The 115,343-nt window shown below is 54.4% G+C and carries 99 protein-coding genes, 5 tRNA genes and 1 pseudogene (1 of these 105 running past the window's edge); 63 read left to right on the forward strand and 42 right to left on the reverse strand.

The features are described from left to right. Positions 1–25 precede the first annotated feature (25 nt). A tRNA-Asp gene (locus IEW52_RS06355) sits at positions 26–102 on the forward strand. Between the two features lie 159 nt (positions 103–261). On the opposite strand, the gene IEW52_RS06360 is transcribed toward IEW52_RS06355, so the two are convergent. Further along, positions 262–549, reverse strand: a complete 288-nt coding sequence (locus IEW52_RS06360) for a hypothetical protein (RefSeq protein WP_188629236.1) — start codon at positions 547–549, stop codon at positions 262–264. Between the two features lie 185 nt (positions 550–734). Between IEW52_RS06360 and IEW52_RS06365 the strand changes: the two genes are divergently transcribed. Beyond that, positions 735–1,433: a phosphatase PAP2 family protein gene (locus IEW52_RS06365; RefSeq protein ID WP_229667823.1), complete on the forward strand. Its 699-nt coding sequence runs from the start codon at positions 735–737 to the stop codon at positions 1,431–1,433. Between the two features lie 9 nt (positions 1,434–1,442). Here IEW52_RS06365 and IEW52_RS06370 read toward each other — a convergent pair whose 3' ends face one another. Both IEW52_RS06370 and rnk read right to left on the reverse strand, forming a co-directional pair. Beyond that, a complete protein-coding gene (locus IEW52_RS06370) occupies positions 1,443–2,399 on the reverse strand; it encodes an AEC family transporter (protein ID WP_229667824.1) in 957 nt (318 codons plus the stop codon). Positions 2,400–2,489: 90 nt separating this feature from the next. Then, positions 2,490–2,897 carry a nucleoside diphosphate kinase regulator gene (gene rnk / locus IEW52_RS06375; protein ID WP_188629239.1) on the reverse strand — a complete coding sequence of 136 codons (408 nt, stop codon included), beginning with the start codon at positions 2,895–2,897 and terminating at the stop codon, positions 2,490–2,492. Positions 2,898–3,139: 242 nt separating this feature from the next. On the opposite strand from rnk, the gene IEW52_RS06380 reads away from it, so the two are divergent. The 3 genes and pseudogenes from IEW52_RS06380 to metF all read left to right on the forward strand — a co-directional run bounded on the left by IEW52_RS06380 (position 3,140) and on the right by metF (position 5,646). Then, complete coding sequence (locus tag IEW52_RS06380) at positions 3,140–3,757, forward strand: OmpW family outer membrane protein (protein ID WP_188629240.1); 618 nt, start codon at positions 3,140–3,142, stop codon at positions 3,755–3,757. Positions 3,758–4,071: 314 nt separating this feature from the next. Beyond that, positions 4,072–4,707, forward strand: a pseudogene (locus IEW52_RS06385) (5-methyltetrahydropteroyltriglutamate--homocysteine S-methyltransferase); the annotation flags it as partial. 36 nt (positions 4,708–4,743) lie between these two features. Beyond that, the gene (gene metF, locus IEW52_RS06390) at positions 4,744–5,646 is read left to right on the forward strand and encodes a methylenetetrahydrofolate reductase (protein WP_188629242.1); all 903 of its coding nucleotides are present in this window, start codon (positions 4,744–4,746) and stop codon (positions 5,644–5,646) included. Between the two features lie 70 nt (positions 5,647–5,716). Here the strand turns inward: metF and IEW52_RS06395 are convergent, their stop codons facing one another. Beyond that, positions 5,717–7,420, reverse strand: coding sequence for an L-lactate permease (locus IEW52_RS06395; RefSeq protein ID WP_229667825.1), 1,704 nt, complete (start codon positions 7,418–7,420; stop codon positions 5,717–5,719). A 441-nt stretch (positions 7,421–7,861) separates the two neighbouring features. Next, positions 7,862–8,626, reverse strand: a complete 765-nt coding sequence (gene glcC, locus IEW52_RS06400) for a transcriptional regulator GlcC (protein WP_188629243.1) — start codon at positions 8,624–8,626, stop codon at positions 7,862–7,864. Positions 8,627–8,879: 253 nt separating this feature from the next. Here glcC and IEW52_RS06405 point away from each other — a divergent pair, with 253 nt between their 5' ends. The 8 genes from IEW52_RS06405 to IEW52_RS06440 all read left to right on the forward strand — a co-directional run bounded on the left by IEW52_RS06405 (position 8,880) and on the right by IEW52_RS06440 (position 18,470). Next, a complete protein-coding gene (locus tag IEW52_RS06405; protein WP_188629244.1) occupies positions 8,880–11,051 on the forward strand; it encodes a malate synthase G in 2,172 nt (723 codons plus the stop codon). A 116-nt stretch (positions 11,052–11,167) separates the two neighbouring features. Next, on the forward strand, positions 11,168–11,602 hold the full coding sequence (locus IEW52_RS06410) for a GlcG/HbpS family heme-binding protein (protein WP_188629245.1): 435 nt from the start codon (positions 11,168–11,170) through the stop codon (positions 11,600–11,602). 26 nt (positions 11,603–11,628) lie between these two features. Continuing rightward, positions 11,629–13,101 (forward strand): FAD-linked oxidase C-terminal domain-containing protein, encoded by a 1,473-nt coding sequence (locus tag IEW52_RS06415; RefSeq protein WP_188629246.1) that lies wholly within the window; start codon positions 11,629–11,631, stop codon positions 13,099–13,101. Next, positions 13,098–14,156 carry a glycolate oxidase subunit GlcE gene (glcE, locus tag IEW52_RS06420; protein ID WP_188629247.1) on the forward strand — a complete coding sequence of 353 codons (1,059 nt, stop codon included), beginning with the start codon at positions 13,098–13,100 and terminating at the stop codon, positions 14,154–14,156. The genes IEW52_RS06415 and glcE overlap by 4 nt, the downstream gene beginning before the upstream one ends. 12 nt (positions 14,157–14,168) lie before the next feature. Continuing rightward, on the forward strand, positions 14,169–15,380 hold the full coding sequence (gene glcF / locus IEW52_RS06425) for a glycolate oxidase subunit GlcF (RefSeq protein ID WP_188629248.1): 1,212 nt from the start codon (positions 14,169–14,171) through the stop codon (positions 15,378–15,380). A 218-nt stretch (positions 15,381–15,598) separates the two neighbouring features. Continuing rightward, positions 15,599–16,606, forward strand: a complete 1,008-nt coding sequence (locus IEW52_RS06430; protein ID WP_188629249.1) for a DctP family TRAP transporter solute-binding subunit — start codon at positions 15,599–15,601, stop codon at positions 16,604–16,606. Positions 16,607–16,681: 75 nt separating this feature from the next. Next, positions 16,682–17,176 carry a TRAP transporter small permease gene (locus IEW52_RS06435; protein ID WP_188629250.1) on the forward strand — a complete coding sequence of 165 codons (495 nt, stop codon included), beginning with the start codon at positions 16,682–16,684 and terminating at the stop codon, positions 17,174–17,176. Continuing rightward, positions 17,166–18,470, forward strand: a complete 1,305-nt coding sequence (locus tag IEW52_RS06440) for a TRAP transporter large permease (protein ID WP_188629251.1) — start codon at positions 17,166–17,168, stop codon at positions 18,468–18,470. The genes IEW52_RS06435 and IEW52_RS06440 overlap by 11 nt, the downstream gene beginning before the upstream one ends. 84 nt (positions 18,471–18,554) lie before the next feature. Here IEW52_RS06440 and IEW52_RS06445 read toward each other — a convergent pair whose 3' ends face one another. Together IEW52_RS06445 and IEW52_RS06450 are read right to left on the reverse strand one after the other, a co-directional pair. Continuing rightward, positions 18,555–20,762 (reverse strand): heavy metal translocating P-type ATPase, encoded by a 2,208-nt coding sequence (locus tag IEW52_RS06445; protein WP_229667826.1) that lies wholly within the window; start codon positions 20,760–20,762, stop codon positions 18,555–18,557. Positions 20,763–20,812: 50 nt separating this feature from the next. After that, positions 20,813–21,736: a LysR family transcriptional regulator ArgP gene (locus IEW52_RS06450; protein WP_188629252.1), complete on the reverse strand. Its 924-nt coding sequence runs from the start codon at positions 21,734–21,736 to the stop codon at positions 20,813–20,815. A gap of 112 nt (positions 21,737–21,848) precedes the next feature. Between IEW52_RS06450 and IEW52_RS06455 the strand changes: the two genes are divergently transcribed. Beyond that, positions 21,849–22,472: a LysE/ArgO family amino acid transporter gene (locus tag IEW52_RS06455; protein WP_188629253.1), complete on the forward strand. Its 624-nt coding sequence runs from the start codon at positions 21,849–21,851 to the stop codon at positions 22,470–22,472. Between the two features lie 32 nt (positions 22,473–22,504). On the opposite strand, the gene IEW52_RS06460 is transcribed toward IEW52_RS06455, so the two are convergent. The 3 genes from IEW52_RS06460 to IEW52_RS06470 all read right to left on the reverse strand — a co-directional run bounded on the left by IEW52_RS06460 (position 22,505) and on the right by IEW52_RS06470 (position 25,926). Next, complete coding sequence (locus IEW52_RS06460; protein ID WP_188629254.1) at positions 22,505–23,773, reverse strand: O-acetylhomoserine aminocarboxypropyltransferase/cysteine synthase family protein; 1,269 nt, start codon at positions 23,771–23,773, stop codon at positions 22,505–22,507. Between the two features lie 67 nt (positions 23,774–23,840). Continuing rightward, positions 23,841–25,208, reverse strand: coding sequence for an ATP-binding protein (locus tag IEW52_RS06465; protein ID WP_188629255.1), 1,368 nt, complete (start codon positions 25,206–25,208; stop codon positions 23,841–23,843). After that, positions 25,198–25,926 carry a response regulator gene (locus IEW52_RS06470; protein WP_188629256.1) on the reverse strand — a complete coding sequence of 243 codons (729 nt, stop codon included), beginning with the start codon at positions 25,924–25,926 and terminating at the stop codon, positions 25,198–25,200. The genes IEW52_RS06465 and IEW52_RS06470 overlap by 11 nt, the downstream gene beginning before the upstream one ends. A 177-nt stretch (positions 25,927–26,103) precedes the next feature. Here IEW52_RS06470 and IEW52_RS06475 point away from each other — a divergent pair, with 177 nt between their 5' ends. Beyond that, positions 26,104–26,595 (forward strand): hypothetical protein, encoded by a 492-nt coding sequence (locus tag IEW52_RS06475; RefSeq protein WP_188629257.1) that lies wholly within the window; start codon positions 26,104–26,106, stop codon positions 26,593–26,595. 115 nt (positions 26,596–26,710) lie between these two features. Here the strand turns inward: IEW52_RS06475 and asnC are convergent, their stop codons facing one another. Next, entirely contained in the window at positions 26,711–27,184 is a 474-nt protein-coding gene (gene asnC / locus IEW52_RS06480; RefSeq protein WP_188629258.1) for a transcriptional regulator AsnC, read from the reverse strand. A 138-nt stretch (positions 27,185–27,322) separates the two neighbouring features. Here asnC and asnA point away from each other — a divergent pair, with 138 nt between their 5' ends. After that, a complete protein-coding gene (asnA, locus tag IEW52_RS06485; RefSeq protein WP_188629259.1) occupies positions 27,323–28,315 on the forward strand; it encodes an aspartate--ammonia ligase in 993 nt (330 codons plus the stop codon). An 85-nt stretch (positions 28,316–28,400) separates the two neighbouring features. Here the strand turns inward: asnA and IEW52_RS06490 are convergent, their stop codons facing one another. From IEW52_RS06490 to IEW52_RS06515, 6 genes are all read right to left on the reverse strand, one after another. Continuing rightward, complete coding sequence (locus IEW52_RS06490) at positions 28,401–28,808, reverse strand: CBS domain-containing protein (protein ID WP_188629332.1); 408 nt, start codon at positions 28,806–28,808, stop codon at positions 28,401–28,403. 293 nt (positions 28,809–29,101) lie between these two features. After that, positions 29,102–30,286, reverse strand: coding sequence for a transporter (locus IEW52_RS06495; protein WP_188629260.1), 1,185 nt, complete (start codon positions 30,284–30,286; stop codon positions 29,102–29,104). Positions 30,287–30,315: 29 nt separating this feature from the next. Then, a complete protein-coding gene (locus IEW52_RS06500) occupies positions 30,316–31,038 on the reverse strand; it encodes a hypothetical protein (protein ID WP_188629261.1) in 723 nt (240 codons plus the stop codon). Between the two features lie 7 nt (positions 31,039–31,045). Then, a complete protein-coding gene (locus IEW52_RS06505) occupies positions 31,046–31,732 on the reverse strand; it encodes a C39 family peptidase (protein ID WP_188629262.1) in 687 nt (228 codons plus the stop codon). Positions 31,733–31,789: 57 nt separating this feature from the next. Beyond that, positions 31,790–32,935: a FapB/FapC family functional amyloid domain-containing protein gene (locus IEW52_RS06510; RefSeq protein ID WP_188629263.1), complete on the reverse strand. Its 1,146-nt coding sequence runs from the start codon at positions 32,933–32,935 to the stop codon at positions 31,790–31,792. An 87-nt stretch (positions 32,936–33,022) separates the two neighbouring features. Further along, positions 33,023–33,622 carry a FapB/FapC family functional amyloid domain-containing protein gene (locus tag IEW52_RS06515; protein WP_188629264.1) on the reverse strand — a complete coding sequence of 200 codons (600 nt, stop codon included), beginning with the start codon at positions 33,620–33,622 and terminating at the stop codon, positions 33,023–33,025. Between the two features lie 351 nt (positions 33,623–33,973). On the opposite strand from IEW52_RS06515, the gene IEW52_RS06520 reads away from it, so the two are divergent. The 10 genes from IEW52_RS06520 to birA all read left to right on the forward strand — a co-directional run bounded on the left by IEW52_RS06520 (position 33,974) and on the right by birA (position 45,126). Beyond that, positions 33,974–35,299, forward strand: coding sequence for a sigma-54 dependent transcriptional regulator (locus IEW52_RS06520; RefSeq protein WP_229667827.1), 1,326 nt, complete (start codon positions 33,974–33,976; stop codon positions 35,297–35,299). A gap of 128 nt (positions 35,300–35,427) precedes the next feature. Next, on the forward strand, positions 35,428–36,858 hold the full coding sequence (locus IEW52_RS06525) for a sensor histidine kinase (protein ID WP_188629266.1): 1,431 nt from the start codon (positions 35,428–35,430) through the stop codon (positions 36,856–36,858). A gap of 3 nt (positions 36,859–36,861) precedes the next feature. Then, on the forward strand, positions 36,862–37,347 hold the full coding sequence (locus IEW52_RS06530) for a PilN family protein (RefSeq protein ID WP_188629267.1): 486 nt from the start codon (positions 36,862–36,864) through the stop codon (positions 37,345–37,347). A 5-nt stretch (positions 37,348–37,352) separates the two neighbouring features. Continuing rightward, complete coding sequence (locus tag IEW52_RS06535; protein ID WP_188629268.1) at positions 37,353–38,696, forward strand: sigma 54-interacting transcriptional regulator; 1,344 nt, start codon at positions 37,353–37,355, stop codon at positions 38,694–38,696. Positions 38,697–38,761: 65 nt separating this feature from the next. After that, entirely contained in the window at positions 38,762–39,793 is a 1,032-nt protein-coding gene (gene msrP, locus IEW52_RS06540) for a protein-methionine-sulfoxide reductase catalytic subunit MsrP (RefSeq protein WP_188629269.1), read from the forward strand. Further along, the gene (gene msrQ / locus IEW52_RS06545) at positions 39,793–40,437 is read left to right on the forward strand and encodes a protein-methionine-sulfoxide reductase heme-binding subunit MsrQ (RefSeq protein ID WP_188629270.1); all 645 of its coding nucleotides are present in this window, start codon (positions 39,793–39,795) and stop codon (positions 40,435–40,437) included. Before msrP ends, msrQ begins: the two co-directional genes overlap by 1 nt. A gap of 135 nt (positions 40,438–40,572) precedes the next feature. Further along, positions 40,573–41,034: a hypothetical protein gene (locus IEW52_RS06550; RefSeq protein WP_188629271.1), complete on the forward strand. Its 462-nt coding sequence runs from the start codon at positions 40,573–40,575 to the stop codon at positions 41,032–41,034. Between the two features lie 58 nt (positions 41,035–41,092). Continuing rightward, positions 41,093–43,024 carry a DNA topoisomerase III gene (locus tag IEW52_RS06555; protein WP_188629272.1) on the forward strand — a complete coding sequence of 644 codons (1,932 nt, stop codon included), beginning with the start codon at positions 41,093–41,095 and terminating at the stop codon, positions 43,022–43,024. A gap of 102 nt (positions 43,025–43,126) precedes the next feature. After that, on the forward strand, positions 43,127–44,161 hold the full coding sequence (gene murB / locus IEW52_RS06560; RefSeq protein WP_188629273.1) for a UDP-N-acetylmuramate dehydrogenase: 1,035 nt from the start codon (positions 43,127–43,129) through the stop codon (positions 44,159–44,161). Then, positions 44,149–45,126 (forward strand): bifunctional biotin--[acetyl-CoA-carboxylase] ligase/biotin operon repressor BirA, encoded by a 978-nt coding sequence (gene birA, locus IEW52_RS06565; RefSeq protein ID WP_188629274.1) that lies wholly within the window; start codon positions 44,149–44,151, stop codon positions 45,124–45,126. Before murB ends, birA begins: the two co-directional genes overlap by 13 nt. A 53-nt stretch (positions 45,127–45,179) precedes the next feature. Here the strand turns inward: birA and coaA are convergent, their stop codons facing one another. Further along, on the reverse strand, positions 45,180–46,121 hold the full coding sequence (coaA, locus tag IEW52_RS06570; RefSeq protein ID WP_188629275.1) for a type I pantothenate kinase: 942 nt from the start codon (positions 46,119–46,121) through the stop codon (positions 45,180–45,182). 238 nt (positions 46,122–46,359) lie between these two features. Here coaA and IEW52_RS06575 point away from each other — a divergent pair. The 18 genes from IEW52_RS06575 to cysG all read left to right on the forward strand — a co-directional run bounded on the left by IEW52_RS06575 (position 46,360) and on the right by cysG (position 66,883). Beyond that, positions 46,360–46,435, forward strand: a tRNA-Thr gene (locus IEW52_RS06575). Between the two features lie 134 nt (positions 46,436–46,569). Next, positions 46,570–46,644, forward strand: a tRNA-Gly gene (locus IEW52_RS06580). 4 nt (positions 46,645–46,648) lie between these two features. Continuing rightward, positions 46,649–46,724, forward strand: a tRNA-Thr gene (locus tag IEW52_RS06585). A 193-nt stretch (positions 46,725–46,917) separates the two neighbouring features. Continuing rightward, positions 46,918–48,102 carry an elongation factor Tu gene (tuf, locus tag IEW52_RS06590; protein ID WP_188629276.1) on the forward strand — a complete coding sequence of 395 codons (1,185 nt, stop codon included), beginning with the start codon at positions 46,918–46,920 and terminating at the stop codon, positions 48,100–48,102. Positions 48,103–48,153: 51 nt separating this feature from the next. Further along, positions 48,154–48,230 (forward strand) — tRNA-Trp (locus tag IEW52_RS06595). 67 nt (positions 48,231–48,297) lie between these two features. After that, positions 48,298–48,669, forward strand: a complete 372-nt coding sequence (gene secE, locus IEW52_RS06600) for a preprotein translocase subunit SecE (protein WP_188629277.1) — start codon at positions 48,298–48,300, stop codon at positions 48,667–48,669. Between the two features lie 9 nt (positions 48,670–48,678). Beyond that, positions 48,679–49,227, forward strand: coding sequence for a transcription termination/antitermination protein NusG (nusG, locus tag IEW52_RS06605; RefSeq protein WP_188629278.1), 549 nt, complete (start codon positions 48,679–48,681; stop codon positions 49,225–49,227). A gap of 127 nt (positions 49,228–49,354) precedes the next feature. Then, positions 49,355–49,783, forward strand: a complete 429-nt coding sequence (gene rplK, locus IEW52_RS06610) for a 50S ribosomal protein L11 (RefSeq protein ID WP_188629279.1) — start codon at positions 49,355–49,357, stop codon at positions 49,781–49,783. Between the two features lie 4 nt (positions 49,784–49,787). Further along, positions 49,788–50,483, forward strand: a complete 696-nt coding sequence (rplA, locus tag IEW52_RS06615) for a 50S ribosomal protein L1 (RefSeq protein ID WP_188629280.1) — start codon at positions 49,788–49,790, stop codon at positions 50,481–50,483. Positions 50,484–50,724: 241 nt separating this feature from the next. Beyond that, complete coding sequence (gene rplJ / locus IEW52_RS06620) at positions 50,725–51,228, forward strand: 50S ribosomal protein L10 (protein WP_188629281.1); 504 nt, start codon at positions 50,725–50,727, stop codon at positions 51,226–51,228. 54 nt (positions 51,229–51,282) lie between these two features. Then, a complete protein-coding gene (rplL, locus tag IEW52_RS06625) occupies positions 51,283–51,645 on the forward strand; it encodes a 50S ribosomal protein L7/L12 (protein ID WP_188629282.1) in 363 nt (120 codons plus the stop codon). A gap of 224 nt (positions 51,646–51,869) precedes the next feature. Next, positions 51,870–55,898, forward strand: coding sequence for a DNA-directed RNA polymerase subunit beta (rpoB, locus tag IEW52_RS06630; protein ID WP_188629283.1), 4,029 nt, complete (start codon positions 51,870–51,872; stop codon positions 55,896–55,898). Positions 55,899–55,980: 82 nt separating this feature from the next. Further along, positions 55,981–60,189, forward strand: a complete 4,209-nt coding sequence (rpoC, locus tag IEW52_RS06635) for a DNA-directed RNA polymerase subunit beta' (RefSeq protein WP_188629284.1) — start codon at positions 55,981–55,983, stop codon at positions 60,187–60,189. 360 nt (positions 60,190–60,549) lie between these two features. Then, positions 60,550–62,352 carry an assimilatory sulfite reductase (NADPH) flavoprotein subunit gene (locus IEW52_RS06640; RefSeq protein WP_188629285.1) on the forward strand — a complete coding sequence of 601 codons (1,803 nt, stop codon included), beginning with the start codon at positions 60,550–60,552 and terminating at the stop codon, positions 62,350–62,352. Continuing rightward, entirely contained in the window at positions 62,352–64,043 is a 1,692-nt protein-coding gene (cysI, locus tag IEW52_RS06645; RefSeq protein WP_188629286.1) for an assimilatory sulfite reductase (NADPH) hemoprotein subunit, read from the forward strand. The genes IEW52_RS06640 and cysI overlap by 1 nt, the downstream gene beginning before the upstream one ends. Continuing rightward, positions 64,033–64,800, forward strand: a complete 768-nt coding sequence (locus IEW52_RS06650) for a phosphoadenylyl-sulfate reductase (RefSeq protein ID WP_188629287.1) — start codon at positions 64,033–64,035, stop codon at positions 64,798–64,800. The genes cysI and IEW52_RS06650 overlap by 11 nt, the downstream gene beginning before the upstream one ends. 28 nt (positions 64,801–64,828) lie before the next feature. Further along, positions 64,829–65,242 carry a CBS domain-containing protein gene (locus IEW52_RS06655; RefSeq protein WP_188629288.1) on the forward strand — a complete coding sequence of 138 codons (414 nt, stop codon included), beginning with the start codon at positions 64,829–64,831 and terminating at the stop codon, positions 65,240–65,242. Positions 65,243–65,482: 240 nt separating this feature from the next. Beyond that, positions 65,483–66,883, forward strand: coding sequence for a siroheme synthase CysG (cysG, locus tag IEW52_RS06660; protein WP_188629289.1), 1,401 nt, complete (start codon positions 65,483–65,485; stop codon positions 66,881–66,883). Between the two features lie 194 nt (positions 66,884–67,077). On the opposite strand, the gene IEW52_RS06665 is transcribed toward cysG, so the two are convergent. The 3 genes from IEW52_RS06665 to ppa all read right to left on the reverse strand — a co-directional run bounded on the left by IEW52_RS06665 (position 67,078) and on the right by ppa (position 69,417). Beyond that, positions 67,078–67,887, reverse strand: a complete 810-nt coding sequence (locus tag IEW52_RS06665; protein ID WP_188629290.1) for a TIGR03899 family protein — start codon at positions 67,885–67,887, stop codon at positions 67,078–67,080. Between the two features lie 228 nt (positions 67,888–68,115). Then, positions 68,116–68,661, reverse strand: coding sequence for a YtfJ family protein (locus tag IEW52_RS06670; protein ID WP_229667828.1), 546 nt, complete (start codon positions 68,659–68,661; stop codon positions 68,116–68,118). Between the two features lie 225 nt (positions 68,662–68,886). Next, positions 68,887–69,417: an inorganic diphosphatase gene (gene ppa, locus IEW52_RS06675; RefSeq protein ID WP_188629291.1), complete on the reverse strand. Its 531-nt coding sequence runs from the start codon at positions 69,415–69,417 to the stop codon at positions 68,887–68,889. A gap of 194 nt (positions 69,418–69,611) precedes the next feature. On the opposite strand from ppa, the gene mpl reads away from it, so the two are divergent. The 5 genes from mpl to IEW52_RS06700 all read left to right on the forward strand — a co-directional run bounded on the left by mpl (position 69,612) and on the right by IEW52_RS06700 (position 74,094). Then, entirely contained in the window at positions 69,612–70,985 is a 1,374-nt protein-coding gene (gene mpl / locus IEW52_RS06680; protein ID WP_188629292.1) for a UDP-N-acetylmuramate:L-alanyl-gamma-D-glutamyl-meso-diaminopimelate ligase, read from the forward strand. After that, positions 70,972–71,631 (forward strand): flavin prenyltransferase UbiX, encoded by a 660-nt coding sequence (locus tag IEW52_RS06685; protein WP_188629293.1) that lies wholly within the window; start codon positions 70,972–70,974, stop codon positions 71,629–71,631. Before mpl ends, IEW52_RS06685 begins: the two co-directional genes overlap by 14 nt. 145 nt (positions 71,632–71,776) lie before the next feature. Then, positions 71,777–72,307, forward strand: coding sequence for a hypoxanthine phosphoribosyltransferase (hpt, locus tag IEW52_RS06690; protein WP_188629294.1), 531 nt, complete (start codon positions 71,777–71,779; stop codon positions 72,305–72,307). 93 nt (positions 72,308–72,400) lie between these two features. Beyond that, positions 72,401–73,324, forward strand: coding sequence for an ABC transporter ATP-binding protein (locus IEW52_RS06695; RefSeq protein WP_188629295.1), 924 nt, complete (start codon positions 72,401–72,403; stop codon positions 73,322–73,324). Beyond that, the gene (locus tag IEW52_RS06700) at positions 73,321–74,094 is read left to right on the forward strand and encodes an ABC transporter permease (protein WP_188629296.1); all 774 of its coding nucleotides are present in this window, start codon (positions 73,321–73,323) and stop codon (positions 74,092–74,094) included. Before IEW52_RS06695 ends, IEW52_RS06700 begins: the two co-directional genes overlap by 4 nt. Positions 74,095–74,244: 150 nt before the next feature. On the opposite strand, the gene panD is transcribed toward IEW52_RS06700, so the two are convergent. From panD to dksA, 7 genes are all read right to left on the reverse strand, one after another. After that, positions 74,245–74,631, reverse strand: a complete 387-nt coding sequence (panD, locus tag IEW52_RS06705) for an aspartate 1-decarboxylase (RefSeq protein WP_444544014.1) — start codon at positions 74,629–74,631, stop codon at positions 74,245–74,247. Between the two features lie 68 nt (positions 74,632–74,699). Further along, entirely contained in the window at positions 74,700–75,545 is an 846-nt protein-coding gene (panC, locus tag IEW52_RS06710) for a pantoate--beta-alanine ligase (RefSeq protein ID WP_188629297.1), read from the reverse strand. A 9-nt stretch (positions 75,546–75,554) separates the two neighbouring features. Next, positions 75,555–76,349 carry a 3-methyl-2-oxobutanoate hydroxymethyltransferase gene (gene panB, locus IEW52_RS06715; protein WP_188629298.1) on the reverse strand — a complete coding sequence of 265 codons (795 nt, stop codon included), beginning with the start codon at positions 76,347–76,349 and terminating at the stop codon, positions 75,555–75,557. A gap of 3 nt (positions 76,350–76,352) precedes the next feature. Next, positions 76,353–76,850 carry a 2-amino-4-hydroxy-6-hydroxymethyldihydropteridine diphosphokinase gene (gene folK, locus IEW52_RS06720; protein ID WP_188629299.1) on the reverse strand — a complete coding sequence of 166 codons (498 nt, stop codon included), beginning with the start codon at positions 76,848–76,850 and terminating at the stop codon, positions 76,353–76,355. After that, positions 76,847–78,199: a polynucleotide adenylyltransferase PcnB gene (pcnB, locus tag IEW52_RS06725; RefSeq protein ID WP_229667834.1), complete on the reverse strand. Its 1,353-nt coding sequence runs from the start codon at positions 78,197–78,199 to the stop codon at positions 76,847–76,849. Before pcnB ends, folK begins: the two co-directional genes overlap by 4 nt. Before the next feature lie 73 nt (positions 78,200–78,272). Beyond that, positions 78,273–79,196, reverse strand: a complete 924-nt coding sequence (gene gluQRS / locus IEW52_RS06730; protein WP_188629300.1) for a tRNA glutamyl-Q(34) synthetase GluQRS — start codon at positions 79,194–79,196, stop codon at positions 78,273–78,275. Positions 79,197–79,204: 8 nt separating this feature from the next. Continuing rightward, entirely contained in the window at positions 79,205–79,657 is a 453-nt protein-coding gene (dksA, locus tag IEW52_RS06735; protein WP_188629301.1) for an RNA polymerase-binding protein DksA, read from the reverse strand. Between the two features lie 280 nt (positions 79,658–79,937). On the opposite strand from dksA, the gene sfsA reads away from it, so the two are divergent. Beyond that, on the forward strand, positions 79,938–80,696 hold the full coding sequence (sfsA, locus tag IEW52_RS06740; RefSeq protein WP_229667829.1) for a DNA/RNA nuclease SfsA: 759 nt from the start codon (positions 79,938–79,940) through the stop codon (positions 80,694–80,696). Here the strand turns inward: sfsA and thpR are convergent. Beyond that, positions 80,663–81,178: an RNA 2',3'-cyclic phosphodiesterase gene (gene thpR, locus IEW52_RS06745; RefSeq protein ID WP_188629302.1), complete on the reverse strand. Its 516-nt coding sequence runs from the start codon at positions 81,176–81,178 to the stop codon at positions 80,663–80,665. The two genes, sfsA and thpR, sit on opposite strands and share 34 nt — an antisense overlap. 43 nt (positions 81,179–81,221) lie before the next feature. Beyond that, complete coding sequence (locus IEW52_RS06750; RefSeq protein WP_188629303.1) at positions 81,222–83,447, reverse strand: bifunctional diguanylate cyclase/phosphodiesterase; 2,226 nt, start codon at positions 83,445–83,447, stop codon at positions 81,222–81,224. A 249-nt stretch (positions 83,448–83,696) separates the two neighbouring features. On the opposite strand from IEW52_RS06750, the gene hrpB reads away from it, so the two are divergent. The 3 genes from hrpB (at position 83,697) to IEW52_RS06765 (ending at position 89,147) form a co-directional block, all read left to right on the forward strand. Next, positions 83,697–86,129, forward strand: coding sequence for an ATP-dependent helicase HrpB (gene hrpB, locus IEW52_RS06755; protein WP_188629304.1), 2,433 nt, complete (start codon positions 83,697–83,699; stop codon positions 86,127–86,129). Positions 86,130–86,131: 2 nt separating this feature from the next. Beyond that, positions 86,132–88,465 carry a penicillin-binding protein 1B gene (mrcB, locus tag IEW52_RS06760; RefSeq protein WP_188629305.1) on the forward strand — a complete coding sequence of 778 codons (2,334 nt, stop codon included), beginning with the start codon at positions 86,132–86,134 and terminating at the stop codon, positions 88,463–88,465. 244 nt (positions 88,466–88,709) lie between these two features. Continuing rightward, the gene (locus tag IEW52_RS06765; RefSeq protein WP_188629306.1) at positions 88,710–89,147 is read left to right on the forward strand and encodes a VOC family protein; all 438 of its coding nucleotides are present in this window, start codon (positions 88,710–88,712) and stop codon (positions 89,145–89,147) included. Here IEW52_RS06765 and hemL read toward each other — a convergent pair. Then, complete coding sequence (hemL, locus tag IEW52_RS06770) at positions 89,144–90,430, reverse strand: glutamate-1-semialdehyde 2,1-aminomutase (RefSeq protein WP_188629307.1); 1,287 nt, start codon at positions 90,428–90,430, stop codon at positions 89,144–89,146. The genes IEW52_RS06765 and hemL overlap by 4 nt on opposite strands. Before the next feature lie 170 nt (positions 90,431–90,600). Between hemL and IEW52_RS06775 the strand changes: the two genes are divergently transcribed. The 4 genes from IEW52_RS06775 to IEW52_RS06790 are packed head-to-tail and all read left to right on the forward strand — an operon-like array spanning position 90,601 to position 92,407. Then, on the forward strand, positions 90,601–91,236 hold the full coding sequence (locus IEW52_RS06775) for a DUF6776 family protein (protein WP_188629308.1): 636 nt from the start codon (positions 90,601–90,603) through the stop codon (positions 91,234–91,236). 55 nt (positions 91,237–91,291) lie between these two features. Beyond that, complete coding sequence (gene erpA / locus IEW52_RS06780) at positions 91,292–91,636, forward strand: iron-sulfur cluster insertion protein ErpA (RefSeq protein ID WP_188629309.1); 345 nt, start codon at positions 91,292–91,294, stop codon at positions 91,634–91,636. Positions 91,637–91,655: 19 nt separating this feature from the next. Next, positions 91,656–91,979, forward strand: coding sequence for a glutaredoxin family protein (locus IEW52_RS06785; RefSeq protein WP_188629310.1), 324 nt, complete (start codon positions 91,656–91,658; stop codon positions 91,977–91,979). Beyond that, on the forward strand, positions 91,976–92,407 hold the full coding sequence (locus tag IEW52_RS06790; RefSeq protein WP_188629311.1) for an HIT domain-containing protein: 432 nt from the start codon (positions 91,976–91,978) through the stop codon (positions 92,405–92,407). The genes IEW52_RS06785 and IEW52_RS06790 overlap by 4 nt, the downstream gene beginning before the upstream one ends. A gap of 70 nt (positions 92,408–92,477) precedes the next feature. On the opposite strand, the gene IEW52_RS06795 is transcribed toward IEW52_RS06790, so the two are convergent. Next, the gene (locus IEW52_RS06795) at positions 92,478–93,680 is read right to left on the reverse strand and encodes a peptidoglycan DD-metalloendopeptidase family protein (RefSeq protein ID WP_229667830.1); all 1,203 of its coding nucleotides are present in this window, start codon (positions 93,678–93,680) and stop codon (positions 92,478–92,480) included. A 255-nt stretch (positions 93,681–93,935) separates the two neighbouring features. Here IEW52_RS06795 and tyrS point away from each other — a divergent pair, with 255 nt between their 5' ends. Then, on the forward strand, positions 93,936–95,132 hold the full coding sequence (gene tyrS, locus IEW52_RS06800; protein WP_188629313.1) for a tyrosine--tRNA ligase: 1,197 nt from the start codon (positions 93,936–93,938) through the stop codon (positions 95,130–95,132). A 235-nt stretch (positions 95,133–95,367) separates the two neighbouring features. On the opposite strand, the gene IEW52_RS06805 is transcribed toward tyrS, so the two are convergent. From IEW52_RS06805 to gltB, 6 genes are all read right to left on the reverse strand, one after another. Continuing rightward, entirely contained in the window at positions 95,368–95,997 is a 630-nt protein-coding gene (locus IEW52_RS06805) for a trimeric intracellular cation channel family protein (protein WP_188629314.1), read from the reverse strand. Between the two features lie 68 nt (positions 95,998–96,065). Continuing rightward, the gene (locus IEW52_RS06810; protein WP_229667831.1) at positions 96,066–96,926 is read right to left on the reverse strand and encodes a cobalamin-binding protein; all 861 of its coding nucleotides are present in this window, start codon (positions 96,924–96,926) and stop codon (positions 96,066–96,068) included. Next, positions 96,919–97,848, reverse strand: coding sequence for a cobalamin biosynthesis protein (locus IEW52_RS06815; RefSeq protein WP_229667832.1), 930 nt, complete (start codon positions 97,846–97,848; stop codon positions 96,919–96,921). The genes IEW52_RS06810 and IEW52_RS06815 overlap by 8 nt, the downstream gene beginning before the upstream one ends. A 4-nt stretch (positions 97,849–97,852) precedes the next feature. Continuing rightward, on the reverse strand, positions 97,853–98,551 hold the full coding sequence (gene mtnN / locus IEW52_RS06820) for a 5'-methylthioadenosine/S-adenosylhomocysteine nucleosidase (protein ID WP_188629315.1): 699 nt from the start codon (positions 98,549–98,551) through the stop codon (positions 97,853–97,855). Between the two features lie 196 nt (positions 98,552–98,747). After that, positions 98,748–100,163 carry a glutamate synthase small subunit GltD family protein gene (locus tag IEW52_RS06825; RefSeq protein WP_188629316.1) on the reverse strand — a complete coding sequence of 472 codons (1,416 nt, stop codon included), beginning with the start codon at positions 100,161–100,163 and terminating at the stop codon, positions 98,748–98,750. A gap of 12 nt (positions 100,164–100,175) precedes the next feature. Further along, positions 100,176–104,633 carry a glutamate synthase large subunit gene (gene gltB / locus IEW52_RS06830; protein ID WP_188629317.1) on the reverse strand — a complete coding sequence of 1,486 codons (4,458 nt, stop codon included), beginning with the start codon at positions 104,631–104,633 and terminating at the stop codon, positions 100,176–100,178. A gap of 601 nt (positions 104,634–105,234) precedes the next feature. Between gltB and arcB the strand changes: the two genes are divergently transcribed. The 3 genes from arcB to IEW52_RS06845 all read left to right on the forward strand — a co-directional run bounded on the left by arcB (position 105,235) and on the right by IEW52_RS06845 (position 110,253). After that, positions 105,235–107,607 (forward strand): aerobic respiration two-component sensor histidine kinase ArcB, encoded by a 2,373-nt coding sequence (gene arcB, locus IEW52_RS06835; RefSeq protein WP_188629318.1) that lies wholly within the window; start codon positions 105,235–105,237, stop codon positions 107,605–107,607. After that, complete coding sequence (gene dgt / locus IEW52_RS06840) at positions 107,604–108,959, forward strand: dGTPase (protein ID WP_188629319.1); 1,356 nt, start codon at positions 107,604–107,606, stop codon at positions 108,957–108,959. Before arcB ends, dgt begins: the two co-directional genes overlap by 4 nt. 61 nt (positions 108,960–109,020) lie before the next feature. Continuing rightward, positions 109,021–110,253 carry an inverse autotransporter beta domain-containing protein gene (locus tag IEW52_RS06845; protein ID WP_188629320.1) on the forward strand — a complete coding sequence of 411 codons (1,233 nt, stop codon included), beginning with the start codon at positions 109,021–109,023 and terminating at the stop codon, positions 110,251–110,253. Between the two features lie 53 nt (positions 110,254–110,306). Here IEW52_RS06845 and rfaH read toward each other — a convergent pair whose 3' ends face one another. The 4 genes from rfaH to metN form a co-directional block, all read right to left on the reverse strand. Beyond that, positions 110,307–110,816, reverse strand: coding sequence for a transcription/translation regulatory transformer protein RfaH (gene rfaH, locus IEW52_RS06850; protein WP_188629321.1), 510 nt, complete (start codon positions 110,814–110,816; stop codon positions 110,307–110,309). Between the two features lie 97 nt (positions 110,817–110,913). After that, on the reverse strand, positions 110,914–111,741 hold the full coding sequence (metQ, locus tag IEW52_RS06855) for a methionine ABC transporter substrate-binding lipoprotein MetQ (RefSeq protein ID WP_188629322.1): 828 nt from the start codon (positions 111,739–111,741) through the stop codon (positions 110,914–110,916). Positions 111,742–111,759: 18 nt separating this feature from the next. Then, positions 111,760–112,413, reverse strand: coding sequence for a methionine ABC transporter permease (locus IEW52_RS06860; RefSeq protein WP_188629323.1), 654 nt, complete (start codon positions 112,411–112,413; stop codon positions 111,760–111,762). Beyond that, complete coding sequence (gene metN / locus IEW52_RS06865; protein ID WP_188629324.1) at positions 112,394–113,437, reverse strand: methionine ABC transporter ATP-binding protein MetN; 1,044 nt, start codon at positions 113,435–113,437, stop codon at positions 112,394–112,396. Before metN ends, IEW52_RS06860 begins: the two co-directional genes overlap by 20 nt. 611 nt (positions 113,438–114,048) lie before the next feature. Between metN and IEW52_RS06870 the strand changes: the two genes are divergently transcribed. Beyond that, positions 114,049–115,068, forward strand: a complete 1,020-nt coding sequence (locus tag IEW52_RS06870) for an ABC transporter permease subunit (protein ID WP_188629325.1) — start codon at positions 114,049–114,051, stop codon at positions 115,066–115,068. Further along, positions 115,061–115,343, forward strand: the 5' portion of a protein-coding gene (locus tag IEW52_RS06875; RefSeq protein ID WP_188629326.1) for an ABC transporter permease. 794 nt of this gene lie beyond the right edge of the window; 283 of the gene's 1,077 nt are visible here — the first part of the coding sequence; it begins with the start codon at positions 115,061–115,063; its stop codon lies off the right edge, out of view. Before IEW52_RS06870 ends, IEW52_RS06875 begins: the two co-directional genes overlap by 8 nt.

Consider the following 115,343-nt stretch of genomic DNA (forward strand, 5'->3'; position numbering starts at 1 on the left):
TTAGTCCCGTACTATCAAGCTTTGCGGAGTGGTAGTTCAGTTGGTTAGAATACCGGCCTGTCACGCCGGGGGTCGCGGGTTCGAGTCCCGTCCACTCCGCCATTATTCAAAAGCCCTGCTCTAACGAGCAGGGCTTTTTTCATTCTGGCTCCGTGAACAGTCTGGAGGGAGTCGCTGCGCTCCAACCTTCAAATGCTACGCATTTGCCACTCCGCCATTAATCTTAAAAACCCCAGCAGAAATGCTGGGGTTTTTTGTGCTTTACGAAGTGAGCGCTTGAACGATTTGCTGCCATTCTTCCTTAGTGCTGCAGTTGGGGCGCTTTTTCTTGGCTCGGCCATACCAATAATCGGCATTCCAGAGTACGCCTTCAACATGATGCAAGTAAGCATGTACCCAGGCAGATGGCTGATCGCTATTGTCGCGGATGACTTCGTGAGCTGCTTCCCATTGTTCATTGGCATCCAACCACAAGGCGGTAAGCGCATCAGATAGGCCGGCTGGAGGCTTGGGTTGGTTAAGTGAAGCGTGAAATTCTTTAAAATTCATAATGATTTATCGTCCCTGCAACAATAGAAGAAAAAGTAAGCGCGCTATTTTAACATAGGCAGGTTCTTGGCGAGAGTGCTTAGCGTATGTTGACACTATGTCTGCGGAGTTTATGGGCTAGAGAAGTAAAATTTCGTACAATACCCCACTTATAACAAGATTTATAAAACAGGAACGCTATGTCGATGCAATTTAATAAATGGCTGTTTTGGAATGTACTGGCGATCTCTGTATTCGCTAGTTGGTATCTTTTACCCAATCATGGCCTTTGGATGGATATCGACAAGAGCATTTTTTATTATTTTAATAACAAAATTGGCAGCAGTGAAGCCTGGGTAAATGCGGTGGCCATTGCTAACAATCGAGCTTTCGACGGCGTGGCATTACTTGCTATGGGCGTGGTTTATTACAGCTTTTATCGAGGGGCAAGTGAAGAGCGTAAACGCCAATTGTTGATTGTTGGCTTTATTATGCTGCTAACCGCGGTAGGACTTAACCAGCTTGGCCGTGCACTCCCCGTTGAAAGGCCGAGTCCGACGCTGACGTTTGATAATGTTTATCGTCTTACCGAACTTGCGGGTTTTAAAACCAAAGACGCTTCTGGTGATAGTTTTCCGGGAGATCATGGCTTGATGCTGATGATTTTTACGGCTTTTGTGTGGCGTTTCCTGTCCTGGAAAGCTGGGCTCTGGGGATGTTTGTTTGTGGTGCTTTTTTCTGCCCCTAGAGTGATGGCGGGTGCTCATTGGTGGAGTGACATCTATGTGGGCGGGCTCGCGGTGGCTTGTTTTGGTATGGCGTGGTTGATGCACACCGGCTTTTATGATGTATTGATTGAAAAGTGTGATCGTTATTTACCGCGCTTTCATCGCCAGAAAAGCTGATAAGCTTTTTTAAAACCAGCCTAATCCTTTTAACAAGGTCGCCCCCAGGCTGGTACTTACCAAAGACCCCAAGGTGGTTACGGCAATAATATTGGCAGCCAATACCGCATTGCCACCCATGGCACGCACCATAACGTAACTGGCGGCGGCCGTGGGTGAGGCGTTAATCAAAAATAGAATGGTTAATTCCATATCACGAAAACCAGCCAGATAACCCCCGAGTGTTATCAAGGCGGGGATCACCAGTAACCGTAATACGCCAACTATGGGCAAGAGGCCCGTATCTTCTTTACCGCCTTTTAAACTGAGGCTGGCTCCTGTGCACAGCAATGCCAAAGGCAGTGTCATTTGGGCGAGATATTGCCCTGTTTGCATCAGCATGCCTGGAAAAGTCCAGCTACTGGCAGCAAAGGGTAAAGCCGCAACAATACCGATAATAAGCGGGTTTTTGACAATGCCTTTAACGAGCGGAACAATGCGTAAGCCATCTTCTTGATTAAGGCTGCGACTCAGTGTGATCACCGCCAGTATATTGAATAGAATAGTGAGAAAGGCAACATACATGGCCGCAGCGGCAACGCCTTGATGACCATAGGCATTGTTGACGTAGGCGAGCCCCACAATCGCCATATTGGCACGAAAAGCCCCTTGCACCATGACACCACGCAAGCGCTTGTTATCGGTGAGGTGACTGGCTAGCCATTCCAGCAGTATGAATGCTACCAAGGTGGCGGTAATGCCATATAGGATAAGCTTGAAACTCACCATTTGGCTAAAGTCGGTCTGCGCTATGCTGGTAAACAACAACATGGGCAGCGCAATATTGAATACCAGTTTACTGGCACCATCAATAAAGCCTTCGTTCATCATTTGGCTTTTACGTAAACCAAGACCTAGTAACAACAGCAGGCAAATGGGGCCGGTAATAGACAGTGAGAATAACAGGCTGTTAATGAATAAGCTCAAATCAGCTCCATGGGCAAGACGGTGTTTTCGGGGTAGCATTTTTCAGGCAATCATAAATAGAAAAAGGCGCAAATTTGCGCCTTTTTCTATTTATGATTGATAATCGCCAGCACGTTCGGGCTGGTAATCGACAGCAGAAATACTCACCTGCAGCGTCTTGCCATTGGGGGCGGGCCACTCGATGGTTTGCCCGACACTCAGGCCCAGCAGCGCCGCACCGATAGGCGCCAGTACTGAAATTTTATTATTGCTGTTATCCATGTCTCGTGGATAGCACAGCGTCTTGGTAAAGGTCTCTTTGCCGTCGGCCATAGTAAAGGTGATCGTAGAGTTCATCGTTACAATGTCCTCCGGCACTTCGGTTGGAGCAACCACATTGGCGCGATCAAGCTCGTTTTCCAGCCGGGTAACGGCATCGGACTCGGGCTGTTTTTCAAGCAAGGCCTCAAGTCGAGCCAGATCCAGGGTAGATACAGTAATAGGTGGCAACTGGGCCATATAAACCTCCATAAAAAAGCAGGCAACGCTAAAAGCGCTGCCTGAACCCGATAGTTAAGATATACCCTAAGCCGTGTGTTTTAGCCAGTAGTGGCGAGGGCTATTTTTTTGTTGAACCATAAAAATTGGAGAATGGGTAAGTGTTTGTCCCTGACTTGAGTTAAATCAAAAAAGCCATGGTTCATATGAGGCAGACTGAACGCAATTACCCAGATAGCTCCAATATATATTAAGGATAAAGCATGAAAAAAGTTTCTCTGCTGGTTGCCGCCGCATTATTGGCCCCTTCTGCCTTTGCTCATCAAGCCGGTGATTTCCTGGTACGCGGTGGAGCCATCACGGTAAGCCCTACAGGTAGCGGTGGTGATATATCAGGTGTTGGTCATTTAGATGTTCAGAATGATACTCAGCTTGGTTTGACCTTTTCTTACATGCTGACCGACAACTGGGGTGTTGAGTTACTAGCCGCCACACCTTTCTCTCATGGCGTAAATCTAGATGGTAACGAAGTGGCCAAGGTTAAGCACCTGCCACCCAGCCTGATGGCTCAGTATTACTTTGGCAACGCCCAGAGCAAGGTGCGCCCCTATGTGGGTGCCGGTATTAATTATACCTTCTTCTTCGATGAGGAAGGTCGTAACGGCCTTAAAGATACCAAAGTGAATGCCGATGACTCCTGGGGCTTGGCGGCGCAGGCCGGCATAGATATGGCGGTAACCGACAATTTATTCGTGAACGGCTCTGTCTGGTATATGGATATCGATACTGATGTAACAGTAGATACTGGTACAGATGTGCTAAAAGCTAAAACCAGCATCGACCCTATCGGCCTGATGGTGGGTCTGGGTTACCGCTTCTAACGAGTATGTAATGTGGGTTGAGAGGCGCTATGCCTCGGCAGTGTTTGGGCAGACCGGTGGGTCTGCCCTTTTTTATTGCTCAACATTCATACCTGGCCACTGTTTCTGCGGCATCAACATCGTGATCCACCTGAGCGTTCTCTGCTCAGCGGCTTCTGTAACCATTCTGCCTGTTACTTTACTTAATATTCCTTCCTGGGCTTGAAAACAGTATTTATCTATTTTTAAAGAACGCCTTGCCTCCGAAAGTTTATGTGTGCAAATATAGAGCCATGTAGACGTCTAGGTGCCCTTGCGGAGCACGAAGTTAATATCAGGGTCTATTGACAGGCTCTGTGACCATCTTGTCCTGGCTGTTCTCTCGGGAAGACGAAACAGACGTGAATTCGGCCTACCAGATTGCGCTGGCTTTGCGATACGGAGTTGCCGACCTGGAAGCCGCCGGTGTGGGTATTATCCAGATAGATGAGCCGGCCTTCCGTGAGCTGATGCCACTGCGCAAGGCGCCGCCGGCCGCTTGTTTAAACTGGGCAGAAAAAGCCTTCCGTTTAAGTGCTTCTGTGGTAACGGACAGTACTCAGATCCACACTCACATGTGTTATTCTGAGTTTAACGAGATTATCGAGTCAATTGCACGCCTGGATGCCGACGTGATAACCATAGAAACATCACGCTCCGACATGCAGTTGTTGAATGTGTTCTGTGACTTCGCCTACCCCAACGAGATTGGACCTGGCGTGTACGACATTCACTCACCGCGGACGCCAACCGTGGCTGAAATGGTCAAATTGATCGAAAAAGCCGTTGAGTGTGTGCCAAAAGAACGTATTTGGGTTAATCCCGACTGTGGTTTGAAGACTCGTAACTGGGAAGAAACCCGTGCAGCCTTGGTAAACATGGTGGCAGCAACGACCGAGTTGCGTAACGCCTATGCCCAAGCCGAGGCATAAAGGAATCGTTTTAATTTAAGTTGTCAGGAGATAAACATGGGTTTTTATAGCGCGCGTCATGTAGAAGCGCTTAATCAGACAATGGCTGAGCTGAGTGGCGATATTAATGTCTCATTCGAGTTTTTTCCGCCGAACAGTGAAAAGATGGAGCAAACCTTATGGAACTCCATCGACCGGCTTAGCACCCTGGCTCCCAAGTTTGTCTCCGTCACTTACGGCGCAAACTCAGGCACCCGAGATAGAACCCACAAGGTGATTAAAGACATTCAGGAGAAAACCGGCCTGATTGCTGCACCACACCTGACCTGTATCGATGCCAGCCGCGAAGAATTGCGCGGCATAGCAAAAGATTACTGGAACAGCGGGATCCGCCAGATTGTTGCACTGCGCGGTGACTTACCGGAAGGTCTGGAAAAGCCTGACATGTACGCAGAAGACTTGGTACGGCTGCTTAAAGAAGAAGCCGACTTTGATATTTCGGTGGCGGCTTACCCAGAAGTGCACCCGGAAGCAAAAAGTGCCCAGGCCGATTTGCTCAGCCTGAAGCGTAAAATCGATGCGGGGGCCAACCGGGCCATTACCCAGTTCTTCTTTGATGTGGAGTCTTACCTGCGGTTTCGGGATCGTTGCGTGACCATCGGCATTGATACCGAGATAGTGCCGGGCATATTGCCGGTCTCCAATTATCAAACCTTGCTCAAGTTTGCCGGTTTTTCCAACGTGCGTATTCCCAACTGGATGCACCAGCGTTTTCAGGGGCTGGAAAACGATCAGAATACCCGCAACCTGGTGGGCGCCAGTATCGCCATGGATCAGGTACGAGTGCTGAGCCAGGAAGGCGTTAAGGATTTCCACTTCTACACGCTTAACCGCTCCGAGCTGACGTACGCTATCTGCCACAGCCTGGGCGTACGGCCACCGGTTGCCGTGACCGTTTAAATTGATGACTGACATAAGAAGCCCCCCGCAGCCCAGGTTGCGGGGGGCTTTTATGAATTGATGGAGCGGCTTAACCGTTGCTGGTCATCATGGGATCAGTAACTCCAATTAGATAGATGGCGGCCATGCCCAGAACACCAATCACTAGTAGGTAATAAAGTGTAGGCAGTGCTGTCTTGCGCAGAGTGGCTCCTTCACGGCCTAACAGGCCGACTGTTGCGGATGCCGCTACCACGTTGTGGATGGCAATCATGTTACCGGCGGCGGCGCCGACTGCTTGCAGTGCGACAATTAAAGCAGTAGAAATACCCAGAGATTGCGCTGTTTCATACTGAAACTGGGCCAGCATCATATTAGATACAGTGTTAGAGCCGGCGATAAAGGCACCCAAGGCACCTACCACACCGCTGATGGCAGGGAACATACCACCCACCATCTCGGTAGCGAAGTTGGCCGTCATGACTGGCATGCTTACCATATCCGCAGTATTGACTCCTGAGTTAATGAAAATTCGTACCATGGGCACGGTAAACAGCAATACAAAACCTGCACCCAGCAAGGTCTTGCTGGACTCGCTTAGCGCCTTGCCGAGTGGTTTGAGCGATTTGGCCTGTAGCAGTACCGCTATAACCGACACCAGTATCAGCAAACCACCGGGCAGGTACAGCGGCTGTATGTTTGCGCTGATCCCTACCTCGCCGAGGATATTGGTGAAATTCAGGCTTAAGTTGGTAAGCCAGGCTTTGACCGTGTCGTTGGTACGACTCAGTATCAGTAGTATCGGTAGCAGAATATAGGGAAACCAAGCCATCAACAGACCCACGGGACGTTCGGATATGTCTGCACGGCTGAGTTTGATGGAACCTAGCCATTCTGCCGGCCAGTCTTTGTCTTCCGGAAAATCCCAATGGTTGGCGGGAATAAGGAACCCCTTGCGGGTGGCAGTCACTACAATGGCCAGACCAATCAGGCCACCCAGTAGTGACGGGAATTCCGGGCCCAGGAGCAGAGCCGTGATTGCATAGGGCAGAGTAAAGGCCAGGCCAGCAAACAAAGCAAAGGGCGCTATATTCAATCCTTCTTTCCAGCTTTTATTCTTGCCAAAGAAACGGGTCAGCATCACCGTCATTAACACCGGCATCAGTGTGCCGGTGATTGCATGCAGAATTGCGACGTTATTGGTCACCAGTTGCAGGTAGCTGGCCCAGTCCGAACCGGCACTGGCCAGGCTGGGGGCCATGGCTTGTGTATCCAGGCCGGTAGTGACTCCGACGATAATAGGAGTACCCACGGCGCCGAAAGATACAGGAGTACTCTGGATCATCATGCCCATCAGAACGGCAGCCAAGGCCGGGAAGCCCAGTGCGACCATCAGTGGGGCAGCTACAGCGGCCGGAGTGCCAAAACCTGAAGCGCCTTCGATGAAAGACCCAAAGCACCAGGCCACGATAATGGCTTGCACTCGCCTGTCTGGAGATATGGCGGTAAAGCCGTTGCGGATGGTCGTGATGGCACCGGTATGTTTCAGGGTATTCAGCAGGAGAATGGCCCCGAAAATGATCCATAACAGGGACAAGGACATTACAGCCCCTTGTAGGCTGGAGGCGAGAACTCGGGTGCCGGTCATATCCCAAACGAAGAGAGCAATGACAACCGTCAGAGCAAAGGCGAAGGGCATGGCTTTTTTCGCCGGCCACTGTAATGCCAGTAGCAGGACTGCGGCCAGTAGTATCGGCGAAAACGCGATAAGCGCTAGCAGTGTATTGGACATCATTCTTCAATTCCTTTTTCAGAAAAACATGTTGTTTACGACCGGTGCAGATAACTTTGCCATGGGCCGTCATCGATTTTTGTCATTTTTGGGGTTACTGAATAAGCGAGCCTCCAGCTATCTGGTGGAACAGTCATACCGGCTGACGTACGGCAGAGGTGGACCGAGCCGGGGGCTCGGAGCTGGACGTTATTATTATGTTGTGTTTTTGTGACTGGCTATTGTTTTGCTTGTTGGTCCAACCAGTATTTTTTGCTGGCAGCTGTACTGGTGTGGTGAAAGTTTATATTTAACAACGAGTTGGGATGATTCTGTGCTTTTATTTCTGGTTGTCACAAAAGTGGTTCAACCAGCTGGGTGGTTGAGCTCTAGTTGCTAGGGTAATCGAAGTGCGGAGTTGATGTTTGGTATTTACGGCGGCTTATGCCGCCGGCCGAGAGGTATTCAGTTGTCTGGTTTTTCACCATGGGTACCAGCCAGGGTGCGCTCCCAGCCACCAGAACGATCCAGGCGCTGCCCTTCATGTTCCAGTTCCAGCAGCCGTTCGCGAATGTTCTTGATATGAGCAGTGGCGGCCTTGCGCGCCCACTCCGGACGGCGGCCGATAACGGCGTTATAAATCTGCCGATGATGGCGATCTATCTGCTCTTTATAGGGCGCAAGATGATAGAGATTCTTGACCGAAGCCAGCACCGTATTGAGCATCAATTGCATCAGGCTTTGCAGTGTATGAACCAGCACCGGGTTGTGTGAAGCCTCGCAGATGGACTGATGAAAGGCATGATCCAGTCGGGCGGCCTCTTGAGCCTCTGTGTTACTGGCCTGAGCCTGCTCGATGTCATTGAAGGCGCGGGTAATGCGCCGGAAGTCATCTTCGGTACCGCGGTTGGCTGCCATATAGGCAGCCTGGCCTTCCAGCAGTTCTCGGACCTCCAGCAAGTCGTATAAGGTGCGCGGGTGATCTTGAAACAGGTAGACCAACGGGTTTTCCGGCTCCAGGCGCGGTACCAGACCCGTTACCATAGTGCCTTGACCGTGGCGGGTTTCTATCAAGCCCCTTCCCCGTAGCTCCTTGAGTGCCTCGCGTAATATGGAACGAGAGACGCCCAGGCGTTCGGACAGCTGACGTTCAGAGGGAATCTTTTTGCCCGGCTTCAAGGTGCCATCCAGAATCAACTGCTCCAGCCGCCTGGCAATGGAACTGGACATGGATTCTTTTCCTGGGCCGAGAGTGCTGGTGGTGATTGGTAGTACCACTTTTAAATTCCTCGCAGTGTGCAGATGTAATCTTCTTTTAATCTATTGATAATATTGTTTATTTATATAATTGACCAATCATTTTAAAATTAAAAACTGGTGTAACCACTACAGATATAGATGGACTCCTCACTCTTGGCAAGCCATGATTTTTTTACTTTTCGGGTGAATGCCCGCCTTGCTATTCACAACAGGAATGACGGTTATGAGCAACAGAGTGAGCAAAGGTGGCTTGCAAGTCGCAGCCAGTCTCTATCAATTGATTCAGGATGAGGTGCTGCCGGGCACTGGGGTGGACGAAGACCACTTCTGGTCCGGCTTCGATACTTTGGTTCATGAACTAAGCCCAATCAACAAGGCCTTGCTACAGCAGCGGGACGACATCCAGGCCCAACTCGATGACTGGTATCGTCAGCAGGGGCAGCAGTCTTGGGATATGGCGGCCTACCAGACATTTCTGCGAAAAATTGGATATCTGGTACCGGTCGGTGAGGAGTTCGACATCACTACCACTGGCGTCGATGCGGAGATAGCCCAGGTCGCGGGTCCTCAGCTGGTGGTTCCGGTCAACAATGCTCGTTTTGCCATCAACGCCGCCAATGCCCGCTGGGGCAGCCTGTACGATGCACTTTATGGTACCGATGCCATCGCAGACACGGGCGGATGTGAGCGCGGCTCTGCATTCAATCCGCAGCGTGCCACCCGGGTGATTGAATGGACGGTGCGTTTTCTCGATCAGGCATTACCGCTGGCTTTCGGCAGCCATGCCGAGGTCAAGGCCTATCAAATCCATGACGCGGAAGCCGGCAAACAGCTACAGATATTGCGGCTCGACGGTGAGGTGACCAGCCTCGCCTCTCCCGAGCAGTTTGTTGGGGTTGGCGATGATAACCAGGGCGAGGTCATACTGCTCGTCAACAATGGGCTGCATATCGAGCTACATATCGATCGGGACGATCCCATCGGCCAGCTCAGCCCTGCGGGGGTGAAGGATTTGGTGCTCGAGTCAGCCCTGTCCACCATTCAGGACTGTGAGGATTCGGTTGCCGCCGTTGACGCCGACGACAAGGCCGGGGTGTACCGCAACTGGCTGGGACTGATGAAAGGGGATCTGACCGAGACGTTCAGCAAGGGGGGGCAAACCGTCACCCGTACCCTTAATGGTCCTCGTCGCTACAGGGCAGCGGACGGCTCAGTCTTCGAGTTGTCGGGACGCAGCTTGCTGCTGGTGCGTAACGTGGGTCACCTGATGACCACGGATGCCATTCTCGATAGCCAGGGCAATGAAATCCCCGAAGGCATCATGGATGCGGTGCTTACCAGCCTGTGCGCCCTGCACGATTTACGTGGGCCTCGTCACAACAGCCGGACCGGCAGCGTGTATATCGTCAAGCCCAAGATGCACGGACCGGAAGAAGTCGCCTTTACCAACCGGTTGTTTGACCAGGTGGAAGATCTGCTTGGTCTGGACCGGCATACCCTCAAGGTAGGGGTAATGGATGAGGAGCGGCGTACTAGCGTCAACCTTAAGGAGTGTATCCGGGCGGTGAAGGAGCGACTGGTGTTCATCAATACCGGTTTTCTGGATCGTACCGGTGATGAAATTCATACCAGCATGGAGGCGGGTCCTGTATTTCCTAAAGACAGGATTAAGGATCAACCCTGGATTAATGCCTATGAAGACTGGAACCTGGATACAGGGCTGGCCTGTGGTCTGCAGGGCAAAGCGCAGATAGGCAAGGGCATGTGGGCCAAGCCCGATGAAATGGCGCAGATGCTGGCCAGCAAGCAGGCACACCCCGAGGCTGGTGCCAATTGTGCCTGGGTACCTTCGCCGACCGCGGCTACCCTCCATGCTACTCACTATCATCAGTTGCTGGTTGCGGATCGTCAGCGGCAGCTGAAGCAGCGAGCCTTTGCCAGCCTGGACGACCTGCTTACCCCGCCACTATCAATGGGTGAAACCCTGTCGCCCGAACAGATTCAGGCCGAGCTGGACAGCAACGTGCAAAGCCTGCTGGGTTATGTGGTGCGCTGGATTGATCAGGGTGTTGGCTGCTCCAAGGTACCGGATATCAATAATGTGGGACTGATGGAAGACCGGGCAACCCTGAGAATTTCAAGTCAGCTGCTGGCGAACTGGCTGCGTCACGGCGTGTGCAGCAAAGAGCAGCTGATGAGTACGTTGCAGCGTATGGCCGTCGTGGTCGACCAGCAGAACAGTCAGGATAGCCAATACCAGCCGATGGCGCCGGGCTTCAACGGCATCGCCTTTAACGCCGCCTGTGATCTGGTCTTCAAAGGGGCCGAGCAGCCGAATGGCTACACGGAACCCCTGTTGCATGCACGGCGCCGAGAGCGTAAAGCGGTAGGTTAAGCACCGTATGACCGCTAATGCAGCAAGGGGTTGTTGCCAGCGGTCATATTTATGCCATGTATAAATGGTTGCTTGCGGTCTATTCGAAGACCTTTGAATGGAATTAAGGATCAAGAATGCTCACTATTAATCGTTTAAGTCATACGGAAGCACAGACTCTGATTGAAGGGGCGCGTCTCAAGGCGTTGGAAATCGAAGTACCTATGTGTATCGCCATTGTAGATGAGTCCGGCAACCTGATCGCCTTTGAGCGGATGAATGGCGCCAAGATAACCAGTATTACCATCGCCCAGGACAAGGCATTTACCGCGGCCGCCGCCCGTAAGGCCACGCATGAATATAATGCAGCCTGTGTGCCGGGCAATCTGGTGTTCGGCATCCATACCGCCCTGGGGGGGCGTCTGTGTGTGGTAGGAGGAGGCTTGCCTGTTGTTGTTGACGGAGAGGTAGTAGGGGGGATCGGTTTGAGCTCGGGCTCTCCGCAGCAGGATATGGCGTGTGCCGAGGCGGGTCTCGCTTACCTGGAACGGCAGCTTGGCAACGTTCGTTAATCACTCATCGGCTAAGGAGCAACAGGATGGAGCAGAGCGAAAGACCGGATAAAGCCACGCTGGTACAGATGTTTCGGGCGTTTATCGAACCGGAATATGTGATCAGTGACGAAGAAACCCAGCGCCCCTACGAGTGCGATGGCTTATCCATGTATTGCGAAATGCCGTTGATTGTCGTGCTACCCAGCACTGTGGAGCAGGTGCAGGAAGTGATGCGCATTTGCCACCGCCATCAGATTCCGGTGGTCGCCCGCGGTGCCGGCACCGGCCTTTGTGCCGGGGCAATGCCTAGTTCTGATGGCGTGCTGCTTTCGTTGGCGCGTTTCAAACATATTATTGAGATCGATCCACTGGCGCGCAGCGCTCGCTTGCAGCCAGGAGTACGTAACCTGGCCATTAGTGAAGCGGCTGTAGCCTACGGTTTGTATTATGGGCCGGATCCCTCCTCGCAGATCGCTTGTACTATCGGCGGTAATGTGGCGGAAAACTCTGGTGGAGTGCATTGCCTTAAATATGGCCTGACAGTACATAACTTGTTGAAAGTAGAGATGGTGACTGTTGAGGGAGAGCTGATCAGCATAGGTAGTGAAGGGCTGGACAGTAACGGCATCGATTTACTGGCCCTGATCACCGGCTCCGAAGGGCTGCTGGGCGTGATTACCGAAGTGACGGTCCGGCTGCTACCCAGCCCGGAAAAGGCACAGGTGGTCATGGCGGCTTTTGATAACGTGCAAACGGCGGGTGATGCCGTGGGTGGCGTGATAGCCAAGGGGATTATTCCGGCCGGATTGGAAATGATGGACAGCCACGCCATTGTGGCGGCTGAGGCGTTTGCTCAGGCTGGTTACCCTGTAGATGCCAAGGCGCTGTTGTTATGCGAACTCGATGGCATGGCGGCCGAGGTGCAGGAGCAGATTACTGAGGTTGCAAAGCTGTTTACTGAACTGGGTGCAACCTCTACTCGTGTATCTCAAAGCGAGGCGGAACGCGCCTTGTTGTGGAAGGGCCGTAAGTCTGCTTTTCCGGCAGTAGGCCGGATCTCACCAGATTACTATTGCATGGACGGAACCATTCCTCGCAGCCAGCTTGCCCATGTACTCACTGAAATGCAGCGGCTCTCGGAACACTATGGCCTTCGGGTTGCGAACGTATTTCATGCGGGAGATGGCAATCTGCATCCGTTAATTTTATTTGATGCCAATGTACCTGGCGAGTTTGAAAAAACGGAAGAGTTTGGCGGTCGTATTCTAGAGCTGTGTGTCGAGGTGGGGGGCTGCATTACCGGTGAGCACGGAGTGGGCATCGAAAAAATCAGGCAAATGACAGTGCAATTTAATGATCAGGAGCTACGTCAGTTCTGGGCTATTAAACACGCCTTTGACCCCATAGGCACCCTTAATCCCGGTAAAGGGATCCCTGTGTTAAAGCATTGTCAGGAATACCGTGCGCTCGACACGCCGAGGGAGGAGTCAACGCACCAGCAGGGAGATCAAGTATGAAAGATATCAGTCACGAGCTGATCGACCGGGTCAAGCTGGCCCGCACCGACGGGACGAAATTGCGGATAGTTGGCGGTGGCAGCAAGGATTTTATGGGGCGGGAGCTGGAAGGGGAGCCGCTCAGTATGGCCGAGCACAGTGGTATTCTCAGCTATCAGCCGATTGAACTGGTGTTAACGGCTCGAGCCGGCACGCCACTGGTCGACATTGAGGCCACTCTCGCCGAGCAGGGCCAGATGCTGGCATTTGAGCCACCATTGTTCGATGGGCGGGCGACCATAGGCGGCACTTTAGCTTGTCACTTGTCCGGGCCTGGCCGGCCGTGGAGCGGCTCGGTACGGGATCATGTGCTTGGCGTTCGCCTGATCAACGGTCGGGGAGAATCGCTGCGCTTCGGCGGTCAGGTGATGAAGAATGTGGCGGGTTACGATGTATCAAGAATGCAGGCCGGGGCAATGGGCACCTTGGGTATCATCAGCGAAGTGAGCCTCAAGGTGATGCCACGGCCTGCGGCAACAGTGACGCTGAAACGGGAGATGGGTGCCACACAGGCCATTGAAGAAATGAATCGCCTGGCCGGTCAGCCCAGACCTTTGACCGGCGCCTGCTGGTTTGATAATCATCTTTACGTGCGTCTTGCGGGAGCACGCAGTGCGGTCGACAGTACCGTTAGTCAGTGGTCAGGTACGGTACTGGAGGGCGGAGATGCCCTGTGGCAAAAACTGGGTGAGCAGCAACTGGATTATTTTGCTGGCGAAGCACCCCTGTGGCGTTTCTCGCTTAATAGCAGTGCCCGACACCTGCTGCCGGAGGAAGCCTGGCTACTTGACTGGGGCGGAAGCCAGCGTTGGTTACGTGGTCATTTCGCTCGTGAAGAGCTGGAGGGTCTGGCCGAAAGCGCAGGGGGTCAGGTAAGCCTCTATCGTGGTGGCGACCGCCGACAGGAAGTTTTTCATCACCAGCCTGAAGCCTTGCGGCTACTTCACCAGCGGCTTAAAAGTGCTTTCGATCCGGACCGGATTTTCAATCCCGGCCGCCTCTATAGCTGGATGTAACAGGATGACATCATGCGTACACAAATTAATGTTAAATATCTAGACCATCCCGATATACAGGAAGCGGACTCCATTCTGCGCAGCTGCGTACATTGTGGCTTCTGTACCGCTACCTGCCCTACTTATCAGGAGTTGGGGGATGAGCGAGATGGTCCCCGCGGGCGTATCTATCTTATTAAGCAACTGCTGGAAACCGGTGATATCAGTGAAAAGTCACAAACTCACCTGGATCGTTGTTTGACTTGCCGCAGCTGCGAAACCACTTGTCCTTCTGGCGTAAAATATGGCCGTTTGGCCGAAATCGGCCGGGGCATTATGGAAGAACAGCTAGAGCGGCCCTTTAAGCAGAAGCTGGTACGTTGGCTATTGCGCAAGGTACTGCCCTATCCCCGTCGCTTTGGCCCCCTGTTGCGGCTGGGGCAGCTGGGGCGACCCATGCTACCTGCGGCGCTGAAGGCTAAAGTGCCGGTCAAACAGTTGTCACTTGCCTGGCCTCAGTCACGCCATGCGCGGCGCATGCTGGTGCTGGGGGGGTGTGCTCAGTCGTCGGCGACACCTAATACCAACGTGATCGCGGCTCGAGTACTTGATAAGTTGGGAATAAGCTTGCTTACCGCGCCTGAAGCCGGGTGCTGTGGAGCGGTGAGTTATCACCTTTCCGCTCATGAGGAAGGGTTGGCGTTTATGCGCCGTAACATCGATGCCTGGTGGCCCGAAATCGAGGCTGGAGCGGAAGCCATCGTCATTAGTGCATCTGGCTGTGGCGCCATGGTCAAGGAGTATGGCGAAAAGCTCAGTAAAGATCCTGAGTATGCCGCTAAGGCGAAGCGGGTGAGCAAACTGGCCAAGGACCTCGGTGAGATCCTGGTTAGGGAAGATCTTGCGCAGCTGCAACTACAAGGCCAGGGGCGCAAAACGGCGGTACATTGTCCCTGTTCGTTACAGCATGCGCAGCAACTTGGCGGATTGGTTGAACAAATTCTGCAGCAGGCCGGCATTGAGCTGACTCGCACCAAGGATGGACACCTATGCTGTGGTTCTGCGGGAACCTATTCGATACAGCAGCCAGAGCTGAGCCAGAAATTACTGTCCAATAAGCTGGAGGCGTTAACGATTGAAAATCCAGAACAGATAGTAACCGCTAACGTTGGTTGCCAACTTCATCTGGGCAGTAAATCAAAGGTGCCGGTAAAACACTGGATTGAATTGTTGGATCCGAAGTAATTTTGATCGTAAAAGTGTACCGCCAGGTAGCAAGCGAGAGCGGCGGTGCACTACACCAAGGGTATGAGGTATCTTAACAGCCATCAACCGGCTAATCATCCAGAAGACTCGGTGGTTCGCTTTCAGTTGACTTTGTCATTGGCTTTATTTCACTATTGCCTACTTGAGGTTTACCTGTAGGTGAGTGAGCCTGATCCCACATAATAAAAGGACTTCTTATGCGTATCACACCGCTGGCGTTTGCCCTGACCGCTGCTCTCGGTATGACCTTAACCGTTCCCGCTTTTGCCCAGGAAACCCGAGAGTTTTCGGTATCGACCGTGCTGTCTGACGCCTTTCCCTGGGGACAGGCGGCAGAAAAATGGGCCGAGTTGGTGAATGACCGCTCCGATGGGCGCCTCACTCTCAAGGTGTATCCCAATGCACAGCTGGTGTCTGGCGATCAAACCCGTGAATTCTCCGCCATGCGCAGTGGTCTTATCGATATGGCCGTTGCTTCTACTATCAACTGGTCGCCACAGGTGCCTGAGCTGAATCTGTTCTCGTTGCCTTTTTTGATGCCGGATGAAGCTGCCATTGATGCTATTACTCAGGGTAGCACCGGTGAGAAAATTTTTGCTGCTATCGATAAAAAAGGTGTAAAGCCCCTGGCCTGGGGTGAAAACGGTTTTCGTGAGTTGTCCAATTCCAAGCACCCGATCGATAGCCCGGAAGATGTGCAAGGCCTCAAGGTACGTGTAGTAGGTTCGCCACTGTTTCTGGATACCTTCAGCACACTAGGTGCCAATCCGACCCAAATGAGTTGGGCCGATGCCAAGCCGGCACTGACCACCGGCGCCATCGACGGCCAAGAAAACCCGTTGTCGGTATTTGATGTGGCTCGGGTAGAGCAGGTAGGGCAGAGCTATCTGACGCTGTGGCATTACATGGCCGATCCGCTGATTTTTGGTGTGAATAAAAAGGTATGGAAATCGCTGTCAGAGGCCGACCGTGACTTGCTGCAACAAGCAGCCATTGATGCAGGTGCCTGGGAAATTGCAAAGTCTCGTAATGAGCTAAGTCAGACCCTGGATGACATCAAGGAACGGGGCGTTGATGTGACCGAGCTAACGACCGAGCAGCATCAGGCGTTTGTGGATGCCACCGCTGAGGTGTACACCAAGTGGACGCCGCGCATTGGTGCCGAACTGGTTGCCGAAGCCCAGGCGGCCATCTCCACCCGTTAAGGTTCTGTGTATTCGGCCCGGCGGTTACGCTGGGCCACGTTATTTAAGTTAAACCTCCTGCCGAGATCTGTACCCATGTCTAAATCTGCCCCCGATGCCCGCCCCGAGCGCTGGCTGGCGGCCCTTGCCCTGCTGATCATTTGTATTATCAGCCTGGGGAATGTGGTGGTGCGTTACACTACCGATGCGTCCTTTGCTTTTACCGAAGAGTTTTCCGTGTTTCTGCTGGTGATACTCACCTTTGCCGGCGCCGCCGTGGCGGCTCGCCGTCATGTGCATATTCGTATTGAGCTGGTGGAAGAGCTGTTGCCAGTTCGTCTGCGTCCACTGTTGTATCTGCTGCAATGGGCGGCCAGTGTGCTGTTGTTGGCTCTGGTGGTCTGGTACGGCGCTTTGCTGGCCTGGGAAGAATACACTTGGGAGTCGTTATCGCCAGGCTTGGGCTATCCCACCTGGATTTATCTGATTTGGCTACCGGTACTGTGTCTGGCCATTATCTGGCGTTTGACCCAGAGTTTGATAGAGCGTTGCCAAGCTTGCCGTATAAGCGGAGGTGCTCATGAGTCCTGATCTCCTGATGTTACTGGTATTTGGCGGCGCCATGTTGCTGGGTGTGCCGGTTGCCTTCGCTCTGGGGCTGGGCGGGGCCGCGGGCATAGTGCTGGGGTTGTCACCGGATATGCTGGCCACACTGGGCACCAATACCTATAACAGCATCGCCAAATATCCGTTGATTGCCATACCGCTGTTTATTCTTACCGGGCTTATCTTTGAGCGCGCCGGAGTAGCCGCTAGCCTGGTGCGTTTTGCCCAGGCGCTGATTGGTCCACGTCACGGGGGGCTGGGGCTGGTGGTGGTATTGGTGTGTCTGATCATGGGCGGCATGAGCGGATCAGGACCGGCAGATGCCGCCGCCGTGGCCATGGTGATGCTGCCCAGCATGACCAAAGCCGGGTATCCCAAGCCCTTTTCGGCGGCCTTGATCGCTTCGGCCTCGTCTACCGCCATTTTGATCCCGCCGTCGATTGCCCTGATCCTCTATTCGATTGTGGTGCCAGGGGTGGATCTGCGAGCGTTGTTTGCCGCCGGTTTGTTCCCCGGCTTGCTGGCGGGGATGTCGCTGCTGCTACCGGTGTGGTGGTTGGCCAAACGTAATGGCTGGGAAGATCCGAGTCAGAGTGAGCGGCCCGATTTGAAAGAGAGCTTTATCAAGGCCTTGCCGGCGCTGTTTGCTCCGGTGCTGATTCTTGGCGGTCTGCGATCAGGCCTGTTTACGCCGACCGAAGCGGCAGTAGTGGCCGTAACCTATGGTTTGATAGTGGGCATTTTCGTTTATCGTCAGCTTAGCCTGAAGGACGTCTGGGGTTTGCTGGGCGAAGCGGGTATGGTTTCCGGCGTGGTGATGATCATTATCTCGCTGGCGGGGATTTTTGCCTGGGCCGGTACCACTCTGGGTACCTTCACGCATTTAGCCGAATCTCTGCTGTCGTTATCGGGTCAGGGCTGGGTGCTGATGATCCTGATTATGCTACTGGTATTGTTGGCGGGCATGCTGCTGGATGCCATCTCCATTTACCTGATTATCACGCCGATTCTTATACCCCTGATGCAGCATTTTGGCTGGAATCCAGTGTGGTTTGGCATTTTGTTGGCGATGAATATCGCCATTGGTCAGTTTACCCCACCGGTGGCCATCAACCTGATGGTGACGACCCAGATTGCCGGTATCCGGCTCGAAAAAACCTTTGGCTGGGCACTGTTCTTCATGTTGACCATGCTATCGGCACTGATACTGGTGATGGTGTTCCCCGGTATTGCATTGTGGCTACCAGAACGGCTGGGCTATGTAGTCGGCCCCTGGTAAATCATAAGCGATATCTGAGCCAAAAAAGCCCCCGCAACGTCGTTGCGGGGGCTTTTTATTATGCGCCGCGTAATAATAAACCGCTTATGTCTTACTGCCGTTAAATCTCAGTAGTCTCAGGGCATTGAGGGTTACCAGTGCCGTGGCGCCGGTGTCGGCGAGTATCGCCAGCCACAGACCGGTAATGCCGAGAATACTGGTGACCAGAAAAATCGCCTTTAGCCCCAGCGCCAGGCTGATATTCTGGCGAATATTGCGATTGGCCGCACGAGACAGACGCACCGCATCCGCCAGCCCGGTCAATCTGCTGTGAGTCAGGGCGGCGTCGGCACTGTCCAGTGCGACGTCCGTACCCTGACCCATGGCGATACCCACACTGGCCTGCTTGAGCGCCGGGGCATCGTTAATGCCATCTCCCACCATGGCCAATGGGCCCGCGCGTTCGAGTTGCAGCAGCTGGGTCAGTTTGTCCTGTGGTGATAGCTGGGCCTGATAATCAATGTCGAGTTCGGCTGCGATACGAGCAGCAGCGGCGGGGTGATCTCCGGTGAGCATCAGGCAACGAATGTTCAATGCCTGCAAGGCGGCAATACCGGCTTTGGCATCGGTGCGCAGCGGATCACTCAAGGCAAACAGCCCAGCCAGCTGCTGATTCATCACCAGCGCGGCCAAGGTGTAGCCATCTGCTTTTAGCTGATCGATCGTCGTGTGTTGCTCGGCAGTCAACTGCTCGGGTGCCAGATGCGCAGGCGTACAAATCACCAGGGGGTTGCCTTGCCATTCGCTCTCTATGCCGGCGCCGGGCAGGGTACGCCTGAAAGGCAGGGATTGCGGCGTGATGCCTTGTGCATCTGCTGCGGCCACCAGGGTCTTGGCAAGCGGGTGATGAGATCCAGCCTCCAGTGCCGCCGCCAGGCCCAGCACCTGACCCTGGTTAAACGGCGGATAGCAGATTAACTGGTGCAGCTCTGGCTTGCCCTGAGTCAGAGTACCGGTTTTATCAAACGCCATTGTGTTCACCTGGCCCAACTGCTCCAGTGCCGCACCGCCTTTAATGAGTATCCCCATGCGGCTGGCGCTGGCCAGGGCGGACGTTACGGCTGCGGGGGTGGAAATAACCAGGGCGCAGGGGCAGCCAATGAGCAGCAACACCAGGCCGCGATAAATCCAGGTCTCCCACTCGGCGGCCATCAACAGTGGTGGCAGCAAGGCCACCAGGGTCGCCGCCAAGATCATGGCGGGGGTATACCAGCGACTGAAACGTTCAATAAAGCGGGCGATCGGGGCTTTGTTGGCTTCAGCGGTTTCAATCAGGTGCAAAATTTTGTCGATGGTGTTGTGCCCTTGCTCGGAGGTCACGCGCACTCGTACCGCAACGTCGACCAATAAACTGCCGGCGGCCAGGGAGTCGCCTTGTTGCTTGTCGACGGGCACCGACTCGCCGGTGACCGCGCTTTCATCGAATGACGCAAGCTCGGTCAGCAGAATACCGTCGACCGGCAGACGACCACCGGGATGCACTTCTATTTCATCATCGGGTTGCAGCTGATGGGCATGTACCGTTTCCAGGCCGTTGGGGGTCACCTTTAATGCCTGATTGGGTACCAGTGCCATTAATGCGGAGACTCCAGAGCGGGCTTTATTGGCGGCCAGACTTTCTAATTGCTCACCGACCATAAACAACAGCAGCACCATGGCGGCTTCGGCGGTTTCACCCAGTAACAGGGCGCCGCAGGCGGCAACTGTCATCAAGGTTTCAATAGAGAAAGGCGAGCCATTTCGTCCCAGTTGCCAAGCCTTGCGGCCAATCGGCCACAAGCCCCACAAAGTGGCGAGTGCGAACCATAGTGGAGCAGCACCGGGCAGCAGCAGCTGACTGAGCCCGGCCATCAGCAGTAACAGCAGCAATATCAATAGGGATTGATATTCTCGCCACCAGGCCAGCCTGGTTCTGGCGTATTCTGGGCCAGACGATGGTTCATTTTGTATGGAAAAACCAATGGCACTCATCGCTTTTGCTACGTGTTCGGGGCGGGTGCCGGGCGCCAAACGTACCTGTAGCCGTTCGGTGGCAAAGCGTACCTCGGCACTGAGTACGCCAGGCATGCGGCGCAGCGCGGTTTCTATTTTTCCGGCACAGCTGGGGCAGTCCATGCCGGTAATGTGCCAGGAGTGAGCCAGACTATCGTGATCAAGAGTCGCCTTATCATCCATCACGCTTTGGCTTGCTGCGAGATGGCGATGACCACCGGATTCGGGCTGTTTGCTATTAGCCTGACTGCACTGTGCCATGTACTGCTCCTTATTTGTGAAAGCCGACCAATGTTGAATCTGACTCGAGTCTAAACCATGGTGGTATCTCCAAGGTCAAGGGCGGGTAGCGTTTGCCGGGCATAGTCGATTAGGCGATAGGACAAGTCTTTGTGAATGCCCCGTTCCAGTAACCACCGATGCCAGTACAGGGGCTCGGTGAGTCTGCCTGGTGGATAAAGCTCGATGAGTTGCCCCGTCTGTAAATCGTGTTCGATCATCAGCCTGGGGATCAGGCAATAGGCGGCACCCGAGCGGGCAATCGCCACGAAGGCTTCTGCCGAGCGTACCGCATGGCAAGGATAGTCTCCGGGCGGCAAGCCAAAATGTTGCTCTATGTAGCGAGCATGCATGTCATCCCGCTGGTCAAAGGCCACCGCTGGCGCCAACTGTAAAGCCGCCATGTTCAAGCCGCCGGCAAAATAACGTTGCTGAAATTCGGGGGTGGCCACCAATAAATAATCCATCTTGCCAAGCGCATCGCAGCGACAGCCGGGCAGCGGCTCGGCCTGTACACTGATGGCACCGAAGGCCTCACCGCGTTTTAGCCGTTCCAGGCTACGCGATTCATCCTCGATCAGTAAATTGAGTTCTATGGGGTGGCTATGCAGCAGCGGCGTGAGTGCCGGAATAAGCCAGGTGGCCAGGCTGTCGGCATTGGTGACTATGGTCACGGTGAGCGGCTTTTGCGGGGCGTCCGGTAACAGGTCTGCCATGACGGCGTTTTCCAGCTGGCTTACCTGGCGGTAATGGGCCAACAGACGGTGGCCGGCTTCGGTCGGGTACGGCGGCTGACCGCGGACCAGCAAGGGTTGGGCAAGTCGCAATTCCAGTTGTTTGATGCGCTGAGAGATGGCCGATTGCGTGAGGTGCAGCTGTTGCGCCGCCCGCTCGAAGCTTTGCTCGCTGACCACCTTGTCGAGGGCGGCCAGTAGCTTGTAGTCCAGTTCGCTCATTGTGTTGCCTTGTTATTAATTATTCTTATGATGCTGAAGTTTTATTAGTTTTACTTAACTGTAACCGCTCTTTAGGCTGGTCGCTATTCGAGTTGGCAAGGTAAGTATAAAAATGATCTACTGGTTACCCTGGGTGCAGGGATTTACGCTGGGTGCGGGGCTGATTATTCCCATTGGGGCGCAGAATGCCTTCGTGCTCAATCAGGGAATGCGTCGCCAATACCACCTGTTGGTGGCCGCTATCTGCAGCCTGTTTGATGTATTACTGATCAGCTTGGGCGTATTCGGCGGTGGCGCCGTGCTGCAGTCGCACGGTGTGCTGTATTGGGGCATCAGTCTGGCGGGCATGATCTTTTTACTGATATATGGCGCTCATTGCTGGCGCCGGGTGTTTCAGCAACAGCAGACGGTGGCGCTGGATGGCCGTCAGCGGGGGCTAAAAGCGGTGATCATCGGCGTGTTGGCGGTGACCTTGCTCAATCCGCAGGTGTATATCGAAACCGTGATGATACTGGGCTCGGTGGGCGGCGGCTTTGCCGAGCAGGACAAATGGGCGTTTGCCATCGGCTGCTTTAGCGCGTCTTTGTTGTGGTTTTTCACCCTGGCGCTGGCGGCGGCACGCATGAGTAGCTGGCTGAATCGACCTGTTATACAGAAGGTAATGGACGGAACCATAGGCTTATTGATGTGGTTGCTGGCGGCCAAGCTGGCGCTGGGGTTGTATGAGTATGTGTAAAGGGTGAGGCGTGCGACCGCCTCACCTGCATATTATGCGTTAAGGGCTTGTTCCAGATCGGCAATAATATCGTCGATATGCTCAATGCCAATCGACAGGCGAATCATCTCGGGCTTTACGCCCGCCTGTGCCTGCTCGGCTTCGCTCATCTGGCGATGGGTGGTAGACGCTGGGTGGCAAGCCAACGAACGGGTGTCACCAATGTTCACCAGTCGCTTGATAAGCTTGAGTGCATCGTAGAAACGCACTCCGGCTTCATAACCGTCTTTCAAGCCAAACGACATAATGGCCGAGGGCTTGCCTTTCATGTAACGCTGGGCACGTTCATGGTCGGGGTGATCTTGCAGGCCCGCATAGTTCACCCAGTCAACGGCGGCATGGTTCTGTAAATACTCGGCCACTTTAAAGGTGTTTTCGACATGACGCTCCATGCGCAGTGGCAGGGTTTCCAGCCCTTGCAGCAACAAGAAGGTGTTCATGGGCGACAAGGTGCTGCCGGTATTACGCAGCGGCACAGTACGGGCGCGGGCAATAAAGGCCGCCGGGCCGAAGGCTTCTGTGTATACCACGCCATGATAAGCCGGTTCGGGGTTATTAAACTGCGGAAAACGGGCTTTATGTTTGGCCCAGTCAAACTTGCCACCGTCAACAATCATGCCGCCCAGTGAGTTACCGTGGCCGCCTATGTACTTGGTCAGCGAGTGCACGACTATGTCGGCGCCAAATTCGATGGGCTTGCACAACACAGGCGTGGCGACTGTGTTGTCGACCACCAGTGGCACGCCCTGGGCATGAGCCGCATCGGCCAGCCCCTGCAAATCGGTGACGTTGCCGGCCGGGTTGCCGATACTCTCACAAAATACCGCCTTGGTATTGGCATCAATCAGTTTGGCGATGGCCGCCGGGCTGGCGTCTTCGGCGAAGCGTACTTCAATGCCCATGCTGGGCAGCATGTGGGCAAACAGCGTGTAGGTGCCGCCGTAGAGTTGCGGCGTGGTCACTATGTTATCGCCGTTTTGCGCCAGGGTAATCAAGGCATAGTGAATGGCGGCACTGCCTGCCGATACCGCCAGGCCGGCTATGCCACCTTCCAGTGCGGATACGCGCTGCTCGATCACATCGTTGGTGGGGTTCATGATGCGGGTATAGATGTTGCCCGGCACTTCCAGATTAAACAAATCGGCGCCGTGTTGGGCGCTGTCAAACTCATAGGCCACGGTTTGATAAATGGGTACGGCCACGGATTTGGTGGTGGGATCCGTGGTATAGCCGTGGTGAACAGCCAGCGTTTCGTCTTTCATGAGGCACTTTCCTTGTAGGGTGAGGTGGTTCAATGTAGAAACTTTCGCTCAAGCTGTAAAGTCGACCTTAGCGGGGCAAGCCTATTCGCACCAGCAGACCACCCTGTGGATGATTACCCAGTGTGAGTGTGCCGCCGTGCTGGTGGATCAGGGTGCGGGCAATGGCCAGGCCCAGCCCTATACTGCCGTCCTCCAGATTTCTGGCGGAGTCGAGGCGGGTAAAGGGCTTGAATACTTCTTCTTGCTGGGCTTCGGGAATGCCCGGGCCAAAGTCGCGGATCTGTATCTGCACCTGATCCGCTGTGGTGGCGAGTTGTACTTCTACCTTGCCGCCGTATTTTACACCATTGTCGAGCAGGTTTTGCAGGGCGCGGCGCAGGGCGCTGGGGCGACCTCGATAAATCACCGTTTGCGGTTCAACCAGGGTCACATCGTGGCCATTGTCTTGCAAATCATCGCACAGACTTTGCAGCAGGCTGGGTAAGTCCAGATTTCGTATCGGCTCGGATAACCCATCTTCGCGGGCAAATTGCAGGGTGGCATTGAGCATGTGTTCCATGTGCTTGAGGCCTTGCTGTATTTTTTGCTTGTCTTCCCCGTCGGGTAAAAATTCGCAGCGTAATTGCAAGGTGGTAATAGGGGTGCGCAAGTCGTGCGAAATGGCTGCCAACATACGGGTACGATCCGAGACAAAGCGATCCAGTCGGTCTTGCATGCGGTTAAAGGCGGTGAGGGTATCGCGAATTTCTCGCGGGCCGCTTTCGGTGAGCGGCTCGGCTTTGTCGCCACGCCCCAGCCGTTCTGCCTGCTGCGCCAGCTCTTTCAAGGGACGAGTGGTGCGCTGCAACAGCCAGATCATCAAACCGGCCAGCAGGGCGGCGAGCAGGATAAAAGACAGCACGGCTTTTACCGACCAACCGGGAATTTCCCGGTCACTCAGGGAGGTAAAATTCAGCCAGCGGCCATCCATCAGCTCAATGCCTCCCTGCAGACGAATATCGGGCCTGACGGGCGGGTGTCGGTGACGTGGATGCTCCCGAGGCGGCTTGCTGTCTTGATGGGGTTTATGCTCGGCACTGATGTGAATGGCAAGCTGCTCGGGATAATCCAGTTTGCTGCGCACCATGTGTTCAAAGCGCGCACTACGTTCGTCTGGTAGTGGCTCAGTGTTATTCAGGCTTAACTGCAGGGTTTCGCTGCGACTGGCACGCAGTATTTCGTGATGCAGGGCTGGGGGCGCCTGATTAAGCAGGCGGGTAACCGATATCAATCGTTGCAGGGTAAAGCGGCTGTTGACCAGGCCGAGCGTTTCTTCCCGCTCCATACGATAAATTTGTATGCCGACCAGCTGGATCAGTACCAGCGCAAACAGCGCCACCATGATCACTTGTCCGGTGAGGCTGCCCAGCCAATAACGCAGTCGCTTAATCCCCATGGCGCACGTCGGCCACCAGCATATAGCCGCCGCCCCAGATGGTTTTGATCAAGCTCGGTTGCCTGGAGTCCTGCTCCAGCTTGCGTCGCAGGCGGCTGACCAGGGTGTCTATGGCGCGATCGAAAGCTTGTGCCTCACGGCCGCGGGCCAGATCCAGCAGTTGGTCTCGGCTAAGCACGCGATGCGGGTGCTGGGTAAACACCCGCAACAGGTCGAATTCGGCGGTACTCAGGCTCACGGTCACGCCTTGCTCGTCACGCAGCTCTCGGCGTGCCAGATCCAGGCACCAGCGATCGAAGTACAGTTGCTGAACGTCTTCTGCTGCGGTTATCGCGGTACCGGCAGTCGATTGGCGTCTTAATACCGCCTTGATGCGCGCCAGCAGTTCTCGGGGATTAAAGGGCTTGGGCAGATAATCGTCGGCGCCCATTTCCAGGCCTATGATGCGATCGGTCTCTTCACCCACGGCGGTCAGCATGATGATGGGTACCTGATTACCCTGGCCGCGCAGCTCACGGCACAGGGTCAGGCCGTCGTCGCCGGGCAGCATCAGGTCCAGAATAATCAGGTCGGGCTGCTGCTGGGCTAGATGCTGGCGCATGGCCTGACCGTCTCTTACTGCCTGCACGCTATAACCGTGTTGTTCTAAAAAGCGCTTCAACAGATCACGAATTTCTCCATGATCATCGACTACCAGTAACTGCCTGCCCGTATTCATCTGTCGTCCTCTTGTTGCTACCGAGCCAGTATAAGCGTCTTGTCACCAGAAATGATGTCAAAGTATGGCAAGCATCAGAGGCGTCACACTTTGTGACAAAAAAGTCTGTGCCTGACACAGTTTGCTGACAAGGGGCTGCTTTACTAGATAGTGAATCCACTCCTTGTTGAGGTCATTATGATGAAAATGAAATATAGCGCTTTGTTACTCGCCACCAGCTTGCTGGCCGCTCCTGCTTTAGTGAATGCCGCCGATCATCATGCAGAGCAGATGACAGGGCATCACGAGCAAAACATGAACATGAAAGAGGGTTGCGAGGGAGAGCACAAAGGCATGCACAAGCAACGCCATCATGGTCAGCGCCATCACCAAATGATGGGCGCCAAGATGATGGACCCCGCCCGTTTTGAGCAGCACATCGCCAAGCGGATGGAAAAACTGGAAACCCCGGAGCTGAAGTCGCAGTTTATTGCCAGCTATCAGGCACGACTGGCCTCGGCTGAGCAAGGCCGATTACTGCGCAAGCTGATGGCCGAACACAAGGCCGAGCAAATTACCGATAACGCGCTGAAAGCGGCGACCCTGGAAAAAATTACCGCCGATCACAAGCTCAAGCAACTGCGCATCAAGCTGATGCAAGACAAGCTGACTGAGGCCAGCAAAGGGTAAAATAGCAAAGTGTGAAGCGTAAAGAGAACATTAAATACCGAAGCTCACCGCTTCGGTATTTTTTGGTTGCGCAGTAAAATATGAAGAGTGATCCCTTCACTCTTCACGGTTGAGCCTAAGGCGTCACGTCTTTGTCTATGGGTTGCTGTAACGAAATCAGGGTTTCGGTGGACTGAATTTCATCTATGGGTTGCAACCTGTGTACCAGTACTTGTTGCAGCTCATCGATAGAGCGGGTCATTACCTTGATGAAGATATTGTAGTGGCCTGTGGTGTAATAGGCTTCCACTACTTCTTCCAGCTGCTCCAGCTTGGCCAGTGCCGACGGATAATCCCGGGCGCTTTTCAGAATAATACCGATAAAGCAGCACACATCGTAACCCAGCTTTTTAGGGTTCACCTGTACCCTGGTGCCTTCGATGATGCCCGCCTGTTTCATTTTCTCGACCCGTACATGAATGGTTCCCGGGCTAACGGCGAAGCGCTTGGCCAGTTCCGCATAGGGGGCGCGGGCATTGTCCATCAGCGCGATAAGAATGGATTTGTCCAGATTGTCGATTCGGTAATCAAGGGCGCTCTTTTCTGTCATATTTTATTTATCCCGCAAAAAATTAGTCTTATTTTGATTAATTTAATCTAAAGATGGAGTTTTTACTATTTAATGTTGAATTCAAAGTGCTTTTGCCTGATTATTCGTTAAAACCAATTAGCAACCCAGGTGAATGAAATGAAGCAATCCTATATTGAACGCCAACGCCAGATCCGTTTTGTGAAGGAGTATTTCTCCGGTCAACTGGCGCAGCAGCTCAATTTGCTGGAAGTGCAGGCCCCTATTCTCAGCCGCCTGGGTGATGGTATGCAAGATAACCTGTCTGGCTCCGAAAAAGCAGTGCAGGTAAAAGTAAAAGCGATTCCCGGCTCCACCTTCGAAGTCGTGCACTCACTGGCAAAATGGAAGCGTCATACCTTGGCTCGCTTTGGCTTTGAAGCGGGTGAAGGTATTTATACGCACATGAAGGCGCTGCGCCCGGACGAAGATCGGTTAAGCCCCATTCACTCTGTGTATGTCGACCAGTGGGACTGGGAGCAGGTGATGTCGACCCAGGATCGTGACGCCGACTTCCTGGTGCGTACCGTGCAGCAGATTTATCACGGCATCAAACAAACCGAAATGGCCGCCGCCGCCGAATTTGGTCTGACGCCATTTTTACCCGAACACATCCAGATTCTGCACGCCGAAGAGCTGCTGACCCGCTATCCCGATTTGGATGCCAAAGGCCGTGAGCGCGCCATTGCCAAAGAATTTGGCGCAGTCTTTTTAATTGGCATTGGCTGCCAGTTGAGTCATGGTGACATTCATGATGTGCGAGCTCCTGATTATGACGACTGGTCCAGCACAGGTAAAGATGGTCTGGCGGGATTGAACGGCGATATTCTGGTATGGAATCCGGTACTGGAAGATGCCTTCGAGCTATCTTCCATGGGGATTCGGGTGGATCAGGAAGCCTTGCAGCGCCAGCTGGCAATGACTGGGCAAGAAGATCGCGCTACTCAGGAGTGGCATCAGGCATTGCTGGCCGGTGAATTGCCACAGACTATTGGTGGCGGCATTGGTCAATCTCGTCTTGCCATGTTGTTGCTGCAGCTCTCGCATATTGGTCAGGTGCAATGCGGGGTTTGGCCTGCGGAGTTGCACGATTCGGTAGACGCCTTGTTGTAAGTGATGCTGTAAGCCAGTTTAAGCATTGGCTCAAGCATTTAAAACGGGAACCTCAGGGTTCCCGTTTTTACTTCGATAACGCAGGTTAATAACTGATTGAGCAGTTTTGCAGTTGTTCATTCAGCACTTGCATGACCTGATGCCGAGTGACAATGCCGATCACTTTATCGTCTTCTACTACCGGGTACAGCTTGGGCTTGGCACCGCCCATCATGCGCGCCAGTTCAAATACATCGGTATCGGGTGAAACGGTTAACGGCTCTTTATACATCAGGTCGTTGACCGTGACGCGGTTGTCGCAGTGATAGCTGGCTTTAACCAAATTGGGGATACAGTCTTGCTCGGAAAGAAAGCCGATGATTTTGCGTTGCGTATCCACTACCGGCAGGCCGCTTAGTTCGGAAGACAGTAATTTGTCTAGCGCCTCTGTGATGGACATGTTTGCCGTCAGCAAGGGGATGCTCCGCCGCATAATTTCGCTTACCGTTGCCATTGCCATAATGATTCTCCTTCAACATGGGCCTGAACCGAGTGTGCCACTATATTGCCCAGTAAGCCAACCGGAGCCGAGTGAAGAGGTCGTTAACAGCCTCACTGCAGTTGCACCACCTTAACAGTATAGTGCACCGGCAAGCCGGTAAAGTGGCAAGTGCCGCATTATTGTAAGCGTAAGCGTAAGCGTAAGTGTTGTGCGAAGTGCTTTATCGGGTGGTTAATGAGCTCACCCCCGACAGTCGCTTACTGTCGGGGGTGAGTATGTATCGCGAGTGATACGGCTTAGGGTGATTAAAAGCGATAGGGGAAGCGTACACCCACCACATAGTCGGGGGCGTCTTGTGTTAAACCGGCTGCCCAGTTGACGACCATCGACAGATTATCGTCTATGGCCCAGGTAACGCCCATGCCCATGGTGGCCGAGTTACCGTTGGTGTCCGGGACTTTAACCAGGCTATCGCCATCCAGAGCCTGCTTTGCTTCTCGGTTAAAGCTCTGGTTAAAGTTCAGTGACAAGCTCAGGCGTTCGCTCAGGGCGAAGGCCATGCCCAGGCCATAACCAAAAGAATCACCCAGCTGTATTTCACCTGGCTGATCACCACCGGCTGCCGACACATCGTCGAAGCTGCCTTTCAGGTAATGGGTATAGTCGACGCTGGCAAATAAAATGGCCGGATCCACGGTTTTAACGGCAGAGAAGCCCGTCGACAGTCCCCACAAGCCACTACCCGTGGCCAACTCGGACGGTACATCCTGTAGGTTTGTATTAGCATTACTAGGGCTGTTGGGAATACCATAAGGGTCGCGGCCGGTGGGGGCTGTGACCCTGAAGTTCCACACCAGATCGGGTCGGCTGCTGGTTTCGGTGAGCAGTCGATAATAAACAGCGGCGCTGATATCGCCGATGTTGCTGTCACTGAGACTGTCTGTAATTGTGCCGTTATTACCGTCTTTGGCTGTGTATTCCATATAACGATAAACGTAGGGTATTTTCAGCTCGGCCTGCCAGCGGTCGTTAAAGGTGTAACGGCCGGTGATGTCCGCGGTCCACTGGTGGGAGCGAATACGATCGGTCTCGATACGGCCAAGGAAAATGGCATCGGCAAAGCTCAAGCCCCGTAACAGCAGCTGCTTGCGATCGTAATAGGCGTAGCTCATGCCAAAGTCGAGACTGAATTTGCGATCGAATACGTTATGTTGTTCTATCAACAGATCTTCGGTCGCTCGGCTGGGAGCGGGCTCGCGCCGCTCGCCGCTTACCCGGGTAGCTGCACCTTGCGCGCCGGACTGTTGTTGGCTGGTCGCCAGGCGATTTTGCAACTGATGTAGCTGCTGGTTTTGCTGAATAAGTTGCTGGCGTAAATTATCAAGTTGCTGCTGCAATAATGCCTCTTCGGAAGCCGAAGAGGCATTTTGGGCCATCGCCATGGTAGAAGAGCAACTTAATATCGCCAATACAATGGTTGTTTTTTTCATGCGCATTCCCTGCGAGTAAGTGATCGCGATTATCTAATCCCCATAGGCAACTGCTGCTGCAGGGTCTTGGCTAAATCGGTATAGGCACCTATTTTATCGCCCATGTAGAACTTAGCCTGATTAGACAATAGCTTATTATTATCGGCAATACTAAATTGTTGTACAAAACCCTGGTTGCCGTTGTTGTTACGCACCATTTGCGCCGCCGTTATTTTGTTGTCATCCGAGGTATATGCCATGCCGATACCTTTGCTGTTAAACTCGTAACGCACCATGCCTTGAGGCATCTTGAGTTGATAGTGTCCTCCCGAGTTGATTGTTGAGCCTTGAGTCGGCATATAGCCGGGTATAAAACTCAAATCATTAATGCCTGTGTTGTTATTACCGGCAATTTGCGCTAACTGAACCAGACCGCTGCCGTTAGGGGTATTGTTCGCCGTGGCATCCGTTGATAAAGGCGTATCGTTACCGTATACGTTAACTGTTACCTTGGGTTGATTACGATTGAAGTTCACGTTTAACTGCATACCGCTGCTTAATATGCTGCCGTTAGGGCCCGCGATCGAGGTTATAAATTCAATGCCAAAATAATGATTTTGGGGGCCAGATACATACTTACCACGCTGTGCGCCCAGTACGTCATCGCTTAGCAGTACGCCCACCTCAGAGTTATTGAACAAGGTGGGAAGTTCTGCGGCTTGTGCCATTCCGATGGTTGATGCCAACGCCAGCAATCCTGCTATCCGTTTCATAATAACCTCACAACAAGTCTTTATAGTTGAAGCCAAATTCCATCAGGGCTGCATCAGACACAGGAACAAAGCGTCCGTCTCGGCCTCGCGCGGTCAGGGGGAGGGCGGGATTGGCCAAAATAGAGTGCTTGTCGTAGCCTTCACCAATAATGGCTAACACTATATTGTTCCAGCCAGCCAGAAACTCATCCATTTCAACAATTTGATTGCCAAGAGCCGGGTCTGCCAAATAAACCCGACCTTCGCTATCAATTTTTTTAAGCACCACAAAGTGATGAAAACCTTTAATGTTCAGCAGCACAACAGAAGGAATGGTAAGTTGGTCAATATTTTCTGATTTTACTTTAAATCCTTTCGCCTGCATGCCCAGCATTTCTACATAATTTTTCATGTCCAGCATGGAAAATCCGTATTGAGATACTAACTCCGGATCTGCCATGGCCAGCATACCGTCCATTACCCATTTTTCTTTGGTTGGTATGTTATAGGAATACTTTAATATGGTCGCTACCGAAGCCGCACCACAACTGAAGTCGGTTTGTTGCTGTTCTACGCCGATAAAACGACGTTCGGCCAGGCTGGTTACTTTTTTACTGGCACCACCTACGCCGGATACTACGCCTGTCATATTAATATTGGCAGCCATAGTGGAATAAGAAAGGGAGAGTAATACGCTAATCAGAAGTAGCTTCATTGCCGTTCCCTCAGCAAAGAATAAAAGGCTCCGGATTGCTCCGGAGCCAGAGGAGCGTTAGAAGTTACCTACGCTAAGTGCCATGTTGTTGCTTTGCAGGTTGTTGGTACCCGCCGCCACGTTAACGCCTACGTTACCAGCAGCACCGTTCAATGAACCGCCACTCAGTACCGCGTTATTCACGTTGGTACGACCCTGGATGGTATTGTAAGTTTTCACGCCACCGACCATGACGATTCCCAACTTGATATCACCTTCTTCAGCAAATTCGAAGTGACCATCATTGTCGGAGCTGGGCGAATCGCCACCAGCGCCCGGTGCACCATCAAAGTCCATATGACCCCAGTACTGACCACCAGTATGGCCGTCAGAAGCGGAACCACCTTGCCAGATCTCAGGGTAAACGTCGTTACTCTGAACGCTGGTACCTTCATAGGAACCGTAAGCCTTACCAACCAATGCCACCCCAACGGTCTCGCCTTCACGTCTGGTTGTTAGGGTCTTGTTAGTAGTGTTGTTGTTGGTAGTGAACTGTTTGTTATCTACGGTAGATACCGCCAGGCTGGCATTCTGGCCGTAAGACAGGGCAAAGTTATTGGCCTGTACGTTACCGTTACCAGCGGCGACGTTTACGCCCAGGTTACCGGCAGAACGGTTCAGCGAGCCGCCGTCAATTCGGGCATTGTTATGGTTACCCTGGTTGTCGACATCGTTATACGCAGAAACCTGACTAGAACCAATTTCGGCATCAACAGAAGCTCCACCATTCTTATCCCAGTGGGTATTACCTGGGCGGCCTCGACGTTCATTATTATCACCGCCTTCACCTTCATCTGGAGCGGCATCATCACCCAATACGGTCATGGCTGTATTGTTGGCCTGTACGTTGTTATCACCAGCGGCGACGTTCACACCGCCATTACCGGCCATGTTGTTACCCGAGCCACCAGAAATATTGGCATTGTTGGTGTTACGGGTATTGCCAACCCAGTTGTTGGTGGTATTTTGATAACTATCAATTACCGCCATGCCCAGTTTGTTAACACCGATAGAGCCATGAATTTTAGCGTGGCCGCTATAATCAATATGGTTTGTAATATGAACATGCTTGTAAATATCAACACCGGTATCAGAAGCATTGGCATAACCACTTAAACCAAGCATAACAACGGCTGCTACTGGGGCTATAATAAGTTTTTTCATTGTCTCTCTCCTTGAAAGCAATTTTTACTCTTTAACACACTGCAATTACGACTTGTTTCTGGTGGCACCCACCAGAAAGGCTGCCGTTTATTGGATGGGCATGGACACCCGGTTTACTGCTATATTGCCATTTCCGGCAATCTGGTTAAGTTGAATGGTGCCGGTGGCTCCTTTCAACGAATTGTTATCTAAATAGACGGTTTTATTATTGATGTCGTCATTATCATTTGAGTTGTTCGTTGCCGGCGGACGAATACTGAGTGATATATCCGAGAGCATTTGAATGTTGTCGCCAAACGCCAGGGCAATATCGTTTAGCTGAGCATTGCCCGAACCGGCAACCTGGTTTACAGAAATCAGACCGCGAGCGTTAGTTAAGGTGTTGGCACCCATACTGACATTGGCGGAGCCGGTATCAGCGGAAGTCGTGGTTTGCATGAATGAACGATTCAGCGTTTGCGCATTTTTACCCAAGGCGATGCTGGTATTATTAGCCTGAATATTGTTGTCGCCGGCAGCGACGTTGATACCGACAAAACCACTGGCTTCGTTTAGCGTGTTGGGCTCAATGCGATTAACATTTTGCGGTAAGCCAGCAGCAGATACATGAAGGGATGCAAACAGCATGGTGGCTACTGTATAGTTCACGGTAACGCTGGCTACTTTTATAACGCTGTCCCTATACATATCATGCTCCCTGCATGTCGCGAATCTGGTATTTGGTGACTCTGTGCATAGATAAGCTGCAAAAGCGGGGCCAACTTTTAAGTTGTTGATATTTATACTTTTGTTTTTTTGGAGGGAGTTCGTTTGTCTCAACAAAGAGACTAGCTCGCTTTTTTAAAAAAATAACCTAATATTAATCAATGGTTTATCTTTGTTTCTCGTAAATATCGATTTTTATCAAAGATGAGACATTATTACCTTTTGTTAATATAAATTTTATTTTATGGCTGAAGCGCATATAAGATTTTTGTACCTGACCGTTATCGGCTAGCCTTAAGAACATACCGGCATCATCAAAGCAGGGAATAGCGAATGAATCACCGGCAGCAAGATCACCCGATATTGTTTTTGTGTCATGGCAATAGTGAAATTGTGAGTGAAATTAGCAGGATGGAGTGGGATGTGAGGCATGTGAATAACCTCGTCAGCCCTCCATCTGCTTCTGTTATGGAGGGAGTGCAGGTTGGTGTCATTGAAATAAGTGAAGCAACAAACATAGACTCTATTGAATCATTTATCAGAGTTCATGCCCGTGTTTTTTGGATAGCCATGATCAGTAAGTCTCATTTGAATAATGATGCGGTGCGCTATGTACTGAAAAACTATTTTTATGATTTTCATACCAGCCCACCCGACTTTACGCGGCTGCAATTCATGCTGGGGCATGCGCTGGGCATGGCTCGATTGTGTGACACAGGTCGGGCGGCCGTGACGTCTTTTGATTCAAACGAAATGATTTTGGGTCAAAGTCAGAGCATGCATTTTCTAAAACAGCAGATGCAAAAACTGTCACGCTGCCAGCTTCCGGTATTGATCACGGGTGAAAGCGGCACAGGCAAAGAGCTGGTTGCACGCAAGCTGCATGAGGCATCCGAGTGTGCCGAGGGACCTTTCATTCCCGTTAACTGTGGTGCCTTGCCGGCTCAACTGGTGCAATCGGAATTGTTTGGTCATGAAAAGGGGGCTTTTACCGGGGCGACTCAGCGAAAAATCGGTAAACTTGAAGCGGCTCATAATGGTTCCTTGTTTCTGGATGAAATTGGCGATTTGCCATTGGAGGAGCAGGTCAATCTATTGCGTTTTCTGCAAGAGAAAACCATAGAAAGAGTAGGATCACATGAGTCCATTCATCTTAATGTACGCATTATTGCCGCGACCCATGTGGACTTGGAAGCGGCGGTGAAAGAGGGGCGCTTTCGCGAAGATCTCTACTTTCGGCTTAATGTCATTCGCTTGAAAATACCGCCGCTGCGTCAACGTGGAGATGACATTCTGTTGTTGGCAAGAAAATTCTTGCAGCAGCAGGAAGGCAGTAACCGGTTGGATTTCTCTGAACAGGCCGATGTTGCCATGCTGCAGTATCGCTGGCCGGGCAATGTGCGCGAGCTGCTTAATCGCGTTCAGCGCGCCAGTGTCATGACCACTGGGCGTTACATCCAACCTATTGATCTGGAAATTGACTCGGGCCCGCCGCCTACCGAGGGAGAATGTCTTAAAGTGATTCGTGAAGTCGCGGAGCGAGAGGCGCTGGCTCGTGCACTTAATGAGTCTCATGGCAAGATCAGCTCGGTGGCCAAGCAATTAAACGTATCGCGAGCCACCCTGTATCGATTACTGGACAAATACAGCCTGTTGTAACCTTGTTTATGGAACCCTATGAAACGGTAAACGGTCACTCTTCAGTGACCGTTTTTTGTTTATGTGGTCTGCGTTTGCGCTCATTTTTGCTATCCTGCGCCATCGTCAAGTGATGGGGTGTGTGGATAATGTCTAATGCGGCTGGAGGGTTTGCCCCTCGTTCTCTGCTACGGCTGGTATTGATTGCCTTTACGTTGGTGCTGTTGCCGCTCATCTTGCTGGTTATTCAGAACGGCCGTAGCCTGGAGCGGGTTATTCTGCTGGCACAAGATGGTATTGAAAGCGCCGTGGTGGATACTCGCAGAGCGTCGGACATGAATGATCTGGCGCTTGAAATGGAACGAGCCATCCGCCGCTATGTGGTGCTGGAAAACCCGGAGCTGCGGCACTCTTATCTGCGCCTGCTCGAACGCTATCGGCTGGAACTGGATCAACTGTTACTGGGAATTGATGGCGGCACCCTGGGTGCTTCGCTACAACATCAACTGGTTTATCTGGTCGATCTGGCCCAGGCCAGCAGTCAGCAAATCCGAGAGCGGGCCGTTATTTTCAATGCGTTCAGCAGTGCGACTCTGGCCCTGGATCGGCTAACCCGGGCCCAGATTGATGAGCGCATTCAACAAGAACGGGATCATGTTATTGTGGTGCGCCGGCAATTGTGGATGTTGAGTGCGGCCCTGGGCGGCGCCAGTTTACTGTTGGCACTGCTGTTTACTTACCTGATCATTCGTCCGGTACGGCAGCTGGAAAAAAGAATTTTAACCTTGGGGGCCGGTGTTGCTCCGGAAGAAAAGCCGATCCGCGGCCCGTTGGAGTTAGTGGCTCTGGGGGATAAGCTGCAATGGTTGCATCTGCGGTTGCGGGAGCTGGAAGCACAAAAGTTGCAGTTCTTGCGCCACTTGTCTCATGAGCTGAAAACCCCTCTGGCCAGCCTGCGCGAAGGTGCCGATTTATTGATGGAGCGGGTGACGGGCCCCCTGACGGCGGAACAGGAAGAAATTTGTGGCTTGCTGGTGCACAACAGCCTGCGTTTACAGGAGCTGATTGAGCAACTGCTGGATTACAATCGCATTCAGCAAGTGCAGGTTTATGAAGAGCCGGTATCGGTATTGCCGCTACTGGAACAAAGCCTGGAAGCTCATCGGCTGACCATTGAAAATAAATTGCTGCAGGTCAGCGTATCACTGATTGATGAATGTCCACTCGCCGATGGGCACCGTTTGAAATTGGTGCTGGATAACCTTGTTTCCAATGCGGTGAATTACGCCGATGTGGGCGGCGTGTTGCAAATAGCCGCCCACCTGGCAGGCCCGGATTATGTACTGACCGTTGCCAATACGGGGCAGCCGATACCCGAGCATGATAGAGAGCGCATTTTCGAGCCCTTTGTACAGGGGAGTCAGGTACGAAAAGGGGTGCTCAAAGGCTCGGGTATTGGCCTGAGTATTGCGCGTGAGGCCGCCGAGAGTATGGGCGGACGCCTGGTATTGAATACAACAATGACAGAGCTGGTTTGTTTTGAACTGAGCCTGCCTAACAATAACGATATAAAGGAATAAAACATGAATAGAGCATGGTGTTGCGGTGTATTGGCGCTCATGTTGTCGGGGTGTACCTTGCCTTTTCCGTTATCTCATCAGCATGAGGTGGAGCCCGAGTTACCGGTAGTGACAGAAAGCCAGCAGCTAAATAACTGGTTGCAACTATCGGCCACCGTCATGCACAGCAGTGAAGCCGAACGTCAGCAAGCGTTGCGGCATTTACAGCAAACAAGTGGCAACGAGTTAAAGCAGGCTCTCTGGTTGAGCCATCCTCGAGCCACCAACAGCCAGCGCCAGCAGGCTCAGCAGCTGCTTCAACACCACCTGTCTCAGGCAAACACCCAAGAGCAACAATTTTTTGGGGTGTATCAGGCCTATAATCAGGAAATACTGCAACAGCAACGCCAGCTGGCCGAACGCCAACAGCAAGTCGCCAACCTAACGCGCAAGCTGAAAGAGCTGGCCAATATTGATCAGCAGATCAACGAACGTAAATTTCGAGAGTAAATGCCATGAAACGTAAAGCCAGAATACTGCTGGTGGACGATGATGTCAGCTTGCTGAAATTACTGGGCTTGCGCTTGAAAAGTGAAGGCTTTGAGGTGTACACCGCGGCCAGCGGGGCCGAGGCGCTGGAATGGCTGGAGCAGGAACGGCCCGATATGGTGCTGAGCGATCTGCGTATGGATGGCATGGATGGTCTGGCCTTGTTTGATCGCATCCAGCGCCAGCATGTGGGCTTACCGGTGGTGATTATGACAGCCCATGGCTCCATTACCGACGCAGTCAGCGCCACGCGCTCGGGTGTATTCGGGTTTTTAACCAAGCCGATCGACAAGGAAGAATTACGCAAAACCATTAATGGCGCCCTTGCGGTTTCATTACCGGCGGTGGCCGATGATTGGCAGCAGCGCATCATGACCCGCAGCCCGGTAATGGTGGCTTTGCTGGAGCAGGCTCGCCGCATGGCACCACTGGATATCAGCGTTATGCTCACCGGCCCTGCGGGGTCGGGCAAGGCGTTGATGGCTCAGGCTCTGCACGATGCCAGCCCGCGTCAGGAGCACCCCTTTATCGCTCTTAATTGCGGCACCATCACCGAGCAATTACTGGAGTCTGAATTGTTTGGGCATGTTAAAGGGGCATTTGCGGGGGCCATATCGGATCATCCCGGGGTGTTTCTGGCGGCCGAAGGCGGCACCTTGTTGCTGGAAGAGGTGGGAGATCTCCCACCGGCATTGCAAGGCAAGTTGCTGCAGGCTCTGGCCCAGCAGCAGGTGCGGCCCCTGGGCGCTACCCGCAGCATTAAAACCGATGTGCGAGTCCTGTCCTCCACCAACAAAGACCTGGTCACGGCCATGGAGCAGGGTGATTTTCGAGAAGATTTGTTTTATCGGCTCAATGTGGTGAACTTGAATTTACCCGCCCTGCAACAACGCCCGGAAGACATTCCCCTGCTTGCCCGCCATGCCCTGGAGCAACTTAAGTTACGCCAGCAAACCCAGGTAACGGGCTTTGCTCCGGAAGCCTTGTCCATGCTCGCCGCGGCGAACTGGCCGGGTAATGTTCGACAGTTACTGAATGTCGTCGAACAGGCGGTTGCCATGGCCTCGGCGCCGGTCATAGGCACCCAACTGCTGGAAGGCATTCTGGCGGACAGCGGAGAGCAGTTTCCGACCTTTAATGAGGCCCGTTCCGAGTTTGAACGCTTATACCTGCACAAGATATTACGCATGACCGAAGGCAATGTCAGTCAGGCTGCGGGTCTGGCCGGTCGTAACAGAACCGATTTTTACAAGTTACTCAATCGGCATGGCATTGAAGCCGGTACCTATAAGGAAAAGCGCAAACAGTGAAATTTTTTTGCCGTGATGACGCTCCTTGTATGCAATCAGTCATTAGATGAAGTCATGGAACTCATATGCGGATCCACCACAAGAAAAAATCACAACTAAGCGAAAATGCAGTGACCCCCGAGTCGGTTTATCGCCAGCGCCGGCAAATTGTGCAGGGGCTGGGATTGGGGCTGGGAGTGGCTGCTTTCAGTAACACCGCCAGCGCCGGATTGTTTGACTCCTTGATTGGCGGCAAGGCAGAGAAAAAGCCTGCCACAACGGCCATGGCCAACACTCAGGCTCTGTCCTTTACGCAGCCCAAAGCCTATCAGCTAGCCATTCCCCCCACCGCAGAACGGGTGGCCACCAGCTATAACAACTTTTACGAGTTTGGTGCCGACAAGTCCGACCCCGTTCGTTACGCCCAGCAATTCAAAACCCGGCCCTGGACGATCACCATCTCTGGCGAAGTCGAGAATCCGCACACCATAGACGTGTGGGCATGGCTGGAAAAACAGCAATTGGAAGAGCGTATTTATCGCCACCGCTGTGTAGAGGCCTGGTCCATGGTGATTCCCTGGCTCGGCGTGCCGTTGGCCAACATCATAAAAGCGGCCAATCCGACCTCAAAGGCCAAATATGTGGCCTTTGAAACCCTGTATGATCCCGAGCAAATGCGGGGTCAGGCCTCGCGGTTTATCGGCGGTGGCATTGATTACCCCTACGTGGAAGGGCTGCGGATGGATGAAGCCATGAACCCGTTGGCCATGTTGGCGGTGGGCATGTATGGCAAGACGCTACCGCCACAAAACGGTGCGCCGGTGCGTTTGGTCCTGCCCTGGAAGTACGGCTTCAAGGGGATCAAGTCGATTGTGCGCATTCATCTTACCGATAAACAGCCGCCGACCACCTGGAACAGGCTGGCCGCCCATGAATATGGATTTTATGCCAACGTAAATCCAGAGGTGGATCATCCGCGCTGGAGCCAGGCGAGTGAACGGGTGATTGCCGAAGGCGGACTATTTGGCAGCGAACGCCAGCCAACCCTGATGTTCAATGGTTACGAGGAAGAAGTGGCCAGCTTGTATCGGGGTATGGATTTGCGGAAGTTCTATTAATGAAGATAAGCCCCAAACAAGTCACGCTCTTGAAAGTGTTACTTCACTTGGCCGCTTGCCTGCCCCTGGTATGGCTGCCGTGGGCGTTTTCGGTCGGGCGCTTTAGCGCCGATCCCATTCCTGAATTGATTCAGTATCTGGGTGACTGGGCATTGCGGATTTTGCTGCTCAGTCTGTGTATTTCTCCGTTGGCCAAAATGCTGAAGGCGGGGGCGCTGATCAAGGTACGCCGCTTGATTGGCCTCTGGTGTTTTGCCTACGCCAGTTTGCACTTGCTGGCCTGGTTATGGCTGGACCTGCAGTTGGCCTGGGGGCTGATTGGCAGTGAAATCATCAAGCGGGGTTTTATCACCCTGGGCATGGCGTCCTGGCTGGTGCTGATGTTGCTGGCCATCACCTCTACCCAGGGCTGGCAGCGTCGGCTGGGCAGTCGCTGGCAGCGATTGCATAACTGGGTGTATCTGGCGGCCTTGTTGATCCCGATTCATTACTGGTGGGCGGTTAAATCCGGCTGGATCCAGCCGGTCATTTATCTGCTGTTGAGCCTGAGCTTGCTATGGTGGCGCCGCGACAAGCTCAAGCGTTGGTGGCGGAGTAAAATGAAAGCCCACAGCAAGAAAAAAGTGCTGCACAGCAAGGGGTAAAGCAAGCCAGACACTGAAAGCGGGGCTAGCATAGTGTTTTGCTGCCAGCTTTGTTTCTGCTCTCATATTGGACGGCATTCAGCTAAACTAGCCCCTTAACGAGCAACAAGTTTTCAAGTAGCGGCGGGGTAGTCAATGGATAATAAAGCGTGGGCATTGTGTTTTCTCGATGAAGGGGTTGCCTTGTCGGTGATCAGCCGAAAGGAAACCCGTTGCCAGTGGCTGCAGGATGAAGAACACGCTCATGAGCATTTGCTGAATGATTACCTCAGTTATGTTGCCGAGCTGGGCGAGCTGGACTCGGAACAAACCGCGATAGCCAAAGAGCGCTTTGCCTTCTTGATAGAGCAGTACCCCGACCCGGAAACCCTGGTGGAGTACCTCAACGATTTGACCGTTGGGCTGACCCGTATTCTGTGGTTTGGGCCACTGTCGGCGCTGGCCGAAGACTATGGGGATTTCCCGCTGGCGCTGCGTGCTCATTATTGGCAGGAGTACGGCGAAGGCGACGAAGATCCGGTGACGCCGGTAGTGGAAGATGACTGGATTTATCTGGTTGAGTCCATGGATGACTTCTTGCTGCAAGACGATTATTGAACTGAGCCTCTTCCAGCTGCTAACCTGTATCCATATACAGTTATGTTAAGCGCACATCATGATCCTCTATATTGCCGAAAAACCCAGCCTGGGCCGTGCCCTGGCTGATGTCTTGCCCAAACCTCAGCAAAAGGGCGACGGTTTTATTCGCCTGGGCAATGGTGATGTAGTGACCTGGTGCATTGGCCATCTGTTGGAGCAGGCGCAGCCCGACGCCTACGATCCTGCCTATAAACAGTGGCGACTCGAGCATCTGCCGATCATTCCCCATGAATGGAAGCTGGAAGCCAAACCGAAAACCCGCAGTCAGTTAACGGCGGTTAAAAAGCTGCTCAAACAAGCGACCGATATCATTCATGTTGGCGACCCGGATCGAGAAGGTCAGTTGCTGGTGGATGAAGTGATCAGCTTTTGCGCTGTGCCTGCCGCCAAGCGGGCCCGGGTGCAGCGTTGTTTAATCAGTGATCTTAACCCCGGCGCGGTAAAAAAGGCGCTGGCCAGCCTGAAGCCCAATACCGAGTTCGTCCCCTTGTCGGTATCGGCGCTGGCGCGCTCTCGAGCCGACTGGCTGTATGGCATTAACATGAGCCGGCTCTGTACCCTGCAAGGCCAGAAAATGGGCTATCAGGGGGTGTTATCTGTGGGGCGGGTGCAAACTCCGGTACTGGGGCTGGTGGTGCGACGGGATCAGGAGATTGCCGACTTTGTTGCCAAGCCGTATTACGAGGTGCTGGCCCTGCTGCAAACTGACTGTCAGGCGCAATTCAAAGCCAAATGGCAGCCCAGCGAGGCCTGTGCGCCCTGGCAGGATGAAGAAGGGCGCGTGTTGTCGCGGGCGCTGGCAGAGAATGTCATCAAGCGCATCACGGGCCAACCGGGGCGCGTGAGCAAGGCCGAGCGCAAGGTGCGCAATCAGGCGCCGCCGCTGCCTTACAACCTGTCTGCACTGCAAATTGATGCGGCGCGGCGCTTTGGCTTCAGCGCCAAACAGGTGCTGGATATCTGTCAGGTGCTGTACGAACGGCACAAGCTGCTGACCTACCCCCGTTCCGATAATCGTTATCTGCCCGCCGAGCACTTTCATCAGGCCGGTGCCGTGACGGCGGCGGTGGCAAAAACCAGTGTTGAGTTGGCGCCTGCGGTGGCCGAGGCGGATCTCTCCTTGCGCAGTAAAGCCTGGAACGATAAAAAAGTGGCAGCACACCACGCCATTATTCCTACCGCCAAAGCCATGGATGGCAGCAAGCTGTCGAGTGCCGAGCAGCACATTTATCGTTTGGTGGCTCGGCAATACCTGGCCCAGTTTTATCCGCCCTGGAGTTATGAAGACAAGCGCCTGGAGGTCGACATAGCGGGAGGCTGTTTTGTGGCCACCGCCAGGCAGACCATCAAGCCGGGCTGGAAAACACTGTTCGCCCTGCAGGATAAGCAAGCAGATGATGAAGAGGAAGAAGTGCCCACCTCACTGCCCGATCTCAAAGTGGGGGATAGCCTGCTGTGTTTGCAGGGGGAACTGCTGGATAAGCTGACGCAGCCGCCGCGTTACTTTACCGATGCCACCTTGCTGGCCGCCATGACCAATATCGCCCGCTATGTGACCGACGGTGAGCTGAAGAAGATACTGCGCGATACCGATGGTCTGGGTACAGAGGCAACCCGGGCCGGTATTATCGAGTTACTGTTCAGCCGGCAGTTTTTACGCCGCGAAGGCAAGCAAATTCGTGCCAACGAAGCGGGTAGTAAACTGATTGCCAGTTTGCCTGCATCGGCCACCACGCCGGACATGACGGCGCGCTGGGAGTCGGTACTGGACGCCATTAGTCGCAAGCAGGCTGGCTATCAGGCTTTTATGGCCGAGCTGGAAGCCTCTTTGCCACAGCTGATTGACCAGGTGGATGCCAATGCTTTTAAAGGCCTGCAAGGCGGCACCAGGCCCAAGGCCTTTCGCAAGCGAAAGCCCCGAGCCAAAACGGTGAAGCGCAAAGCATGAGCTGAAAAACTCCACATTTGCAGGCTGGAGTTGTTACGGCTTACTCCTCAGCTCCTGCGACTTAAGGTACACTGGCGCGGTATTTATTCAGGAATCATCATCATGCAGTTCACCTCGGCATCTCTCGCCCCTTATAACACCTTTGGCCTGACTCAAACCGCCGAGCAGCTGGTGCTGTTGACCGAGCGCGAGCAACTCACCCATCTATGGCAGGCCCGACAATCTGTCCAGTTACTGGTGATGGGCGAAGGCTCCAATGTGCTGTTTACCGCCCCTTTTACCGGACTGGTACTGGTTAACCGGCTGAAGGGCATCAAGGTTAGCGAAACCGAAGACGCCTGGCTGCTGCAGGTGGAAGGCGGAGAAAACTGGCATCAGCTGGTGTGCTGGAGCCTGGAACAAGGGATGCCAGGGCTGGAAAATCTGGCCTTGATCCCGGGTACGGTAGGGGCGTCTCCGATACAGAACATCGGTGCCTATGGCGTAGAGCTGGCGCAATTTTGCCAGCAAGTAGAAAGCTTCGACTGGCAAAGTGGTGAAACCCATTATTGGTCGGCGGCAGACTGTGCCTTTGGTTACCGTGACAGCGTGTTCAAACAAGGTGCGCGCCATCACCTGATCTTGAGCGTGACGCTGCGCTTGCCCAAGGCCTGGCAGCCGGTGCTGGGCTACGGCCCTTTGGCCGAACTGGGCGAGACCGCCACTGCGCAGCAAATATGCGATCGAGTCTGCGCGACCCGCCAGGCAAAACTACCGGATCCTGCGGTATTGGGAAACGCGGGCAGCTTCTTCAAAAATCCCAAGGTGGTCACGGCACAGGCCGAGGCGCTGAAGCTGGCCTGGCCGGCATTGCCGGTATTTGCCGCCGAACCGGGCTGGAGCAAGCTGGCCGCGGGCTGGATGATAGACAAGGCCGGCCTTAAAGGCACACGAGTAGGCGGAGCCGGCGTGCACACCGAGCAGGCACTGGTGCTGGTCAACCATGGTGGCGCCACCGCAGCTGACGTGCTGCGACTGGCCGCACAGGTACGCGAACGGGTAGAGCAGCTGTTTGGTGTGCGCCTGGAGCCAGAAGTGCGCATGATGGGCAGCGAGGGCGAAACCTGTCTGGACGAGGCGCTGGCATGTCTGAACTGACTCCACTGCGCCAGAAGCTGTTGACGCTGCTTGCCGATGGACTGTTTCATTCCGGTGAGCAGTTGGGCGAGCAATTGGCGGTCAGCAGAGCTGCGATAAGCAAGCATATTCAGGCGGTGAAGGCGCTGGGGCTGGAAGTTTACAGCGTCAGCGGCAGGGGCTATAAACTGGCGGTACCACTGCAGTTGCTGGATCAGGTTCGTTTAAGTCGCGAGCTGGCACCCAGTCGGGTCGATCTGATCCCTGTGATTGGCTCTACCAACCAGCATTGGATGGCCTCGCTGGCCGAGCTGAATAACGGCGATATTTGTGTGGCCGAATGTCAGACGGCGGGCCGTGGACGTCGTGGACGCCCCTGGATTTCCCCTTTCGGTGGCCAGCTGATCATGAGCATGTACTGGCGGCTGGAGCAGGGCATGGCGGCGGCCATGGGCTTGAGTCTGGTGGTTGGCATCGCCGCCGTTGAAGCACTGGAAACTCAGGGCTTTACGGGCGTAGAGCTAAAGTGGCCCAACGATCTGTATCTTAACGGCCGTAAACTGGCGGGCATTCTGGTTGAAATGTCCGGCACCGCCGGTGGCCCCTGCCAGCTGGTGATTGGCATGGGGCTGAATCTGTTACTCCCCCAGAGCGAGCAAGAGCGCATTACTCAACCCTGGGCCGAGCTGAGCGAGCTGGAGGCGGTGACTGACCGCAATGGCTTGGTGATTGCATTGAGTCAGCAGCTGCAACGCAGCCTCGAGTTATTCGAGCAGGAGGGCATAGCGGCTTTTCGCGAGCAATGGAATCGGCTGGACTACTTTAATGGCAAGCCGGTTCGGGTGCTGATGGGCGATCAGGAAATTCACGGCATTGCCCGTGGCATAGATTCTCAAGGCGCACTCTTGCTGGAATTGGAGAGCGGCAAAATCAAACGCTATTTAGGCGGCGAGATTTCATTGCGCAGTAACACCGGGGATTGGTGACTCGGGATTGGGGGTTGGTGTGTGTCCCTAATCCCTAATCCCCAATCCCGGAGTTACTTTTTCAACCACACTTGTTCGATGCCGTGCTCCATGCCCTTGGTCAGCACCAATTCTGCACGGTCCTTGGTTGGCAAAATGTTCTGCTTGAGATTCTTGTAGTTGATTTCCTGCCAGATGCGGCTGGCGGTAGCCACTGCTTCTTCTTCGGTCAGCTGGGCATAGTGGTGAAAATAAGAGTCGGGATCGGTAAAGGCGCCGGATCGTAATTTAAGGAACCGCTCCACATACCAGGTTTTCAGCAGCCGTTCGTCGGCGTCAACAAAAATGGAAAAATCCACGAAGTCCGAAACAAATACGCGATGGGGCTCGTGAGGATAATCCATACCACTTTGCAACACATTCAAGCCTTCGATGATCACGATATCCGGTTGCTCGACTACCTCTTCCTGGTTTGGTACCACATCGTAACTCAGGTGAGAGTACACAGGCGCCGTGACTCTGGGCTTGCCGGATTTAATGTCGGAGACAAACTGCACCAGCCGTCGAATATCATAAGACTGGGGAAAGCCCTTGCGTCGCATCAGGCCACGCTCTTCCAACACGGCGTTGGGGTAGAGAAAACCGTCGGTCGTGACCAAAGCCACCTTGGGATGTTGCGGCCAGCGTGCCAGCAGGGCCTCCAGAATACGGGCCGTGGTACTTTTACCCACCGCCACCGATCCGGCAATGCTGATGATATAGGGCACATGACGTGCCTCTTTGCGCAGAAACTGATCCAGTACCTTGCTGCGGCGTTGCTTGGCTTTAATGTACAGGTTGAGCAGACGAGACAGGGGCAGGTAGATGTCTCTGACTTCGGCCAGTGACACCTTATCGTTTATACCGCGCAGGCGAGTAAGCTCTGCTTCGCTCAGCGGCTGATGTACTGTATCGCGCAATTCTGACCAGGCTTCGCGAGAAAAGGCCAGATAAGGGGAGTCGTTATCTATCGTCATGGGCGTGTCCTGAGGGTCGCTTGGCGACGATACACCAAGGTGCAAAGATGAACAAGACAGCAGCCGGCCTCCTGTGACTCGGCAAAGGGAGAGGTGGCTGGTGAATGTTTGTTCAGGGATGCATAACAATAGACCTTTTTGTGTGTTTATTGTGCACTTGAGCGCGTCAATGAAAAAACTTGGGGCAAAGGTATTGCATAGAGTCGCGGCCTTGGCCTAGAATTCGCCTCGTTCTAGTGCCGGCATAGCTCAGTTGGTAGAGCAACTGACTTGTAATCAGTAGGTCCCGAGTTCGACTCTTGGTGCCGGCACCATAACATTCGGAGGAACGGCTCAGCCTTCACTGGTTCGAATCCAGTCTCCTCCACCATTTTATAAGTAACGTTGACTTGACGGTACTTAGTTTAGTACTTTGGCCTAGAGCTATAAGTATTAAGCACAACGTTTAGCGGGCATCGTATAATGGCTATTACCTCAGCCTTCCAAGCTGATGATGCGGGTTCGATTCCCGCTGCCCGCTCCAATTTGCTGATATAGCTCAGTTGGTAGAGCGCACCCTTGGTAAGGGTGAGGTCCCCAGTTCGAATCCGGGTATCAGCACCAGTTTTTCTCCTTCCTGTAAGTTCTCCAGACCTATCTAAGTATTGCCAAACGTTAAAACCCTTTCTTCGTTCATATAAACACCCATCAGACTGTTTTTAGCTGTATTTCGTCTTTTCTCTGCCTTTTTGCTTTTGATATATACTTTTCAAGTATGCGTGTGATCGCGACCACTCAACTTGTGAGAGGAATCAGCATGTCTAAGGAAAAATTCGAACGTAACAAGCCGCACGTTAATGTGGGCACCATTGGCCATGTTGACCACGGTAAAACCACGCTGACGGCAGCCATTACAACGGTGTTGGCCAAAAAAATGGGCGGCAGTGCTCGTGGCTATGATCAGATTGACAATGCTCCGGAAGAAAAAGCCCGGGGCATTACCATTTCCGCATCTCATGTCGAGTACGACACCGAAGCGCGCCACTATGCCCATGTTGATTGCCCGGGGCACGCCGACTACGTAAAAAACATGATCACCGGTGCCGCGCAGATGGATGGTGCCATTCTGGTGGTGGCCGCCACCGATGGCCCCATGCCGCAAACCCGCGAACATATCCTGTTGGCGCGCCAGGTGGGCGTGCCCTATATAGTGGTGTTCATGAACAAGTGCGACATGGTAGATGATGACGAGCTGCTTGAGCTGGTCGAAATGGAGATCCGCGAATTACTCACCGAGTACGACTTTCCCGGTGACGACACTCCGGTCATTATGGGCTCGGCCCTGAAAGGGCTGGAGGGTGACCCCAAATGGGAAGCCAAAATTCTGGAGCTGGCCGATGCGCTCGATTCTTATATTCCCGAACCCGAGCGAGCCGTTGACGGTGCTTTCTTGCTGCCGATCGAAGATGTGTTTTCCATTCAGGGTCGAGGCACGGTAGTGACCGGTCGGGTTGAGCGGGGCATCATCAAAGTAGGCGAAGAAGTTGAAATTGTCGGTATCAAGGCCACCACCAAAAGCATTTGTACCGGCGTGGAAATGTTTCGCAAATTGCTGGATGAAGGCCGTGCCGGTGAAAACGTCGGTGTCTTGCTGCGGGGTACCAAGCGTGAAGATGTAGAGCGCGGCCAGGTACTCGCCAAACCCGGTTCCATCAATCCTCATACCAGCTTCGAATCTGAAGTCTATATACTGTCGAAAGAAGAAGGCGGCCGTCATACTCCATTTTTCAGAGGCTATCGCCCCCAGTTTTATTTTCGTACCACAGATGTGACCGGCACCATAGAGTTGGCTGACGGGGTGGAAATGGTGATGCCGGGCGACAATATCCACATGGTGGTCAATCTAATAGCACCTATCGCCATGGAAGAAGGGTTGCGCTTTGCTATCCGTGAAGGGGGGCGGACCGTGGGCGCCGGCGTGGTCGCTAAAATCATCGAGTAATTACGCTTACAATCGTGCAAGAAAGCCCTTATAATGCTGGCCTTCTTGTATAGGGGCGTAGTTCCAATTGGTAGAACGGCGGTCTCCAAAACCGACGGTTGGGGGTTCGAATCCCTCCGCCCCTGCCATTTACCTCGCCTACAGCGGGGTTTTCGCGTCTGTGACAGACTCAAGCTTTTTAAACGGGTAGCTTTTATGAGTGCAAACATTGAGAGCCAGAGCGGGGCCAAAGATACCCTGTTGTGGGGGGTGGTGTTCATTATTTTGATAGCGTCCGTCGTCGCTAACTCTTTTTATAGTGAGCTGCCGGTGGCAATACGTGCTGCTGGTGTGGTCGTGGCGCTGGGCGTAGCTGCGCTGCTGGCCTATCAGACTCGCAAAGGCAAAAGCAGTGTTGCCTTTGCCAAAGAATCCCGTCTGGAAATGCGTAAAGTCGTATGGCCTAACCGCCAGGAAGCGATTCAGACAACTCTAATTGTATTGGCCGTCACCGCCTTGGTGGGCCTGTTTCTGTTTTTGCTGGATGGCTTGCTGGTATGGCTGGTCAATCTGGTTACCGGAGTATAAGGATTCACCATGTCAGAACCAGAACAAAGAATGCGTTGGTATGTGGTCCAGGCGTTTTCCGGATATGAAGGCCGCGTGTCCAAATCGTTGGTTGAACATATCAAGATGCACGGCATGGAAGATCAGTTTGGCGAAGTATTGGTGCCTACCGAAGAAGTGGTAGAAATGCGCGCTGGCCAAAAGCGTAAAAGCGAGCGCAAGTTCTTCCCGGGCTATGTGCTGGTGCAGATGCAGATGAATGATGCCACCTGGCACCTGGTGCGCAGCATTCCTCGCGTGATGGGCTTTATCGGTGGAACACCCGAGCGTCCGGCGCCGATTTCCGATAAAGAAGCCGATGCGATTCTCAATCGTCTGCAAGACGCGATTGACAAGCCAAAACCAAAAACCCTGTTCGAACCGGGCGAAGTGGTTCGTGTATCCGACGGTCCTTTCGTCGACTTCAACGGTGTGGTGGAATCGGTGGATTACGAGAAGAGCCGAGTCAAGGTGTCTGTACTCATCTTCGGTCGCTCTACTCCGGTAGAACTGGAGTTTGGTCAGGTAGAAAAATCCTGAGTAAAATTCAGTCATAAAACTTGCGAGGGGCGGCAAATAACTCTACAATTTGCCGCCCTTTTAATTCAGGGGAGCCGGTCAAGAGCTCGACTCTGCGGCGCTATCACCCAATAACGAGGTAATCTCAATGGCTAAGAAAGTCCAAGCCTACATCAAGCTGCAGGTTGCAGCCGGTGCAGCAAACCCAAGTCCTCCGGTTGGTCCAGCTCTGGGTCAGCACGGCGTTAACATCATGGAATTCTGTAAGGCGTTCAACGCTCGTACAGAAAGCCTGGAAAAAGGCTCGCCTACTCCGGTTATCATCACCGTATACAGCGACCGCTCTTTCACCTTCGAAACCAAGACGCCGCCTGCGGCATTCTTGTTGCTTAAAGCAGCTGGCGTTAAGTCTGGCTCCGGCAAGCCTAACTCCGAGAAAGTGGGTAACGTTACTCGCGCTCAGTTAGAAGAAATTGCTGAAATCAAGCAAAAAGACATGACCGGTGCCGATGTTGATGCCCGCGTTCGTTCAATCGAAGGTACTGCCCGGTCCATGGGCCTGGTAGTGGAGGGTTAAGACGATGGCTAAACTGACTAAGCGTATGCGTACTATCCGCGAGCGTGTAAACGCTGGCCAAGAGTACCAAATCAACGAAGCTGTTGCCCTGCTGCAAGAGCTGGCGACTGCCAAATTCGTAGAAAGCATTGATGTTGCCGTTAACCTGGGCATCGATGCTCGTAAATCCGATCAGAACGTACGTGGCGCCACTGTGCTGCCAAACGGTACCGGTCGTGATGTACGCGTTGCCGTATTCACTCAGGGTGCCAATGCCGAAGCCGCTAAAGAAGCTGGCGCCGAATTGGTAGGCATGGAAGATCTGGCCGAACAGATCAAGAAAGGCGAAATGAACTTCGACGTGGTTATTGCTTCTCCGGATGCAATGCGCGTTGTAGGTCAGCTGGGTCAAATCCTGGGCCCACGTGGCCTGATGCCTAACCCTAAAGTAGGTACCGTGACCCCTAACGTAGCCGAAGCAGTTAAAAATGCTAAAGCCGGTCAGATCCGCTACCGCAACGACAAAAACGGCATCATCCATACCACCATTGGTAAGGTTGATTTCAATGCCGAGAATTTGAAAGGCAACCTGGAAGCCCTGCTGGTCGCGCTGAAGCGTGCCAAGCCTGCGTCTTCCAAGGGTGTGTTCATCAAGAAAGTAACTCTGTCCACCACCATGGGTGCCGGCGTTACTGTTGAACAGGCAAGCCTGGACATTTAATAAGCGTTTACAAGGCGTGAAAACTCGCGTAGCATTTTGCGCCTTGTATTTGGTTGGGGGCTTCGACTCCCGTCCAAGACCGCTGGAGACGTTAACGTCTTAATGTTCCAGCGTAGATGGTGCCGGGACCCAGTTAGAAAATATTTTTTTCTTCTGGAATCTGTCATCTAGGTGTCTCTGATTTAACAGAGACGTGTGTTTAATCTGGGTTTTATCCCAGGTGGATCCAGGAGTTTAGCCAATGGCATTAAGACTCGAAGACAAAAAGGCAATTGTTGCTGAAGTCAACGAAGCTGCCAAGGGCGCCCTGTCTGCGGTAGTTGCCGATTCTCGTGGCGTTACCGTGGCTGCCATGACCACACTGCGTAAGCAAGCTCGTGAAAACGGTATCTACCTTAAGGTAGTGCGTAACACTTTAGCTCGCATCGCAGTGAAAGAGACCAATTATGAATGCCTGAACGAGGTATTTATTGGTCCTACCCTGATTGCGTTTTCCAACGAACACCCGGGCGCTGCTGCTCGTCTGTTCAAGGATTTTGCCAAAGAGCAAAACGCTTTCGAGGTTAAAGGTCTGGCATACGAGGGCGAATTTATCCCCGCAGCCGATATTGACCGTCTCGCAAAACTGCCGACTTACGACGAAGCAATTGCAAAGCTGATGGCAACTATGAAAGAAGCCTCTGCTGGCAAGCTGGTGCGTACCATCGCTGCCTTGCGCGACCAAAAAGAAGCCGAAGCAGCATAAGCTGTGGTTGGCTGCTTGATAATCAAACACTTCAGAACATTAGGAATTTGAGTCATGTCTATCACTAAAGACCAAATCATTGAAGCCGTTGCAGAAATGTCTGTAATGCAAGTTGTTGAACTGATCGAAGCTATGGAAGAGAAGTTCGGCGTTTCTGCTGCTGCTGCTGTTGCCGTTGCTGGCGAAGCTGCTGCTGTTGAAGAGCAGACTGAATTTGACGTTATGCTGACTGCTGCAGGCGCCAACAAGGTTTCTGTAATCAAAGCCGTACGTTCTGCTACCGGTCTTGGCCTGAAAGAAGCCAAAGGTCTGGTTGAAGCCGCTCCTTGTGCCGTTAAAGAAGCACTGAGCAAAGGCGAAGCCGAAGCGCTGAAGAAAGAACTTGAAGAAGCCGGTGCTTCTGTTGAGCTCAAATAAGCTATTCTATAGCTTAGCGGCCTGAGAAATCAGGCTAGGGCTGGTGAATCTTTATTCACCAGCCCTTTTGCGCTGTGGGATGAGAGGAATTTTCACATCGTTTGTGCCTTTCGTTGTACCAGCCATCGGATGTTGTCGAGACGTCCGATTGACAAGAAACGATGTTATTTAGAGCTGTCCCATTTGGACAGAGTGGGTCACTTATCAGCGAGCTGAGGAACCCTATGGTTTACTCTTACACAGAGAAAAAGCGCATTCGTAAGGACTTCGGTAAACGTGACCAGGTCTTGGACACGCCTTACCTGCTATCAATCCAGCTTGATTCCTTCAAACAGTTTATTGAAGCAGATCCGCAAGGCGAATACGGTTTGGAAGCGGCTTTTCGTAGCGTCTTCCCCATCGCCAGCTATTCTGGCAATGCTGAATTGCAATATGTCAGTTTCCGTTTGGGCGAGCCCGTATTTGACGTTCAGGAATGTCAAATCCGTGGTGTAACTTATTCGGCGCCCTTGCGCGTTAAATTGCGCATGGTGCTGTACGACAGAGAAGCCGCACCTGGCACTGTCAAAGACATTAAAGAGCAAGAAGTCTACATGGGCGAAATCCCGCTCATGACTGTAAACGGCACCTTTGTTATTAACGGTACCGAGCGGGTAATAGTCTCCCAGCTACATCGTAGCCCGGGTGTGTTTTTCGATCACGACCGCGGCAAGACCCACTCTTCGGGTAAGGTCTTGTACAACGCACGTGTGATCCCCTACCGTGGTTCCTGGCTCGATTTTGAGTTTGATGCGAAAGACAACCTGTTTGTTCGTATCGACCGTCGTCGCAAGCTACCCGCGTCCATTATTCTGCGTGCGCTGGAATTCAGCACCGAAGAAATTCTGGCCATGTTCTTCGAAACCACCACCTTCGAAGTGACTGATGGCAAGTTGATGATGGAGCTCAAACCTGAGCGTCTGCGTGGCGAAACTGCCTCGTTCGACATTCTGGTTGATGGTGCCGTGCTGGTTGAAACCGGCCGTCGCATCACTGCCCGCCATATCCGTCAACTGGAAAAGGCCGGCATTGATAACATTGAAGTACCGGTGGAATATGCCGTCGGTAAAGTGGTTGCCAAAGACTATGTTAACGCCGACACCGGCGAGCTGGTCATTGCAGCCAACAGCGAGCTGAGCCTGGAAATTCTGGCCAACCTGTCTGTGTCCGGCATCAAGCAGTTCGAGACCCTGTTCACCAACGAACTGGATCACGGCGCTTACATGTCTGACACGCTGCGCATCGATTCTTCTACCAACCGCCTCGAAGCGCTGGTAGAAATCTATCGCATGATGCGCCCGGGCGAGCCACCTACCCGCGAAGCCGCCGATACCCTGTTCGAGAACTTGTTCTTCTCGGAAGACCGCTACGATCTTTCTACTGTGGGCCGGATGAAGTTCAACCGTCGCCTGTTCCGTGATGAGATCCATGGTGCTGGTACCCTGACCAAGTCAGATATCGTTGACGTGATGAAGCGTTTGATCGACATCCGTAACGGTAATGACGAAGTGGACGATATCGACCACTTGGGTAACCGTCGTATTCGCTCCGTGGGCGAAATGGCGGAAAACCAGTTCCGTGTTGGTCTGGTTCGCGTCGAGCGCGCAGTAAGAGAGCGTCTGTCATTGGGCGATCTGGACACCCTGATGCCTCAGGATTTGATCAACGCCAAGCCGATTTCGGCGGCGGTGAAAGAGTTCTTTGGTTCCAGCCAGCTGTCCCAGTTTATGGATCAGAACAACCCGCTGTCGGAAGTGACCCACAAGCGTCGTATCTCGGCTCTGGGCCCGGGCGGTCTGACCCGTGAACGTGCCGGCTTTGAGGTTCGAGATGTACACCCGACCCACTACGGTCGTCTGTGTCCTATCGAAACGCCGGAAGGTCCGAACATCGGTCTGATCAACTCCCTGGCGTGCTACTCGCGCACCAACGAATACGGTTTCCTCGAGACGCCGTATCGTAAAGTGGTCGACAGTGTCATTACCGATGAAGTGGATTATTTGTCCGCCATCGAAGAAGGTCACTTCGTGATCGCCCAGGCGAATGCTGCCACCGATGAAGACGGCCGTTTGCTGGATGAACTGGTACCGTCTCGTCATAAAGGTGAAGCCACCTATATGAACGCCGATCAGGTGCAGTACATGGACGTGAGTCCACAGCAGGTTATCTCTGTTGCTGCTTCCCTGATTCCGTTCCTCGAACACGATGATGCTAACCGAGCCCTGATGGGTTCGAACATGCAACGTCAGGCCGTTCCTACCCTGCGTGCCGACAAGCCGCTGGTAGGTACCGGTATTGAGCGCGCGGTTGCGGTTGACTCCGGTGTAACCGTGGTTGCCAAGCGTGGCGGTATCGTCGACTACGCCGATGCCTCGCGCATCGTGGTCAAGGTTAACGAAGAAGAGATGACGCCTGGCGAAGCCGGTATCGACATCTACAACCTGACCAAGTACACCCGTTCCAACCAGAACACCTGTATCAACCAGCGTCCTTGTGTGATGCCGGGCGAGCGGGTACTGGGCGGTGACGTACTGGCCGATGGTCCTTCGACCGACCTGGGTGAATTGGCTCTGGGTCAAAACCTGCGCGTGGCCTTCATGCCATGGAACGGTTACAACTTCGAAGATTCCATCTTGTTGAATGAGCGTCTGGTAGAGCAAGATCGCCTGACCACCATTCACATTCAGGAGCTGACCTGTATCTCTCGTGATACCAAGCTGGGCCCTGAAGAAATCACTGCCGATATCCCCAACGTGGGTGAAGCGGCACTGAGCAAACTGGATGAATCCGGTATCGTCTATGTGGGTGCCGAAATGGAACCCGGCGATATCCTGGTCGGCAAGGTAACCCCCAAGGGTGAAAGCCAGCTGACTCCCGAGGAGAAGCTGCTGCGAGCCATCTTCGGTGAAAAAGCGTCAGACGTGAAAGATTCGTCACTGCGGGTGCCAAACTCCGTATACGGTACCGTTATCGACGTTCAGGTCTTTACCCGCGATGGCGTGGAAAAAGACAAACGTGCTCAGGACATCGAGCACATGCAGCTCAAGCAGGCCAAGAAAGACTTGACCGAAGAGTTCAGCATTCTCGAAGACGGCGTATACGCCCGTGCTCGCAATGTGCTGATCGCCTCCGGTATGAGTGCCGAGCAAGTTGCCAAGATTGCCCGTAACCAGTTGCTGGAACAGGCGATTGACGACGAAGCCAAGCAAATCGAGCTGGAGCAGTTAGCCGAGCAGCAGGCCGAGCTGAAAGCCGACTTCGACAAGAAGTTCGAGAACAAGCGTCGCAAGATCACCCAGGGTGATGACCTGGCACCGGGCGTACTGAAAATCGTCAAGGTGTATCTGGCGGTGAAGCGTCGCATTCAGCCTGGTGACAAGATGGCCGGCCGTCACGGTAACAAGGGTGTTATCTCTACCATAGTACCGGTAGAAGACATGCCACATGACGAGCATGGTGTACCGGTAGACATGGTATTGAACCCACTGGGTGTACCGTCGCGGATGAACATCGGTCAGATCCTCGAAACGCACCTGGGGCTTGCGGCCAAGGGGCTGGGCGAGAAACTTGATCGCATGATCAAAGAGCAGCAAGAACTGGCTCGCATACGTGGCTTCATTCAGGAAGTGTATGACCTGGGTGACGGCATTCGTCAGAAAGTAGACTTGTCTACCTTCAGCGATGACGAAGTACGCGTACTGGCCAACAACCTGCGGCAGGGTATGCCAATTGCCACGCCGGCGTTTGATGGTGCCGATGAGCACGAAATCAAGCGTTTGCTGAAATTGGCTGATCTGCCGGAATCCGGCCAGATCACCCTGTTCGACGGCCGTACCGGTAACTCGTTTGAGCGTCCGGTAACCGTGGGCTATATGTACATGCTGAAGTTGAACCACTTGGTGGACGACAAGATGCATGCCCGTTCTACTGGCTCCTACAGTCTGGTTACCCAGCAGCCGCTGGGTGGTAAAGCCCAGTTCGGTGGCCAGCGTTTCGGTGAGATGGAAGTGTGGGCACTGGAAGCATACGGTGCCGCCTATACCTTGCAGGAAATGCTGACCGTCAAGTCGGATGATGTTAACGGTCGTACCAAGATGTATAAAAACATCGTCGATGGCGACCACCGTATGGAGCCGGGCATGCCCGAGTCTTTCAACGTACTGTTGAAAGAAATTCGCTCCCTCGGTATCAACATCGAGCTGGACGAAAGTTAAGGCACAGACTGCCTGAGAAATAACGGCGCCCCCTTTCCCTTGAAATGGGGCGCCTAGGTAGAACTCCTCACAGGAGACTAACGTGAAAGACTTACTTAAGTTTTTGAAAGCGCAGAATAAGACAGAAGAGTTTGATGGGATCAAAATCGGTCTGGCCTCCCCAGACATGATCCGCTCTTGGTCCTATGGCGAAGTCAAGAAGCCTGAGACCATCAACTACCGTACCTTCAAGCCGGAGCGTGACGGTCTTTTCTGTGCCCGGATTTTTGGTCCGGTCAAGGACTATGAGTGTCTGTGTGGTAAGTACAAACGCCTTAAGCACCGTGGTGTAATCTGCGAGAAGTGCGGCGTTGAAGTTACCCAGACCAAGGTGCGCCGCGAGCGCATGGGACACATTGAACTGGCCAGCCCAGTTGCCCATATTTGGTTTTTGAAGTCTCTGCCTAGCCGCATTGGTTTGTTGCTGGACATGACACTGCGCGATATCGAGCGCGTGCTGTACTTCGAATCCTTCGTGGTTATCGAGGCCGGCATGACCAGCCTGGAGCGCGGTCAGATGCTGTCTGAAGAACAGTATCTGGATGCGCTGGAAGAATGGGGCGATGAATTTGACGCCAAGATGGGTGCCGAAGCGGTACTGTCTTTGCTGCGCGCCATCGACCTGGAAAGCGAAATTGAAGTGATGCGCGAAGAGCTGGGCCAAACCAACTCCGAAACCAAGCGCAAGAAAATCACCAAACGTTTCAAGCTGATGGAAGCCTTCTTCGGCTCAGGCAACAAGCCCGAGTGGATGGTGTTGACCGTATTGCCTGTGCTGCCACCGGACCTGCGTCCTCTGGTACCGCTGGACGGCGGCCGTTTCGCGACTTCTGATCTGAACGATTTGTATCGTCGCGTTATCAACCGTAACAACCGTCTGAAGCGTCTGCTGGATCTGGCCGCGCCCGATATTATCGTGCGTAACGAAAAGCGTATGCTGCAGGAATCTGTGGATGCGCTGCTGGATAACGGCCGTCGTGGCCGAGCCATTACCGGATCCAACAAGCGCCCGCTGAAATCCCTGGCCGACATGATCAAGGGTAAGCAGGGTCGTTTCCGTCAGAACTTGCTCGGTAAGCGCGTGGACTACTCCGGTCGTTCCGTTATTACCGTAGGCCCGACGCTGCGTCTGCATCAGTGCGGCCTGCCGAAGAAGATGGCACTCGAGCTGTTCAAGCCGTTCATCTATGGCAAGCTGGAAGCACGTGGCCTGGCCACTACCATCAAAGCCGCCAAGAAAATGGTTGAGCGCGAAGAAGCGGTTGTTTGGGATATCCTGGACGACGTGATCCGCGAGCACCCGGTACTGCTTAACCGTGCACCTACCCTGCACCGTCTGGGTATCCAGGCGTTCGAGCCGGTACTGATTGAAGGTAAAGCGATTCAGTTGCACCCCTTGGTGTGTGCGGCCTATAACGCCGACTTCGATGGTGACCAGATGGCGGTACACGTACCGCTGACCATAGAAGCACAGCTTGAAGCTCGTGCGCTTATGATGTCGACCAACAACATACTGTCACCGGCCAACGGCGAACCTATCATAGTTCCTTCACAGGACGTGGTACTGGGTCTGTATTACATGACCCGCGACAAGATCAACGCCAAAGGCGAAGGCATGTTGCTGACCAGCGCCAAAGAGGCGGAAAAGGTCTATCGTGCCGGCCATGCCGAATTGCATGCCAAGGTTAAAGTTCGGATCACCGACTTTGAACGCATGGAAGACGGCAGCGAAGTGGAAACCACGGCTATCCGTGATACCACTATCGGTCGCGCCATTCTGAGCCTGGTTGTGCCAAAAGGTCTGCCGTTCAGCATGATCGATCAGGCCATGGGCAAGAAGCAGATCTCCAAGTTGCTGAACGGCTGTTATCGCCGTCTGGGCTTGAAAGATTCGGTTATCTTTGCTGACCAACTGATGTATACCGGTTTCCAGTACGCCACTCTGTCTGGTGTTTCTGTCGGTATCAACGACATGGTTATTCCGGATGCCAAGAAGCACATCATCGAAGAAGCGGAAGCCGAAGTTTCTGAAATCCAGGAGCAATTCCAGTCTGGTCTGGTGACTGCCGGTGAGCGTTACAACAAGGTTATCGATATCTGGGCCAGCGCCAACGAGCGTGTATCCAAGGCGATGATGGAAAACCTGTCGAAAGACAAGGTGATTGACGCCGAAGGTAATGAAGTGCTGCAGGATTCGTTCAACAGCATCTTTATGATGGCCGATTCCGGCGCTCGTGGTAGTGCCGCCCAGATCCGTCAGTTGGCGGGTATGCGTGGTCTGATGGCCAAGCCGGATGGCTCCATCATCGAAACGCCGATTATTGCGAACTTCCGTGAAGGCTTGAACGTACTCCAGTACTTCAACTCCACTCACGGTGCTCGTAAAGGTCTGGCGGATACCGCACTGAAAACCGCAAACTCCGGTTATCTGACCCGTCGTCTGGTTGACGTGGCACAGGATCTGGTGATTACGGCCGACGACTGCGGCACCTTTGATGGCTTGTGGATCACTTCCCTGATTGAAGGCGGCGACGTTGTTGAGCCATTGCGCGAGCGCGTACTGGGTCGTGTGGTTGCCGAAGACGTGATTCGCCCAGGCACCGACAACGAAATTCTGGTTGCCCGTAACACCCTGCTCGACGAGAAGTGGTGTGACGAGCTGGAAGAGAGCTCGGTTGACCGCATCAAGGTGCGCTCCGTTATCTCTTGTGATAACGACCACGGTGTATGTGCCCATTGTTATGGCCGTGATCTGGCCCGTGGCCACCTGGTAAACCAGGGCGAAGCAGTCGGTGTTATCGCTGCCCAGTCTATCGGTGAGCCGGGTACCCAGCTGACCATGCGTACCTTCCACATCGGTGGTGCGGCATCACGAGCGGCAGCAGAAAACAGCATCCAGGTGAAAAACGCCGGTGCCCTGAAACTGCAAAACGCCAAGTTCGTTACCAATGCCGATGGCAAGACCGTTATCGTATCGCGTTCTTCCGAGCTGACCATTATCGATGAGATGGGTCAAACTCGTGAAAACCACAAGCTGCCTTACGGTGCCTTGCTGGACAAAGCGGACGGTGAGCAGGTTCAAGTTGGCCAAATCGTGGCAACCTGGGACCCGCACACTCACCCGATCGTCACCGAAGTGGCGGGACACGTTAAGTTTATCGACATGATTGATGGCGTGACCATCAGCCGTCAAACCGACGAACTGACTGGCCTGTCCAGCATAGTGGTGATGGACGTGAACGAGCGTCCGGCTTCTGGTAAAGATTTGCGTCCTACCGTCAAGTTGATCGACGACCACGGTAACGATGTATTCATCCCGGGTACCGACCTGTCTGCCCTGTACTTCTTGCCTGGCCGCGCGATTGTGAGCCTGGAAGATGGTGCCGTGGTAAACGTGGGTGACGCGGTTGCGCGTATTCCACAGGAATCCAGTGGTACCAAGGATATTACCGGTGGTCTGCCACGGGTTGCCGACTTGTTTGAAGCTCGTCAGCCGAAAGAGCCGGCCATTCTGGCGGAAATTTCGGGCACCATTTCCTTCGGTAAAGAGACCAAGGGCAAGCGCCGTTTGGTGATCACGCCGTTGGATGGTAACAATGCCTACGAAGAGATGATCCACAAGTGGCGTCATCTGAACGTGTTCGAAGGTGAGAAGGTCGAAAAAGGCGAAGTTCTGGCCGACGGTCCCGAGTCACCACACGATATTCTGCGTTTGCGTGGCATCAGCCCCGTAGCCAACTATATCGTGAACGAAGTGCAAGAGGTTTACCGCTTGCAGGGCGTTAAGATCAACGACAAGCACATTGAAACCATCGTACGTCAGATGCTGCGTCGTGCCGAAATTATGGATTCGGGTGATTCCGATTTCATTACCGGCGAGCAAGCGGAAGTGGTACGTATCCGCCAGGCCAACCGCGCGTTGGAAGCGGCCGGCAAGCAGCCTGTTGCTTACCGTCATGTGCTGATGGGTATTACCAAGGCCTCGTTGAGCACCGAATCTTTCATCTCGGCGGCGTCCTTCCAGGAAACCACTCGAGTACTGACCGAAGCAGCCGTCTCCGGCAAGGTAGACGATTTGCGCGGTCTGAAAGAAAACGTAATTGTCGGCCGTCTGGTTCCGGCAGGTACGGGTTTTGCTTACCATCAGGCACGCAATGCCAAGCGTAACCCAGAGCAGCAAGTGACTGTATCGGCAGATGAAGCCGAGCAGAACCTGGCTAATCTGTTGAACGCAGCTGGTAGTAACGAATAACGATTATCTCGACTCGCTGATAAGACAAGGGCTCCCGCAAGGGGGCCTTTTTTTTGGCTGCGCGGTAAAGTGCGAAGCGTAAAGAGTGAAGGGGACGAAATAGCAAGCAGCCGAAAACCTGGGGTACGCTTTACGCCGTCCGTTAAAGAAAAACATGTCTTTTGTAGCCGCCGCGACCGCTGCGAAATACTGCGCAGCAGGATAGCTGTTGTTAATGATAGTGGATCGCGTAAAGCGTATGACGTACAGCTTTTCTTGCTGCCTTATTCATTAAAGGCATAAATAATCCTTTCTTATTCTTTCTTGTTGCACTCAACCTCGCTTAAGCTATATGCATCTGGAAAAGTGGAAGTGAATGTCATGCTGTTAAAAGAACTCGCGGCGTCTGCCAGCCCGCTGAACGAACAACAAGTCCATAAGCTTACTCAGGTGGCAGCCGAGTTAAGTGCGACTCAGCTGGCCTGGGTGAGCGGTTATTTTTACGGCATCAGCCAGCAGGCCGGTGGCATTGCTGCCCCCGCTTTGGCGGCGAATGCTCAGCCCGCGGGTAAGCTGACCATTATTTATGCTTCGCAAACCGGTAATGCCAAAGGGGTTGCCGAGGCATTGCAGGCCAAAGCCAGCGCCAATGGTGTGGCGGTGGCGCTGTACAATGCCGCTGACTACAAGGTCAAGCAGCTTAAAAAAGAAACCCATGTATTGCTGGTTGCCAGTACCAATGGCGAGGGCGAAGCCCCCGACGATGCCATCGAGTTTCATAAACAGCTGAAAGCCGGTAAGGCCGGCAAGCTCGAGGGTCTCAATTATGGCGTGATTGGCCTGGGTGACTCTTCTTATGAATTCTATTGCCAGACCGGCAAAGACTTCGATGAATACTTGAGCAAGGCCGGTGCCAAGCCACTGTTGGGCCGCCTGGACGCCGACGTTGACTACGACGCGGTATGCGAAAACTGGAGTGAAGAAGCCGTCGCGCTGGTGAAAGAGGCCCTAAAATCCGATGCTGCCAATGAAGTGGCGCCTGTGGTCCCCCTGACGCACGGCGCGACCAGCCTCTATAACAAGAAGCATCCGTTTACCGCCGAGCTGCTGACCAACCAGGCGATCACCGGTCGAGATTCCGACCGCGACGTACGCCACTTCGAAATTTCACTGGAAGGCTCGGATCTGACGTATCAGCCGGGTGATGCCCTGGGTGTCTGGTTCAGCAATGACGAACAACTGGTGGATGCCCTGTTGGCCCAGACCGGCGTGGATGCCAGCAGCGAAGTGATCGTTGATGAGCAGAGTCTGACGATTCGTGAAGCCTTGATTCATCATTATGAACTGACCCAGGGTTACGCCAGCTTTGTGCAGGCCTATTCGGAACTGACCGATGCCGCCAAACTGCGCGCTCTGGTCGACGACAAGGCGGCATTGCGTGAATACTGTGCCAATCACCAAATCCTGGATATTGCGCGCGAACAGCAAGGGCAGCTGACTGCCGAGCAGCTGCAAGCCAGCCTGCGCCGCCTGACGCCGCGTTTGTATTCCATTGCCTCGGCCCAGTCGGAAGTGGAAGAAGAAGTGCATCTGACCGTGGGTGTGGTGCGTTTCGACCAGGATGGCGAAGCCCGTAACGGCGGCGCCTCTTCCTATCTGGCCGACCGGCTGGAAGAAGGCGGCAAGGTACGGGTGTTTGTAGAGCATAACGACAACTTCCGCCTGCCAGCCAATGACGATACGCCGGTGATCATGGTGGGTCCTGGCACCGGCATAGCGCCGTTCCGCGCCTTCTTGCAAGAGCGGGATGCCCGCGATGCCAGCGGCAAAAACTGGTTGTTCTTCGGTAACCCGCATTTCACTCAGGATTTCCTGTATCAGCTGGAGTGGCAGCGCTATGTGAAATCCGGCTTGCTGAACAAGATTTCGCTGGCCTTCAGCCGTGACCAGCAAGAAAAGGTCTATGTGCAGCACAAGTTGCGCGAACAGGGTGGCGAGGTGTACGCCTGGCTGGAGCAGGGTGCCCATTTCTATGTGTGTGGCGATGCCAACAAGATGGCCAAAGACGTACACCAGGCACTGATTGAGCTGGTGGCCGAGCACGGCAACAAGAGCCGCGAACAGGCTGAAGACTATGTAGATGCGCTGCGCGCAGCCAAGCGTTACCAGAGGGATGTATACTAATGAGCGAGCAAAAGCTGTCCGATAACGAACGCATGAAGGGCGAAAGTAACTTTCTGCGCGGCACCATAGAGCAAGACTTGCAGGATGAACTGACCGGTGGTTTTACCGGCGACAACTTTCAGCTGATCCGCGTACATGGCATGTATCAGCAAGATGACCGCGATATTCGCAACGAACGTACCGCCCAAAAGCTGGAGCCGCTGCATAACGTGATGCTGCGTGCCCGCTTGCCCGGCGGTATCATCAAGCCCGAACAGTGGCTGGTAATCGACAAGTTTGCCGAAGAAAGCAGCATCTATGGCAGCATCCGCCTGACCACCCGTCAGACCTTCCAGTTTCACGGTGTGCTCAAGCGCGACATCAAGCACATGCACCAGACCCTGAACAGCACCGGCATCGACTCTATCGCCACCGCCGGTGACGTGAATCGTAATGTGCTGTGTACCAGTAACCCGGTTGAGTCTGAGTTGCATCAGGAAGCCTACGAATGGGCGAAGAAAATATCCGAGCACCTGCTGCCCAAGACCCGAGCCTATCTGGAAATCTGGCTCGATGGTGAACGTCTGGACACTCCGGACGAAGAGCCGATTCTGGGGGCCACTTACCTGCCGCGTAAATTCAAGACCACGGTAGTAGTGCCCCCCCATAACGATGTGGATGTGCACGCCAACGATTTGAACTTTATTGCCATTGCCGAAGCCGGCAAGTTAATCGGCTTTAACGTGCTGGTAGGCGGTGGCCTGGCCATGACCCATGGTGATACCGCCACTTATCCGCGCAAAGCCACGGATTTTGGCTTTATTCCGCTGTCGCATACCATTGCCATCGCCGAGGCGGTGGTGACCACCCAGCGTGATATGGGTAACCGGGTCGAGCGTAAGAACGCCAAAACCAAATACACCCTGGAGCGGGTGGGCGTAGAGGTCTTCAAGGCCGAAGTAGAAAAACGTGCCGGTATCGCCTTTGCCGAGACTCGTCCTTATGAATTCACCAGCCGTGGCGATCGTTTTGGTTGGGTTGAGGGCATAGACGGTAAACAGCATCTGACCCTGTTCATCGAAAACGGTCGTATTCTGGACTATCCCGGCAAGCCTCTGAAAACCGGCATGCGTGAAATTGCCAAGATCCATCAGGGTGATTTCCGTTTAACGGCCAACCAGAACCTGATTATTGCCGGTGTCTCTGCCAGCGACAAGGCGCAGATAGAGCAGCTGGCGCGTCAACACGGTTTGTTGGAAGACTCGACATCCGAGCAGCGTAAAAGCTCCATGGCCTGTGTGGCACTGCCAACCTGCCCGCTGGCGATGGCGGAGTCGGAGCGGGTGTTACCTGAGTATGTAACCCAGTTGGAAGGGTATCTGGCCAAGCACAACATCAGCGATGACAACATCATCTTCCGGGTCACCGGCTGCCCCAACGGCTGTGGTCGCGCCATGCTGGCGGAAATAGGTTTGGTCGGCAAGGCGCCGGGTCGCTATAACCTGCACCTGGGCGGTAACCGCGAAGGCACGCGTATTCCGCGCATGTACAAAGAAAACATTACCGACACACAAATCATGCAGGAACTCGACGAGCTGATTGGTCGTTGGTCCGCCGAGCGCAATAGTGGTGAAGGCTTTGGTGATTTTGTGATCCGTGCCGGTATTATCGCCCCCGTTATTGATTCAGCGAGGGATTTTTATGCAGTCTAGCTTGCTACCCAGTCTGCAAGAGCTGCACTCGCTGTCGCGCGAAGATCAAGCGGAGGCTCTGGCCCCGCTTAATCAAGAACTGATCGCCATGAGCGCACCCGAGAGGGTGCGTTGGGCAATGGAGAATTTGCCAGGCGAGCCTGTGCTGTCATCCAGTTTTGGTATTCAGGCGGCGGTCATGCTGCACCTGGTGACCCAGGAAAAAGCCGACATTCCGGTGATTTTGACCGACACCGGCTATCTGTTTCCCGAAACCTATCGCTTTATCGATGAATTGACCGAGCGACTGGGGCTTAACCTCAAGGTGTATCAAGCCAGCCGCTCAGCCGCCTGGCAAGAAGCACGCTATGGCAAGTTGTGGGAGCAGGGCGTCGAGGGCATCAGTCGCTATAACCAGATTAACAAGGTTGAGCCAATGCAGCGGGCGCTGCGTGATTTGCAGGCCAGTACCTGGTTTTCGGGGTTGCGTCGCAGCCAGTCTGAAACCCGGGACAAACTGGATGTGCTTGGCCTGCAAGGCGGCCGCTTCAAGTTCCTGCCGATCATCGACTGGAGCAACAAAGACGTGCACTATTATCTCAAGCAGTTCGATTTGCCGTATCATCCCCTGTGGGAGCTGGGTTATGTCTCGGTTGGTGACGTGCAAACGACGGCCAAGTGGGAACCCGGCATGTCTGAGGCCGACACCCGTTTCTTTGGTATGAAGCGCGAGTGTGGCCTTCATGAATCGCAGGAAGCCGACGGCAGTGGTATTTAATCGCTACGGCTCCTGATAAGGATAGCGCATGCGAGTACAGGAGATAATGACACGGCGTATTGCCACCATTCATCAGGACGATCGGTTGCAGTTGGTGCATGATATTTTTGCTCAGGCGCCGTTTCGTCATTTGTTGGTACTGAATGGTCAGGAGCAGCTGTGTGGCATCATCAGCCATGCGGACATGACGGCGGCACTCAGTCCTTATTTAGGAACCGATGCCGAGGTGGAGCGCGACCGAGAGACGTTGCAACGACGTGCCCATCAAGTGATGAGCCGTAATCTGGTCACCATTACCGGTGCCGCCACACTGGAAAGTGCCGCTCGCATCATGCTGGAGCACAACATAGGTTGTTTGCCTGTGGTCGAGCAGGGCAGGCTGGAAGGCCTGGTGTCGTGGAAGGATCTGTTGCGCCAGTTTATTGCTAAAATACCGCAGTAAGTCTTTCAGTAACAGAAAACGGCTTTTGTATCGCTTCAACATACCGGCTTTTCTCCGGTATGTTTCATGACTCTGGCTGGCGGTCGGCTGGCCATTGATTCTCAGCCAGGCGCTTAGCGTCACCCTTACCCATTCTTGTCCTTTATTCCTAAAGTGAATAAAAAATCATCTTTCATTCTTTTGAGATCTACATTGGCTCCCTTATAGTAGTGTTACTTTACTGTATGAGTGGACTCGCCCATGGAACACCTGCCCCTGTTTATTAAAATCAAACACCGCCCTTGCCTGGTTGTGGGGGGCGGTGTGGTTGCGGCGCGCAAGGTGCGCGTATTGCTGGCGCGTGGCGCACGGCTGACCCTGGTGTCGCCTGAGTTATGCCCAGAACTGCACGCACTGCAGTCGCAGTTTGTCTGGCAGAATGATGTATTCGACGAGCACTATCTGGACGATCAATTTTTAGTGGTGGCGGCCACCGACAACACCGAGGTGAATGCGCGGGTTTATCAAGCGGCCAACCTACGTGGCTTGTTGGTGAACAAGACCGATGACAGCAAGCGTTCGGCGGTGATCTTTCCCTCTATTGTGGAACGCTTTCCCTTGCAGGTGGCTTTTAGCACCGGCGGTGATGCCCCCTGGCTGGCGCGGCTGCTGCGTGCCCGACTGGATGCCCTGTTACCCAAGCACTGGGGTCAGCTAAGCAAGGTGGCGGGCAAGCTGCGGCAAAAGGTGAAACGCTCGTTGAGCAGCAGCGAAGCCCGGCGTCGATTCTGGGCCAGAACCCAGGACGACACTACCCTGAATGCTTTTTTGAAGCAGGGTAACCTTGCCGCCGCCGAGTTATGGCTGCAGCAGGAGCTACAGGCGCCTCAGACCGGCGAAGTGATTCTGGTGGGCGCCGGTCCGGGTGACCCCGACTTGCTAACCATCAAGGCGCTTAATGAATTGCAGAAAGCCGATGTGGTGTTGTTCGATCAATTGGTGTCTGCAGAAATACTGTCGCTGATCCGCCCCGAGGCCGAGCGAATTTCGGTGGGCAAGAAGGCGGGTCATCACAGTGTGCCTCAAGATCAAATCAATGAGTTGCTGGTTAAGCAGGCACAAGATGGGAAACGAGTGGTGCGACTGAAGGGCGGAGATCCTTTCATGTTTGGCCGTGGTGCCGAAGAGTTGCAAACCCTGAAGGCTGCCGGTATTCGTTATCAGGTGGTGCCGGGCATTACCGCCGCCGCCGGCGCAACCGCCTATGCCGGTATTCCGCTGACCCATCGCGACCACGCCCAGAGTGCGGTATTCATTACCGGCCACAGCAAGCAGGATGGCAAAGAGCCGGACTGGTCGTCACTGGCACAAAGTCGTCAGACCCTGGTGATTTACATGGGCCTGATGCGCTCGGCGCACATCCAGCAGCGCTTGATCGAGCACGGCCTGCCGGCCAGCACGCCGGTGGCACTCATCGAGCGGGGCACCACGCCTTTGCAGCGGGTAGTGAGAGGTACGCTGAATGAACTTGGCACGCTGGCCGAGCAGGTCGTCAGCCCTTCGTTGATCGTCATAGGTGGCGTGGCCGCACTGGCGGACTCGCTTGCCTGGTTCAATCCCCAGCCGGTGGCTCAGGACTCGGCCCAAGAGCAATACGCGTAAGGGAAAGCTGGAAGGGAAAGCTGGAAGGGAAAGCTGGAAGGGTAGCTTTGCGCTGTCAGAAACAGCCAAGATCAAACCTGAGTAAACATCTTGCCTTATACGATCGTCATACCGGACTTGCTCCGGTATCTTGCTTGGCTTGGCGTGGTGTCGTCAGTCGCTGATCGCTTACGGCTTAAAGCTGTGTATTTAAGCTATGTCTTCTGACTTAATTGCCCAAGGGGCGCCAGTAGATCCTGCAGGTCGCGTCTGTAGTCGGCGGGTGTGCTCTCGGTAATCAATGCGGCAAGTTCGTTGCCTATGGTGGTAAAGCGATAATACAACAAGCGAACGCCTTTTCTCTGAGGTTGCAGTGTCATTGGCTGCGAGCTGAGCACCACCGTCAAGGGGGCTGTCAACGACAGCTCACCGGACTCCAATTCTGCCAGGTGCAACAACCCCAATTCAGAAAGCTGTAACAAGCCCGCATAGGGCAGGCGATAACGCCCCAGATTCAACCGCTGCTGGCGCTGGCCCTGCAGCAGGGTCTTATACTGATAGCCACACAACAAGCGCAGATTGTCGTCGCCAAAATGGCAACCCAGGGCACTGGCTTTTTGCAGCAGCAGCGCATCTTTCTGAGTCATGTGGCGCAGACAGCTCAAGGCCTGAATAGAGCAGTGGCCCGGACTCAGTACTTCTTGCGAGAGAATGTTGGCCCAAAACTGCTGCATGGCGGGATGGCGAATATTTTCCGCCAGTTTCAGATAATGGCTCAGCCAGTCGGGATCCGGATCGTTACCTACCTCATCGCCATCTTGTTGGCTGGCGAGTTCGATAATGGTTTCCAGGTTTTTTTGCCGTGCTGCCTGATCGAGCTGATGGCGGATCATGAAGCGTTCCCCAAAGCTGATCTTGGTATCGCCATGCAGCAAACCGGCGATGCCCCGCTGTTCGGCCAACTGCAGCAAGAGCGCCTTGCGATTCTTGATTTTATTATCGAGTGTTGCGGTTTTTGGCTTCATCAGTTGCTATTGTTAACCATGTTGTTTTCATGTTAAAATTCGATTCTGAATTTTAAATGGAGCGGCGCATGTACATACAACAAAATCTTAAAGCTAAAACCAGCATGGCCAGAGTGTTGCTGCTGGTGGGCTATCTTTCCAGCCTGGGTATTTTAGCTACTATTATCGCCATCATAGAATAAGCGCCAGTAAAACATAAGGGCCTGATAAGCCTTGTCTGCTTTAAGTTTACAGCGTCTCTTTTATCAGCATCATGACACTGTTTATCTGCTCACTGTTTAGTGCTCCCTCCTTGGCGAAAAGTACTGCCCCTTCTTTATCCAACAGAACAATGGCCGAGTTCTTCGCGGTTAATTCCCAGCCTTGTGCTACCACACCGTTATTGTCGACCACGATAGATGACCAGGGAAATTCCCGCTTACTTTCTTCGGCACTGCTGCGCACAAAACCCGAAGTGCCAAACAGGGCGTCATCCACATTGATGATGGTCACGGTTTGATAGCGGTCGCGAGGCAGTTTGGCGGCTTTAATGGCTTCTATAAGCGGAGCATTCAGTTCCTTGGCACTGCTACGCCCGGCAATGTGCTGCACCAGTCGTACCTTGCCCACACTGCTACTCAGCTGCCAGTTACTGGCGCTCAGCTGATCCTGGGTAAGGAGCAGTTCGCCTGCGTTGGTCACTGTGACTGCCGGTGGGGCCTGATGCAGCGTCAGATTATGGGCAGCAGCCATGAAAGGCAGGCAGGCCAGCAGCATTCCCGTTTTCATCGACATAGAATCACTCCTTGATCTGCTCGTTGACCCAATCAGCCTAAGTGATGTTAATGAATTGTCAAAATATTTCTGTTAAGCAAGGTAGTGCGCCATACGTCATACCTCAAGAGCAAGCAGGCAAACTTCTGTATGCAAGATCAGTGAACGGTGCTGTTTCCCTGTCACAGCAATAAAAAAGCCCCCGATTTATCGGGGGCTTTTTACATACAGATTAAGCTTAAATGCTTAGCCTTTGTTATAACGCTCGGCTGAGCTCAGGATCTCGGCTTCGGCGGCGGCTTTGTCGCCCCAACCGGCCAACTTGACCCATTTGCCTGCTTCCAGATCTTTGTAGTGCTCGAAGAAGTGCTGGATTTGCGCCTTCAGCATGTCAGATACATCATTGATGTCCTGAATATGCTCGTATTCTTTGCTCAGCTTGCTGTGTGGTACCGCAATAATTTTGGCATCTTCGCCAGATTCATCGGTCATGTTCAGCACGCCAACAGGGCGGCAGCGGATCACGGAGCCGGCTTCCAGCGGGTAAGGGGTGTGCACCAGCACATCTACCGGGTCACCATCCAGCGACAGTGTGTTGTTCACATAGCCGTAGTTGCAAGGGTAGAACATGGGCGTAGACATGAAACGGTCGACAAACAGCGCGCCTGTGTCTTTATCTACTTCGTATTTAATGGGATCGGCGTTTTGTGGAATTTCGATCACCACATAAATATCTTCGGGCAGGCTCTTGCCGGCTGGTACCTGTTTCAGGCTCATGAGAGTTCCTTTAATGTTGACGGTAACGAAATGGATAACCGAGTTTATCACGCTTGCGGGGCGATATCGGTTATACAAAGGGATAACGGTTTATAGGCCGATATTATAACTACTGTCGTACAGATCGCCATACAAGTGCCCAAAGTGGTGGCGGATTGTTAGAATGCGGGTAATACAGCAGCCAGAGAGATTTCATGCATATTCATATTCTAGGTATTTGCGGCACTTTTATGGGTGGGCTGGCCGTGTTGGCCAAGCAGCTGGGCTATACGGTGACCGGTAGTGACGCCAATGTGTATCCGCCGATGAGCACCCAGCTGGAGCAGCAGGGCATAGGGTTGATAGAAGGTTATAATCCCGCTCAGCTTGAGCCAAGACCCGATCTGGTGGTGATCGGCAACGCCATGAGTCGTGGCAACCCCTGTGTAGAGGCGGTGCTCAACCAACGGATTCCTTATACTTCCGGGCCACAGTGGCTGCTGGAGCATGTGTTGCAGGATCGCTGGGTACTGGCAGTGGCGGGTACGCACGGCAAGACCACCACGGCGGGCATGCTGGCCTGGATTCTGGAAGACTGCGGCCTGACACCGGGGTTCTTGATTGGCGGTGTGCCCGGTAACTTCGAGGTATCGGCGCGGCTGGGCGAGGCGCCATTTTTCGTGATTGAAGCCGATGAATACGACAGCGCCTTTTTCGACAAGCGATCCAAGTTCGTTCATTACCGGCCCAGCACGCTGATTTTGAATAATCTTGAGTTTGATCACGCCGACATCTTCGACGATTTGGCGGCTATTCAACGGCAATTTCATCATCTGCTGCGTATGGTACCCGGGCACGGCCGCATTCTGGTCCCTACCCACACCCCGGCACTGGACGAAGTGCTGGCCATGGGCTGCTGGAGCGAGGTGGAACATTTGGGCGAAGACGGTTTGTGGCAGGCGCAGCCTTTACAGGACGATGGCAGCCATTTTGCCGTATTGGTCGATGGCAAACCGGTGGGCGAGGTTCGCTGGGGCTGTATTGGCCTGCACAACGTACACAACGGCCTGATGGCATTGGCTGCGGCACGCCATGCAGGGGTGCCGGTAGCGGAGGCCATCAAATCCTTGTGTCTGTTTGTTTCACCCAAACGCCGCATGGAGCTGAAAGGCGAGGTGGCCAATATTCGGGTGTGGGACGATTTTGCTCATCATCCTACCGCCATTGCCACGACACTGGCGGGGTTGAAGGCCCAGATAAACGCCGGCGGAACCGGGCGGGTGCTGGCCGTGCTGGAGCCCCGTTCCAATACCATGAAAATGGGTGTGCATCAGCAGCCGTTGGCAGACTCGTTACAGCTGGCCGATGAAACCTATCTGTTTCGGCCCTCCGACTTAAGCTGGGACCTGGCGGCCGTGGCCAATGCCTGCCCTCATGGCCGCATTTTCAGTGAATTGGACCTCCTGATTGCCGACCTGGTGAGCTCGGCACGAGCGGGCGACCACATTCTGGTGATGAGTAACGGCGGGTTCGGCGGTATTCATCAACGCTTACTGCAGGCGCTGGAGCAACATCATGAGTACAACTGATTATCCTCGCCATGCCCAGATCACCCTGGCGTTGTCCGGTGCGTCCGGCGCGCCTTATGCGTTGTTGTTGCTGGAGCGGTTACTGGCTGCCGGCCTGCAGGTGCATTTACTGGTATCCAGTGCGGCGCGAGTCGTGATGGCGGCCGAGCAGGATGAACAATGGCCTGCAAAGCCCGAGGCACTGGCCGCCTTGCTGGGCGAGCGTTATCAGACCAGGCCCGAGCAACTCAAGGTCTATGGCAAGGAAGAGTGGTTTTCACCGGTAGCCTCGGGCTCGGGTGCGCCAAGGCGCATGGTGATTTGCCCTTGCTCGATGGGCACCATCGCCTCGATTGCCATGGGCATCTCGGATAACTTGATTGAGCGCGCCGCCGATGTGGTGATCAAGGAAAAGGGCCAGCTGATTGTCGTACCGCGCGAGTCACCCTATTCGGCGCTGCACCTGGAGAATATGCTTAAGCTGGCCAACCTGGGCGTGACCATAATGCCGGCCTCGCCGGGCTTTTATCATCAGCCTAAAACCATTGCCGATCTGGTCGATTTTATGGTGGCGCGCATTCTGGACCATCTGGATCTGGATCAAAGCCTGGTGCCGCGCTGGGGGTATCGAAAACCCGACAATAAAACCGAAAGCGATCAAGGTTAAGTCGTTAGCGCCGCACCCCGTTGGCAGTGTGGCTTGGCGTTGGACCGGCCGCCTTGTCTGGTGCCTGATATGCACATGAGCCAGAATTCCGCTAGAATACGGCTTTAATCACAGTCGGGTGTTATTACCCCGAACGGAGCGAAAAATGAAACACAGAGTGGATGTCCTGATCAGCACTGAAGAGGTCAATGCCAGGATCCAGGCCATAGGCGAGCAAATCACCGCGCATTACCAGGGGGTTGATGAATTGGTAATGGTTGGATTACTGCGTGGCTCCTGTGTCTTTATGGCCGACCTCTGTCGTCAGATCCCCCTGCCGGTGCGGCTCGATTTCATGACGGCTTCCAGCTATGGCAGCAGCATGGAAAGCAACCGTGATGTGCGGATCCTCAAAGATCTGGATGATGAAATTCATGGCAAGCATGTATTGATTGTCGAAGACATCATAGATACCGGCTACACCCTGAGCAAGGTGAAAGAGATTTTGTCGCTGCGCCAACCTGCTTCATTAACCATTTGCTCGCTGCTCGATAAACCTGAGCGACGGGAAGTCGAGGTGCCGGTAGACTGGATAGGTTTTACCATTCCCGACGAGTTTGTGGTGGGTTACGGCATCGATTATGCTCAGCATTATCGTAATCTGCCTTATATCGGTAAGGTGATACCGCTCGACTAACGCTTTCTTCTGATAAGTACTGTTAGCCTAGGGATTGGCGACGAGGTGATACTCGTTGACCGACCCTGGGCTTTTTATTCTATGGAGCTATTAATGACCAAAGCACTGGAAATTGAAGGCTTGCGTAAAACCTATGCCGGTGGCGTAGAGGCCTTGAAGGGCATCGACCTGAGCGTTGAAAAAGGCGATTTTTATGCCTTGCTGGGTCCTAACGGCGCAGGCAAGTCGACCACTATCGGTATTATTTCTTCGCTGGTCAATAAAACCGCCGGCAAGGTCAAGGTGTTTGGCTACGATCTGGATAGCGAGCTGGAGCTGGCCAAAACCCAGATCGGGCTGGTGCCGCAAGAATTCAACTTCAACCAGTTTGAAAAAGTCGAACAAATTGTGGTGAATCAGGCCGGCTTATACGGCGTTGAACGCAAAGAAGCGAAAGTGCGCGCCGAACGTTACCTGAAGCAACTGGATTTGTGGGACAAGCGTGATGTTCCTTCCCGTACGTTGTCCGGCGGCATGAAGCGTCGCCTCATGATAGCGCGCGCCTTGATGCACGAGCCCAAGCTGCTGATTCTGGATGAGCCGACCGCCGGAGTGGATATCGAAATTCGCCGCGCCATGTGGGACTTTCTAAAACACATTAACGAGCAGGGCATCACCATCATACTGACCACCCACTATCTGGAAGAAGCCGAGTTGCTGTGCCGCCATATCGGCATTATCGATAAGGGGCGGCTGGTAGAAAATACCACCATGAAAGGTCTGCTTGGCAAACTGAATGTAGAAACCTTCATTCTGGATCTGGCTGCCGACGGCCGCGAGCCCTTTTTATCGGGCGTTAACTGGCAGTTGCTGGACGATCACACCCTGGAAGTGGAAGTGAAAAAAGAGCAGGGACTCAACGGCATATTTGCACAACTCAACGAGCAGGGAGTGCGGGTGCTGAGCATGCGCAACAAGGCCAATAGATTGGAGGAGCTGTTTGTGAGTCTGGTAGAACAGGGGAGAGAAACTGCATGAGCCGTAAAAACTACTACGTCGCTTTCAAAAGCATACTGCATCGAGAAGTGGTCCGGTTTGGTCGCATCTGGGTACAAACCCTGGTGCCGCCTGCCATTACCATGACGCTGTACTTTGTGATTTTTGGCAACCTGATCGGTAGTCGAATTGGCGAAATGGACGGCTTTTCCTACATGGCCTTTATTGTACCCGGCCTGATCATGATGTCGGTGATCACCAATTCCTATTCCAACGTGGCGTCGTCGTTTTTCAGCAGCAAGTTTCAGCATAACGTGGAAGAGCTGCTGGTGGCGCCGGTCCCCACCTATGTGATTATCGCCGGTTACGTGGGCGGCGGTGTGATACGAGGCCTGTTGGTGGGTCTGATTGTGAGCCTGGTTTCGCTGTTTTTTGTCGACTTGCATATCGAACATCTGTTCAGCGTTGTGGTTACCGTCTTTCTGACCGCGGTGCTGTTTTCGCTGGCGGGATTGCTGAACGCCATCTTTGCGCGCAGCTTCGATGACGTGAGTATTATTCCTACTTTTATACTCACACCGCTGACCTATCTGGGCGGGGTATTTTATTCCATCAGCCTGCTGCCGGACTTCTGGCAGGGTGTCTCGCACATCAACCCGGTGTTGTATATGGTGAATGCGTTCCGCTATGGTTTTCTGGGCATCAGTGATGTGCCGCTGACCGTTGCCTATGGCATCATCATCGGCTTTATCGCGCTGTTTTATACTGCTGCCTGGTATCTGATCCACACCGGGCGCGGCTTGCGCTCTTAACAACACGGAACAAGGTGTTTGTGAAATGGCAGCCAACTGGCTGCCATTTTTATGGATACCAGCCAGTAATATCAGACCAAAAAAACACCGAGCATATGCTCGGTGTTTTTGTTTAACTGACGGCGTAAAGCTAATAGCTTACGGCTTTGTTTATGCCAGTTGCAGCGGGATATTCTTGCTGGTGCGCACTATGTTGTTGTCCGCATCCAGATATACCAGGTTGGGATCATAGCTTTCAATCTGCTGCTCGCTCATGGGCGCATAGGCACAGATAATGATGCGATCACCCACGGCGGCTTTACGGGCAGCGGCGCCGTTCAGCGAGATCATCTTGGAGCCACGCTCGCCGGAAATGGCGTAGGTATGAAAACGCTCGCCATTGTCGATGTTATAAATGTCGATTTGCTCATATTCGCGAATGTTGACCGCGTCCAGCAGATCTTGGTCGATGGCGCAGGAGCCTTCGTAATTCAGTTCGGCGTGGGTTACCCGAGCCTGATGTAACTTGCCTCTGAGCATGATGCGTTGCATATCCATCTTTATCTTGTCTCCATTATTACTGCCTTCGGGGCATAGGGCCGGGTGGGCTGTGCTGCCAGCAGGGCTTATAAAAGTACGACTCGGTTATCTATCAATCTGGCCTTGCCAAGAAAGGCCGCCATTAAAATGACGGCGGCTCGGCTCTCGCCGGTTAATGGCAGCAGGCTGTCTGCATCCACAATGTCGATGCCATCCGTGGTAAAACCACGGCTGTTCAGGCGTGCGCTGCCTTCACTGGCAAGGAGTGTCATGTCTCGCTCACCGCCGGCGATGCGCTCGGCCAGCCAGCCCATGGTCGCAGCCAGCTCGGGCGCTTGTTCGCGTTCTGCTGTGCTCAGGTAGCCATTGCGCGAGCTCAGTGCCAGACCGTCCTCGGCTCGCACCGTGGGTACGCCGAGAATTTCAACCGGCATATTCAAATCTGCCACCATTTTACGGATCAGGGCCAGCTGCTGGTAGTCTTTTTCACCAAAACAGGCCAGATCCGGCTGCACCAGATTGAATAATTTACAGACAACCGTGCTGACCCCGTCGAAATGACCGGGCCGCAGGGCGCCTTCCAGTACCTCGGCAATACCGGGTACGGTAACGCGAGTCTGTTGCTGCTGGCCGTTGGGATACATCAACTCGGGAGTGGGGGTAAAAACGGCATCGGCCAGCTCATGCAAATGAGCGCAGTCTTGTTCCAGGGTACGCGGATAGGCGTTCAAATCCGAAGCACGATCAAACTGCATGGGGTTGACAAAAATACTCACCACCACGCGATCGCAACGGCGACGCGCTTCCTGCACCAGTGTGACATGCCCCTGGTGCAGGTTACCCATGGTGGGCACAAAGCCGATGCGCTCGCCTTGCTGGCGCCAGCGGCTAATGGTGGCTCTTAACGCTTCGGTGTTATCAATCAGCTGCATGTTCTGGTCTCAGTTAAAGCTGTGTTCCGAGCCGGGGAAACGGCCTTCGGCAACATCGGTGACATAGGCGGCAATGGCGGCCTGAACCTCACCGTGCTCGGCCAAAAAGTTCTTGGTGAACTTGGGCACATAGCCGGTGGTTAACCCCAGGGCATCCTGCATCACCAGTACCTGGCCGTCGGTATCGGGGCCAGCACCAATGCCGATAACCGGAATGGTCAGCATCTGGCTGATTTCCCGGGCCAACGAACTGGGTACGCATTCCAGCACCAATAACTGGGCTCCGGCTGCTTCCAGAGCCTGGGCATCGCGTTTGATTTGTTCGGCCTGCTCCACGGCGCGGCCCTGCAGCTTGAAGCCGCCGAATACATGCACCGATTGGGGCGTCAGCCCCAGATGACCACATACTGGAATACCCTGACGGGTTAATTGGGTGACGGTATCGGCCAGCCAGTCGCCGCCTTCCAGCTTCACCATGTGGGCGCCGGCGCGCATCAGGGTGGCGGCATTGGCGCAGGCCTGCTCGGGATTGCTATAACTCATAAAGGGTAAATCGGCGACAATCAGCGCCTGTTCACAGCCATTGGCCACACAGCGGGTATGATAAGCCATGTCTTCGACAGTCACTTTCAAGGTGCTGTTTTCACCTTGCAGTACCATGCCCAAAGAATCGCCGATTAAAATAGCGTGGGCACCGGCCTGTTCGAACAGCTTGGCAAAGCTGGCATCGTAGGCGGTGATCATGGCGATTTTCTGCTGATCCTGTTTCATGGCGAGCAGGCGGGCTGTGGTTATTTTACTCATGAGTTATTCCTTTGACTTCCGGAGCAGAGGGATCAGTCCATTAGTGGGGCAGTGCGTTAACAGCTGAGCGAGCGCACTGCCACAGGGTAATATCAAGTCGGGGGCTAAATCGGCCAGGGGATACAGCACAAACTCCCGCTGTTTCATGCCGTAATGGGGCAGTGTTAAACGCGGGTCATCCATTACCAGGTTGCCGTACAGCAGTATATCCAGGTCCAGAGTACGAGGGCCCCAGCGTTCGTCCTTGCGTACCCGGCCTTCGGATTGTTCTATGGCTTGTAATGCATCCAGCAAGGCGTGAGGCTCAAGTGAGGTGTCAAACATGGACACCCCATTGATATAGGGCGGCTGGTCGGCTGGCCCCATTGGCTGGCTCTGATACAAGGGGGAGTGGTGCAGGCTACCGGGCGTGGCTAATTCCGCCAGCGCCCGTTGCGCCGCCCTGATGTGAGCCAGCGGCTCACCCAGATTGGCGCCCAGCGCCACAAACACCTGGCTCATACTTCTTTTTTCTTCCGGGGCCGACGACGCGGCCGTTTACGAGGCTTGCGCGGTTCGTCGCCAAACTGATTGTGTCTTGCCTGTGCACCGCGAGAAAGCTGTTGGCGATCCACCGGATTGGCCAGCTGAAACTCGGTCCACCATTCGGCCAGTTCTTTCAGCTGCGGGTTCAATTCGGCTCTCAGCAACAAAAAGTCATAACCGGCCCGAAACTTGGGGTGCTCCAGCAGACGATGTGGCCGCTTGCCACTGCGCTTGGTCAGGCGCTCTTGCAGCATCCAGATATCCCGGACTACAGAGCTGAAGCGGCGCGGGATGGCGACACTTTTTACCTGGCGGCCCAGCACTTCATCCATGGCCAGCAGAAAGGCGTCATAATAGTTAAGCCCGCCTTCGTGCATAAACTGCTGAGTACGGGTTTCAACTGGTCCCCATAACAGGGCGGCGTACAAGAAGGCCGGCGTAACACGCATATCCTTGGCAATGCGCTCGTCGGTATTGATCAGCGCGAGTTCAAGAAAACGACCATAGCTGTTGTCGCCCTGGCCCATGACTTCGGCGGCTTCCGGAAACAAGGGCGCAAACAGTTCGTAGTGGCGCAGTTTGCGGTAGGTTTCCAGGCCGTGGCCAGCCAGCAGCAGCTTGAGGGTTTCTTCAAACAGACGGGCCGGCGGAATATCCGATAATAACGGCGCCAGGCTGCGAATCGGTGCCTCGGTGCGCGGGCTGATGGTCAGGCCCAATTTGGCAGCAAAGCGTACCGCTCGGATCATGCGCACCGGATCTTCCCGATAGCGGGTTTCCGGATCGCCAATCAAGTCGAGACGTCGTGCTTCCAAATCTTTCAGCCCGTTGGCAAAGCCCACCACACTGAAATCGGCAATGTTGTAATACAGGGCGTTAATGCTGAAGTCGCGGCGTTCGGCATCTTCTTCTATGGTGCCGTATACATTATCGCGCAGCAGCATGCCTTCCGATGACTGGGAAGACATGTTCTTGTTGTTGTTTACCTCATGATGGTGCCCACGAAAGGTGGCAACCTCAATCACATCACGACCAAACAGCACATGGGCCAGGCGAAAACGGCGACCTACCAAGCGGCTATTGCTGAACAGCTGCTTGACCTGCTCTGGGGTGGCGCTGGTGGCGATATCAAAATCTTTGGGTTGGCGACCCAGCAGTAAATCACGCACCCCACCGCCAACCAGGTAGGCTTCAAAGCCGGACTTGTTCAGGCGGTACAATACTTTCAGGGCGTTTTCACTGATCTGGCGGCGCGAAATACCATGTTGGTCGCGCTCTAACACCACGGGTTGCAACGGCAACGCCTCCTGTTGTCGGGTAAGCAGCTTTCTACAAAAGCCAGCAATCTGGGAAAAAATAGGACACCTCGCAAGGCCTTAAGCTAAAAAAATTGGCGCACTATAATAGCGCAGAGCGCTGAAAATGCGAACTATCAACGCATCTCAGCTCGATATTGGTTTTATTGGGTATCTTGTCCAGGCGCCAATTGAGCAGGGCCCAGCTTAGCAGTTCCGGCGCATCGGCCCCCAACAGGTCAGTGGGCGGTTGCTGGCCAAGAAAGTCCAGCGCCTGCCACAGTGCTTTGCCGGGATGATGAACATCAAGAGCTGGAGCATGGTTCTGTTTCGACAACTTATGCCCTGCATACGATGCCAATGGCAAGTGCAACCAGTGGGGTAGTGGAGCCTTCAGCAGACGGTACAAGGCAATCTGTCGGCCGGTGGGCTCGAGTAAATCGGCGCCACGTACTACCTCGGTAATGCCGGCTGCGGCATCGTCGAGTACCACCGCCAGATTATAGGCGTAAAGGCCATCACGTCGACGAATAATAAAATCTTCTTCGGCCAACGCGCTGGGAATACTGATGGTTCCCTGCAGTCGGTCATAAAACTGATAAACCGGCCGCTCCATTACCAGTCGGGTGGCGGCCTGTTTATCAGGCAGTGCCAGGTGACGGCAGTGACCGTTATAAAAACCGCCGCTGGCCGCAATCATCTTGCGGGTGCAATGGCAATGGTAGGTAAGGCCAAGACGAGCCCAGCCATCAAGCACCGCCTGGTAGGCATCCAGTCGCTGGCTCTGGTAAACCACCGGGCCATCCCAGTGCAAACTAAAGGCGTCCAGGGTGTGCAGTATGGCATCGGCCGCCCCGGCAACTTCCCGCGGCGGATCCAAATCTTCGATGCGCAGCAACCATGAACCTTGCTGGCTTCTGGCTTGTAGATAACTACCGAGGGCGGCTATCAGGGAGCCAAAATGCAGGGGGCCGCTGGGCGAAGGAGCAAAGCGCCCAATATAAGGCTTGGGCGCATTGTTATTCATAACAACACTTAGTAACCGGCCATCTGTTTTTCTTTGATCTCGGCCAGTGTTTTACAGTCGATGCATAAATCGGCTGTAGGTCTGGCTTCCAATCGGCGAATACCGATTTCTACGCCGCAATGCTCGCAGAAGCCAAAATCGTCTTCTTCGATTTTCTGCAGCGTTTTTTCGATTTTCTTGATCAGTTTGCGTTCTCTGTCACGGGCCCGTAATTCAAGCGCAAACTCTTCTTCCTGAGCTGCCCTGTCCACCGGGTCGGGGAAGTTGGCCGCTTCGTCCTTCATGTAGCCCATGGTGCGATCCACTTCTTCGCGCAACTGATTGCGCCAGGCACCCAGAATTTTACGAAAGTGCGTCTTCTGCTCTTCGTTCATGTATTCTTCGTCGGGTTTGGCCTGGTAGGGCTCAACACCGGCAATGGCCAGAATACCGAGAGATTTTTTGGTTTCGACTGCTGGCATTCCGTATCTCCTAAAAAGCAATATTGCGCCAACCAATGTTAAGAAGCGGCTATCTATAGCAGAAACTGTAGTAAAAAGGCAATTTTGCATTGCAGTTTCTGCAAAAATCGTTCTTTAAGTTCGGTACTGATTGCTCTTCGCCACTCGATTGGCGTGAGCTATCCCCTTGATAAAGAACGTCAGCTTCTTGATGATTCCACCATATGGGGGTTGGCGTCCGGATTTTCAAGAGCGGTGTCAATAAGGTTTATCACTTATAGTGAATTCTAGATTATGGACCATGGGAGTAATTTTGCAGTTTTCGTCTTCTTTACAGCAAGGGCGGTTGATTAAACGCTACAAGCGTTTTCTGGCCGATGTGATCCCAAAGGGAGCTGCAGCAGAGGCCTCTCTGACCCTTCATTGCCCCAATACCGGCAAGATGACCGGTTGTGCCGAGCCGGGCTGGACTGTGTATTTTTCGGTTTCCGACAATGCCAAACGTAAATATCCCCATACCTGGGAGCTGGTTGAAAATCATCAGGGGGAGGTTATTTGCGTGAATACCGCCAGAGCCAACCAGTTGGTGGCCGAAGCGCTCAGCTTGCGTCAAATTCCGCAACTGGCTCAATATGGCGAGATAAAGCCCGAGGTGCGTTATGGCAGCGAAAACAGCCGTATCGATTTTTTACTGCGCCAAACCGGTGAGCCAGACTGCTATGTGGAAGTCAAAAGCGTCACCCTGTTAGATGATAAAGAGCAGGGGCAGGGCTATTTTCCCGACACCAGGAGCGAGCGTGCACAAAAGCATGTGCGTGAGCTGATCCAGTGTGTGCAAAACGGCCAGCGGGCGGTGTTGCTGTTTTGCGTGCTGCACACCGGTATTACCCGGATCAGCCCGGCCGATCATCTCGATCCTGTGTATGGCGCCCTGATTCGTGATGCGCTGGCCGCCGGCGTGGAATGCCTGGCCTGGCGAGCCGATATCAGCCCCCGGGGGATGCAACTGGTACAAGAACTGCCTTTTCACGTCAGCGGCCAGGATTCCAGTATTTCATAGTGAGGCCCCTGCTCGCTTTGTATCGAGCTGTACAGGCATAACCGGGTGGGGCGATAGTGAATGGCGGTGATGGATGGCAGCTTGACGGCGCAGTCGTGACGAAACAGGGTAATGTGCGGGCGAAATGCCTTGTGCGGCGGGCCCAGTCGCAAGGCACTGCAGCGTAACGTCAGCTCGTCATGCAGGCGGCTCAGGGGCTCGGGCACCCGGGTTGGCCCTATCCAGACCACCTTGGCGCGGGGGAAGCAGTCAAGATGATCCAGTTCGAGCGTAAAGTGCGGTAGCCGCATCTGTGACAGCTGCTTGATGATCGATGTCGACTGGGGCGGGCCGAGTGCGCCTAAAAAGCGCAAGGTTAAATGAAACTGCCGGCTGGGAATACGCCGACCCGGTAGCGCCAGCCGGTCTTGCAGCGGGTTAAGCATCATCGCCAACTCTTCGGCGGGAAAAGCCAGAAACAGCCGTTTATCGTCGCTCGCCATCCTTATCCTCCTGCCTTCTGAGTATTCTGAGTCCTGTATCTTGTCAACGGGAGCTTGTCACGCGGAGCCTGTCATCATGGGGGGCCTGCCTGCTCACCGCCAAATCAGCATGGCCGGTGTATTGCAGTGCCTGTTCGGGCGAAAGAGGCCTGGCAAACAGGAAGCCCTGGCCATAATCACAACCGATCTGTTTGAGAAATTGCATTTGTTGTTCGGTTTCAATGCCCTCGGCAACCACTTTCAAATCCAGCTTGCGTACCATGGCGGTAATGGCCTCAATCATCTGGCGGTCAACGGGACTGTTTTCCAGGTCCATCACAAATGAACGGTCGATTTTCAATGAGTTGACCTGAAGCTGGCGTAATTGCGATAACGAAGAGTAGCCGGTGCCAAAGTCATCAATCGAGATGCGTATCCCCAGCCGCTTCAGTCTGTCTATCTGGGTCATGGCAAGACTGACATTCTCCATTAACATGGACTCGGTAATTTCCAGTTCAAGTGAACCGGGCGGAATGCCCCAGCGGGTTAACAGCGCTTCGACCCTGTGTGCAAATTCAGCCTCGCGCAATTGACAGACACTCACATTGACGGCCACCGGTTTCACGGCTCGTCCCGACTGCCGTTGTTGCTGAATAAAACGGCAGGCTGCGTCCACTACCCAGTATCCAATCGGCACAATCAGCCCGGTCAATTCGGCTATCTCGATAAAGCTGGCCGGATGCTGTATTCCTCGCTCCGGCTGATTCCAGCGCAGCAAGGCTTCAAACTTTACGGTTTGACCATTGCCAAGGGCAACGATGGGTTGAAACACCAGAGCAAACTCCGATCTCGCCAGCGCCAGGCGTAATTCTTCCTCAATTCGTATCGAGTACAGCGCCTGCTGCTGCATTGCCATACTGTAAAAAGAAAGCTGATTTTTTCCCGCTCGTTTGGCGGCATACATGGCAAGATCGGCATTGCGCAATAACTCACCACTGCTGGCGCCGTCTTCCGGTGCCAGTGTGATACCAATACTGACGCCAACGATGGCCTCGGTATTGGCCAGTTGCACTGGCCTGCTGATATTGGCAATAATTTTATCGGCGACGATACGGGCGTGTTCGGCGCTTTTAATATTCACCAGTATGATCGCAAACTCATCTCCCCCCAGGCGGCCGACGATATCGGTACCTCTTACCGTGGCCCTGAGGCGAAGGCCCATTTCAACCAATAAGCGATCGCCGTCTTCGTGTCCGGTGGAGTCATTGATGCGTTTAAAATCATCCAGATCCAGATACATCAAGGCCAGGTACTTTCCTTCACGCCGAATATTCAGAATGGCCTGTTCCAGCTGCTCGGTCAGAAAGCGCCGGTTGGCCAGACCCGTGAGTTCATCAGTAAATGCCAGCCGCTCCAGTTGAAGGGTTTGTTTTTTAACCAGTCCGCGCAGCCGCTCCGGTTCGCGCAAGATACGGCGTATCAGTAACGTGAAGACAATCGCCGTGATCAGGCTGAGGGTAATGCCCAGAATCATCTGAAACGTAAAGTCGGTGGGCCGGCTCATCGCTATGGTCCACTCGCCATTGGGTACCCTGACTTTTTTTCTTGCCTGCAGTTCATCCAGGTTATTGCTGGAGCGTGCAAAAATATCGACCGCTCCGGTGTCGGGGTGTAAACGCGACAGTTCAAAGGCATAGCCTTTTTGTTTGAGCTGATCGAGTTCGGTAAATGACAGCAGATCATCCAGGTAAATCAGTGCCGTCGCGAATCCCCAAAACTGCTGCTCGCCGTTTTTTTCAAGAAACACCGGGTTGCGTCCCATCATGCCCACACGACCCTGCACCAGCAGAAAGGGGCCCGCCAGCGTCAGCGTCTTGCTGCGGATCGCTTCCCAGGCTTCCTGTTTACGTTTATCACTCACTAACAGGTTATGGCCTATGCCCTTTTCATTGCCCGCCAGCGGATAGATTTTTTGAGTGATGCCTTCGGGGGCAAGCTGAAGACTGGAAATACCGCCCAGGGTCTGCATGACTTCTTCGGCAAAATGATCGAAATCCCTGAACTGGCCGTTACTGCGTCGCACTTCCTGGGCAAGAATATACGTCGATGATAACGAATGGGTCAGGCGCCGCTCTATGGCTGCGGCCTGAACGCTGACCACCTCTTCCATCAGCAGTTGCTGTTCCTTGCGCTCGGCAACAAGACTCAAGTGGGTGTAATACCCCCCTGCTGCAAAAATGCACACAAACGCCATCAGGGCATAGAGGCTGCTGAGCCTGAAGTTAAACATTCATCTCTCTTACCTGGCACGCCAGGAGTGTTTGAATTTGGAAGTTTTGTGGCACCAGGCAAGACGACTCAGCAATACCTACATCAGCGCACCAAACCTCGTTCGGTTACTTGTAAACCACTATACATGTGTTCCGAGACTGAGCATCATGTTGTCTTGACTTATGACAATGACGGTAATGTCAGGCCCATAGTCCTTTGCCGAGGCTTTTGGCACAATATAGCCGTTTTCGACCAGTCGGGTAATCATGTGAATCAGCTTCCTATCGTCGAGGTGTTGCCGCAATTGCAGGCGGCGCTGTCGGCCTCCCAGATCATTATTGAAGCGCCGCCGGGGGCGGGTAAATCTACCTGGTTGCCGCTGTGGCTATTAAAGCAAAGCGAGATTGGCGGTCGTATTATCATGTTGGAGCCCCGGAGGCTGGCGGCACGCAGCATAGCGCAATATCTGGCGAGCCAGCTGGGAGAGCAACCCGGCGAGCAAATTGGCTATCGCATGCGCGGTGAAAATCGCGTTGGCAAGCACACGCGACTGGAAGTGGTCACCGAAGGGGTGCTCACCCGCATGCTGCAGGCAGATCCCGAGCTGGGCGGTATCGATTTACTGATCTTTGACGAGTTTCACGAACGCAGTCTGCAGGCGGATCTGGCGCTGGCCTTTGCCCTCGAATGCCAGGCACTGCGTGAAGATTTAAAAATCATCATCATGTCGGCCACACTGGAAGGGCTGGCGCTGGACAGGCTGCTGCCAGAGGCGGTCAACATCAGCAGTGCCGGGCGCAGTTATCCGGTAGCGGTCAGTTATCAGCCCCGCAATCAGCACAGTCGGTTGGATGAAGCCATGGGGAGAGCCATGTTAACGGCGCTGGATCAGTACTCCGGCAGTGTGCTGGCGTTTTTGCCCGGCGAGCGAGAAATAAAGGCGACCCTGAACTGGCTGGCCAATAAAACCGATGCCGAGGTGGAACTCAGACCCTTGTATGGCCGTTTATCTCTCGCCGAGCAGCAAGCCGCCATAGCGCCCGCTGCCACCGGGCGGCGCAAGGTGGTACTGGCCACCAATGTGGCGGAAACCTCACTGACCATAGATGGCATCAGCATAGTGGTGGACTCGGGGCTGGAGCGACGCGCCGAATTTGAACCCCAGTCTGGCATTACCCGGTTGCATAGCCGGCAAATAGGCCAGGCATCGGCCACCCAACGCGCCGGCCGGGCCGGGCGTTTGCAACCAGGATCCTGTGTACGGCTCTGGAGCCAGGAGCAGCAAGAACGATTGTCTCCCCGGCGGCCTGCAGAAATCGAACAAAGTGACCTGGCCGGTTTTGTGCTGGAGTGTGCCGCCTGGGGGGCCGAGCCAGAGCAGCTTCCGCTGCTGACCCGGCCCCCGGGCCCGTTATTGGCGGCGGCGCGCCATCAGCTGAACGAGCTGGGTTTGCTGGCGGGTGCACAGCTGACGCCCCTGGGGCGTAGGGTATGGAAATTGGGCTGCGAGCCCTGGTTGGGGCAGTTGTTGCTGAGTGCGCAAGACTGGCAACAACAAGGCCGTCGGGGGGCGCTGGCCGATGCTGTGTACCTGGTTGCCCTGCTGGAAGAGGGACGATGGGACTCGGGGCCCCTATCGGGGCAGATTCTGGCTCGACAGCGCCAGCTGGCAACGGCGGCGCGGCGCTGGTTCACCCGTTTGAACGAAGCGGAAAGCCGCCCTGCGGGGCATTATTGCGGGCCGTTACTGGCCAATGCCCGGCCCGACTGGATAGGCTTACTGCGTCAGCAGAGCCGTTATGGCCTGGCGGGAGGCCTGAGTGCCGATCTGCCCCAGGCTAGTCCCTTGCAGGGGAAAGCCATGCTAGCGGTTGCCGCCCTTGGGCGTAACGAACAGGGTGTGTTTATTCAGGCGGCAGAGCCGGTGATCCTGGAGCAACTACAGGAATATGTGCCGGAACGCTTTAGCGACCGTGAGCAATTGCACTGGGATAACGATGCCAATCGAGTACGGGCCGAGCGGCAATGGTGTTTTGGCCAGCTGGTGTTGCAGCGCGCGCCCTTGCAGAATATCAGCCCGGAGCAAAAAGCCTCTTGCCTGTTGGCAGAAGTAAAGCGAAGGGGCTGGTCGGCCTTGCCGCTGGATGAAAATGCCCAGCAATACTGGCTTCGTTTGCAGCTGGCCGGTCAAAAACTGGCCGACAACGGCTTTGCGCCCTGTGACGAAAATGACTGGCTGGAGCAGGCGGAGCTGTGGTTGCTGCCTTATCTGACGGGGCTGGGGCGCTGGGACGAGTTGGCCAAGCTGAACTGGAGCGATATTTTAAAAAGCCGACTGGACTGGTCACAGCAACAATTGCTGGATACCCTGCTACCCAGCACAGTGACTCTGGCCACTGGCAGTCGCGCGCGAATTCGCTATCGCATCGACGACGATCCGGTATTGCCGGTGCGCCTGCAGGAAATGTTTGGTCAGGCCACCGGACCCGAGCTGGCTCGCGGTCGAGTATCACTGGTCCTGGAGCTGTTATCGCCGGCGCGACGGCCACTACAAATTACCCGAGATCTGGCCGCGTTTTGGGCGGGCTCTTATCAAGATGTAAAAAAAGAAATGCGGGGGCGCTATCCTAAGCACCATTGGCCTGACAGCCCAGCCACCACGGCGCCAACCCGGCACACCAAGAGGCATATAAAGCACTGATTATGGCAAAACAGACCCGAACCAGAAAACCGAAGAGAAAGCCCGTGAAGTCGCCCCGCAAATGGTGGGGCCTGCTGCTTAAGTTATCACTGGTATTTGCCGTGTTGATGGGCATTTTTGGTATCTACCTGGACAGTCAGGTAAGAGAACGCTTTGAAGGCCAGAAATGGGCCCTGCCGGCGCTGGTATACAGTCGGCCACTGGAGCTGTTTCCTGACCAGAAGCTTTCCCATGGGCAAATGTTGCGTGAGCTGCAGTTGCTGAATTATCGCAAGGTCGCCAGCCCCAGTCGCCCGGGCGAGTATTCGGCGACCAATAATCGTATCGAAATCCACCGTCGTAGTTTTAACTTCTCCGATGGTGCCGAGCCGGCGCGTCAGATCTTGCTGACTTTTTCCGGGCAGCGGCTGCAGCGTATGCAGAATCCGAGCAATGGCCGGGAGCTGGGCTATGCGCGCATGGATCCGGTGCTGCTGGATAGACTGAACGTGGAAAAACGCGAAGATCGTTTGCTGGTGCGTCTGGATCAGGTACCCGAACTGCTTAAAACCGCACTGATCACCGTAGAAGACAGAGACTTTTACGAGCACGACGGTGTATCGCCACTGGCGATACTGCGTGCCCTGGTGGTCAATATCAAAGCCGGGCGCACCGTACAGGGGGGGAGCACCCTGACTCAGCAGCTGGCAAAAAACTTCTTTTTGACCCAGGACCGCAGCCTGTGGCGTAAGGTCCAGGAAGCCTACATGGCACTGATCATCGATTTTCGTTACGAAAAAGACGAGATTCTGGAAGCCTACCTCAACGAAGTCTACCTGGGGCAGAACGGGGGGCAGGGAGTCTATGGTTTTGGGCTGGCCAGTTATTTCTATTTCGGCTTGCCCCTGAACGAGCTGACCCCGGATCAGATGGCCCTTATGGTGGCACTGGTGAAGGGACCTTCTTATTACGACCCTTGGCGTAACAGCGAGCGTGCCCGTGACCGACGCGATCTGGTGCTGCGCCTGCTGGCCAACGATGGCCATATCGATCGTGAAACCTACGAGCGATCCAGCAATGCGCCTTTGCAGTTGATTGAGCGGGGGCGAATGGGCTACGGCCGCACGCCGGCCTTTATGGGCCTGTTGCGCCAGGAGCTGCAAGAGCGCTTTGGTGGCGAATTTCTGCGCCAGAATGGCCTCAAGATTTTCAGTAGCCTGGACCCCATTGCCCAGCACAGCGCCGAGCAGGCGATCATAGAGCAGGTCAAACAGCTGAGAGCCAACACCAAAAAATCTGATCTGGAAGCGGCCATGGTGGTGACCAACTGGCGCAAGGGCGAGGTCAGTGCCGTGGTTGGTGGTGCCGACCCCAGTTTTGCCGGGTTTAACCGCGCCCTGGCGGCCCGTCGCCCCATTGGCTCGCTGATCAAGCCGCCGGTATATGCCGAAGCCCTGGCCAGTGGCTTTACCCTGGGCAGTGCCATCAAGGATGAACCCATCAGCCTGCGCAGTGCCGGTGGCCAGGTGTGGCGACCCAATAACTACGATCGCAAGTTTCGTGGCCAGGTCATGCTGGTAGATGCCCTGGCCAAGTCCCTGAACGTGCCGACCGTAAACCTGGGCATGGCGGTGGGGCTGGACAAGGTAATCGAAGGTCTCAAGCGCATGGGGGTGAAACAGCCTATTCCGGCCTATCCGTCCTTGATGCTGGGAACCCTGGAGCTGACGCCACTGGAAGTAAATCAGCTCTATTTGACCCTGGCCAACCAGGGGCTTTACCAGCCACTGACCTCGATTCGTGCCATTCAGGACGACCAGGGCGAGCTGCTGTATCAGCATAATGCCAAGGCGACCCAGGTACTGGATCCCGATGCGGGTTATCTGGCGTTGTATGCCATGACTCGGGTGGTGGGGGGCGGGACGGCCGCCCATCTGGCGGCGCGTTTTCCCAACCGGGTAATGGCGGGGAAAACCGGTACCACCAACGATTTGCGCGATGCCTGGTACGCAGGCCTGGACAACGAAGAGCTGGCCAGCGTCTGGGTTGGCCGTGACGACAATGGTGTGACCGGCCTGACCGGCGCCAGCGGTGCCCTGCGGGTGTATAGCCGTTATCTGGATAGCCGTGGTGTCGACTCTTTGGAGCTGAATGCGCCTGCGGGCATCGAACAGGTGAACTTTGCCTACAGCGACGGCATGCCTGCCGACCCGCGTTGTGAACAAACCCGTTTGCTGCCAGCCAAGTCTTCGGGTATGACGAGCATCCGGGAATGTCAGCCCAGTACGCCTTCGCTCCCCGCCGCCGGTGAGCAGATCGGCGACTGGTTAAAGGATATCTTTAACTTTGCTCGATAATTGACCGCAATGCCGAGTGCCAGGTAACAGAGGCCCGGCTGGCAACCCAAAACAGGCATCCTGACGAACGTCGGGGTGCCTGTTTTTTTATGCTTCGATGCTTGTGGGAGTCATTGCTTTTGAAGATCTTTTTATCGTTCTGCGCTTGGCACTAGTCGTTATCTTTAGCTGGCGGTTTAAAGCCGACCGCTGAAGGTGACGTATTTCGTATATGCTCAATAGTATGGAAATGGAGGAACTGCTGATGTTTTCTTTTCACCATGTCACCTTGAGTGTGCGCGATTTATCGGTTTCGGAACGCTTTTACAAAGGACTGGGATTTGAATCCGTGTATCGCTGGCAGGACGAGGCAGCTCAGTTACAAATTTGTCATTTACGGTTGGGCCAGGCATTGCTGGAGCTGTACTGCTTTCGCCCGCAGGATGAAACCGAGGAATTGACGGCTTTACCGCCCTGGGCCAGCGGGTTGCGTCTGGGATTAAGGCACTTTGCCTTGCAGGTCAGTGATTTGGATGAAGCACTGAGCGCCTTGCACGGTGCCGGCATCTTGGCAGAGAAACCATCGGTTGTGAGTGGGCAAACCTGCTCGCGCTACGTATTTATTGTCGATCCCGATGGTAACAGCGTGGAGCTGCTTGAAGAGCCGCTGGTGGAGATACAGCGGCCCGAATCGGCGGGTTAGCCTTTCATGGTGGCGAACGCCTGGTCGGCGGCGGCCAAGGTGTGGGCAATTTCTTTTTCACCGTGTGCCAGTGACATAAAGCCGGCTTCGAAGGCACTCGGAGCCAGGTAAACACCCTGATCCAGCATCAGATGGAAGAAGCGCTTGAACGCATCCAGATCACAGCGCGTCACCTGCGCATAGCTGCTGATGTCTTTTTCATCGGTAAAGAAAAAGCCGAACATGGCACCCACCTGCGTGGTGGTAAACGGAATGCCGTGTTTGTCGGCTGCCGCCTGCAGGCCATCGACCAGCGCCTTGGTGCTTTGCTCCAGCTGGTCGTGTACGCCAGGCTCGCTAATGGCGTTCAGCGTGGCCAGACCCGCAGCCATCGCCACCGGGTTGCCCGACAAGGTACCTGCCTGGTAAACCGGACCGGTAGGGGCCAGATGCTCCATCACATCGCGACGGCCACCAAAGGCACCGACCGGCATGCCGCCACCGATGATTTTACCAAGGGTGGTCAAATCCGGCGTTACACCAAAACGTTGCTGGGCGCCGCCCAATGCCACACGGAAACCACACATCACTTCATCAAAAATCAGCAGGGCGCCGTATTGATCGCAGATGGCACGCAGCCCTTCCAGAAAACCGGGGGCCGGTGGAATGCAGTTCATGTTGCCGGCAATGGGCTCGACTATGATGCAGGCAATCTCATCGGGTGCGGCGGCAAAGGCGGCTTTTACCGACTCCAGATCGTTGAAGGTGGCGGTCAGGGTATGCTTGGCAAAATCGGCCGGCACACCCGGGGAGTTGGGCTGACCCAGAGTCAGTGCCCCTGAGCCGGCTTTCACCAGCAGGCAATCGGCATGGCCGTGGTAGCAGCCTTCAAACTTAAGAATTTTGTCACGGTGAGTAAAACCACGAGCCAGGCGAATGGCGCTCATGGTGGCTTCGGTGCCCGAGTTGACCATACGCACCTGTTCCATGGACGGCACCAGCTGATTCACCTTTTCGGCCATGGTCACTTCTACCCCAGTTGGGGCGCCAAAACTCAAGCCACGATCGACCGCTTCAATCACGGCGTCGCGCACTACCTTGGCATTATGGCCCAGGATCATCGGGCCCCAGGAGCCAATGTAATCGACATAAGACTGGCCATCGGCATCAAAAATATAAGCTCCATCGGCGCGCTCGATAAAGCGCGGCGTACCACCCACCCCATTAAAGGCGCGTACCGGAGAGTTGACGCCACCGGGAATAACGCGGCGGGCCTGGGTAAATAAATCGTCAGACTTGGACATGTGAGCATCCTTTAAATTGGGTCAGTGGCAGCCTGTGCTGCCAAGGTGGCCAGACTATAGCAAAAACCAGACCGAGCTTGAATGCTGGCTTTGTTGCGAAGGAGGAATGTTGCTGGCGCACAACGGATGGCTTTGGCACAATTCGCCGCCATGGCTAACCGGAGTTTATTATGACGTCGCCGTTCGACCGCCGTTTAATGGTATTATCGATAATCAGTATCCTGTTGCTGGTGGCTAGCGGCTACCTGGGGCTGGGTTATCACGAGCAGACTCGATTACTGGAGCAACACCGGCTGCAGGCCGAGCGTTATCAGCAAGAGTTACTGACGCAACGCATCGACTTGCAAACGCTGCTGAGTGCCGAGAGTAGCCAGATTGCGCAGTTGGAGCAGCAGGCGCGACAACTGGCCGAGCAGGCCCAGCAACTGGCGCTATATCGCCAGGTGCTGGCACCGGATGGTGGGGCCGAGTTGCTGCTGGCGCAGGAAGATATTATTCCCCTGGCCGAGCCCGGTCTGTTTGCCTATCGTCTGGTGCTGCTGCAACCCACCCAGCTTAGCCACCGAATTACCGGGCAGGCACGGCTGAAGGTGCGGGCGTTGCAAGCTGGCCAACCCGTGATACTCACCGACGAGATGCTGGGTGTGGCGCCGGTGACCCTGGATTTTCGGCACTTTCAGGTCCTCTCGGGGCAACTGCGCTTGCCCGCCGATAGCCAGGCTCAGACCCTGGAATTACAGCTAACATTGAATAACAAGGCTTCTCGAACCTTAAGCCTCAACTGGCCGGTTTCGGACAATACTTGAACTGTTTACTCGGGTATTAGATAATTTTGCTCGATAACTAAACCAAGAGGTAGTGATGAGCGATGCAATTCCTTTGCCGATCCAGATGAGCGATGCGGCAGCCAACAAGATTCAGGCCTTGATCAGCGAAGAAGAAAACCCAGAGCTGCGCCTGCGGGTCTACATTACCGGCGGCGGCTGTTCCGGTTTTCAGTATGGTTTTACCTTTGACGAGAAAACCAATGACGGCGATACCGTGATTGAAAAGAACGGGGTGATCATGGTGGTCGACAGCATGAGCCTGCAGTATCTGATTGGCGGCACCGTCGATTATATCGATGGTCTGGAAGGCTCCCGTTTTCTGGTGACCAACCCCAATGCGACCAGCACCTGTGGTTGTGGTTCTTCTTTTAGCGTGTAATTAACGAATAAGGCGGTGTATGTCTTTATTTGACTGGATGAAAGGTGCCGAAGGCGAGCAATCTCCCGCTCCCGTGGTGGATTCCCAGCACAAGCTGGCCTTGTATCAAAGAGCCTGGTGCCCCTACTGTGACCGGGTGAAAGGAGTGATTAACGAGCTGGATCTGGCCATTGCCGAGTGCGATACCAACCAGCCCGAGCACTTGCAGGCGTTAATGGCCGGCGGTGGTCAGCGTATGGTGCCTTGCCTGCGCATAGAGCAGGAGCCGGGACAATATTTCTGGCTGTATGAGTCTGCGGATATTATTGCTTATCTGCGCCAACACGCCGAGGCGTTGCGGTGAGCAAGTTTCAGTTACACCCCCAGCTGGCCAGCGACACTGTCTTGTTGGGCGAGTTACCATTGAGCCTGGTGCTGCTGGCTAAAGACAGCCAGTACCCCTGGTTGATCCTGGTGCCCAGGCAGGCCGGCATTCGCGAAATACATTGGCTGAGCGTGGAACAACAACAGCAGCTGATGCATGAGTCCTGTGCTGTGGCGCAATTGATGGAAACCGAGCTGGCAGCCGATAAAATCAATGTGGCGGCTCTGGGCAACATGGTGCCTCAGCTGCATCTGCATCATATTGCGCGGTTCACCACCGATGCCGCCTGGCCTGCTCCTGTCTGGGGCAAACTACCGGCACAAGCCTATGCTCAGCTAGGTGATGAAGTTGCCCTGTGGCGGCAGCGCCTGAGTGCCATTGACGGATTTACTGCCGTCAGTGACTGAGGCTTTAAATGTAATAAAACCAGGCCTGCAGATGCGGGCGTGACCTCAAGTGTCCCCTCTGCGTTGTCAGTTAATTTTTCGCCAGCATAATGTCACTGACCTTGTTCAGTTGTGCCATCAGCTTGTTGGCCCTGGGCTTGAATTGGGCCAGCTCGTTGGGCGATAAAAACGCCGCCTGGGGCAAATCGACGCTTTTCGGATCTTTGTGCACGCCGTTAACCAGAAACTCGTAATGTAAATGTGGCCCGGTCACCCGACCTGTGGCGCCCACGGTACCGATTTGTTGTTCCTGTTTTACCTTTTCCCCTTTATTCACCATCCGCTGGTGCAAGTGCAGATACTTGGTGAGGTAGGTGCCGTCGTGGCGGATCACCACATAGTTGCCATTAAAGCGGCTAAATCCCGACTCCACTACCACACCACCGCCCGCCGCCAGCACCGGGGTGCCGGTGCGCGCGGCATAGTCTATGCCACGGTGCGGGCGTACTTGCCCGGTCACCGGATGGAGGCGGCGAGGGTTGAAGTTGGAGCTGATATGGGAAAAGTTGACCGGTGCCCGCAAGAAGCTTTTGCGCATGGCTCGGCCTTCAGGCGAGTAATAGTTGCCATCGCTATGGCGTACGGCTTTGTAGACCTTGCCCTGATTAATAAACTCGGCGGCCAGAATATGCCCGGTATCGACCTTGATGCCGTCTTTATAACGCTGCTCATAGAGCACGGTGAAGCTGTCGTTGGCGTGAATATCGAGGCCAAAGTCCAGATCCCAGGCAAACATGCCGGCCAGATTCATGATCTGATTCGGTGTTAATCCGGCACTGACCCCGGCATTCCAGAAATTGGAGCTGACGGTTGCCTGGGCAAACTGGGTTCTGTGCTCCAGTTCGGCGCTCAATACCTGGCTTTTCAACCCTTGTGCGGTACTGCGAATCTCAAGGGTGCGGGCGGCGTCCAGCGGATAGCGTAAACCGGCAAATTCGCCTGAGTGGGTAAAAGAAAAGGTGATCTGCTTGCCGGGGTATATTTTTTGCAGCTCTTCGGCCGACTTGCCCAGCTGATCGATCTCGTGCAACAGGCTGGAAGGAAGGCCGTTGCGGGCAAAAATGGCCGACAGCGTATCGCCGTTACGAATGCTGACGATGCGATCACTGAGCGCAGGCTGTTCTTTGGCGATGGGCATATCGTCCAGGGCCAGTTCCAGGGACTGGCGTTCACCCAGACTCAGACTCGTTGCCGGTTGCGAGCGACTGGCCAGTACAGTTTCTGACGGAGCCATAAACAGCATCCCTACCATGACACTCAGCAGGGAAATTGCCACTTTGTGTTTGCGAGGCAATAACTTGAAATGATTAATCATGAGGAGCCAATACTCTTCCTTGAATGTGCCGACGATTTTACATTCTTTCCAATTTATCCGCCATTCCAGTAATATGCTCGCCTTATTTTGTTTGGTTTGTCTACATAGCCGTTTCGAATAGCAGCGTGCATTCAGAACAGCTATTTAGGTGCACAGCACAGGAGTAGAGTGGTCATGTCCCAGCTAGAAACGGCATTAGCGGAAATTAAACGCGGTGTTGAAGAAATATTGGTCGAAGAAGAGCTGATCGCCAAGTTAAAACTGGATCGCCCGTTGCGGGTCAAGTTGGGCATGGATCCAACAGCCCCTGATATTCACCTTGGTCATACCGTGATCCTGAACAAGTTGCGCCAGTTTCAGGACCTGGGCCACGATGTATTGCTGCTGATTGGTGATTTTACCGCCCAGGTGGGCGATCCCAGCGGCAAGAACAGCACTCGTCCGCCTTTGACCCCGGAACAGGTAGCCGATAACGCCAAAACCTATGCCGAGCAGGCCTTCAAGGTGCTGGACGCAGACAAAACGCAAATTGTCTATAACTCCAGCTGGCTGGGCGAGCTGGGTGCCACCGGCATGATCAAGCTGGCCTCCAAGCTGACCGTGGCCCGCATGCTGGAACGGGACGACTTCAAGAAGCGTTATGGCTCCGGCCAGTCGATTGCCATTCACGAATTCATGTATCCCTTGCTGCAGGGCTACGACTCGGTCGCGCTGAAGGCCGATATCGAGCTGGGCGGTACCGATCAGAAGTTCAACCTGCTGATGGGCCGTGAACTGCAAAAAGACGCGGGCCAGCCGGCACAAGTGGTATTGACCATGCCGTTGCTGGAAGGGCTGGACGGGGTGAAGAAAATGTCCAAGTCCGCCAATAACTACATTGGTGTCGACGAAGCGCCGGGCGAGATGTTCGGCAAGATCATGTCGTTGTCCGATGAGCTGATGTGGCGTTACTTCGAGCTGCTGTCTCGCCGCAGCCTCGAAGAGCTGGCCGAACTGAAACAGCAGGTTGCCGAGGGGGCCAATCCTCGTGATACCAAGATCTTGCTGGCCAAGGAGATCATCAGCCGTTATCACAATGAAGCGGCTGCCGAGCAGGCGCATCAGGACTTTGTGCAGCGCTTTCAGAAAAATGCCATTCCCGACGATCTGCCGGAAGTTACCCTGAACGCCGGTGGTGAAGGCATGGCCATTGCCAATCTGCTGAAAGAAGCGGGTCTGGTAGGGTCAACCTCCGAAGCGCTGCGCATGATCAAGCAGGGTGCGGTCAAGATAAACGGCGACAAGCTGGAAGACGGCAAGCTGGTAGTACCCGCCGGTGAAGCCGTCTATCAGGTTGGCAAGCGCAAGTTCGCCCGGGTTACCATTGCCTGACGCTGACTGCTATTAAGCATGAAAAAAGGCCTCGTTAGAGGCCTTTTTGTTTTCTGGTAACGTCGTTCGTTCACCCAAGCGGTCGGGCAAAGGGTCCGCTCCACCGACTCGCTATCAATACATCCTTGTACGCTCTCTGTTTCGTCCCTGAAACAGAAGGTCGTTGGAGCAGAGCTCTTTACCCTCCTTGATATTCGGGCGTCGTATGTTGGCACCGCCTGTGGGTAATTCGGTGTCAGCGGTTCAGTGAAAACGCCGGTAATGACAAGTGCCAGCGGATGGCGGCTACCCGCAGCACAAAGGTGCCGAGCATGCCAAACAAGGTGGCCAGCAGGGGCGTGATACCCAGTTCCAGGGAGAGGGTGTATAACACCCCCCCCAGAATGCAGGCGGTAGCGTAGATTTCTCGCTGCAACACCATGGGTACTTCACGGGCCAGCACATCGCGGATCATGCCACCGGCCACGCCGGTAATCACCCCCATCACCACGGCGACCATGCCGGAGGTGCCATGATTCAACGCTTTTTCGGTTCCGATAATGGTAAAAATGGCCAGGCCGAACGCATCGGCCAGCGGCAGAATATACCAGGGCAGTCGGCGTGGCAGCTTGGCAATATATTGTCCAAGCATGGCAGTGGCCAGAATCACCCACAGATACAGGGAATCGGCAGTCCAGAATACGGTGTTGGCACCGATGATCAAGTCGCGTATGGTGCCGCCGCCAATGGCGGTCACCGCCGCCAGCACGATCACGCCAAAGCCGTCCATCCGCAGTCTGCCGGCGACCAGCACCCCAGAAAAAGCAAACACAGCCGTACCGAACAAATCACTCCAGTAAAACACAGACTCAATCAAGGGCTGCATTAACTTTCACCTTATCTTAAAAAAAGGGCGTCATTGTATAGAGGCCCCCGAATGAACACAATTTGTACTTAGTATGCGACTCGGACTTTATCCAGCTGCTGACATAGCTGACGAATACCATCCGGCGAACGCGGCGTGAAACGGTGCAAAAGATCGGCATCTATGGTCACCAGGTGATCTTGTGCCACGGCCTCCATTGCCGGCCATTGCTGCCAATGAGCCAGCTCTTCCGCGGTTGCCGCTACTATGGCTTGCGGGTTTTGTGCCAATACCTGTTCGGCATTTACTTGCGGATAAGGGGCTGGGCTGTCGGCCATGATATTGACGCCACCGCACAGCTCAACGGCCTGGCCCATCCAGGTACTGTTATTGGCGGACATCAGCGGGATGCTGGCAATTTGATAAAATACCGTCACCGCAGATCTGCCTTGATAATCATCACGCAGTTGCGCCAGTTGCTGCTGATACGCTGCGGCAACGCGATTGGCCTGGAGTTCATGGCCGGTTTGCTTGCCGAGTTGTTTCAGTTCGTCGCCAAGTTCGGCAAAGGTTGACGGAGCGGAATAAAAAACGCGAATTCCCAGCTGTTCCAGCGGTTGCACCATCTGCTGCTGGGCATTGCCCCAGGCCACCACCAAATCCGGCTGCAAGGCCAGCAGCTGCTCCATATTGAGGGAACGATAATTGGCGACCCTGGGCAAGCGTTGAGCGGCAGCGGGATAATCGCTGGCATTATCAACGGCAATCACCTGTTCACCGGCGCCAATCGCAAACAGCATTTCGGTAATATGAGGAGCCAGGCTGATCACGCGCTCAGCTCTTGCGGTGGGTGTGTCTTGTGCCTGTACCTGGCTGGTGAGCAGCCACAGCGAGAGTAGCGTCACCAGTAACCGGCGGCGGAAATATTGCACCATAAGGGAGTTAACCATTGAACAAGGGTACCAGGGTGAAGGCCCAGGCCAGCGATAACCAGAATAACAAGGCCATCACCAGCCGCCGCAACAGGGCACGGGTAGAAATATCATTCAGGTAATTCTTGCTGCCCAGTTTGGGATAATAATCGGTGGCATCTGTATAACGGCGTGGTCCGCCCAACCCGGCATCAACACTGGCACCGGCTACCGCCAGCAGGCGACCGCTGGCCGGATAGGCCCATAATCTGCCCTGTGGCCAGGCTTTAATGGCGCGTATTGATCCTGGATAAATCAGCAGGGTGAGTGCCAATAGCTGGAAGGGCAGCCAGGCCATGGCGCGATATAACCATGAGGGGAGCAGGCCGAAGGCGCGCCACTGTATCAGCTTGAAAGGCCAGGCTTGCACGGTATAGCGCAGCAGTGCAAACAGCAGGGCGGCATAAATACCGGCAAACAGATACCAGCATAACAGCGCCATATCGGCAGCCAAACGGAGCACCGTCATTTCTGCCATGGCTTTATACAAGCCTAGTGGCGACAGCGGATCGGTTTGGCGCAAGCACAAGGGCGTTAGGGTTAGCCGCGCCAGCGGTTTTTGTTGATCACTCTGTTGCAGACATATCGGCAAGGCGCGGCTAAGCCGCCCCAGGTCCAAACAACACCACAGCAATAACGGCTCCAGTAAAGCCGGCCAGGGCGACAGCACGGTCAATGCCCAGTAGGTCGCCGCCAGGGGCAACAGCAAGCACAGCAAAGCGGCGGCTCCTGCCAGCCCGAGATAACGGGCGCTGTAATGATCGCCATTCAGGCGACAGCCCAGCAGCAATAAACCCTGTGTCAGCAGCTGCTGCACACGGGTGGCGGGCAGCAACAGGCTCAGCAGTATGGCGATACTGAGTAAAGAGACGGGCTGCTCCAGCAGCGACAGATAATCCACGAGATCAGTCTGGCATGCGTGCGATCATGTCCAGCACCATGGCACTGGAATGTTTGGCGGCGACGTCCAGGAAGGCCTCAAAAGATTCGGCCTGTTCCTTGCCGGCGATATCAGACAGCGCGCGTACCACTACAAACGGCACCTTAAACTGATGGCACACCTGGCCAACGGCTCCGGCTTCCATTTCGCAGGCTTTCATCAACGGGAAATGAGTCACGGCTTTTTGTAGCTGGTCGTCGCGGTGCATAAACTGATCACCGGTACAAATCAGGCCCACTGCAGAATGAATCTCAGCTTGTTCGGCCAGACACGTCTGCGCCAGGGTAATCAGCTCGGCATCCGCCACAAAGGCCGCGGGTTGCTGGGCCATCTGGCCTATTTCGTAGCCGAAGGCGGTCACGTCCACGTCATGAAAGCGCACTTCGCTGGAAATCACCACATCACCCACGTGCAGCGCCGGATCGAAACCACCCGCCGAACCGGTATTAATCACGGCCTTGGGTGAAAAACGCTCCAGCAGCAGTGTGGTGGCAATGCTGGCGGCGACCTTGCCAATGCCCGAGCGCGTAATCACTACCTCTTTACCCGACAAGGTGCCCTGATAGAATTCGCAGCCGGCCACGGTAATGGTTTGGGTGTTTTCCAGTTTGGCACGAAGTACGGCTACTTCCTGCTCCATGGCGCCAATAATGCCGATAGTCATAAGGGTTTCTCTCGCAACGAAAATAATGGCCGAGTTTATCACTATCCTGGGGGTTGTTGATCTTTCGCGGTCAGGTTTCGTTCGAGTTAAACGCGTTTTTATTGCGCCGCGAGAGTTGTGACGCAGAGAGGTTGGCGGTATCAGCCACAAAAAAGGCCGCTCGATAAGCGGCCTGACATTGTAGGGAGAGGGGCGTTTATACCCCGATATAATCCATGATGCCTTCGGCGGCCTTGCGGCCTTCGGCAATCGCAGTCACCACCAGATCCGAACCCCGAACCGCGTCGCCGCCGGCGAAGATTTTGGCGTTGCTGGTCTGAAAGGCGAACTCGGCCTGCTCGGGAGCGACAATGCGACCCCATTGATCGGCCTCGATATCAAACTCCTTCAGCCAAGGTTGCTCGTGAGGCTGAAAACCGAACGCCATGATCACCACATCGGCAGGCAGCACCTGCTCGGAACCGGCGATGGGCTCGGGGCGACGACGGCCATTGGCATCGGGCTCACCCAGCTGGGTGGACACCACCTCGACGCCGCTGACCTTGCCGTTGGCATCAACCTGCACGCCGATGGGTTGCAGGTTGAACATGAAGTTCACCCCTTCTTCCCGGGCGTTTTGCACTTCCCGGCGAGAGCCGGGCATGTTGGCTTCGTCGCGGCGATAGGCACAGACCACGTTATCGGCGCCCTGGCGAATGGAGGTGCGCACACAGTCCATGGCGGTATCGCCACCACCCAGCACCACCACCTTCTTGCCGGCCATGTCGATGTAATCGGAAGCCTGTTTTTCGAAGCCCAGTACCCGATTGGCGTTGGAGATCAAAAACGGCAGCGCATCATAAACGCCTTCGGCATCTTCGTTGTTCAAGCCGCCGCGCATATATTTATAGGTACCGACCGCCAGAAACACCGCATCGTAATCGTCAAGCAGCGATTTAAAGCTGACGTCTTTGCCCACCTCGGTATTAAGACGGAATTCGATGCCCATGTCGGAAAAAATGGCCCGGCGATTGCTCATCACCGATTTTTCCAGCTTGAAGGAGGGAATGCCGAAGGTCAGCAAGCCACCTATTTCCGGATAACGGTCAAATACCACCGGGGTGACGCCGTTACGCGCCAGCACGTCGGCACAGGCCAGGCCAGCAGGGCCGGCACCTATGACGGCCACCTTGCGATGGGTGGGTACCACATGGGACATGTCCGGGCGCCAGCCCATTTCGAACGCCTTGTCGGTAATGTATTTTTCGATATTACCTATGGTCACGGCACCAAACTCGTCGTTCAGGGTACAGGCGCCTTCACACAATCTGTCCTGGGGACATACCCGGCCACAGACCTCGGGCAGGCTGTTGGTCTGGTGGCACAAGTCAGCGGCCTCGAAAATACGGCCCTCGTTGGCCAGCTTCAGCCAGTTGGGGATGTAGTTGTGTACCGGACACTTCCACTCGCAGTAAGGATTGCCACAGTCCAGACAACGGTCGGCCTGCATTTCGACCTGATTGTCGGAAAAGGGCTCGTAGATTTCCACAAACTCGATTTTACGGGTGCTGATCGGCTTCTTGGCCGGATCGACCCGTTGTACATCTATAAACTGAAATACGTTCTGACTCATCACAATCTTCCTTTACTGCGCGTGAACCCGCAGCTCTGCGGTGGAACGGCTCTGATGACCTAACAAAGAAGTCACATCACTGGATTTGGGTTTGACCAACTTGAACTTGGGCAGGTACTGGCCGAAATTGGCCAAAATCTGCTGGGCGCGTTGACTGCCGGTCTCTTGTAAATGCTGGGTGATAATGCCACGCAGATGTTCCTGGTGGATCATCAGGTCGTCCAGCGTCAGTAATTCCACCAGCTCGAAGTTGGTTTTCAGCTCGAAGTCGTTCGCTTCATCCAGCACATAGGCAAAGCCGCCAGTCATGCCTGCGGCAAAGTTGACGCCGGTGCTGCCCAGCACGGTCACTATGCCGCTGGTCATGTATTCGCAACCGTTGTCGCCCACGCCTTCTACCACGGCGATGGTGCCCGAGTTACGTACCGCGAATCGTTCACCGGCGCGGCCCGCCACGTACAGGTAGCCACCCGTGGCGCCGTAGAGGCAGGTGTTACCCACCAGAGTGGCTTCGTGCGAGGCAAAGGCTACGCCAACGTGGGACTTGATCACCAGCTTGCCACCGGTCATGCCCTTGCCCACATAGTCGTTGGCATCACCGGTCAGGATCATCTCCAGACCACCGGCGTTCCAGACTCCGAAGCTCTGGCCGGCGGTGCCATCCAGGTGGATACGAATAGGATCCGCCGCCATGCCCTGGTTACCGTGACGCAGTGCGATTTCACCAGACAGGCGTGCGCCCACCGAGCGGTCGGTATTGCGAATCGAGTAATAGAAGTCGCCACCGCCGCTGGTTTCCACCGCGCTCAGGGCATCCTGGGTGATCTTCAGATTAAGATCGCCCTTGTCGACGTTAGGGTTGCCGGTCTGGCAGAACACACCCAGCCCCGGCTTGGGCTCGGGCTTGGCAACGATGCCGGACAAGTCCAGTTTCTGCTGCTTGGCCGTCAGGCCTGGCAGTATTTCCAGCAGATCGGTGCGGCCAATCAAATCGGTGAGTTGGGTCACGCCCAGTTGCGCCATCAGCTCGCGGGTTTCTTCGGCGATGAACTTGAAGTAGTTCTCTACCATCTCGGGCAGGCCAAGGAAGTGGTCGCGGCGCAGTGTTTCATCCTGGGTGGCCACGCCGGTGGCGCAGTTATTCAGGTGACAGATGCGCAGATACTTGCAGCCCAGCGCTACCATGGGGCCGGTACCAAAGCCGAAGCTCTCGGCACCCAGAATGGCCGCCTTGACGATGTCCAGGCCGGTTTTCAGGCCGCCGTCCACCTGCAGTCGTATCTTGTGGCGCAGCCCGTTGGCCACCAGCGCCTGCTGGGTTTCGGCCAGCCCCAGCTCCCAGGGGGAACCGGCGTACTTGACCGAAGACAGCGGGCTGGCACCGGTGCCGCCATCGTAACCCGAGATGGTGATCAGATCCGCATAGGCCTTGGCCACGCCGGTGGCTATGGTACCTACGCCGGGCTCGGACACCAGTTTGACCGACACCAGACAGCTGGGGTTAATCTGCTTGATGTCGAAAATCAGCTGGGCCAAATCCTCGATGGAATAAATATCGTGGTGCGGCGGCGGTGAAATCAGGGTCACGCCGGGTACCGCATAGCGCAACTTGGCGATTTCCGCCGTCACCTTGTGGCCGGGCAGCTGGCCGCCTTCGCCGGGCTTGGCACCCTGGGCCACCTTGATTTGAATGACTTCGGCATTCATCAGGTAATGTGGCGTGACCCCGAAGCGCCCGGAAGCCACCTGCTTGATTTTGGAGTTCTTCAAACTATTGAAGCGACGAGCGTCTTCACCACCCTCGCCGGAGTTGCTCTTGCCACCCAGGCGGTTCATGGCGATGGCCAGCGACTCGTGGGCTTCGGGGCCCAGGGCGCCGATGGACATGGCGGCACTGTCGAAGCGAGGGAAGAGTTCACTGGCCGGCTCTACCTGCTCCAGCGGTATGGGCGCGCCGTCCGGTTTGAGGGCGAGCAAGTCGCGCAGCATGGCGGCCGGGCGCTCGTTCACCAGTCTGGAATAGACCTGATAATCCTGGTAGTTGCCGGAGCGCACCGCGGTTTGCAGGCTGGTGACCACATCCGGGTTATAGCTGTGGTACTCGCCATCGTGTACATACTTGAGCAGGCCACCCTGATTGAGGGGCTTGCGAGCAATCCAGGCGACCCGGCTCAGGTTGAACAAATCCTGCTGAAAGTCCTCGAAAGAGGCACCCTGTACCCGGCTGGAAACGCCCTTGAAGCACAGATCGATCACCTCCTGATGCAGGCCGATGGCTTCAAACAGCTGCGAGCAGCGGTAGGACGCTATGGTGCTGATGCCCATCTTGGACATCACCTTGTACAGTCCCTTGTTGATGCTGTTGCGGAAGTTGAGCAGCGCCTCGCGCAGCGGCATTTTGAGCACGCCGTCTTCCACCATGCGACCCAGGGTTTCATAGGCCAGATAGGGATAGATGGCGGTCACGCCGAAGCCGAGCAGCACCGCAAACTGGTGCGGATCCCGGGTGCTGGCGGTTTCCACTATGATGTTGGAGTCGCAGCGCAGGTTATGTTCGACCAGGGTACGCTGTACGGCACCGGCGGCCATGGCGGCCGGAATGGGAAGCTTGTCTTTGCTGATATGACGGTCGCTCAGCACCAGCAGTACGGTACCGGTCTCGACGGCCGTCTTGGCCTGGGCACACAGCCGCTCGATGGCAGCCTGCAGGCCTTCTTGTGGCTCGAAGTTCAGGTCCAGCACCGTATGTTTGTGGTGGGTCTGCTCCAGGCTCATCAGCTGATGAAAGTCGGAATACAGCAAAATGGGTGATTCAAACTGTACCCGGTGAGCATGGCCATGGGTCTCGTTGAAGACGTTCTGCTCGCGGCCAATCAGGGTGGCCAGCGACATGACGTGATTTTCGCGCAGCGGGTCGATGGGTGGGTTGGTCACCTGGGCAAACATCTGGCGAAAGTAGTCATAAACGGAACGGGACTTGCTGGACAGCACCGCCATGGGGGCGTCGTCACCCATGGAGCCAACCGCTTCCTGGCCGTTCTCGCCCATCACCCGGATCACCTGCTCCAGCTCTTCCATGGAGTAGCCGAACAGCTTCTGATAGGTGCGCAGGGTCTTGGCGTCCAGTTCGGACTTGCCGGCCTGATCGTCGGGCAGGTCTTCGAAGCGGGTCAGACGACGCTTGTGCTTGGTCATCCACTCCTTATAAGGGTGGCGACACTTGAGATCGTCGTCGATCTCGAAGCTGGTCCAGATTTTGCCTTTGGCGGTATCGACCACAAACAATTCACCGGGGCCCACTCGGCCTTTTTCAAGCACTTCGTCAGGCGTGTAGTCCCAGATACCGATTTCGGAAGCCAGGGTGATAAAACCGTCCTTGGTGCGCACGAAGCGCGCCGGGCGCAGACCGTTACGGTCCAGGGCACAGGCGGCGTAGCGGCCGTCGGACATCACTATGCCGGCGGGGCCATCCCAGGGCTCCATGTGCATGGAGTTGAAGTCATAGAAGGCGCGCAGGTCTTCGTCCATGGCCGGATTTTTCTGCCAGGCGGGCGGGATCAGCAGGCGCATGGCACGGAACAGGTCCATGCCACCGGCCAAAAACAACTCCAGCATATTATCCAGGCTGGAGGAGTCGGAGCCGTCGGTATTCACGAAAGGGGCGGCGTCTTTCAGATCCGGCAGCAAAGGCGAACCAAACTTGTAGGCGCGGGCCTGAGCCCAGCGACGGTTGCCCCCTATGGTGTTGATTTCGCCGTTATGGGCCAGAAAGCGGAACGGCTGGGCCAGGGGCCAGCGGGGCTGGGTATTGGTGGAAAAGCGCTGGTGGAATACACAGATGGCCGACTGCAGGCGAATGTCTGCCAGATCCAGATAAAAACGCGGCAAATCGGCGGGCATGCACAGGCCCTTGTAGGTCATCACCAGGTTGGACAGGCTGACCACATAGAAGTACTCGTCGTTGATGCGCTTTTCGATACGCCGCCGCACTATATAGAGGCGACGCTCGATATCATTTTCTACCCAGCCCGCGGGGGCGTTAATGAATACCTGCTCGATACGGGGCAGGGAGGCCTTGGCGATGTCGCCCAGCACCTGAGTGTTAACCGGTACTTCCCGCCAGCCGACCAGAGTGAGCGTTTCTTTTTCCAGCTCTTCGTTGACGATGCGCCGACATTGCTCGGCCAGCACCGGATCCGGGTTGAGGAACATCATGCCGACCGCATATTTACGGCCCAGCAGCCAGCCCTTGTCCTGGGCTACGGCGCGAAAGAAGCTATCGGGTTTTTGCATTAACAGGCCGCAACCGTCACCGGTTTTGCCATCGGCGGCAATGCCGCCCCTGTGCTGCATGCGGTCGAGAGCCGAAATAGCGAGTCGGACCAGTTTGTGGCTGGCATCACCTTCTATATGAGCGATGAGACCAAAACCACAGTTATCCTTCTCAAGCGCGGGGTCGTAAAGAGACATTGCATTCCTCCATGGCTAAAACTCTGGTCGAGTGACTAAGGATCTCTCTCGACAGGTTTGGCTGCTTCCGTTTTCATTGGTAACTAATTTACCAAAATATAGGGATTTTTTTATGAGGTCAATGAAAGATATGCCCCCGTAAACCTTCTTGTATCCTCGTATCAAGAAGTACATATCAACGAAAAACCTTGCTTGTTGGCAATAAATCTTACTTTAAGTGGGGTGGGTAGGTCTTTATGTTGCACTTTCGCTAATGCTGGAACAATGTAAAGGTTGAGGTGTTATGTTGTTTTATTACAACGGTGTGCGGTCTTTGTTTGATCTTGCTCGCACTTTTCATGGTCAGCCGATTGCCAGTATGTCCCAGTAAAGATGAATATCCCGTGCCTTTAAGGCATAAATAATCACTTTTTTCGATTTTTAATACAGGTTTCACAATAATAATTAAATGAGACGTAATTCGTTTGAGGTAAAATTACTTGCGATTAGATCAGCTCCGTTTGCCTCTATTCTAGAGCATGCCGGATTATCTGCTCATCGGCATGACAGCCTATCAGTAAGCCGGTATCCTGCTTTATATACCTTGTAGACGGAAAAAGTGATGAAACCCATAAAAACCTGGGCCCAGTATTATGTTGATCTGATGACCAAGCTGGGCATTGTTCGCTTTAGCATGGTGTTGGCTGCCTGCATCATACTGCTGGCTATTTTTATCCAGGTAGGGGTGACCTTGTTCCTTCGTGGAACCGTGGAGCCCATCGACATGGTACGGTCTGTTTTCTTCGGCTTGCTGGTGACGCCGTGGGCGGTGTATTTCTTGTCGGTGGTGGTCGATCAGCTTGAGGACTCTCGCCAGCGCCTGAGCCGCCTGGTGCAGCGATTGCAACAGATGCGAGAACGCGATCTCGAACTCAATAATGAGCTGCAAGAGAAAATACAGCTGCTTAATTGTCAGATAGAAGAAACCCACAAGGCGGAAATGGCGCGCCAGCAAGCCATTGAAGACCTGGAAGCAGAGGTCTATCAGCGTGAAAAGGCGCAGATGGAATCGCAAGAGCGCATGGCATTGCTACGTTCCTTTATCGATACCTCGCCGGATCTGGTGTATTACCGCAACGAGCTGGAAGAGTTCTCGGGATGTAACCGTGCCATGGAAGATTTGCTGGGCCGACAGGAAAAAGAACTGATTGGTCTGACTCCCTTCGACGTTTACCCCGCGGACGTGGCGGAAAAAGTAGTGGAAACCGACAAGGAAGTCTTTGCCCGCAACGAAAGCCAGACCTACGAGCAATGGCTGCAATATCCCGATGGCCATCACGCCTGCTTTGAGTTGCGCAAGGTGCCGTTTTTTGATCGTAATGGTAAACGGCTGGGGCTGTTGGGCTTTGGTCGGGATATTACCGAGCGCAAGCGCTATCAGGAGGAGCTGGAGAAAGCCAGTCGCGATAAAACCACCTTTATCTCTACCATCAGTCATGAATTGCGCACCCCCTTGAATGGCATAGTGGGGCTGAGCCGTATCCTGCTGGCCACCAAGCTGGCTAAAGAGCAGCGCCAGCACCTTAAAACCATTCATTTCAGCGCCGTGACCCTGGGTAATATCTTCAACGACATTATCGATCTGGACAAGATAGATCGCAGCCGGCTGGAGCTGGCGCCCGAGCCGATGGACTTCCCCGGCTTTCTGGATGATCTGGAGAGCCTTGCCCGACTGCAGGCCGAGCAGAAAGGCCTGTACCTGCACTTTGATCGAGATGGTGATATTCCCGACTGGATTCTGGCTGATGGCACTCGTCTGCGCCAGGTGCTGTGGAATCTGGTGGGCAATGCGGTGAAGTTTACCGATGACGGTGGCGTCACCATTCGCTGCATGGCCGATGAATTGACGCCCGGCGAAATTACGCTGCGTTTCGATATTGAAGATACCGGCATCGGCATTCCGGCCGAGCTGCAGAAGGAAATCTTTGCCTTGTACTTTCAGGTGGAAGGCGATAAATACGCCACCGGCACCGGTATTGGCCTGGCGGTCTCCCAGCAGTTGGTGGATGCCATGAAGGGCACCATAGAGCTGGACAGCGAGCCGGGTGAGGGTTCCTGCTTCAGTATCACCATCAGGGTACCCAGTACCTCGGCGCCGGTGGACGACCCTGTGGTGGCACATTTGCCGCCCTTGTCGATGCTGCTGGTGGAAGATGTAGAGCTGAATGTGACGGTGGCCTGTGCCTTGCTGGAAAAACTGGGACACAAGGTAACGGTGGCGCGCGATGGCGGCGAGGCGCTGGCCTGGATGGCGCAGGTGAACTTCGATCTGGTGTTTCTCGACATTCAGTTACCGGACATGACCGGCTTCGATATTGCCGCCCGATTGCGGCAAGAGGCGCGAGAAGAATCCAAACCGTTGCCGCCATTGGTGGCCCTCACCGCCAATGTGATCAGCGACAAAGAAGAGTATCTGGCTAAAGGCATGGACGATGCCATCAGCAAGCCGCTCTCTTCCAAGGCCATCAAGGGGGTGCTGGCCCGATTTTTTGCTCATAGACCCGACGCACAAGCGAAGCAAGCGCTGCCAGCTGCCTCGGTGAAGGCGCCTGCCAAGCTCCCTGCCGCCGAGCCTCACATTGATGAAGCCGTGATTCTAGATACGGTATTTTTGACCGACTATGTCGATACGGTTGGCGCGGCTATTCTATTGTCCAGCGTGGATATGCTGGATCGGATGGCCGAAGATTATCTGAACAAGCTCAACGGCTTTGTGGCCAATAAAGAGCAGGACGGCATTGTCGAAGAAGCGCATAAAATAAAAGGCGCCGCCGGCTCTGTGGGTCTGAAGCGGGTACAGCTGCTGGCTCAGCAAATTCAAAGCCCCGATTTGCCCGATTGGTGGCAGCAACTGGACGGCTGGGTGAGTGAACTCAATCATCATCTGGCCATGGATCTGCTGGTGCTGCGCGATTGGCTAGAGAGTCGGATATGAGTGATTATCAGCGTTTTATTTTAAGTGAACGGCAGCGACCCGCCACAGGGGACGAGACGGCGCTGAGCGCGATAGAAGTGGATCGCAGCCGTATCGTACAATGCTCACCGGTGCGGCGACTGCAGCAAAAAACTCAGGTGTTTCCGTTGGATGTGAAGGCCTCGGTGCGTAGCCGGCTGACCCACTCGCTGGAAGTAAAAGAAACCGGGCGTCAACTGGCATTGAGGGTACTGGCCGAGTTGGGCCCGGAGGTGGATCAGCAAGCCTTTGTCAGCCTGGTAGAAATGGCCTGCCTGCTGCACGATGTGGGCAATCCGCCCTTTGGTCATTTTGGCGAAGTGGTGATGATTGACTGGCTGCGCACTCGACTACCTTCCTTGTTCAAACAGGCGGTGGGCAGCGGATCGCGCCAGTGGCCCATGCTGATTGCGGACTTGCAGCAATTTGAAGGTAATGCGCAGAGCCTGCGCCTGTTGCACAGCCTGCAGGGGCTGAACCTGACCTTGAGTCAGTTGGCGGCCTTGCAAAAATACGTGCGCGGCGCCTATCAACGCCAGAGCCATGGTCCCTGGCAGCAAAAACCCGGTCATTACTTTAGTGAACGACCGCTGATACAGCAGATGAGAACGCTGTTTCCCACCACGACTCGAGGCCGCTATCCCCTGACCTTTTTAATGGAGGCGGCCGATGACATGGCCTATGGGGTGGCCGATCTGGAAGATGCAGTAGATCGCGGCGTCTTGAGCCTGGCGGAGCTGGAGCAGGCGCTGTTGAGTAACGGCAACGATTATCTTAAACAGTGCTGGCAGCAGGCGAAGGCGGATGACCCCGGCTTTTTCAGTCGCTTTCGCCAGAGCCTGAATGATGACTTGCTGGTTCTGGTCAGCGAGCAGTATTTGCTGCATCAGTCGGCGATTCTGGATGGCAGCCATAATTCCCCCCTGCTGGACGTAGAGCAGGCACCGGCGCAAGCGCTGCAGTGGTTGAAGGATTTTGCGCATCGGCAGGTGTTCAATCGTCGGGAAGTCGAGGCGCTGGAGCTGTCGGGATTTGCCGCGCTCAAGGGGGTGCTGGAAGCCTTTGCCCCCTTGCTTGCTCTGCCACAGCAAGAGTTTATCAGCCTAGAGCGCCGCCAGGATGCGGAAGGCCTGCTATTGCGTCGGCTATATCACAGGTTGCCGCCTCGTCATTTGGCGGCATATCGGCGCGACAGCCTGAATGCCGCCTTGTTTGAGAATGCCACCGAGCGAGAATGGTACTTCAGAGTCCGGTTATTGCTCGATTTTGTCAGCGGCATGACAGATACCTATGTGCTGGAAGAATACCGTTTGTTATGCGGATTTCAGGGCTAGGTTGTGATGCCATTATCAAGCCGTATTGGCGTTGCGGATTATCGAATACAAGAGTCGTAATATGAGCCTATGGCTGCCCCGGAGCCTGTTATTGCTGTCGTTATCCATCAGCGGCTTGTCTCAGGCGGCAGGCCCGGTAATGACCATGCATCAAGTGGTGTCCGGAGAAAGCTGGCGCATACTGGCAGGGCGCTATCAACTGAGTGAGCGCACATTGCGCCGGGATTTTAATGCTCGGCGTTTTATGGCGCCCTTAACCCCCGGGGAGTGGATTTGGGTGCCGGCTCGTTCGCCCCAAGACAATTCAATTTCGAGAAAAAACACAGCGGTATTGTCTGCTCCCCTGCCGATGCCCGAGGCTTTGGTCGAGCGGCCCGCCGAGCCGTTAACTCCTGCGCCCAGTCTGCCGCGACTGGGTCCGCCAGATCCGGCGCTTGCCCCAAAAACCGATAGGGTATTACTGACCCTGGCCACCGCAGCCAGAGCCGCGGCCACAGACAGGCTGGATCAGTTTGTAGAGCAGCAGGGAGCCACGCTGGCGGACAGCACGCTGTCGTTTGGTTCTCGTCAGCTCAGCGAGCTGCCTTGGCTCAATCCAGAACAATGGAGCTGGGATTATCAGCTGCCTTTCTTTGATAAAGCCCCCATGCTGAATAGCCGAATGGCACTGCCGATTATGTCGCAATGGCAAGGCGAGCTGGGGCTGGACTATCGGGGCGAACGGTTGACCTATCAGGCAGGCCTGCACTTTGAGCATCCGCTGACGAGTACTATCCGTGGCCATGTTGAACCCGTCATCGACTATCAGGCCGGTTGGGAGCACCAGCGCGGGGGAGTGCTGATGTTTTTGGATCATAAAGACTGGACCCTGGGCGCGGGCCAATATCAGCCGCTATCCGGCTGGCAGCAGCAGGCCGGTCGGCGTGAACGGCCGGCATCGGGTCAGGTATGGTTTGGTGAAGGACGGCTGGGAATGGTCCCGGGCTTGAGTGTGTCGAGCCGGTATTACCAGTGGCAGGGGCGCAAGCTTGACTTGTATGGCAGTGGTGATAAAGACAAGGCGGCCTTATCTCGACAGTGGTCGCTCAACTATTCGCCCTGGCGTATTTTTCGATTGCAAAGCTCGTTACTCAGCAACAGCGAAGATAATCTGGAATCCCGATTTCGCGTGGGAATCGAACTCCCCCTCGGCGTGGCCCCGGGGCTATGGTGGCAAAGCCTGATGGATAAGCCCCGTTACGACCATTATCAGCCGCTGCAGCACCATAAGGTCATGGTGCTGGAACACCAATAATCAGTTTTTCGAGCGGTACGCTTACGGCGTTAAGCTGTGTTGTCTCTCATGGCTCACGGATTTTTAGGTAAACGGGTAAATTCATCGTTGGCGAAGCTGGTGGGAACGGCGTTTTGCAGTATCGTTAGCAGCAGTATGGCTCGGGTTTCGCCATCGGCTTCCTGATAAATGGCTTCCAGCCCCGCGAAAGGACCCTGCTCGATGCGCACCGTATCCCCGGAGCGGGGGACATCGCTGAGTTTATCTCTTAATTCATCGCTGTCGCAGTGCAGCATCAAATCGTACACCAACTCGTCGGGGACTTCACAGGGGCCACCACCAAAGCGGATCAGGTTGCGCACCCCGCGGGTCGAGCCTATGGTGGTTGAGCTGGTCATACCCAGATCGGCACGCACGAAAATATAACCGGGAAACAGCGCTTCTATCCGGGTGACCATTTTGCGGCGCACGCGTTTTTTTACTTCGGCATAAGGATAAAATGCCTCTATATCCTGATTGGCCAGGTTTTGCAGCGCCCGCTCTTCTTCCCGGGGGCGGCAATGCGCCAAATACCATTTTTGCATGCATAACCCCTGATGTTGAATCTGATGGCGTTATTATGACAGCACAAAGTAAAAAGGCCACGGCAAGCCGTGACCTTGATGCTTTTCCAAACCGGATTTACCAGCCTTTAACCACGCCACCTTTAAACAGCTCAAGTGCAGCTTGATAGACTTCTTCGCTTTGATATGCCTTCACGAAGGTCTTGATACGCTCATCATCCTGGTTGTCTTTGCGGGCCACAATCAGGTTTACGTAAGGTGATTCCTTGTCTTCTACAAACAGGCTGTCACGACCGGGCAGCAAGTCGATTTGTGACGCATAAGTGGTGTTGATCACCGCCAGTGCCACGTCATCCAGCGAACGGGGCAGCTGTGGGGCTTCCAGCTCTATGATGTTCAGCTCTTTTGGATTGGCAGTAATATTCAGCGGCGTGGCTTCCAGACCTACGGCATCATCCACTTCAATCAATCCTTTCTGTTCCAGCAGCAACAGGGTACGGCCCAGATTGGTCGGGTCGTTCGGCACGGAAATCTTGGCACCGTTTTCCAGTTCATCCAGTGATTTTATGACCTTGGAATAGGCCGCAATAGGGTAAACGAAGGTATTACCCACGGCGATCAAGTCGTAACCACGGTCTTCAATCTGCTTGTCGAGGTAAGGCTGATGCTGGAAGGCATTGATGTCCAGGCTGCCATCACTCAAGGCGACGTTGGGTGTGACATAATCGCTGAACGAAACCAGCTCTACATCCAGATCGTATTGCTCTTTTGCCACCTTGACGGCAACTTCGGCTACCTGTTCTTCGGCACCGGCAATTACTCCCAGGCGCAGAGGCTTGGCGGCCGTTTCTTCAGCGGTATCTTTGGCTTGCTCACCACAACCGGCCAGCGCCAATGCCGAGGCCAGTACACTAACGGTAGTAAACGCTTTAAAACCTAACTTCATCGGGTAACTCCTTTTTAATCAACGATGATCAACATAAGCCACCAGACGTTCGCCGGCGCTTTGAATAATTTGTACCAGTACCACCAACATCACCACGGTAATCAGCATGATTTGGGGATCGAAGCGCTGATAGCCGTAACGAATACCCACATCCCCCAGGCCGCCACCACCAATGGCTCCGGCCATGGCGGAGTAGTTCACCAGCGTGACCAGGGTAATGATAATGCCATTAAGCATGCCGGGCAGCGCCTCGGGCAAAAGCACTTTCTGTACTATTTGCATGCGTTTTGCACCCATGGCCTGTGCCGCTTCTACCAGGCCGGCAGGAATTTCCATCAGCGCGCCTTCCATCAGGCGGGCGACAAAGGGAATGGCGGCCACGGTCAACGGTACCACGGCGGCAATGGTGCCGATACTGGTACCGACAATCATGCGCGTAAAGGGAATAATGGCCACCAGCAGGATGATAAAGGGAATAGAGCGGCCAATATTCACCACCGAGCCCAATATTTTATTGAAGGCGGCATGTTCCCAGATTTGACCGGGTTTGCTTACATGCAGGGCGATGCCCAGAGGAATGCCCAGGGCGCAAGCAATCAAGCCCGAGCCAAAGGTCATGATCAGGGTTTCCCATAGCGCTGATAACAGCAGATTAATCATGGCGTCGGACATAACCGAGTAACTCCACCTGAATTTTATGATCGCGAAGATAAGCCAGAGCGGCCTGTGTGTGTGCGGGCTCACCGTCCAGTTCGGCCAGCATAAAGCCAAACTTGACGCCGCCGGCATATTCCATATCGGCACTCAAGATGCTGACATCGACGTTCAGCTCCCGGCTGAGTATGGAAATCAGCGGGCTGTCTACGGTTTCACCACTGAAGCCCAATCGTACCAGAGGCAGGGCGCCGGGCAGGGGAGCCTCAACCAGGCGTTGCTGATATTCATCGGGAATATCCAGGTTGATGGTTGAGGCAATAAAGCGCCGAGCCAGTTCGGTTTTGGCATTGGCAAAAAACCAGGCCACATCACCTTGTTCAATTAATTCGCCGTCATTGATAATGGCCACCCGGTCGCAGATGGTTTTTACCACATGCATCTCGTGAGTAATCAGAAGTATGGTTAGCCCCAACTGGCGGTTGATGTCTTTTAACAGCGTAAGAATAGACTGGGTGGTTTGCGGATCCAGTGCCGAGGTGGCCTCGTCACACAGCAAGACCTTGGGGTTGGGCGCCAGGGCGCGGGCAATAGCCACCCGCTGTTTTTGACCACCGGATAACGCCTTGGGATAGGCATCGGCGCGATGGGACAGGCCAACCAGCTCAAGGAGTTCGGTTACGCGTTGCTTGATGGCTGACTTTTTCATGCCGGCCAGTTCGAGTGGCAAGGCGATGTTGGCGAAGACGGTACGTGACGACAGCAGGTTGAAATGCTGAAAGATCATGCCGATATTACGGCGCGCAGCCGGTAGCTGGCTATTATTGAGCAGTGTGAGATCCTGACCGTCGACCAGTACATTGCCTTCGGTAGGGCGCTCTAGCATATTGACGCAGCGGATCAGGGTACTTTTGCCAGCCCCGGATTCACCGATAACGCCCATGATCTGACCGGCGGCAACCTCGAGGTTGATATTACGCACCGCATGAACGGCATGTTCGCCTTCACCGTAGCGCTTATTGATATTAGTTAGCTTGATCATCGGAGGATGAGCCTTTGCGGTATGGTTATTCACTGCTTTAACAGATGAGTGTAGATACAAGTCATGCGAGCATAACTAATGGCAGCAGATGCTAGGCCGTCTGGACGTCCAAGTCAATGTAAAATTTATCTCTGCGCTGCTAACCTTTGGAGTAGGTATCTTTCTTGCTTATCGGTCAGCACTTGGGATAGGGTTCAAGCAACGTTATTTTCCGTGTATTCAGGCAACGAACGTAAGGAAAACGGGATAGGGTGCCAGTAATATTATCTTCCGTACCCTTCACGGAGCGAACTGTTAAGGAAAACGGATAGGATGCCAGTAATATTATCTTCCGTCCCCTTCGAGGAACGAACTGTGAAGGAAAGCGGATAGGGTGCCAGTAATATTATCTTCCGTCCCCTTCGAGGAACGAACTGTTAAGGAAAGCGGATAGGGTGCCAGTAATATTATCTTCCGTACCCTTCAAGGAACGAACTGTTAAGGAAAACGGATAGGATGCCAGTAATATTATCTTCCGTACCCTTCAAGGAACGAACTGTTAAGGAAAGCGGATAGGGTGCCAGTAATATTATCTTCCGTACCCTTCAAGGAACGAACTGTTAAGGAAAACAATGGGCCAGTATTTTCTGCGGCGATTACTGTTGCTGATCCCGACCTTCTTGGGAATCACCCTGGTGGTGTTTGCCATCACCCGTTTTGTACCGGGTGGGCCGGTCGAGCGCATGCTGATGGAAAGCCAGTTGGCCAGCAGCGAGTTCAGCCAGAGCTCTCGTGGCAGTCAGGTGCTCTCCGCCGAGCAAATCGATGAGCTCAAAGCCTTCTATGGTCTGGACAAGCCGGTGTTTGAGGCGTACTCAGACTGGTTGGGTAAGTTGGTGCGACTCGACCTGGGCGATTCCACCCGCTATTACCTGCCGGTGTGGGAGCTGATTAAAGAACGACTGCCGGTATCGGCCTTTTTCGGTATCAGCACCTTTATTCTGAGTTACCTGGTATCCATTCCTCTCGGCATCCTCAAGGCGCTCAAGCACAACAGCCGGTTCGACAGCATCAGTTCCATGTTTATCTACGCCGGTTATGCACTGCCCGCCTATGTGGTGGGTATTTTCCTGCTGACGGTGTTTTCCTTCCAGCTTGGCTGGTTTCCCATGGGCGGCTTTGTGGGGGATGATTTTTATTATCTGGATGGCTTCTGGCCGAAAACCTTCAATCTGTTCCATCACGCCCTGTTGCCCTTGATTGCCTACGCCATCGGCGATTTTGCCGTACTGACCATGACCATGAAAAACAGCCTGATGGAAAATCTGTCGGCAGATTATGTACGTACCGCCGTGGCCAAGGGGTTGCCGTTTCACAAGGCGGTCACCGGCCATGCCCTGCGCAACAGCATGATCCCCATCGCCAGCCACTTTGGTAACGTAATTTCGGTATTTTTTGCCGGCTCCTTCCTGATAGAAGTGATCTTCAACATCGATGGCCTGGGGTTGTTGGGTTATGAAGCGATTGTCGAACGGGATTATCCGGTGGTGATGGGTATTCTGGCGGTCACGTCTCTGATGATGCTGTTGGGCAACATACTGTCGGATATCTGCGTGGCTATGGTGGATCCCCGGGTGCGTTTCGATGGCTAGACTCTTTTCCGACCTCACCCATAAAAAGCTGCGCCGCTTTCGCAGTATTCGTCGCGGCTACTATGCCTTTTGCCTGTTTATGCTGATGGTACTGCTGGCGCTGACCGCCGAGCTATGGGCCAGCAATCGCGCGTTGCTGGTCAAATATGACGGACAGCTTTACTTTCCAACCTATGGTGCCGTGATCACCGGCGACACCTTCGGGCTGGATTATCAATACGAAACCAACTATCGCGAGCTGAAAGCGGTCTTTGCCCAGCAGCTCGATGCTAATC

It is taken from the genome of Oceanisphaera marina (genome assembly GCF_014643915.1).
In the GTDB taxonomy this organism is placed as follows: Bacteria; Pseudomonadota; Gammaproteobacteria; order Enterobacterales; family Aeromonadaceae; genus Oceanimonas; species Oceanimonas marina.

What these genes read in the sequence shown, in the direction of transcription:
- IEW52_RS06360 (WP_188629236.1), bottom strand. Translation starts at nt 549, where the DNA reads ATGAATTTTAAAGAATTTCACGCTTCACTTAACCAACCCAAGCCTCCA.
- IEW52_RS06365 (WP_229667823.1), top strand. Translation starts at nt 735, where the DNA reads ATGCAATTTAATAAATGGCTGTTTTGGAATGTACTGGCGATCTCTGTA.
- rnk (WP_188629239.1), bottom strand. Translation starts at nt 2,897, where the DNA reads ATGGCCCAGTTGCCACCTATTACTGTATCTACCCTGGATCTGGCTCGA.
- IEW52_RS06380 (WP_188629240.1), top strand. Translation starts at nt 3,140, where the DNA reads ATGAAAAAAGTTTCTCTGCTGGTTGCCGCCGCATTATTGGCCCCTTCT.
- metF (WP_188629242.1), top strand. Translation starts at nt 4,744, where the DNA reads ATGGGTTTTTATAGCGCGCGTCATGTAGAAGCGCTTAATCAGACAATG.
- IEW52_RS06395 (WP_229667825.1), bottom strand. Translation starts at nt 7,420, where the DNA reads ATGATGTCCAATACACTGCTAGCGCTTATCGCGTTTTCGCCGATACTA.
- glcC (WP_188629243.1), bottom strand. Translation starts at nt 8,626, where the DNA reads ATGTCCAGTTCCATTGCCAGGCGGCTGGAGCAGTTGATTCTGGATGGC.
- IEW52_RS06405 (WP_188629244.1), top strand. Translation starts at nt 8,880, where the DNA reads ATGAGCAACAGAGTGAGCAAAGGTGGCTTGCAAGTCGCAGCCAGTCTC.
- IEW52_RS06410 (WP_188629245.1), top strand. Translation starts at nt 11,168, where the DNA reads ATGCTCACTATTAATCGTTTAAGTCATACGGAAGCACAGACTCTGATT.
- IEW52_RS06415 (WP_188629246.1), top strand. Translation starts at nt 11,629, where the DNA reads ATGGAGCAGAGCGAAAGACCGGATAAAGCCACGCTGGTACAGATGTTT.
- glcE (WP_188629247.1), top strand. Translation starts at nt 13,098, where the DNA reads ATGAAAGATATCAGTCACGAGCTGATCGACCGGGTCAAGCTGGCCCGC.
- glcF (WP_188629248.1), top strand. Translation starts at nt 14,169, where the DNA reads ATGCGTACACAAATTAATGTTAAATATCTAGACCATCCCGATATACAG.
- IEW52_RS06430 (WP_188629249.1), top strand. Translation starts at nt 15,599, where the DNA reads ATGCGTATCACACCGCTGGCGTTTGCCCTGACCGCTGCTCTCGGTATG.
- IEW52_RS06435 (WP_188629250.1), top strand. Translation starts at nt 16,682, where the DNA reads ATGTCTAAATCTGCCCCCGATGCCCGCCCCGAGCGCTGGCTGGCGGCC.
- IEW52_RS06440 (WP_188629251.1), top strand. Translation starts at nt 17,166, where the DNA reads ATGAGTCCTGATCTCCTGATGTTACTGGTATTTGGCGGCGCCATGTTG.
- IEW52_RS06445 (WP_229667826.1), bottom strand. Translation starts at nt 20,762, where the DNA reads ATGGCACAGTGCAGTCAGGCTAATAGCAAACAGCCCGAATCCGGTGGT.
- IEW52_RS06450 (WP_188629252.1), bottom strand. Translation starts at nt 21,736, where the DNA reads ATGAGCGAACTGGACTACAAGCTACTGGCCGCCCTCGACAAGGTGGTC.
- IEW52_RS06455 (WP_188629253.1), top strand. Translation starts at nt 21,849, where the DNA reads ATGATCTACTGGTTACCCTGGGTGCAGGGATTTACGCTGGGTGCGGGG.
- IEW52_RS06460 (WP_188629254.1), bottom strand. Translation starts at nt 23,773, where the DNA reads ATGAAAGACGAAACGCTGGCTGTTCACCACGGCTATACCACGGATCCC.
- IEW52_RS06465 (WP_188629255.1), bottom strand. Translation starts at nt 25,208, where the DNA reads ATGGGGATTAAGCGACTGCGTTATTGGCTGGGCAGCCTCACCGGACAA.
- IEW52_RS06470 (WP_188629256.1), bottom strand. Translation starts at nt 25,926, where the DNA reads ATGAATACGGGCAGGCAGTTACTGGTAGTCGATGATCATGGAGAAATT.
- IEW52_RS06475 (WP_188629257.1), top strand. Translation starts at nt 26,104, where the DNA reads ATGATGAAAATGAAATATAGCGCTTTGTTACTCGCCACCAGCTTGCTG.
- asnC (WP_188629258.1), bottom strand. Translation starts at nt 27,184, where the DNA reads ATGACAGAAAAGAGCGCCCTTGATTACCGAATCGACAATCTGGACAAA.
- asnA (WP_188629259.1), top strand. Translation starts at nt 27,323, where the DNA reads ATGAAGCAATCCTATATTGAACGCCAACGCCAGATCCGTTTTGTGAAG.
- IEW52_RS06490 (WP_188629332.1), bottom strand. Translation starts at nt 28,808, where the DNA reads ATGGCAACGGTAAGCGAAATTATGCGGCGGAGCATCCCCTTGCTGACG.
- IEW52_RS06495 (WP_188629260.1), bottom strand. Translation starts at nt 30,286, where the DNA reads ATGAAAAAAACAACCATTGTATTGGCGATATTAAGTTGCTCTTCTACC.
- IEW52_RS06500 (WP_188629261.1), bottom strand. Translation starts at nt 31,038, where the DNA reads ATGAAACGGATAGCAGGATTGCTGGCGTTGGCATCAACCATCGGAATG.
- IEW52_RS06505 (WP_188629262.1), bottom strand. Translation starts at nt 31,732, where the DNA reads ATGAAGCTACTTCTGATTAGCGTATTACTCTCCCTTTCTTATTCCACT.
- IEW52_RS06510 (WP_188629263.1), bottom strand. Translation starts at nt 32,935, where the DNA reads ATGAAAAAACTTATTATAGCCCCAGTAGCAGCCGTTGTTATGCTTGGT.
- IEW52_RS06515 (WP_188629264.1), bottom strand. Translation starts at nt 33,622, where the DNA reads ATGTATAGGGACAGCGTTATAAAAGTAGCCAGCGTTACCGTGAACTAT.
- IEW52_RS06520 (WP_229667827.1), top strand. Translation starts at nt 33,974, where the DNA reads ATGAATCACCGGCAGCAAGATCACCCGATATTGTTTTTGTGTCATGGC.
- IEW52_RS06525 (WP_188629266.1), top strand. Translation starts at nt 35,428, where the DNA reads ATGTCTAATGCGGCTGGAGGGTTTGCCCCTCGTTCTCTGCTACGGCTG.
- IEW52_RS06530 (WP_188629267.1), top strand. Translation starts at nt 36,862, where the DNA reads ATGAATAGAGCATGGTGTTGCGGTGTATTGGCGCTCATGTTGTCGGGG.
- IEW52_RS06535 (WP_188629268.1), top strand. Translation starts at nt 37,353, where the DNA reads ATGAAACGTAAAGCCAGAATACTGCTGGTGGACGATGATGTCAGCTTG.
- msrP (WP_188629269.1), top strand. Translation starts at nt 38,762, where the DNA reads ATGCGGATCCACCACAAGAAAAAATCACAACTAAGCGAAAATGCAGTG.
- msrQ (WP_188629270.1), top strand. Translation starts at nt 39,793, where the DNA reads ATGAAGATAAGCCCCAAACAAGTCACGCTCTTGAAAGTGTTACTTCAC.
- IEW52_RS06550 (WP_188629271.1), top strand. Translation starts at nt 40,573, where the DNA reads ATGGATAATAAAGCGTGGGCATTGTGTTTTCTCGATGAAGGGGTTGCC.
- IEW52_RS06555 (WP_188629272.1), top strand. Translation starts at nt 41,093, where the DNA reads ATGATCCTCTATATTGCCGAAAAACCCAGCCTGGGCCGTGCCCTGGCT.
- murB (WP_188629273.1), top strand. Translation starts at nt 43,127, where the DNA reads ATGCAGTTCACCTCGGCATCTCTCGCCCCTTATAACACCTTTGGCCTG.
- birA (WP_188629274.1), top strand. Translation starts at nt 44,149, where the DNA reads ATGTCTGAACTGACTCCACTGCGCCAGAAGCTGTTGACGCTGCTTGCC.
- coaA (WP_188629275.1), bottom strand. Translation starts at nt 46,121, where the DNA reads ATGACGATAGATAACGACTCCCCTTATCTGGCCTTTTCTCGCGAAGCC.
- tuf (WP_188629276.1), top strand. Translation starts at nt 46,918, where the DNA reads ATGTCTAAGGAAAAATTCGAACGTAACAAGCCGCACGTTAATGTGGGC.
- secE (WP_188629277.1), top strand. Translation starts at nt 48,298, where the DNA reads ATGAGTGCAAACATTGAGAGCCAGAGCGGGGCCAAAGATACCCTGTTG.
- nusG (WP_188629278.1), top strand. Translation starts at nt 48,679, where the DNA reads ATGTCAGAACCAGAACAAAGAATGCGTTGGTATGTGGTCCAGGCGTTT.
- rplK (WP_188629279.1), top strand. Translation starts at nt 49,355, where the DNA reads ATGGCTAAGAAAGTCCAAGCCTACATCAAGCTGCAGGTTGCAGCCGGT.
- rplA (WP_188629280.1), top strand. Translation starts at nt 49,788, where the DNA reads ATGGCTAAACTGACTAAGCGTATGCGTACTATCCGCGAGCGTGTAAAC.
- rplJ (WP_188629281.1), top strand. Translation starts at nt 50,725, where the DNA reads ATGGCATTAAGACTCGAAGACAAAAAGGCAATTGTTGCTGAAGTCAAC.
- rplL (WP_188629282.1), top strand. Translation starts at nt 51,283, where the DNA reads ATGTCTATCACTAAAGACCAAATCATTGAAGCCGTTGCAGAAATGTCT.
- rpoB (WP_188629283.1), top strand. Translation starts at nt 51,870, where the DNA reads ATGGTTTACTCTTACACAGAGAAAAAGCGCATTCGTAAGGACTTCGGT.
- IEW52_RS06640 (WP_188629285.1), top strand. Translation starts at nt 60,550, where the DNA reads ATGCTGTTAAAAGAACTCGCGGCGTCTGCCAGCCCGCTGAACGAACAA.
- cysI (WP_188629286.1), top strand. Translation starts at nt 62,352, where the DNA reads ATGAGCGAGCAAAAGCTGTCCGATAACGAACGCATGAAGGGCGAAAGT.
- IEW52_RS06650 (WP_188629287.1), top strand. Translation starts at nt 64,033, where the DNA reads ATGCAGTCTAGCTTGCTACCCAGTCTGCAAGAGCTGCACTCGCTGTCG.
- IEW52_RS06655 (WP_188629288.1), top strand. Translation starts at nt 64,829, where the DNA reads ATGCGAGTACAGGAGATAATGACACGGCGTATTGCCACCATTCATCAG.
- cysG (WP_188629289.1), top strand. Translation starts at nt 65,483, where the DNA reads ATGGAACACCTGCCCCTGTTTATTAAAATCAAACACCGCCCTTGCCTG.
- IEW52_RS06665 (WP_188629290.1), bottom strand. Translation starts at nt 67,887, where the DNA reads ATGAAGCCAAAAACCGCAACACTCGATAATAAAATCAAGAATCGCAAG.
- IEW52_RS06670 (WP_229667828.1), bottom strand. Translation starts at nt 68,661, where the DNA reads ATGTCGATGAAAACGGGAATGCTGCTGGCCTGCCTGCCTTTCATGGCT.
- ppa (WP_188629291.1), bottom strand. Translation starts at nt 69,417, where the DNA reads ATGAGCCTGAAACAGGTACCAGCCGGCAAGAGCCTGCCCGAAGATATT.
- mpl (WP_188629292.1), top strand. Translation starts at nt 69,612, where the DNA reads ATGCATATTCATATTCTAGGTATTTGCGGCACTTTTATGGGTGGGCTG.
- IEW52_RS06685 (WP_188629293.1), top strand. Translation starts at nt 70,972, where the DNA reads ATGAGTACAACTGATTATCCTCGCCATGCCCAGATCACCCTGGCGTTG.
- hpt (WP_188629294.1), top strand. Translation starts at nt 71,777, where the DNA reads ATGAAACACAGAGTGGATGTCCTGATCAGCACTGAAGAGGTCAATGCC.
- IEW52_RS06695 (WP_188629295.1), top strand. Translation starts at nt 72,401, where the DNA reads ATGACCAAAGCACTGGAAATTGAAGGCTTGCGTAAAACCTATGCCGGT.
- IEW52_RS06700 (WP_188629296.1), top strand. Translation starts at nt 73,321, where the DNA reads ATGAGCCGTAAAAACTACTACGTCGCTTTCAAAAGCATACTGCATCGA.
- panD (WP_444544014.1), bottom strand. Translation starts at nt 74,631, where the DNA reads ATGGATATGCAACGCATCATGCTCAGAGGCAAGTTACATCAGGCTCGG.
- panC (WP_188629297.1), bottom strand. Translation starts at nt 75,545, where the DNA reads ATGCAGCTGATTGATAACACCGAAGCGTTAAGAGCCACCATTAGCCGC.
- panB (WP_188629298.1), bottom strand. Translation starts at nt 76,349, where the DNA reads ATGAGTAAAATAACCACAGCCCGCCTGCTCGCCATGAAACAGGATCAG.
- folK (WP_188629299.1), bottom strand. Translation starts at nt 76,850, where the DNA reads ATGAGCCAGGTGTTTGTGGCGCTGGGCGCCAATCTGGGTGAGCCGCTG.
- gluQRS (WP_188629300.1), bottom strand. Translation starts at nt 79,196, where the DNA reads ATGAATAACAATGCGCCCAAGCCTTATATTGGGCGCTTTGCTCCTTCG.
- dksA (WP_188629301.1), bottom strand. Translation starts at nt 79,657, where the DNA reads ATGCCAGCAGTCGAAACCAAAAAATCTCTCGGTATTCTGGCCATTGCC.
- sfsA (WP_229667829.1), top strand. Translation starts at nt 79,938, where the DNA reads ATGGGAGTAATTTTGCAGTTTTCGTCTTCTTTACAGCAAGGGCGGTTG.
- thpR (WP_188629302.1), bottom strand. Translation starts at nt 81,178, where the DNA reads ATGGCGAGCGACGATAAACGGCTGTTTCTGGCTTTTCCCGCCGAAGAG.
- IEW52_RS06750 (WP_188629303.1), bottom strand. Translation starts at nt 83,447, where the DNA reads ATGTTTAACTTCAGGCTCAGCAGCCTCTATGCCCTGATGGCGTTTGTG.
- mrcB (WP_188629305.1), top strand. Translation starts at nt 86,132, where the DNA reads ATGGCAAAACAGACCCGAACCAGAAAACCGAAGAGAAAGCCCGTGAAG.
- IEW52_RS06765 (WP_188629306.1), top strand. Translation starts at nt 88,710, where the DNA reads ATGTTTTCTTTTCACCATGTCACCTTGAGTGTGCGCGATTTATCGGTT.
- hemL (WP_188629307.1), bottom strand. Translation starts at nt 90,430, where the DNA reads ATGTCCAAGTCTGACGATTTATTTACCCAGGCCCGCCGCGTTATTCCC.
- IEW52_RS06775 (WP_188629308.1), top strand. Translation starts at nt 90,601, where the DNA reads ATGACGTCGCCGTTCGACCGCCGTTTAATGGTATTATCGATAATCAGT.
- erpA (WP_188629309.1), top strand. Translation starts at nt 91,292, where the DNA reads ATGAGCGATGCAATTCCTTTGCCGATCCAGATGAGCGATGCGGCAGCC.
- IEW52_RS06785 (WP_188629310.1), top strand. Translation starts at nt 91,656, where the DNA reads ATGTCTTTATTTGACTGGATGAAAGGTGCCGAAGGCGAGCAATCTCCC.
- IEW52_RS06795 (WP_229667830.1), bottom strand. Translation starts at nt 93,680, where the DNA reads ATGGCTCCGTCAGAAACTGTACTGGCCAGTCGCTCGCAACCGGCAACG.
- tyrS (WP_188629313.1), top strand. Translation starts at nt 93,936, where the DNA reads ATGTCCCAGCTAGAAACGGCATTAGCGGAAATTAAACGCGGTGTTGAA.
- IEW52_RS06805 (WP_188629314.1), bottom strand. Translation starts at nt 95,997, where the DNA reads ATGCAGCCCTTGATTGAGTCTGTGTTTTACTGGAGTGATTTGTTCGGT.
- IEW52_RS06810 (WP_229667831.1), bottom strand. Translation starts at nt 96,926, where the DNA reads ATGGTTAACTCCCTTATGGTGCAATATTTCCGCCGCCGGTTACTGGTG.
- mtnN (WP_188629315.1), bottom strand. Translation starts at nt 98,551, where the DNA reads ATGACTATCGGCATTATTGGCGCCATGGAGCAGGAAGTAGCCGTACTT.
- IEW52_RS06825 (WP_188629316.1), bottom strand. Translation starts at nt 100,163, where the DNA reads ATGAGTCAGAACGTATTTCAGTTTATAGATGTACAACGGGTCGATCCG.
- gltB (WP_188629317.1), bottom strand. Translation starts at nt 104,633, where the DNA reads ATGTCTCTTTACGACCCCGCGCTTGAGAAGGATAACTGTGGTTTTGGT.
- arcB (WP_188629318.1), top strand. Translation starts at nt 105,235, where the DNA reads ATGAAACCCATAAAAACCTGGGCCCAGTATTATGTTGATCTGATGACC.
- dgt (WP_188629319.1), top strand. Translation starts at nt 107,604, where the DNA reads ATGAGTGATTATCAGCGTTTTATTTTAAGTGAACGGCAGCGACCCGCC.
- IEW52_RS06845 (WP_188629320.1), top strand. Translation starts at nt 109,021, where the DNA reads ATGAGCCTATGGCTGCCCCGGAGCCTGTTATTGCTGTCGTTATCCATC.
- rfaH (WP_188629321.1), bottom strand. Translation starts at nt 110,816, where the DNA reads ATGCAAAAATGGTATTTGGCGCATTGCCGCCCCCGGGAAGAAGAGCGG.
- metQ (WP_188629322.1), bottom strand. Translation starts at nt 111,741, where the DNA reads ATGAAGTTAGGTTTTAAAGCGTTTACTACCGTTAGTGTACTGGCCTCG.
- IEW52_RS06860 (WP_188629323.1), bottom strand. Translation starts at nt 112,413, where the DNA reads ATGTCCGACGCCATGATTAATCTGCTGTTATCAGCGCTATGGGAAACC.
- metN (WP_188629324.1), bottom strand. Translation starts at nt 113,437, where the DNA reads ATGATCAAGCTAACTAATATCAATAAGCGCTACGGTGAAGGCGAACAT.
- IEW52_RS06870 (WP_188629325.1), top strand. Translation starts at nt 114,049, where the DNA reads ATGGGCCAGTATTTTCTGCGGCGATTACTGTTGCTGATCCCGACCTTC.